Source organism: Nocardia xishanensis NBRC 101358 (assembly GCF_001613365.1).
Classification (GTDB): domain Bacteria; phylum Actinomycetota; class Actinomycetes; order Mycobacteriales; family Mycobacteriaceae; genus Nocardia; species Nocardia xishanensis.
Genome location: NZ_BDCF01000024.1, coordinates 1 through 102,909, shown reverse-complemented (window position 1 = coordinate 102,909; position 102,909 = coordinate 1). Strand labels below are relative to the sequence as shown.

The following is a 102,909-nucleotide window of genomic DNA, read 5'->3' as shown; positions in this document are numbered from 1 at the left end:
GCACCCTCGTGCCCGGCGCGCCCGCCTCGTACGCGGTGTGGGACGCCGACGAACTCGTCGTCGCGGCGGCCGCCGACTCGGTGCAGCGCTGGTCCACCGATCCGCGCTCGCGGGTACCGGGACTGCCGCCGCTGGAACCGGATTCGGCGCTGCCTCGGTGCCTGCGCACCGTGCACCGTGGCGTCACCCTGTTCGAGGCATGACGATGCCCGGCCTCGCGCGCACCCGCGTCGCACCGGAACAGCTGCGCGGCGTGGCCGCGCGTGCCGTGGCCGCGTTGGTCGCGGGACTGCTGCTGTTCGGCAGCTTTCCGCCGCGGCCGTTCTGGTTCCTCGCGCCCGTCGGCATCGCCGTGCTCACCGCGACGGTCCGGGGCGCGGGCAGCCTGCGCGGCGGCTTCGGCTACGGAATGCTCGCGGGGCTCGGCTTTTTCGTGCCGCTGTTGCCATGGACAGGGATCTACGTCGGGCCTGCGCCGTGGCTGGCGCTGTCCACCGTGTGCGCGGTCTACATCGGACTGTTCGGCCTGCTGGCCAACCTGATCGGCCGGTTGCCAGGATGGCCGCTGTGGGTGGCGCTGGCCTGGGTGACGACGGAATGGGCGCGCTCGAGCTTTCCATTCGGCGGATTCCCCTGGGGGCGGCTGGCTTTCGGGCAGGCTGACGGCTGGTTCCTGTCGCTGGCCGCGGTCGGAGGCGCGCCGCTGGTCGGGTTCGCGGTGGCGCTCACCGGCACCGGGCTGGCGGCGCTGGTCGCACGTCTGGCGACGACGCGCGCGGCCGGTGCGCCGGGGCCGGACGCTTCCAGCGACGAGGCGAAGACCGCCGCGGGCGAGCGGAACTCGGCGGACGAGTCAGCGCCGAGCGGGTCGGCGAGATCCCGGGCGGGACTCGCGTCGAAGACCGGAATTATCACCGCGGCAGCGACTTTGGCTATCATGCCGGTCGCCGGAGTGATCCTCCGGTCCGCGCTGCCCGCCCCTGAGGACGGTGACCGGACGATCACGGTCGCCGCGATTCAGGGCAGCGTGCCGCGGCTCGGCCTCGACTTCAACGCGCAGCGACGCGCGGTGCTGGACAATCACGTCCGGCGCACCGAGCAGCTGGCCGACGACGTCGCCGCTGGGCGGGTGCGCCGGCCGGATGTGGTGATCTGGCCGGAGAACTCCTCCGACATCGATCCGCTGCGCAACGCCGACGCCGCGGCGGTCATCACGCGCGCCTCCGAGGCGATCCACGCGCCGATCCTGGTGGGCGCCGTGCTGGTGAACGGTGATCGCACCACGACGAATTCGGTGATGGTGTGGAACGGCGCCGATGGACCGGCGGACCGGCACGACAAGAAGATCATCCAGCCGTTCGGCGAGTACCTGCCGATGCGGTCCTTCTTCCGGCTGTTCTCCGAATATGCCGACCGGGCAGGATATTTCGTGCCAGGCAACGGGGACGGCGTGGTGCGCGCGGACGGCGTCGACATCGGCGTGGCGACCTGTTACGAGGTCGCCTTCGACCGGGCCTTCCGCGATTCGATGCGGGCCGGAGCGCAGCTGCTCACCGTGCCGACCAACAACGCGACCTTCGGCGACAGCGAGATGACCTACCAGCAGCTGGCCATGTCCCGCGTACGCGCCGTGGAGCACGGCAGGGCGCTGGTGGTCGCGGCGACCTCCGGTGTCAGCGCGATCGTCACCGCCGACGGCGCGGTGCCGCAGCAGACCGAGCTGTTCGTACCCGCGGCCCTCGTCGCCGACCTGCCGTCGCGCAGCAGCACCACGCTGGCTACCCGAATCGGCGCCGCACCGGAATGGGTCTCCGCTATCCTGACCGCTGCCGCCGTCGTCGTTGCATGGTCCCGCCGGCGGAGGTCGCGGTCTGTCTACGCGACCGACCAGGGCTTTTCGGTCGGCCAATCGGTCGGCTGACCTGGCTGACGATCTCACCGACAACCGAACATCCGGTCTTTTCCGGGGCAGGCGAGACCTCCGTAGCCTGTTCGTGATGTTGCGCGCTGTTTGCTAGCGAGCCTCGCGAGGTCGACCCTGTCCGCGGCGTAAGCCGTCGGACCTCGGTGTTTGTGGTCCGCGACGCCGCTCGGCGCGCAAGTTTGCGGAAATTTAGCTGGTGAAAAGGACGTTCTGCCAACGTCGTTCGATGTGAAACAAATCCAATACGTCGGCCATCCGGCATCTGAGGTGCTCCGAATCATAGGGCGTGATCACACGCCCTACGGCTCGCGCGTGCGCGCCCGCCGCGGGGGGTCGGGGAGTTGCGTCAGTTGCGGCAGAACGGAGTGATGAATGAGTTCATTGGCCACCGATCGCGTCGACCAATGCACTTCGGGTGAATTTTCGGCACAACCGTTCGCTCTCTCCCCAGCGCAGACGGCCCTGTGGTACGCCCAGCGGATTCGGCCCGATGTTCCCCTGACGATCGCTCAGTACGTCGAGATCCACGGAGATCTCGACGTCGGATGCCTGCTCTACGCGATCGAGCGTTTCGGTGCCGAGACCGAGGTCGGGCACGTCCGGATGGCGGAGATCGACGGTGTTCCGCATCAGATGGTCGACTGGTCCCGCCGTCCCGGCTGGGGCCGCATCGATATGCGTGACGAGCCCGATCCGCGCGCCGCCGCAGTGCGCTGGATGACCGAGCACGCCAATTCTCCGATCGATCTGGAACGCGATCCACTCACAACCAATGTGGTGCTGCGGGTCGGCGATTACGAGTACTTCTGGTACTCCCGCGGACATCACATCGTGATCGACGGCTACGGCGCGATGAACGCGACGACGAGGACGGCCGAGATCTACACCGCCGTGCAGAACCACACGGAGCCGTCGGTCTCGCGCGCGACCGGGCTGGCGGAGATCTACGCCGACGAGTCGGCCTACCGCGATTCCAACCGGTTCCGCACCGACCGCGACTACTGGCGCGAGCAGCTCTCGGACGCGGGCGGGCCGCTGAGCCTGTCCCAGGTCGCGGTCACCACCTCGACTCCCGATTCGGGCAGGCGCCTCGCCAAGGGCACGCTCGACGACCACGCCGACGCCGCCGTGACCGCGGCGATGACGTCGTTCGACACCAACAACTCGACGCTGTTCGTGGCGGCCCTGGCGTGCTACGTGCACTCGGTGACCGGCGATTCCGATGTGGTGCTGAGCCTGCCCGTCGCGGCGCGGACCACCGTCGCGCTGCGCCGTTCGGCGGGCGTGCTGTCGAACGTGGTGCCCATCCGCCTCCGGTTCGACGCCGGCACCACCATCGGTGACGTAGTGCGCGCGACGGAACTACAGATCACCGGCGCGCTGCGGCACCAGCGCTACCGGCACGACGACATCCGGCGCGACTGCGGCTACTCCAGGGATGCTCGCGGGTTCTTCGGGCCGATGGTCAACATCATGCTGTTCCACAACGAGCTGAAGTTCGGCGAGCTGACCGGCTCGCTGCACGTGCTGGCCACCGGACCGGTGGAAGACCTCTCGATCAACCTCTACAACGGCGAAGCGGACCGGATCCACATCGACTTCGAGGCCAACCCGCGGCTGTACGGCGATATCGAAGTCACCATGCACCACGCTCGTTTTCTCGACTTCCTCGGTGAGTTCCTGGCTTCCGAGCCGGAGACCGCGGCGGAATCGCTGTGCGCGATCACCGACGCCGAACGCGAACTCGTGCTGCGCGAGTGGAACGCCACCGAGGCTCCCGTCCAGAACGACACGCTGGCCGGGCTCTTCGCCGACCGCGTCGCGACCGCCCCCGATGCGATCGCGGTCGAGTTCGAGGGACGCGCGCTGACCTACCGCGAACTCGACGAACAGGCAAACCGCTTGGCGCGGCTGCTCATCGCCCGCGGCGCGGGGCCCGACACGGTAATCGGCCTCTGCCTGCGGCGCAGCATCGACCTGGTCGTCGGCATGTACGCGATCGTCAAGGCGGGCGCGGCGTATCTGCCGCTCGACCCCGACCACCCGGCCGACCGCATCGGCGGCATCCTCGACCAGGCCGAGCCCGTGTGCCTGATCGCCGCCGAACGCGACGGGCTCGCGCTGCCGCTGCGGACGCCGGTGCTGATGATCGACTGCGTCGCACTCTCCCGTTTCGACGCCGCGCCGGTGACCGACGCCGACCGGAAGGCGCCGTTGCGCCCCGAGCACCTCGCCTACGTCATCTTCACCTCGGGATCCACCGGAAAACCCAAGGGCGTCGCCGTCTCGCACGCGGCCATCGTGAACCGGCTGCGCTGGATGCAGCACGAGTACCCGCTCGACCACACCGACGCGGTGCTGCAGAAGACGCCCGCGACCTTCGACGTCTCGGTCTGGGAGTTCTTCTGGCCCTTGCAGGTCGGCGCGCGCTTGGTGGTCGCGACGCCGGACGGTCACCGTGATCCCGCGTACCTCTCCCGCGTGATCGCCGAAAAGCGCATCACCACGGCGCATTTCGTGCCGTCCATGCTGTCGGTGTTCGTCACCGACACCGATGTGCGTCAGTGCGCCTGCCTGCGCCGGGTGTTCTGCAGCGGCGAGGCGTTGCCCCCCGCGACCGTCCGCGACTTCCACGGAGTGCTGCGCGGAACCCGGCTGCACAACCTGTACGGCCCCACGGAGGCCGCCGTCGACGTCACCTACTGGCCGTGCCCGGAGGAGCCGGAGACGGTGCCGATCGGCATGCCGGTCTGGAACACCCAGACCTACGTGCTGGACGCGCGGCTGCGGCCGGTGCCGCCCGGCGTCGTCGGCGAGCTGTACCTGGCAGGCGACCAGCTGGCGCGCTGCTACGTCGGTCAGCCGCGGCTGACCGCCGACCGCTTCGTGGCCAACCCGTTCACGCCGGGTGCTCGCATGTACCGCACCGGCGATCTCGCCCGCTGGCAGCTGGAGCCGACGGCGGACGGACGCGGCGTGCTGGAGTACCTGGGCCGCACCGACTTCCAGGTGAAGATCCGCGGCCTGCGCATCGAGCTCGGCGAGATCGAGGCCGCGCTGCTCGACGACGATCACGTCGCTCGGGCGGTCTGCGTCGCGCAGGCGGGCCGCACCGGCGACGAACTGGTGGCCTACGTCGTCGCCTCGCACGGCGCCGAGGGCGAACGTCTGGACACCACGACACTGCTGGCCTCCCTGCGCCGCACGCTGCCCGCCTACATGGTGCCTTCGGCGCTGATCGAGCTCGACGAACTGCCGCTCAGCGCCAACGGCAAGATCGACCGCAAGGCGCTGCCTGCGCCGACGCTCGTCGCACGCACGATGCCGGTCACCGCCGCGCCGCGCACCGAGGTGGAGCGGGCCCTCGCCGCGATCTTCAGCGAGGTGCTCGGCATCGAGGCGGTCGGGTTGGAGGACGGCTTCTTCGACCTCGGCGGCAACTCGCTGATCGCCGCGCGCGCCGTGGCGCGGATCAACGTCGCGCTCGGCACGGCGCTGACCATCAGGGACCTGTTCGAGGCATCGACGGTCGCCGCGCTCACCCGGCGATTCGCCTCGCACGCCCCGGACACCAGCTCGCCTCGGCTCGTTCCCGCCGAACGGCCGGAACGGATTCCGCTGTCGCTGGCCCAGCAGCGCCTGTGGATCCTGAATCGCTTCGCCGAGCACGCCGCCGCCTACAACATGCCGCTGGCGGTGCGCCTCGACGGACCGCTCGACCACGCGGCGCTGCGCGCGGGCCTGGTCGACGTGATCGAGCGCCACGAGAGCCTGCGCACCACCTTCCCGGAGAGCGGCGAAGGTCCCTATCAGTTGATCCACCCCGCCGCGGACATCCCGCTCACCCTCGACCCGATCGACGCGGTCGGGGCCGACGTCACCGAGCTGGCCACCGAGTTCGCCGGATACGGCTTCGATCTGCGCAGCCAGGCCCCGATCCGGGTCGCGCTGTGGCAGACCGGCCCGCAGCGGCACGTGTTCCTGATCGTGCTGCACCACATCTGCGGTGACGGCTGGTCGGTGACGCCGCTGGCCGCCGACCTGATGACCGCGGTGACGGCGCGGGTCGACGGCGTCGCACCGCAGTGGACGCCGCTGCCGGTGCAGTACGCCGATTTCGCTCTCTGGCAGCGCGAGCTGCTCGGCGACGAGAACGATCCGGCCAGTGCGCTGAGCCGTCAGCTGACCTACTGGCGCTCGGCGCTGACCGGAATGCCCGATCAGCTCGACCTGCCGCTCGACCGCCCGCGCCCGATGCGCCGCTCCACCTCCGGTGGCCGGGTCGCCTTCACGATCTCCGCTGAAACACGCCGTGCCGCAGCGGAACTCGCGGCGAGCCGCGGCGTCAGCATGTTCATGGTGCTGCACGCGGCGCTGGCGACCCTGCTGGCCCGGCTGTGCTCGAGCACCGACATCGCCGTCGGCACCCCGATCGCGGGCCGGTCCGATCCGGCGCTCGACAACCTCGTCGGCATGTTCGTGAACACCCTGGTGCTGCGCACCGAGGTCGATATGGCGGCGGGCTTCGACCGGATGCTCGACGTGGCCCGCGAGACCGACCTCAACGCGTTCGCCAACGCCGACGTGCCGTTCGAGCGGCTGGTCGAGGTGGTCAATCCGGAGCGGACCGCCGCGCGGCATCCGCTGTTCCAGGTGATGCTCTCCTACGACGGCACACCCGAGCTCGCCATCGATCTGCCGAACGTGACGGCGCGAGTGCTTCCGCTCGCGTCCGACGTCGCCAAGTTCGACCTGCAGCTCGAGGTGCACGACAGCTTCGGAGAGGGACCGCTCGCCGCCGAATTCGGCTACGCCACCGATGTTTTCGACGAGCGTACGGTGGAGTGGTTCGCGCGGCGGTTCGTCGCGCTGCTCACCGAGGCGGTCGCGGCGCCGGACATGCCGGTCGGCGACATCGACATCCTCGACCGCAAGGAATCGGCCAACTTGGTGCCGATCGCGGCGGCGCCCGCCGAGCCCCAGATCTCGCTGGCGCACTTGCTCACCGCCACCGCCGAACGGCTGCCCGACGCCGTCGCGGTGCGCTACCTCGGGCAGGACACCACCTACCGCGAGCTCGACGAGATGTCGAATCGCTTGGCGCGCGTGCTGATCGAGCACGGCGCGGGGCCAGAGGTCGTTGTGGCCATCGCGCTGCCGCGCAGCCTGGACTCGATCGCCGCGATCTGGGCGGTGGCGAAAACCGGTGCGGCGTATGTGCCCGTCGATCCGAGTTATCCAGCCGAGCGGATCGGGCACATGATCGCCGACTCGGGCGCGTTCCTCGGCCTGACCATCCCGGAATGCCTGGCCGCCATGCCCGAATGGCCCGCGCCGCGCGGGCGGCATCGCAAGTCGTACGTCGATTGGCTGGTGCTCGGCTCGACGGAACTGGCCGACGAATGCGACGACCAGTCCATCGCGCCGATCACCGACGTCGAGCGGCACCACCCGCTACGGACCAGCCACCCGGCGTACCTGATCTACACCTCGGGTTCCACCGGCATACCGAAGGCCGTCGTGGTGACCCACGCGGGCATCGCGTCGCTGGCGAGCGAGCAGAAGCATCTGTTCGGCGTCACGGATACCGCACGCACACTGCACTTCTCGTCACCCAGCTTCGACGCCTCGGTGCTCGAGCTGCTGCTCGGCTTCGCGGCGGGCGCGACGATCGTGATCGCGCCCGCCGGCATGTACGGCGGGGCGGAGCTGGCGGATCTGCTGCGCTCCGAACACGTCACCCATGCCTTCATCACTCCCGCCGCGCTGGCCACCGTGCCGGACGAGGGACTCGACGAGCTCGAGGCCGTGATCGTCGGCGGCGAGGCGTGCTCCGAGGAACTCGTGAAGACCTGGTCGGCGCGGCACCGCATGCACAACATGTACGGGCCGTCCGAGGCCACCGTCGCCGCGACCGCGTCCGGCCCGATGGTGGCGGGACGCCCTGTGCCGCTCGGCATGCCGGTGCGCGGCATGCGCCTGTTCGTGCTGGACGCGCGCCTGCACCCGGTTCCGCCGGGCACACCGGGGGAGCTGTACCTCTCCGGCCCCGGCATCGCTCGCGGCTACCTGGGGCGTTACAGCCTGACGGCGCAACGCTTCCCGGCGAATCCGCACGGCAGGCGCGGCGAAAGGATGTACCGCACAGGCGATCTGGTGGTCGTTGACCACACCGGGCGCCTGCGCTTCCTCGGCAGGGCCGACGACCAGGTCAAGATCCGCGGCTTCCGCATCGAACTCAGCGAGATCGACCATGCGTTGCGCGCGCACCCAGGGGTGAGTTTCGCGCTGACGACGGTGCACACCGGCGAGCACGGCGATCCGCGGCTGGTGTCCTATGTGACGGCCGAGCGGGACGCCGCGTCCATCACGCAGGCCGAGATCCTGGAGACCGCGCGGCAGCGGCTGCCCGGCTACATGGTGCCCGCCTCGGTGATGGTGCTCGACGAGCTGCCCGTCGCGCCGACCGGCAAGCTGGATCGAAAGGCTCTGCCGCAGCCCGTGTTCGCGGCCGCGGGTCCGTCCAGGGCGCCGCGCACCGACGACGAGATCCGGGTGGCGGGCGTGTTCGCCACGGTGCTCGGGCATCCGGTCGAGGGCGCCGAGGACAGCTTCTTCGACATCGGCGGCACGTCGCTGCTCGCCACCCGGCTGGCGGCCGCGCTGCACGCGGAGTTCGGCGTCGACCTGCCGGTGCGGACGCTGTTCGAGGAGCCGACGGTCGCCGCCGTCGCACTCCGGATAGCGGAAGCGCCCCGGACGCAACGGGTGCCGCTGGCTGTTCACACCCCGCGTCCGGGACGCATCCCGCTGTCGCTACCGCAGCAGCGACTGTGGTTCCTCAATCGATTCTCGCCCGAATCCAGCGCCTACAACATCGCATTCGTCATTCGAATCGACGGCGATCTGGACGTGGCGGCGCTGCGCGCGGCCCTCACCGACCTGGTGGAGCGGCACGAGGTGCTGCGCACCGTGTACCCGGACGACAGCGGCGGCGCCCAGCAGCTGGTGCTGCCGATCAGCAGGGCGCTGCCCTCGGTGCGGCCCATCGCGGTCGACGAGGCGGCGGCGAAGGACGCGCTGCGCGTGCTCGCGCGCGGCGGCTTCGACCTGACCAGGGACACGCCGCTGCGAATCGCGTTGCTGCGCACCGGCGCCGAGAGCTATCAGCTCGGCATCGTGCTGCACCACATCGCGGCCGACGGCTGGTCGCTCGGCCCGCTGACCCGCGACCTCGCGGTGGCCTACGCGGCGCGCCGCGACGGCCAGGCGCCGGGCTGGACGCCGCTTCCGGTGCAGTACGCCGACTTCGGGCTTTGGCAGCGCGCCTGCCTCGGCGACGAGAACGACCCGGACAGCGTCGCGGCGGCGCAGCTGGCCTACTGGCGCGACGAACTGGCCGAGCTGCCCGCCGAGCTGCCGTTGCCGTACGACCGGCCGCGGCCCCTCGATCCCACCCAGCAGGCGGGCGCCGTGCGGTTCACCGTGCCGGAGTCGGTGCAGCGCGCGCTGGCCGAGCTCGCGCGGGCGCAGGGAGTCAGCCTGTTCATGGTGCTGCGCTCGGCGCTGGCCGTGCTGCTGCGGTTCGTCACGGGCGGCCGCGACATCGTCATCGGCACGCCGATCGCCGGACGCACCGACACCAAGCTCGACGAGTTGGTCGGCATGTTCGTGAACACCATGATGCTGCGCTCGTCCGTGGATCCGGACCGGCCGTTCACCGACCAGCTGCGCGCCGACCGCGACACCGAACTGAGCGCGATGGCCAACGCCGACGTGCCGTTCGAGCGCGTCGTCGACGAGCTGGGCCGCGTCATGGGCGTCGGGGCGAACCGGCCGCTGTTCCAGGTGGCGCTGACCGTTCAGGACGGCCCCGCGCCGACCCTGGAGTTGCCCGGTCTGGCGCTGAGCGCCGAGGAACTCGACATCGCACGAGCCAAGTTCGATCTGGAACTGCGCGTCGCGACTCGCGACGACGGCGCGCGCGACTTCGAATTCGTCTACGCGGCCGAGCTTTTCGACGCAGCGACGGTCGAGACGCTCGCCGATCGGTTCCAGCGCGTGCTGACCGCGGTCACCGAGGACGCGCGCGTGCCGGTGCGCGAGATCGATGCGCGCACCGAGTCCGAGCGCAGGCTGCTCTGCCCGGCGACCGGCGGTGCGACCACCCCACAACTGACCTTGGCGGACTACTTCACCGCCACGGCGCGGCGGTACGCACGGCGCGAAGCGGTCCGGTCCGGCGGTATCTCGCTGACCTACGCCGAACTCGACCGGCTCTCGAACCGTCTGGCCCGTGCCCTCGTCGCGCGCGGTCTCGGCGCGGGCGATCGGATCGCGCTCGGCCTGACACGTTCCATCGAGTCGGTGCTCACCGTGCTCGGGGTCACCAAGTCCGGCGCGGCCTTCGTGCCGGTGGACCCGAACTACCCGGCCGATCGCGTCCGGCACATGCTGGCCGACTCCGGCTGCGAGGTCGGCGTCACAGTGACCACGCACGCCGAACGGCTGCGCGCGGCGACCGACGGCGCGGCATCCGACGAGGGGGCGGCGTCGAACGAAGAGGCAGTGGCGACCGACTGGCTGCTCCTCGACGACCCGGCCCTGATCGCGGAGCTGGATCGGTGGGACGACAGCCCGATCGAGGACGACGAGCGGCTGCGTACCGTGCCGCTGGCGGAGCTGGCCTACATCATCTACACCTCGGGCTCGACCGGTAAGCCGAAGGGCGTCGCGGTCACCCACGGCGGAGTGTCGAACTTCGCCGACGAGGTCAAGGACCGGATGCGGGTCGACGCGGACGCGCGGACGCTGCACTTCTCCTCGCCCAGCTTCGACGCCGCCGTGTTCGACCTGCTGCTCGCGGTGGGCTCCGGCGCGACCATGGTGATCTGCCCGCCGGACATCTACGGCGGCGACGAGCTCGCCGAGCTCATGGACCGCGAGCGGGTCACCCACACCTTCATGACCCCCGCGGCGCTGGCCACCATCGACAGCGAACGCTGGCCGCTGCCGCACCTGCGCTCGCTGACGATCGGCGGCGAGGCATGGGGGCCGGAACTGGTCGACCGGTGGGCGCCGGGACGGCTGATGTTCAACGGATACGGCCCTACCGAGACAACCGTCGTCGCCACCGCGGGCGAGGTGGCCGTCGGCGCGCCGATCACCATCGGCACGCTGGTGCGCGGAGCGCGAGCCACGGTGCTCGACGATCGGCTGCGGCCGGTCCCGGTCGGCGTGCCCGGCGATCTGTACCTCGGCGGATTCGGTCTGTCTCGAGGATATTTCGAGCGTTTCGGCCTGACCGCCGCGCGGTTCGTCGCCGACCCGTTCGGCCCCCCGGGCGAGCGCATGTACCGAACGGGTGACGTGGTGCGCTGGACCCCGTCCCACGACCTGGTGTACCTCGGCCGCAGCGACCATCAGGTGAAGGTCCGCGGATTCCGCATCGAACTCGGCGAGATCACCGCCGCGCTCGGCGGGCATCCCAGCGTGCGGTTCGCGCACACCGAGGTCAGGCACATCGCGGGTGCGGACAGGATCGTCGCCTTCGTCCAACCGTCCGACGAGCGGGCGGGCGTTGACGTCGACGCGGTGCGCGAGCATGCGGCGCAACAGCTTCCCGCGCACATGGTTCCGGTGAGCATCACGGTGCTCGACCGGATTCCGCTCACCCCGGTGGGTAAGCTCGACACCGCGGCGCTGCCGGAGCCGGAGTTCACCGCCGTGTCCCCGGGACGCGCACCGGAGACCGAATCCGAAAAGGTTGTCGCCCGGGTGATGGCCGAACTGGTCGGTGCCGAGACGGTCAGCGCCACCGACAGCTTCTTCGAGATCGGCGGAAACTCGCTGCTGGCAACCCAACTCGTGGCCCGGCTGGAGGCGGCGACGAACCACAGGCTCGAGGTGCGCGGCGTCTTCGCTGCGCCGACCGTCGCCGAGCTCGCCGCCATGCTCGACACCGGACCCGCGGGCACGGCCGCGCGACCGGAGCCGGTGCGGCGCGAACGGCCCGATCGGATTCCGCTCTCCGCCGCTCAGCATCGGCTGTGGTTCCTGAACCGGTTCAACGAGGTCGGCGCGGCCGCCGACGGGGCGGACGGCAGCGCGGGCGCCTACAACGTTCCGGTCGTGCTGCGGATGCGCGGCAGGCTCGACGTCGACGCGCTGGTGCACGCGCTGCACGCGGTGCAGGCGAGGCACGAGTCGCTGCGCACGGTGTTCCCCGAGGTGGACGGCGAACCGGCCCAGGTCGTCCTCGACGAGGACGACGCCGCGGTGACCTTGTTCGTCGCGACCGTCACCCCGGACGGCATCGACGACGCGGTGCGGCGTTTCGCCGAACCGGGATTCGATCTCGGCGAGACCGTGCCGCTGCGCGCGGCGCTGATCACGGTGTCGGACGAACCCGATACGGACGGCATGGCGCCGCCGGCCGCCTCCACCGACAACGTCCTGGTGCTGGTCGTGCACCACATCGCCATGGACGGCTGGTCGCTGGAGCCGCTGGCCGCCGACGTGGCCACGGCCTACCGCGCCGCCTGCGCCGGGCAGCCGCCGGACTGGGACGAGCTGACCCTGCAGTACGCGGATTACACGCTGTGGCAGCGGGATACGCTCGGCGACGAGAACGATCCCGACTCCGTATTGCGCAGGCAGCTCGACTACTGGCGTACCACGCTGGACGGCGTCCCCGAGCTGCTGAACGTGCCCGCGGACCGGCCGCGGCCCGCGGTGCCGTCCTATCGCGGCGGCACGGTGGAATGCGCGATCGACGCGGTCACCCACCGCGAACTGCACACGGTGGCCACCACCAACAACGTCAGCATGTTCATGGTGCTGCACGCCGCCCTCGCGGTGCTGCTGCACCGGATGACGGCCACCGGCGACATCGCGGTGGGCACGGCGATCGCCGGCCGCGGTCACCCGGCACTGGACCGGATGATCGGCATGTTCGTGAACACGCTAGTGCTGCGCACCCGGATCGATCCCGACGCGCGGTTCACCGACCTGCTGCACGGCGTGCGCGACACCGACCTCGACGCGTTCGCCCACGCCGACCTGCCGTTCGAACGGCTCGTCGAGGTGCTCAACCCGGCCCGCTCGCAGTCGCATCACCCGCTCTTCCAGGTCATGCTCTCGGTGCGCAACCGCCCGATCAGGAAGCTGGAACTGCCGGGTCTGCACATCGAGGCCGAGGACGGCGACACCGGGATCGCCAAGTTCGATCTGCAGTTCACCTTCACCGAGGAGCAGACCGCGCAGCGCGAGCCCGCGGGCATCACCCTCGCGGTGAACTACGCGGGCGATCTGTTCGACGAGCGGACCGCGTACGGACTCGGCAAGCGCCTGCTGCGACTGCTCGCGGCGATCGCCGCGACGCCGACCGCGGCCGTGGGCGATCTGGAGCTGCTCGATCCCGATGAGTGGACCGGTCTGGCCCCGGTGCGCGGTACCGCGGCCGACCGTCCGATCGTCTTCCCCGAGGTCTTCGAGGCCGCGGCGAACGTCGACCGCACGGCGGTGGCGCTGCGCTCCGACGGCACCCACGTGACCTACGACGCGCTCGACCGCTGGACCAACCGGCTGGCCCGCGTGCTCATCGGCCGCGGCGTCGGACCGGAAACACTGGTGGCGCTGGGGATTCCGCGCTCGGTCGAGTCGGTCGCCTCGGTGCTCGCGGTCGCCAAGGCCGGCGCGGCGTTCGTGCCGGTGGATCCGCTGTACCCGTCCGGGCGCATCAGCCACATGCTCTCCGATTCCGGTGCGGCACTCGGCATCACGCTCGACGAGTACCGCGCGGAGCTGCCCGACGGCATCGAGTGGATCGTGCTCGACGATCCGGACTTCCGCGCGGCCGTGCTCGCGGAATCGGACAACGCGATCGTGCAGGAGGAGCGGGTGCGTCCGCTGCGGGTGGACAACCCCGCGTACGTGATCTACACCTCCGGCTCCACCGGCACCCCGAAGGGCGTCGTGGTGACCCACGGCGGCCTGTCCAACTTCGCCGCCGAGACCGCGGAGCGCTTCGACGTCCATCCCGGCAGCCGGGTCCTGCATTTCGCGACGCCGAGCTTCGACGCCGCGATGCTCGACCTGCTGCTCGCCCTCGGCGGCGCGGCGACGCTGGTGATCACGCCGTCCGGTGTGGTCGGCGGTGCGGAACTGGCCGAGGTGTTCATCGAGGAAGAGATCACCCACGCCTTCATCACGACCTCCGCGCTCGGCACGGTCGACCCGACGGGCGTCACCGATCTGGCGCACGTGCTGGTCGGCGGCGAGGCGTTGCCGCCCGATCTGGTCACCCGCTGGGCGCCGGGTCGCAACCTGTACAACGTGTACGGCCCCACCGAGACCACCATCGTCACGGTGATCTCGCAGCCCATGGAGCCGGGCGGTCCGATCACCATCGGCGGCCCGATCCGCGGCGTCGCCGCGACCGTCCTCGACCACAGGCTGCACCCGTCGCCGGTCGGCGTCACCGGAGAGCTGCACCTGGCGGGCAGCGTGCTGGCTCGCGGCTACCTGAACCGCCCCGGACTGACCGCGCAGCGGTTCGTCGCCAACCCGTACGGCAAGCCGGGCGAGCGCATGTACCGCACCGGTGACCTGGTGCGGTGGTGGTCCGGCGCCGAGGAGGGCGAGCACGAGATCGAGTACGTCGGCCGCACCGACCACCAGGTCAAGGTCCGCGGCTTCCGCATCGAGCTCGGCGAGATCGACAGCGCGCTGTTCCGCCACCGCGCCGTCGAGTTCGCGACCACCATCGGCTACCGCACGCAGGCGGGCAGCACGGCGCTGGTGTCGTATGTGAAGCCGCGCAACGGAGCCGAGGTCACCGCGCGTGAGCTGACCGACCACGTGGCCGCGCTGGTACCGAATTACATGGTGCCGCAGTCGATCATGCTCATCGACGAGGTGCCGCTGAGCCCGGTCGGCAAGCTCGACCGGCAGGCGCTGCCCGAGCCGGTGTTCAGCGCGTCCGGCGGCTACCGGCCGCCGAGCAACCCCGTCGAGGCGGTGTTGTGCGCGGCCTTCGAGCAGGTGCTCGGGGTGGAGACGGTGGGCGCCGACGACGCGTTCTTCGAACTGGGCGGCAACTCGCTGCTGGCCACGAAGGTCGTCGCACAGGTGCGGTCCGAGGGAATCGACCTGCCGGTGCAGGCGATGTTCGGCGAGGCGACACCCGCCGCGATCGCCGCCAGGCTGACCGGCTCCGAAGGCGCCGCGGCCGCCATGGCCGGTGCGCTCGGGCCGGTGCTGCCGATCCGGCCGACCTCGGCGGGGCGGTCGGCGCCGCTGTTCTGCGTGCACCCGGCGATCGGGTTGTCCTGGTGCTACGCGGGCCTGCTCGGGCACCTGTCGCCCGACCGCCCGGTGTACGGGTTGCAGTCGCCGCACGTCGCGGGGGAGGACGGCTTCTCCTCCATCGGCGAGGCCGCGGATTACTATGTGGCACATATCAAGTCGGTGCAGGCCGAGGGCCCGTACCACCTGCTCGGCTGGTCGCTGGGTGGCCTCATCGCGCACGAGATCGCGGTGCGGTTGCAGGAGTCCGGCGACGAGGTGGCGCTGCTGGCGATGATGGACAGCTACCGGCTCTCCGACGAATTGCTCGAACACGCCATCCCGGGCGTGGCCGAGATCATCGCGGAATTCGGCAGCGACCTGGGCGACGGCGACGACCTCGATCCAACGATGAGCCTGCTCGACGCGGCGGAACTGCTGCGCTCGCGGCCCGGCGCGTTCTCGGCGCTCACCATCGAGCACCTGGAACGGCTGTACGCGGGTTACGCCAACGGCACGGTGCTGGCGCACGGCTTCCGGCCGCGCACCTTCGACGGCGACGTGCTGTTCTTCACCGCGGCGGACGACGAGGTCAACCGGTCCGATCCGACCCGGTGCGCCGCGGCGTGGGAGCCGTTCGTCACCGGGACCGTCCACGACCACGAACTGTCCTGCCGTCATTCGGCGATGACCGCACCCGAATCGCTCGCCGTGATCGGACCGGTGCTGAACCGGCATCTCGAGGGTGAAGCGGGCACAACGAAGGAGGATGCGTAGTGAGTGAGGTGCGGTCATGACTCTCGCGGTGGAAGTGCGCGGCCTCGTCAAGAACTACGGCAAGGTCCGCGTGCTCGATGACATCGACCTGGAGATTCCGGCGGGAACGGTGATGGGACTACTCGGCCCCAACGGCGCGGGCAAGACCACCACCGTCCGGATCGTCACCACCCTGCTGAAGCCGTGCGCTGGTTCGGTGCGGGTGGCCGGGGTCGACGTGCTCCGCGATCCGGCGGCCGCGCGACGTCGGATCGGCCTGTCCGGCCAATACGCCGCCGTCGACGCGAACCTCTCCGGCTACGAGAACCTGCGTATGGTGGCCAGGCTCTACGGCATGTCACCCCGCCAGGCCACCGCCAGAGCCACCGAACTGCTCAGCGCGCTCGGCCTCGACCACGCCGCGCACCGCCGCGCGGGCACTTACTCCGGCGGCATGGCGCGCCGCCTCGATCTGGCGGGCGCGCTGGTGGCCCGCCCCACGGTGGTGGTGTTCGACGAGCCGACCACCGGTCTCGATCCGCGCGGCAGGCTCGACATGTGGCGGGTCATCGGCGATCTCGTCGACGACGGCACCACCGTGCTGCTCACCACCCAGTACCTGGAAGAGGCCGATCTGCTCGCCGACCGCATCACCGTCATCGATCGAGGGCGGGTCATCGCGCGCGGCTCGGCCGACGAGCTGAAGACCTCGATCGGCGGCGACCGGCTCACCGTCACCCTGGCCCCGGGGCAGGAGGCGAAGCCCGCGATGAGAGTGCTCGCCCAGATCGGCGTTGGCGAGCCGAGCCACGACATCGGCACCGAGGAGGTGACAGTGGTGGTCGGCGACGGCTCGCGCACGATGGTTCAGGCGCTGCGCAGGCTCGATGACGCCGGGGTGTGCGTGGTCGACGCGAGCGTGCACCGTCCGAGTCTCGACGACGTATTCCTGTCTCTCACCGGCACACCGGCGCCAACGCCCGACGCCGAATCGGAAACCGACGACGTACCCGAGGAGATCATGTCGTGAGTCAGCGACGCGAATCGACGACGACCACCGTGCAGCGCACGCGAGTGAGGTGAACCTGTGACGAGTGCATCGACCGTGGAACGCGCAGAGCTCGACCAGACCGAGGAAGCCCCCCGGCCGGAGCCGAAACCGGCTGTGGCCCTGGAGATCAAACCTCCGAAGCTGCGGATCTTCCGTGACAGCGCGATCGTCGCGCACCGCAATCTGCTGACCATCCTGCGGGTGCCGACGCTGCTGGTGACGGCGACGATCCAGCCGCTGATGTTCGTGTTCCTGTTCGCCTACATCTTCGGCGCCACCCTTGGCGGCAGTCAGTACCGCGAGTTCCTGCTCGCCGGAATCTTCGCGCAGACGGTGGCCTTCAACGCCGCGTTCACCACCGTCGGCTTGGCGGGAGACCTGCAGAAGGGCATCATCGACCGGATGCGCACGCTGCCGATGTCGCGGCTGGCGGTGCTCATGGGCCGTACGCTCTCGGATCTGGTGGTGAACATCCTGAGCGTGGCCGTCATGGTGGGCTGCGGTTACATCGTCGGCTGGCGAATCAACGGCGGAATCGCCGACGCCGCCTTGGCCTTCGGGATCATCCTGCTGTTCGCGTTCGCGATGTCCTGGGTGGGCGCGGTCACCGGTCTGTTCTCGCCGAACGTCGAGGTGGCGCAGAGCGCGGGCCTGATCTGGCTGTTCCCGCTCAGCTTCATCTCCTCGGCCTTCATCTCCGCCGAGACGCTGCCGGGTCCGCTGCGCACCGTCGCGGAATGGAATCCGATCACCGCCGTCTCGGCGTCCGGCCGCAAGCTCTTCGAGAACGATTCGCCGCCGTCGTTCGTGCCGCCGTCGGGCTGGGCTGCCGACCACTGCGTGGAATACGCGATCATCTGCTCGGTCGCGATCCTGGGCGTGGCGATGCCGCTGGCGCTGCTGCGTTATCGCAAGGTCGCCAGCCACTGACGCGCCAGGCCCCATGACAAAAGGCCGCCTCCCGAAGGGGAGGCGGCCTTTTCGGTCTGCTGCGTCAGGCGCGGCGGCGGGTCTTGAGCAGTTCGAGGCGCTCCTTGAGCAGCTCCTCGAGCTCTTCCTTGCTGCGGCGCTCCAGCAGCATGTCCCAGTGGGTGCGCGGCGGCTTGACCTTCTTGGTCTCCTGCGTGGTGCCCTCGACCAGGATGCCCTCCTGACCGTTGCGGCACAGCCAGGTCGGGGGGATCTCGGCGTCGTCGGCGAAGGGCACGTCGAACTCTTCGCCGTTGTCGGTGCGGTACCGGGCGATCCGACGCGGGGCCAGGTCGTGGTCGCGATCGGTCTCGTAGCTCACCGCTCCGAGCCGACTGCCCCGGAGTACGCGATCTGCCATGGTGTGCCTCTCCCTGTGCTCGAGTCTTTGTTGCGCTGCGACCGTGCCCGGGCGAACGCGTCCTGCGTTCGCTGGACCTTTAGTGCAACGAACGGGCCTGCGTCAATAGTTCCCGATACGGCGACGGTGAACCGTTCCATTGTAGTCGGTAGCGAAGTAACTCCTCGCCACGCGGGCGGCGGTGCGGTGTGCTGTGTTGCGGTCCGGCCACGGCGGGGGGTCTGCGGGCGAACCCCGCGAGCGACACACTAGTGTTCTGCCTCATGTCGCGCCGCTTGCTGTCCTGCCTGTGGTGTGGGCGGGAGATCGTCGAGTCGGAGGCCGGGCGTCGTCGCCGGTACTGCCGCCAGTCCTGCCGTCAACGGGCCTACGAACACCGCAACAGCCTCAAAGGCACCGGGATCCCGGAAGACTCCGTCGTGCTCAGCGCCCAGGAGGCCGCCGACTTGGCGGACCGCTGGTTCGCCGCCCGCTGCGCCGCCGAGGACATCGCGACCGCGATCGGCGAAGGCGCCGACACCGACGAGCTGGCCTCCCTCAGCGCGACCCTCGTCACCCTCGCCCGCGAAGCGGAACGGCTGCGCTAGCCGCCGCGGGCGCCTCGGTATCGACTTGCCGTCGCAAGCTGTTGCGCTAGCGCGCGACCCACTACACGGCTGATCGCGCTTCGGCGACGAGACGTCGTCCGCGGCGGCGGACGGCGAGGGTCGCGCCGAGGGCGAAGGCGACGAGGCAGGCGTAGGAGATGAGGGTCGCGGCGTCCGGGTGGACGAGGGACTGGGCGCGCATCGCTTGCGAGAAGCTGACGGCCAATAGGCCGGTGTAGGCGAGAGCGAGGATGCCGACGAGGGCGGCGCGGGTGGATTCGGGGCGCAGCCAGGCGTGACGGCGGGCCGAGCGGGTGAGCAGGAACGCGGCCAGGAGAAGGATCTGGATGCCGTGCAGGCCGAGGAAGTGGGGGATGCGCAGGTCGCCGCCGATGGTGCTCCAGTGGGTGAGCGGCATGCCTTCGGCGGCGTCGCGGACCGCGAGCTCGGCAGCGGGGGCGTCCCGCAGCACGGTGTGCCCTGCCACGAGTTCCACGACCCGTCCGTTGGCGTCGCGGACGAGTTGTCCGCCGGTGAACCCCATCAGATAGCCGAGGGCCATGCCCGCAACGGCCAGCGCGAGCCCGGCGTGGATGGCGCGCGCGGTGGGGCGGTCCACCAACCGCTGCCAGGACAGGATCACCACGATCAGCAGATTCGCGAGGAACAGCCCGGGCACGCCGGAGGCGAACACCGTCTGACCGATGGAGTTGACCGGGTCGTCGGCGGAATTGAAGTGGCTGAAGGTGCCGCGGGCCGCCTGCAGCGCGATGAAGCCGACATCGATCGCACCGGTCGCCGCGAACACCGTGCCGAGCCACCACGTGGCGCGAGATCCTTTGTGCGGCAAGGACAACAACCATGCCAGCGTGACTTCGTAAACCGCGAACGCAACCCCGAACTCGAAGGTCTTCAACCACACCGATTCCCCGAGCAACGTGCGGTCGTCGACGACCATCCCACCGAGGGAGAACACGGCGAGCGCGGTCATCGCGGCCGCGGACCACAGCAGCGGTCGGTGCGCGCGTCGCGCGCCGCGCGGCAGGTCGATCCCGTGACGTAAATCGAGGCGACGGCGGTGGCGTCCGGTGGCGGTGGCGAGTTCGGTCGTCGGCATGTCCCGAAACTAGGGACCGGCGACGCCGGAACACGTCCCGCCGCAGCGCCATTCGCGTCTCGTACCGCAGTATCAGACGGCGCCGCCGCTCGCCCCGGAGCGGGGGAGCGGCGAGCGGAAACGCGCATGCCCGCGAACGGCGCTGTTCGCGGGCATGGCTGCCGGGAGTGACGACCGGCGGGGTTTCACGAGCCCCTCATCGTGCTCGCGAAACCCCGGACGGGATCACTCGTCGGCGGTACCTACGTTGATGCCTCGGGCGGCGAGCCACGGCCACGGGTCGATCGGGCCCACGTTGGGATCGTGCACTTCGTAGTGCAGGTGCGGTCCGGTGGACTGGCCCCGGTTGCCGACGGTGGCGATCACATCGCCCGCGAGAACCGGCTGGCCGACGTTGACGAGAATGTCGTTGACGTGCCCGTAGACTCCGACAGTGCCGTCGTCCTGCTGGACGCGCACCCACAGGCCGAAGCCGGAGGCGGGGCCCGCCTCGATCACCACGCCGTCGGTGACGGAGAAGATGGGCGCACCCAGCGGGTCGCCGAAGTCGAGGCCGTTGTGCTGGGCTCCCCAGCGGCTGCCGAAGTAAGAGGTGAGTCGACCAGCGACCGGGCGGACGGTCGTCGGGCGAGGGGGCGGCGGGGGAGGCAGGGCTGCTTCCTGGGCCGGGCGGTGCTGTTCCCACTCGGGACCGGCCTGCGGCTCTTGGCCCTCGCCGGTGAACGCGGCGTACTGGACGCTCGAGTCGGCGGCGGCCTCGGCGGTGACCGCGGGCGCCGCGGGCTGGTCGTCGGGGTTGGCTGCGGCGAGGACGCCGAGGGTGGCGCCTACGGCGGCGGAGACGGCCACCGCACGGGTGGCGACACGGTGCCGGCGAGAGCGAGTCGCGCCGGGCCGAAGAACAGATAACAGATCGGTCACGGGCATGACTTGAACGTACGGGACCGTGATAGTCGTTTTGTTATCTTGTGGCTACCATCACAGATCGATAAAAGCCCAGCTCGTGTGTCACGGATAGATAACGACGAAGCGGGCATCCGTTATCGACCTGCGAAAACTGGGTAATAGCCGATCTTGACTAGTTAATCGCTAGTTGATCACAATGTTTAAGTGGCGACTAACGGAGTTCGGGCCCTGGAGGCGCTGGCCGAGCCGACCAGGCGGGCGATTTTCGAGGCGTTACCGCAGGCGCCGAGATCGGTGGGTGAGCTGGCCGAAATCGTCGGCGTGAGCAGCTCGGCGGTCTCCCAGCATCTGAAGGTGCTGCGAGCGGCACGGCTGGTCATGGCTCGTCCCGAGGGCACCCGGCGGCTCTACACGCTCGATCCGCGCGGGCTCGGCGATGCGCGCGACTACCTCGAACAGTTCTGGCCGAGCGCGCTCGCGGCCTACTCGGCCGCGCTGACGGAGGCGCGCGCCGAAGGGTGAGAGGTCAGCCGACCCTGCGATAGGCGGGACGACGGGCCGCAGCCGAGTTGCGCTGGTTCAGCTGCTTCTCGACCGCGGCGACCACATCGGCGACGCCGATGCGCAACAGGCCGGGGTCGGGAGTGTCGGCCGCGGGATCCCCCGTCTGACCAGCCCAAAGCACGATGTGCCTTGCGAGCAGGTGCGGCGGCGGACCGCCCCAGCGCGGCGGCGTCGGCCCGAACAGCAGCACCGTCCTGGTGCCGAAGGCCGTGGCCAGTCGCGCGACGCCGGTGTCGCCGCTGATCACCAGGGCGGCCTCGGCGACGGTGGCGGCGAGATCGATGAGGTTCTGCTTACCCGCGAGGACGTTCGTCTGGGTGAGCCCGGCCCGCGCCGCGACGTTCAAGGCGATGTCACGCTCGAATTCGTCGCCGGTGAGCACCACCTCGCGCCCGAGTACCAGCAGGTGCCGCACCACCGCGGCGAACCGGTCCGGCGGCCAGCGCCGTGCGGGCGCGCCCGCCCCGACGTGCACGACGACGCAGTCGCGGCGGCTGTTGGTCGAGACGGGCGGCACCAGCCCGAGATTGCGGCGGTCGGCCACGATGCCGTCGGATTCGAGCAGGTGACACCACCGCTCCACGTGGTGCATCTCCGGCTGCCAGTCCGGTCCTTCCAATTCGGGAAAAGCCGGGTTGCGGTAGGTCAGTATCCGTCCTGGGTCGGTCTTGACCAGTTCGACGATGCTCTCGGCGCTCGGCCCGTTCAGGTTCACCGCGAGCTTCGGCGCTGGGCCGTCCCATCGCAGCGCGCTCACGTCGGCGGTGGGCACCATAGTGTCTACCGAAGTGATCAGGTCGACGATCGGTTTGAGCCGATGGGGGGCGGCGAGCACGATCTGGTCGCTCGGCTCGGCGCGGCGCAGCGCACGAAGGGCCGGGACCGCGGTGAGCAGATCACCGAGTCCGCGTGCCTGCAGCACGAGTACAACCGCCACCCTCTTCTCCCTAGCAACCCGAGACTCACAGAATGCGACCCCCGCTCCACAGGTGCTTACGGCGAGAGCCACTTAGGGATGACTTCCCATGCCGCTCGAGCGGTAAACGTGGATCGGGTGCGGCGTTATCTACGCCACTTTTCGCGGTGCGGCAGTACCCTCGCGTGTGGCGGCAACGACAGCTAAGGAGCATCCGATGGTCTCCAAGCTCAACCCGTATCTCGGCTTCGGCGACAACGCGCGCCCTGCCCTCGAGTTCTATCGCGATGTATTCGGCGGCACCCTCGCGGTGAACACCTTCGGCGAGTTCGGCGATAAGGATTCGCCCGGCGCCGAACTGGTCATGCACGGCCAGCTGGAGACGCCGAGCGGGTTCACGCTGATGGCGGCGGACACCCCGCCCGGCATGGAATACCTTCCCGGCAGCAGCATTTCGATCAGCCTCAGCGGTGACGACGCCGAGGAACTGCGCGGCTACTGGGACAAGCTGGTCGCGGGCGGCGTTGTCACCGTGCCGCTGGAGAAGCAGATGTGGGGCGACGAGTTCGGCATGTGCCGCGACAAGTTCGGCGTCGCGTGGATGGTGAACATCGTCGCGTCCGGGGACTGACCGGCGCCGCGGCGCGGGACCGGTCCGCGGCACGCTATATAGCAAATTTCCAGAGAACCTATGCTGCAAGGCATAACATCTGGTCATGACGACAAACAGCGTGGTCGAAGGACCTGCTCAGGCGCTCATGCGGGCCGCCTGGCAAACCGTTCTGGTCACCGGCGTCCTCTCGGTGATCCTCGGTGTGGTGATTCTGGTGTGGCCGGACAAGACCCTGTTGGTCGCCGGCATCCTTTTCGGTATCTATCTGGTGGTCGCAGGCGTGCTGCAGCTGGTTGCCGCGTTCGGCGCGACCAGGAGCACCGGCATGCGAGTGCTGTACTTCATCAGCGGCGTGCTGTCGATCATCATCGGCATCTTCTGCTTCCGTGACGAGCTCGCCTCGATCCTGCTGCTCGGACTGTGGATCGGTATCGGCTGGCTGTTCCGCGGCGTGGCCCTGCTGGTCGCGGCCATCTCCGATCCCGAACTGCCGGGGCGCGGCTGGCAGGGATTCTTCGGCGTGATCACCACGATCGCGGGCATCGTGCTGATCGTCTGGCCGGTCACCTCGGTGGCCACGCTGACTCTCGTCGCTGGCATCTGGCTGATCGTGCTCGGCGTCTTGGAGATCATCACCTCCTTCGGTGTCCGCAAGGACGCGGCGCGGTTCAGCGAGGCGGGCCTCTGATCCTTCGACCGTCGCCGCCGTTCCCGGTTCCGGTGCGGGTCGACGCCGCGGCGAGAAGCGCCACGAGCGGCGAGCACGCTGACGCGTGATCACATCACGTCGGGCTCCGGCAGACGCATCGCGTCGAGAGGGAGGCGGGTCAGTCCTGTCTCGGCGCATCTCGCCATGGCGGGAGCCAGCACCTGCTCTGCCTCTTCCTGCCGACCCGCGCGGCGCAGCGCGGCGCCGAGGAGCAGTCGGACGCGCAGCGCGGCGAGCGGACGGCGGTCGGGCTCGATGCTCGCGACCAGGGCCCGCGCCCGATCGCACGCTTCGTCGCATCGCTCGGGCGCGTGCGTCGCGAGCAGCAGCCGGATCGCGGAGTCCTCGTCCCATTCGGCGATGAGGGTGGCGATGCCGTCGTCGTGGCGCAGTTCGCGCGGTCGCAGCATGCGCTCGGCCTCGCCCGGCGGGAGGCTCAGTCCCCAGCGGACCCGCTCGTTGCGCAACCGGGCCGCCAGCCGCGGCAGCGCCGATCGCTCGGCTTTGTCCATCCCGTCGGCCAACCGCTTCGCGGCTGCTCGAAGATTGCCACGCGCGGCTTCGACCCGCGCGCCCACCGCGTAGGTAGCGATCATGAAATCGACGCCGCCGCCACCTTCGTCCGCCAGTTCCAGGCTCTCCACCAGCAGCTCCGCCGCGGTGTCCAGATCGCCTGTCTCGTAGCGGAGTTCGCCGAGCACGGCGGCAGCGAGCCGTGCCGCGTGCGAGTGCGGACCCATGGTCGTGGTCGCCAGGCGCAGTGCGTCCCGGAACGTCTGGTCGGCGGCGGGGATGTCCAGTTGCTCCCTCGCGGCGATGCCCGCGAAGCAGCGGCCGTACACCCGCAGGAAGGGGCCCGTCGCCTCGTGATACGGCTCGGCCCACTGCTGCCACCGGCGCGCGGCGTCGAAATCGAAGCGATGCATCGCGGCGAACGAGGCGATGTTGGCCGCCACTCCGGCCACTCGGGGAGAGAAATCGCCGGGGCGGGACAGCGCCTCACGGATGAGCCGGTCGCCCTCCGCGACCCGATCGGCGAACATCTCCCGCACGCTGGCGAGCACGTCGGCCTCCGCGCGCATGTCCGCTCGATCGGCCTCGGTGAGCTCGGCCGCGTCGAACGCCGTCCTGAACCGGGCCAGCGCCGCGCTGGTCGGTTCGGGACGGCGCAGCACGAGATTCACCCACGCGATGAAGAGCTGGATGCGGGGGCGCGGCAGGATCGACCGCGCCGGCAACTTGGCCAGAATGCCCATCAGCGTGGTCATCTTGGACCGCTCCAGCAGGAAGCCCCCGCCTCGCTCGACGAGGTCGACCGCACGCTCCACGTTCCCCGCGGCCAGCGCGTGATCGACCGCCTCGTTGAGAAGATCGTGGTGCGCGAACCAGTCCGACGCGCGGTAGTGCAGCGTCTCGATCTCCTCGGGCCGGTCCCGCTCCAGCCGACGGCACAGGTACCCCGCGAAAAGCTGGTGATAGCGGAACCATTCGCGATTCGGGTCGATGCGCTGCAGGAACAGACCGCGGTCCTCGATCTCCTCCAGCATCGCGCGCCCGTGCTCCTCGCCGCTGACCGCGGACGCCAGATCACCGCAGATGCGTTCGCAGATGGACGTTTTGGTGAGGAATTCGAGGACGTCCGGCTCCAGTGCGTCGAGCACGTTCTCCGCCAGGAACTCGCCGATGTCGGCGTGCGCGGACAGGCTTTCGATCAGTCGCGCGGGATCGTCGCCCGCACGCAACGACAACACCGCCAGCTGAAGCGCCGCCGCCCAGCCGTCCGTGGTTCCGGTCAACGCGTCGATGTCGGCATCCGCCAGCCGCGGCCCGCCCGCCTCGTCCAGGAAGGATCGCACCTCGTCGGCATCGAAACGTAATGTCGCCGAGTCGATTTCCTCCAGCTCTCCGTCGATGCGCAACCGGCTCAACGGAAGTCCGGATCTGGAGGTGCTCGTCACGATGATCGGCAGGTGGTGGCAGCCGTGTTCGAGCAGGAACCGGACGACCGCCACGGAAGAGGCGTCGGTTACGCGCTGCCAATCGTCGAGCACGACCGTGACCCGGTCGTCGTGGGTGTGCAGATCGTCGATCAGCGAGGTGAGCACGTAGCGTTCGGCGTCGTCGGGGTGCGCCTCCAGCACCCGATCGAGTTCGTCCGCGAGGTGGGGGCGCGCACCGCGTATCGCCTCCACGAGGTGGGCGAGGAACCAGGCGACGTTGTTGTCGTCCTCGTCCACGGTCAACCAGGCGACCGGCGCGCCCGCTCCGGCGAGCTCGTCGCGCCACTGGGCCGCGAGCGTGGTCTTGCCGAAGCCGCTCGGCGCGTGGACGAAGGTCAATCGCTTGCGCGAACCAGAGCGGAGCTGATCCAGCAGTCGTTTTCTGATGACAGGCGTGCGCGCAGGCGTCGGCGGACGGTACTTCGTCGCCGGGGTCGGGGGAGCGGTGGGGCGTTCGCGGTGACGGACCGTCGCGGCGGGCGGCGGCGTCCGGGGTCCCGGTGCGATCGGCAGCACCATGACGTCGATCGGCACGCCGTGCTGCCGCTGCACCGCGCGCAATTCCTCGCCGAGGGCGGCGGCCGATTCCGGTCGCTCGGCCGCCTCGCCCGCCATCGCGTGCTCGATCACCGTGCAGACGTCGTCGGGCACGCCCTCCGTCCGAAGATCGGGGACCGGCTGCGCGGCGACCCGGAGGAAATGGGCGAGCACCTGCTCGCCGCTGCGGCGCTCGTAGGCGACGTGGCCCGTGAGCCCGCAGAACAGCGTCGCACCGAGCCCGTACACATCGGACGCGGGCGTCGACGGTTCGCCGCGTAGCACTTCCGGAGCGGTGAATGCCGGTGAGCCCGTGATGATTCCGGTCGTGGTGCGGAAGCCGCCCACGGTCCGCGCGATGCCGAAATCGGTCAACTGCGGCTCGCCGTAGTCGGTGATCAGGATGTTGCCCGGCTTCACGTCGCGGTGCAGGGTCCCGACCCGGTGGGCCGCCTCGAGCGCACCCGCCATCTTGACGCCGAGCCGCAGCGTCGCGGTCCAGTCGAGCGGACCGTAGTGCCTGATCCGCTGTTCCAGCGAGCCGCGGGGGTGATACGGCATGACCAGATACGGGTGCCCGGAGCCGGTGGTGCCGACCTGGAAGACGTCGACGATGTGCGGGTGGCCTGATAGCCGTCCCATGGCCTGCTGCTCGCGGATGAACCTTTGCATGCCCTCCGCGTCGAGATTCGAGGTCAGCACCTTCACGGCAACCGTGCGGTCCAGGTCCGGCTGCCTGCAGCGATAGACGACGCCGAAGCCCCCGCGCCCGATCTCCTCCGCCTGTTCGAACCCTTCGGCGTTCAGGTCCGCGTCGATGCCGGAGGACGGGCTGCGCTGTGTCGGCAGTATGTCGGCCATTGTCGGCCTCGATTCTGGGCGAGCTCTCCGATGGCCCTGGTCGGTCGAATCGTGCCCCCCGAGGATAACTCCGATCGGCCGCTCGGCAACGGTTCCGCAACTCCCGTGACCGCCGTGAGCAGGCGAGAGAACGCCGCGGGCCGATGAATTTCGACGCTCGGCGGGGTCTACCTTTTCGAGGCTGTCTCGGCCTCACGATGGGGTAGGAGGGCCCGATGTCGACAAACGACCAGGAATCAACGGGGCGGCTGGCCGATCATCCGACCGTCAAGCGAATCGCCGAGCGGGCACGCACGAAACCCGAGCCGGTGCTGAAAGCCGCGCGGCTGCGCGAGATCTGCCTGGCCGCGGGCGCCGACGATGTGGGCTTCGTGCCCGTCGAGGATCCAAGGGTCGCGGAGGAATTCGACCACGCGCGCGGAATACTGCCCGCGGCAAGGACATTCGTATCCTTCTGTGTGCGGATGAACCGCGACAACCTGCGCAGTCCGCAACGCAGCCTGGCGAATACCGAATTCAACCACGCCGACGACGAGACAAACGAGGTCTCGCGCCGCATCACCAGGGCGCTGCAGGACGCGGGCTACCGCGCCGTCTATCCAGCGCCGGGATATCCGATGGAGGTCGACCGGTTTCCCGGCCGCATCTGGGTCATCGCGCACAAAGTGGTGGCACAGGCGGCGGGGTTGGGCGTTATGGGCATCCACCGCAACGTCATTCACCCGAAGTTCGGCAACTTCATCCTGCTCGGCACGGTGGTCACCGACGCTGTGGTCGACGAGCCGAGCGCGGCGCTGGAATTCAATCCGTGCCTGGAGTGCAAGCTGTGCGTGTCCGCGTGCCCGGTCGGCGCCATCACCACGGACGGAGGCTTCGACTTCCAAGCCTGCTACACGCACAATTATCGAGAGTTCATGGGCGGCTTCACCGATTGGGCCGAGACCGTCGCCGACAGCGCCGACCGCGACGAGTACCGCGCGCGAGTGACCACGGGCGAATCTTTCTCCATGTGGCAGAGCCTGTCGTTCAAGCCCAACTACAAGGCCGGCTACTGCATGGCCGTCTGCCCCGCGGGCGAGGACGTGATCGGCGGGTTCATAGACGACCGGAAGGGGCACCTCGACGAGGTCGTACGTCCGTTGCAGAGCAAATCCGAACCCGTCTACGTGCTGCCGGGCTCCGCCGCGGAGGAGCATGTCACGCGGCGGTTTCCCAACAAGACGCCGAAGCCGGTCACCAACGGTTTCCCGGACGAGGTCAACACGCTGCTCGATCAGATCGGCCCACGTCCCCGTCCGCGACCGTCGTCGGACTGATCGCGGTATGGGACGTCCTCGACGGGCCCGTGATGAACCCGAGCCGGTGAGCCCGGCGCTCAGACGCGCCGGATCCGCGCCAGCCAGGCGACCATGTCGACCAGTCCTTCGGAGGGCATGCCGAGGCGCGCCACTTCCTCGGCCACCACTTCGGTGACCCGGCCGCGATAGGTGGACGGGACGAGATCCTCGAGTTCCCAGCCCTCGCCCGCGAACGACCCACGGATGAGCGAATCGCTGATGCGCGGGCCGAAACCCGGCTCGGTGTCCGACAGCGCGAGAACGTGCACGAGACCGCCCGGCTTGCATATCCGGTGCAGACCGCGGACGTAAGCGGCCCGCGCCTCGGGCTCGGTGCCGAAGACATGGAACAGGGCGCTGTCGACGACGGTGTCGAAGACGCCGAGCCGGTCGTGGTCCGCGTCGGCGAGCGCGAGCATGTCGACCACGTCGAACCGGGCGCCGGGGACGTCTTTGTCCGCGGCGTTGCGCTTGGCGTAGGCGATCGCGCTGGGCGACAGGTCGACACCGAGCACGTCGTAGCCCAGCTTCGTCAACGCGATCGTGTGCTCGCCCGCACCGGTACCGGGATCGAGCACCCTGCCGCGAATCCATCCGTCCCGTTCCAGGGCGAGGATCGCAGGCTGCGGTTCCCCGATCACCCACGGGGCTGTGTCGTTGTCGTACACGGTGTTCCAGAATTGCGGAGCCTGAGTCATGCTCCCAGCCTGCACCCTCAACGGAGGTTCAGGTCAAGCATCACGTCCCGGCGACGGCGGCACCGCCGAGACGTACGCCGACAGCGTAATGACTAGTCGCGCACCGCGGGGCGAAACGTACGCTTCGTTTCATGACCGAGCATCCGAGACTGCACTCGATCCCCGGTGGCCGCGACGACCGCCCCAGGCGTCCCGAGCCCGCTCCGGAACCGTTGTGGCGTGAGGTGCTCGGCGAGCGCTTGCGCTCACTGCGAAGAGAACAGCGCGAGACGCTGGTGGAAACCGCCGGACGCGCGGGTATCTCGCCGCAGTACCTGTCGGAGGTGGAGCGTGGGCGCAAGGAGCCGTCCAGCGAGATGATCGCGGCGTTGGCGGGCGCGCTCGGCACCACACTCGGCGGGCTGACCGAGCAGGTCGCCGAGGAACTGCGCGCCCGCCGCGCCCCGGTGCGACGCTCGCAGGCCGTGCCGACCATGCTGCTCCGCGCGGCCTGAGCCGGTCGTTCAGCCCCGCGGCTCGAGCACGGTGTCGACGAGCCCGTAGTCGATCGCGGCCTGCGCGGTGAAGACCCGGTCCCGGTCGGTGTCGTGGCGCAGCCGCTCCACCGTCTGCCCGGTATGCCTGGACAGGATCGCCTCGATCTCCGCGCGCATCCGGACCAGCTCGTCGGCCTGCAGGATGAGATCGGGAATCGCCCCCTGCCCGCGCGCGGCCGGCTGGTGCAGCACCACCCTGGCGTGCGGGAGCATCGCGCGGCGACCAGGCGCGCCGCCCGCGAGCAGCACCGCGCCCACGGCGATGGCCTGCCCGACGCAAGTGGTGTGCACGGGCGCGCCGATGTGCTGGATGGTGTCGTAGATCGCGAGCATCGAGGTCAGGTCGCCGCCTTCGCAATTGATGTAGAACTGGATCTCCTGCTCCGGGCTCTCCGATTCCAGGTGCAGCAGCTGGGCGATCAGCGCGTTGGCGACGCCGGAGTCGATCGGCGTGCCCAGGTAGACGATGCGCTCCGCGAGCAGGTGCGAGTAGATGTCGGTGATGCGCTCGCCGCCGCGCGGATGCTGGGCGATGACATTGGGGATGGTGTAGGTGCTCATGCCTTCGCCTCGCTGGCGCTCGGCTGCGGCACGCGCGCGGCGCGCTGGCACATGATTCGCTCACTTCGTTCGCTCATGCCTTCGCCTCGCTGGCGCTCGGCTGCGGCACGCGCGCGGCGCGCTGGCACATTGATTCGCTCACTTCGTTCGCTCATGCCGAGATCCCGATTCGCTGGCGTTGGGGAACGACCTGTCCGAAGTCGTCCACTATGTGATCGATGAAGCCGTATTCCTTGGCCTGTGCCGCGGTGAACCAGCGGTCGTGCAGGGAGTCCTCGTAGATGCGGTCGAAGGGCTGGCCAGTGTCGGCGGCGATGAGGCCGAGCACCGTTTCCACGGTGTGGCGCAGGTCGTCGGCCTGAACTTCCACGTCGACGGCCGTGCCGCCGATTCCCGCCGAGCCCTGGTGCATCAGGATCCTGGCGTGCGGCAGGGCGTAGCGCTTGCCCGGGCTGCCCGAGGACAGCAGGAATTGACCCGCGCTGCACGCCAATCCGAGCGCCAGTGTGGACACTTCGCAGGGCACGAGCCGCATGACGTCGCGGATCGCGAGCATCGCGGGAACCGAGCCGCCTGGCGAGTGGATCCACAGCGAGATGCCCGCATCGCCGTTCTCGGCGGCGAGCGTCAGCAACTGTGTGGCAAGCAGGGTGCCGTTGTCGTCGTCGAGCGGTCCGTCGAGCACCAGGATGCGGCGGCCGAGCAGTTGCTCTCTGGCGCGCCAGCTGAACAGGGGAGTCTTGTCGTCGTGAGCCATGCTCTCACCGTGCCTCAGGGCAGCGGTGGAATCGGCCCTTCGCTGCCCTCGGCAGATCTGCTCACAGCAGCGCGCGACCTCGCGCATCCGGCGCCTCGACGATCGGTGGACGGGCCGCGCGTTTATGGCCGCGGAACAAGGGAACTCGGGCGGCGCGACGAAACAGTCGGTCGCGCCGGACTCGTCGAAAATGTGACACGGATATCGGCGTTTCGAACTGCTTTTCGACAGTCGAGTGGAATTACGATATTTGGTTTTCGCTGTCCATCGGCCGCGATACCGATAATCTCGGTATCCGATTCTAGATGTCGTGGCTCTTCCCCATCTCGAAGGAAGGACGGAACGTGAGGAGTCGAATACTCAGCTGGGCCGCAGTTTTGACCGGAACCCTCACCTTTGTCGGCGGCGGGGCGATTACCGCACCGCACGCGTGGACGGACCCGGTGGTGCAAGCCGATGCCACCGATTTCTACATTCCGCCCGCTCCGCTCCCGGGTGGAGCCCCGGGCAACATCCTTCGCGCCGAGCCGACGCAGGTGGCGCTGTCGGCTCCCGGACAGCCAGGAGTCATTCCGGCGCGCGCGACGCGCCTGATGTACCTCAGCACCGACGCACAGGACGCGATGACCGCTGTCGTGGGAACGTATTTGGATCCCATCGTGCCGTGGACCGGTCCGGGTGAGCGGCCGTTGATCGCGTACGCGGGCGGCACGAAAGGCCAGGGCGATCAGTGCGCGCCCTCGAAGCTGCTCTCGCAGATCGTCCAGTTCGAGCCGCCCGCCGATGTGATCTTCGAATACGACCTGGTCGCGATCTTCACGCTGCTGGCGCGCGGCATGGCGGTGATGGTGACCGACTACCACGGCCTCGGCACGCCCGCGATGCACGACTACCTCAACCGCAAGGCGCAGGCCCACTCGGTGCTCGACTCCGCGCGCGCCGTGCTGCAGTTGCCCGGCAACGGGCTCGCGCCGAGCGCCCCGGTCATCCTCTACGGATACTCGCAGGGCGGCATGGCCTCCGGTGGCGCCGCCGAACTCCACCCGAGCTACGCTCCCGACTTGAACGTCCGAGGCGCCTACGTCGGCGGACCGGTGGTGGACGACCAGTACTTCATCGGATACAACGACGGCCGAGCCGATATCGCTCCCACCTACGCCTGGATTCTCAACGGGATGGCGGCGAACTACCCGAGCGTCGGCCCGGTGCTCGACGCCGAGCTCAACGACACCGGCAAGGCGATCCTGAACGAATCGGCGGGCAAGTGCGCGGTGCCGATGGGGATGGCGCAGCAGTACCAGCACACATCCCAGTGGACCGCGAGCGGACTTCCGCTCGCCGCCGTGATCGATCAGTCCCCGACGCTGAAAGCGGTGTTCGACGAGCAGCGTCTCGGGGGACTCACCCCGGATATGCCCGTGCTCATCTCCTCGGCGCAGAACGACGAGGGCGCGCCCTTCGCGCCGATTCACGGTGTGGCGTCGAGCTGGTGCAGTCGTGGCGTGCCGGTTCAGCTGGACTCGAACGCCGAAATTCCCAGCATGTCCGGCCTGGTCGGCACGCACGTGATGGCGTTCTTCCCAGCGCTGGCGGCTTCGCAGCAGTGGGTGACGGACCGGCTGGCCGGTGCTCCCGCCCCGTCCAACTGCGGGGGGCTGCCGTGATCGCGGATCCGCGGCGCGGTGGTTCGTCGCTGTGATGCGGTAATCGCCTATCGCATGGTGCCCGGCGGCGGGTCGGTCTCTCGGCCGACCCGCGCCGACGGCGCATCTCCGGTCGCGGAGTTCGCGTGACCGGGTCTTGGGTAATGGGACGAATCCGGCCCACTACCGAGTGTCAGTACTCGATGGTGTCAATCGACGAGAACCCATCTGCCGCACCGAACTCCTCGAGAAGTCCGGGTCGACCGATGCGGGGTGGGCGAGTTGGCCCGTGAAGCCGCCCGGTCAGGGAACTATTTTCGCGGAACCCTGGATTGCCGGGAGCAAACGGTTATTCTGGAGCGGCAACTCAGCGCACCGTTTTCGGCGGCCACACTTGACGACAGGTGGTGTTCTGTTGGATCAGCGGGACGGCTATGACGGTCTTCAAAAATACGCAAGCGCGTGACCCCAAGCGGTACCTCTGGATTTTCGGTCTGATTGCCCCGGGTTGCGCCCTCCTCCCCTCACAACTGGTGGCCCATACTGGGCTGGAACTGTTTTGGTGGATCGGTCCGATCATCGTGTTCGTGGTCATCCCCCTGCTCGACTGGGCGGTGGGTGACGACGGAAGCAATCCACGCGACGAGGACTACGAGGTACTGTCCAACGATCGTTATTATCGTTGGTGCACTTACCTTTTCCTGCCGATGCAGTTCGTCGGTCTGCTGATCGCAGGTTATCTGTGGTCCAGAACCGAATTGAGCCTCGTGGACAAGCTCGGGCTCGCGGTGACGCTCGGTGTCGTGTCCGGCATCGGCATCAATGCCGCGCACGAGCTCGGCCATCGCGTCGAGCACATGGAGCGATGGTTCGCGAAAGTAGCTCTGGCGCAGTCGGGCTACGGGCACTTCTTCGTCGAGCACAACCGCGGCCACCACGTGCGAGTCGCCACGCCGGAGGATCCGGCGAGCGCGCGATTCGGCGAGTCGCTGTGGGAGTTCTTGCCGCGCAGCATGGTCGGCGGGTTCCGCTCGGCTCTCGCGCTGGAGCAAGAACGCCTGAGCCGCAGGGGAAAGGGCTTCTTCAGCCTGGAAAACCACCTGCTGCAGGCGTGGTCGATGAGCATCGCGCTGTTCGGCACGATGATCGTCGTCTTCGGGCCTCTGGTGATTCCGTTCCTGGCGCTGCAAGCGCTGATCGGCGCCGGGCTGCTGGAGACGGTGAACTACGTCGAGCACTACGGCCTGCTGCGCCGGCGCCGCTCCAACGGCAACTACGTGCGTTGCACGCCGCGTGACAGCTGGAACAGCGACCGCCTGGTTACCAACATCTTCCTGTTCCACCTGCAGCGGCACAGCGACCATCACGCGAACCCCGGCCGCCGGTACCAGACCTTGCGCAGCTCGATGCAGGCGCCGCAGCTGCCCGCGGGGTACGCAACCATGGTCGTGCTGGCCGCCGTGCCACCGCTGTGGCGCGCGGTCATGGACCACCGGGTGATGGACCACTACGGCGGCGACCTCACGCTCGTCAACCGGAAGCTCCGCGCCAAACGCAACCCGTTCTCGAACGCCGGGCCGATGCCACCACCGGCCGACCGAACGCCGGCGCGAACGCCGGAGGGAGCCGGTGAGGGATCGCATTGAACACCGCCTCGCCGGGCGGCGGGCGCGACACCGAAGCTCGGGTCGCCTCGCCGCCCTGGTCCCCGAACCAGGCGATGCCGCGATCGAGGGTTCCGGCCGCGACCTGATCGGCCGGCTGGGTCGGATCCGGGCGACGCCGGTGCACGACACCAGGAAGCGTGTCGCGATCGTTCAGCTCTGGTCACCGAAGAACGCGTGAACGGGAAGGTTTCGTCCTGCCCGACCGCGCCGGGATCGGGACCAGCGATTCACTGCGGCCCTATTACGCCAACGGGTTCACCTCGGTCGCCCTCGGCTCGTCGCGCCGACCGGGCTCTGGCCGCGTTCCGCCCTCGGCCAGAACGTGACTGACCGCACGATGTATGGACCTCCGATCGGGTGCACCACCTCATCGACTGGATCGCTCGCGGCGGGCTGAAGAGGGCCTCCGCAAATTGTGTGTCGACCACTCGCGACTCCGCCCACGCCCTGTGCTCGAAGCGCTCGGCATGACCGCGCTTCCGTGTCCGGCGAACTGAACTCACCCGCTGCCGCACGACCTCGACGGGAAGTCTGTTGTCCGCCGACGTGTCGGATCCAGTGCCGACAAGGGGTGCGGTCTACGCGATCACTGACTGTCACGAGCGGATCTCCCGAGGGATCGGCATAGCGCTGTTTCGGGCTCGATTCGGCTTGCTGTGGTTGCTTTCTCGTGGCAACTTCAGTCAGTTCGTGCCTGGTGAGCCCGTGTACGAGAGGTCGACCTACCTGTGCTGAGCAGAAACTCCCTGACCGCACCGAGCCGAGCCGACGGGAAGTGCTCGAGACCACCACGCGACTGCCGTCAATTCCTCTCGCTACCAAGGGTAGTCGCATGGTGGTCGGGTGTTGGGGGCGAAAATCAGAGCAGGCGAAGGGAACTGGTCGGCCGGCGTGTAAGCCGGCCGATGGAGGGCACCAGCGCGATCATGCCGAAGCACACCGCGGCAAAGGAGCCGATGGCTGCCGATAGCGACCCGGTCAGGACCGCTACCCCGCACCCCAGCGCGACCGCGATGAGGCCGCTGAGTCCAGCGGTTCCGCGCTCGATGCCGACGATCTGTGCAGGTCGATCGTTCATCGGAGTCATGCCGGTGGTGTTACCCGTCGCGCGCGTGATCAAAACGTGACTGCCGCATCCTCGTTCGGCGTCGAAGCGGCGGTCGCCGTTAGGCGCGCCCGCGGGTGGGTATCGCGTGGACACGTCGCTACGGCGCGGAAGGCGAGACCGGTCCGGCGGATCGGCCGGAAGGTGGGAGGTGTACCGGTGATCGATCGCCTGGGTGAGGTGATTGCGAAACGGATGGTCGCGGACGGGAATCGGTCGGTCCTCATCGAAGTCGGCAGACCGCGGCCCGCGGCGGGCGCCGGTGGTGACGTGTGCGGCTTCCGCATCGAGGGGTGGGGCGAGTCGAGGGCGACCGGGGTGGACGCGCTGGCGGCGTTGTATCGCGCGCTGGTGGAAATCGGTACGCAGCTGACTCGGGCGAACGAGGCGGGCGCGCAGTTCGCCGTCGCCGGACCCGCCGAGCTCGGCTTCCCCGCACCGCCGGCCCGCGGCGACGTCGACCATGATCCCGGAATCGAGTACGCGCTGGGCGATCTGCTCGCGATCCGCACGGTGAGCGCCGCCGACGGCCCGCACACCATCACGATCGGCCGCCCGGTTTGCTCGTCCGACAGCCAGTTCTACGTGTGCCCCTTCCGTATCGACGGCAGCCGCCACGCCGTAGCCTCCGGTCTCGACGAAATCCAGGCGTTGCTCACCGCGATCCGCATGATCGGCGCCTGGCTCGAACTCCCCGGCGACTGGCCGATCAGCCGACTGACCTAGGTGTACTGACCATGGACGTTGGGCTTTTCAGCGGACGAGCTGGCCGGGCGCGCTTCACGACGCAGGACGTGGCGGCGGTGCGACATCACGCTCCTCCGGATCGGCATGGACTCCGGCAAGGTCGCGGAGCACCGCGAGAGCGGCCGCATGCCCGTCGGGATGCAGGGCGGAGAACAGTATCCGTTGCACCTCATCGGCTTTCCCGAGCAGTTCGGCGTACTCGCGACGGCCGGTGCGCGTCAACGTGATCCGCTGTTCGCTCTTGTCCGACGGGTTGACGGTGCGTCTGACGAGATTCTTCCTTTCGAGCGCGCTCGCGGACTGCGCCATCGTCGAGGTGTCCGTGCGGATTCGGACCCGGCTCGCCGACGAACTGTGCCGGTCACCCGGCGATATCCAGGCCGCGCTGCGCCGGTACGAGACCGGGCATCGGCCGATGGTCGACGCCAAGCAGCAGAGCTTCCGCTTCGCCCGCGCAATGTTGCTTCCTGCGACCCGATCCGGAATCGCGGTGCGCAACACCGCCCCCCGGCTCGCCCTGGCGCTCGCCGGGTCGATCACGCGCCGCCTAGCCGAGGGCGAGCTGATCGCCGCGCGCACCGAGAGCGAAGATGCGTTGGCCGATGCCGATGTCGACCAACGTCAAATGTCCATGGCGCGGCGGGAGTACGCGCCGGTGCTGGCCGAAAGCGCTTGATTTACAGGGTTGTCGGCGCTCAGAACGCGGCGGCGACCCGGAAGAGCGCGGGGTTGGCGATGGCGAACTCGGGAGAGTCGGACAGGCGTTGCTGGAAGCTGGGATCGTCGGCCGCCGCGCGCCACGCTTCGGCGCTGTCCCAGTGCGCGATATCGACCAGCTGAAAGCGAGTGTCCGCGTCCACCGCGCGGTGCAGCCGGTTGTCCCGGAAGCCGGGCGCCTTGCTGATCAGCTCCGCGTGGCCGAGCCAATGCGGCAGGTATTCCTCGATCCGCTCGACGGGCAGCTCGAAGGCGTTGACGAAGGTGATTCCCGGCCCGTCCCCCGAATCGTTTCCCGCCGCGTGGAATTCGGCCGCTACCCGATACCAGCCGCCTCGCACGGTGGCATAGTTCGTCGCGGTGGCCGCACCGACGCGGTGAAGCCGGGATTCGCCAGCGCCTCGTCCCTGGCTTCGATGCTGTCCCAGTGCGCCACGTTGACCAGGCCGAGCCGGGCCTCCGGGTCCAGTCTGCGGTGCATCCGCGCGTCCCGGAAACCGGGGGCGGTGCGGATCAGGGCGACGCGCTCCCGCCAGCGCGCCACGGACTCGTCGATCCGGTCCTCGGGCAGCTCCCACACATCTATCAAAGTGATTCCGTCATCAGTCACCGCACCATCATCAAACCTCAACCGCACTACAGGTCAAGATCATCCGCGCCACCCTGCCGGTAATCCTCGCACACCTACCGCACGCGTCGCAGCGGTCACGCCCTGTGCGCGGCGTGCGAAAAGCCTGCGAACACGGCTATTCCGCGGTGACGAAGCCCCTGGTGACGAGCCAGTCACGGGCGACCTCGGCGGGCTCGCGTCCGTCCACGTCGACCTGGCGGTTCAGATCGGTGATCACCTCGTTGGTGAGCAGCGCGGAGATCGGAGCCATGATCTCGGCGATCCGCGGGTGCGCGTCGTGAAAGTCGGCGCGCAGCACCAATGCCGCGTTGTACTTCGGGAAGAACGCCAGATCGTCTTGCAGCAGAACGAGATTCAGTGCCGGTATACGTCCGTCGGTGGCGGCGACCGAGCCGAAGCGGCACTGGCGGGCGTCGGCGGTGGCCTGGTAGACGAGGGGATCCTGCATGATCTGCTTGCGCACCTTGCCGACGTCGATACCGTATTTGCGGGCCAGGCCAGGGTAGCCGTCCTGGCGAACATTGAATTCGGTGCCGACGCAGGTGGCCGCGGCGGCCGGGTCGGTGGCGACGAGCCTGGCGTAGTCCGACAGCGTCCGTACGCCGGTCTCCTCGGCGGTGCGGCTGCTGGTCACCAGGGCGTAGGTGTTGTTCATCGGCGCCATCGCCGTCCACACCATGCCGTGCGCGGCGCGGTCGGCGTCGCGCACCGCCTCGAACTGTCCGAGCTCGCTCGGCACCGGGGTTTCGTTGCCGAGGTAATTGATCCAGCCGGTGCCGGTGTAGTCGTAGGCGACGTCGATCTGGCCGTGCAGCTGCGCGTCGCGCAGGCTGTTGGAGCCCTGGATGTTGGTCAGGTCCCGCACGTTCGCACCGGCCGCGGTCATCGCGAATTCGACGAGGTAGCCCAGGATGTTCTGTTCGGTGAAGTCCTTGGAGCCCACCGTGATCGTGACGCCGTCGAGTTCGGGTGAGGGCTGGATGCTGCCCGGCCCGACGCGCAGCGGCACCGCGCCGCCCGACTCCAGACCGCAGCCGCTCAGCATCAGCAGCAGCGCCGCCGCGACCAGCGCCCGCAGCCGTCCGCCGCGCATCACGTCAACCCCCTCGGTCCGAGGAAGCGTTCGGCCAGCGCGCCGAGCCAATCGACGAGCAGCGCCAACGCCACCGCCAGCACGGCGCCGACGACCAGGGTGACGTTGTCGCGCAGCTTGTATCCGGTGTCGATGAGAATTCCCAGCCCGCCCGCGCTCACCAGGAACGAGAGCGTCACGGTGCCGACGGCCAGCACCAGCGAGGTCCGCAGACCAGCGAGGATGTAGGGGACCGCGAGCGGAAACTCGATGCGCCGCAACACCGTCGCCGCCGACATTCCCTGGCCGCGGCCCGCGTCGACCAGCGTCCGATCCACCTGTTGATACCCCAGGATCGTGTTGCGCAGCACCGGAAGCAGTGTGTAGAAGGCGATCGGCGCGACGCCGATCCAGAAACCGGTCGTCCGGGTCGCCAGATAGCACAGCACGATCAACCCGATGGCGGGCGCGGCCGCGCCGACATTGGCGATACCGACGAAAACCGGTGCGAGACGGCGATATCCGGGCCTGGTGAGCAGGGTGCCCAGCGGCACCGCCACCGCGACGACGATCAGCACCACCGTCGCGGTGAGCACAACGTGCTGCCAGGTGACGGTGGCGATGTTGCTCGCGTTGATGCTCGCGCGCTGGGTGGCTGTGAGATCGCGCCGGAACGCCCACACCAGGACGCCGACCGTCAGCGCCAGGACCAGCGCGGGCTGGACGAGCAACCGCAGCCGCTCGGCTCGGCGCGCGGCGACCGGTGCGGACGCGGCGACGGCGGCGGTCACGATGTCGCCTCGGCGGGCCGCTCGCCGCCGTGGCGAGCCCGCATGGCCGACAGGTGCCCGACCAGCGTGTCGATCGTGATCAGGCCCGCGTATTCACCGCGCGCGTCGGTGACCACCGCGGTCGCGGTCTGCTCGGCGAGCAGGGCCTCCAGCGCGTCCTGCAGCGTCGATCGCAGCGACAGCGCCTGACCGATCGGGCTGCCGATATCGCGCAGCGTCTCCGCGTTCGTCAGTTGCTCGGCCGACACCCAGCGCAGCGGCCGTCGCCGTGCGTCGAGGATCAGCGCCCACGGCCATTCCCGGCCCGCCAGCGCAGCGCGCAAGGTCTCCGCCGGTTCGTCTTGCCTCGCGCTCGGGCAGTCGCCTAGGTCCACGTCGCCGACCCTGGTCAGCGTCAGCTGCTTGAGCGAGGCGTCGGCGCCGACGAACCCGGCCACGGTGTCGTCGGCGGGATCGGCGAGGATCGCGGCCGGGGTGTCGTACTGGAGGATCTTGGACCGGTCGCCGAGCACGGCGATCCGGTCGCCGAGTTTCACCGCCTCGGCGAAATCGTGGGTGACGAAGACGATGGTCTTGCCGAGTTCCGCCTGCAATCGCAGCAATTCGTCCTGCAACAGCCCACGGGTGATCGGGTCGACCGCGCCGAACGGTTCGTCCATCAGCAGCACGGGCGGGTCGGCGGCCAGTGCGCGCGCCACCCCCACGCGCTGCTGCTGTCCGCCGGAGAGCTGACGCGGGTAGCGGCCGCGGAAGGTGTCCGGGTCGAGACCGACGAGGTCGAGCATCGCGTCGACGCGCGCGGCGATGCGCGCGCGGTCCCAGCCGAGCAACCCGGGCACGGTCGCGATGTTCTTGGCCACCGTCATGTGCGGGAAGAGGCCGGCCTGCTGGATCGAGTAGCCGATGCCGCGGCGCAGCTGATCGGGATTCATCGCGGCGGCGTCGCGGCCGCCGATGGTGATGGCGCCCGAGGTCGGTTCGATCAGCCGGTTGATCATGCGCATGGTCGTGGTCTTGCCGCAGCCCGATGGGCCGACGAGGACGACGATCTCGCCGGCCGGTATGGTCAGCGACACCTCGTCCACGGCCGGATCGTGTTGTCCCGGATACCGTTTGGTTACGGCGTCGAGCACGATCTCTACGCCGGACACGGTCTCGGTGTCAGTCACGAATCCCCTTCGATGTGGTCAGTCGCCCCACGAGGACGAACAGGCCGTCCAGCAGCAGGGCGAGCACGATGATCAGCACCGTGCCCGTCAATGCCTGCGGCACGGCGTTGGGGCTGCCGAGCCGGGACAGCCCGGAGAAGATCAGATTGCCGAGGCCAGGGCCCTTGGCGTAGGCGGCGAGCGCCAGTATGCCCATGATCATCTGGGTGCTGACCCGCATACCGGTCAGGATCGATGGCCAGGCCAGCGGCAGCTCGACCGCGGCGAGCACTCGCATCCGGTTCATCCCGACACCGCGGGCGGCGTCCACCACCGACGGATCCACCGCGGCCAGCCCGACGATGGTGTTGCGCAGGATCGGCAGCAGCGCGTAGAGCACGAGCGCCGTGACGGTCGGCCCGACGCCGAGCCCGAGGATCGGGATCAGCAGACCGAGCAGCGCGAACGAGGGCACCGTCAGGATCGCGCTCGCCGCGGCCGTCGCCGCCGCCGAACCGAACGGGCTGCGGTAGACGAGCACGCCGAGCGCCACCGCGATGAGCGCGGCGACCAGCAGCGACTGGATCACCGCCGAGACATGCAAATACGAGTCGACGAGCAGCTGGTGCCGTCGGTTGACGACGAACGTCCACAGTGTGTCCAGGGCCGAACCTCCCGTACCACGGTGTGCCGGAGTCTATCTCGCACCCTGACGTGCCGCAGCGTGTTGGGGACGAAACCTTTTGCCGTGGACGCGAACTGCGTGCCGACGCCAGAAGCTCGGTTGCCTGCCGGGCTCAGGATGTGGCGATCTGGCTCCGCCCGCTGTCCGGCTCCGAGTCGGCGGGGGAGCCGGGAGCCGCGGCCAGCGCGTCGGCGAGCATCGCGGCGATCTCTCCGACCGCGGGGTCGAAGGCGAGCGCGTTGTTGACGAAGCCGTGCATGTAGCCGGCGAATCGCCGCGCCGCCACGGGCACGCCGTCGGCGCGCAGGCGGGCCGCGTAGGCCTCGCCCTCGTCGCGCAGCGGGTCGAAGCCCGCGGTGATCACGACGGCGCGGGGGAGCCCGGCGGTGGTCTCGGCGTAGAGCGGTGACACATCCGGCCGGGTGCGATCGAGATCGGGCGGCAGGAAGCAGCGGTCGAAGAAGTCGATGTCGGTGCGGGTGAGTGCGAATCCCTCGGCGAACGTCGTGCGGGACTCGGCTTTTCCGGTCAGGTCAGTCGGCGGATAGATCAGCAGCTGGAGCAGGGGAGCGGGTCCGCCGTCGCGGCGGGTCCGCTGGCACAGCACCGCGGCCAGATGACCGCCCGCGCTGTCGCCTCCCACCGCGACGCGTTCGGCCCCGACACCGAATTCGCCTGCGCGCGCGACGATGTCGCGGAACGCGGCGACGGCGTCATCGACGGCCGCAGGATAGGGATGCTCGGGTGCGAGCCGGTAGTCGACCGCGACCATCCGAATCCGCGCGGTGTGCGCGATGGTCCGGCAGAGCGCGTCGTGCGTGTCGAGATCGCCGATGACCCAGCCGCCGCCGTGGAAGTAGACGAGCAACGCGTCGGTCGCACCGGGGTCGTACAGCCGGGCCCGCAGCGAACCGGCGGCGCCCGCGACCGTGATGTCCTCGACGCGCACGGGTGCGCGCCGACCCGCGCCGATCGCAGCCATTCGCCGCGCCTGGCGTCGCAGCCGCATCGGCTCCGGCGCCTGTCTCGGCAACGCCTTGGTGATGCGCAGGAGCAAGTGGGCGTCGAGGTCGAGTTCGTTGCCGTCGCGGTGCACCGCGGGACCGGCGAGCGCGCGTTTGGCGCGCGGCGGCAATCGGAGCAAGCCGCGGACTGCCGCCGCGGCCGTCCGCGTGCCCGCGGGCACCTCGGGCATTGGGATGGTGGGATCGACCGGCACGGGAACACCTCTCTTGTGCGGTTCTGACTCGCGGCACGTCATGACGTGCCGCGACGGATCGGCCCCGGGGCGGGTCGAGTACCGACATCATCGATGCTGCCACCGGGGTCGCGGCATGCGGGCGATCGGGCGAGCGTCGCCCTCGCGCACACATCGACTGTCATCGTGTGTGCTCCGTGACGAACTCGGTGATGGCGTCGTGCATCTGGCTCAGGCCCGGCTCTTCGAGCGGGTAGTGCCCGGCGTTGCCGAGCATGACGGTGGTGACAGGCACCTTCGTGATCGCGCCGGTCACCGGCTGGCTGAGTTCGAGTGGCGTCCAGTGATCTTCCGCCGGTTGCGTGTGCAGGACAGGGCAGATGTCGAAGGCCGCTGGTTCGACTTCGGGGGTGTAGGAACCGAATTCGCTGAAGAACTTCGCCGAGACCCAGCTGCCCGCCGAGGTCTTGTCGCGCAGGAAGACTTTCAACGCGTCCGGGTTGTTGCACAGTGCGCTCATCTTCGAAGCCAGCGACATCGGGTAGCGCACGCCGCGCAGTGGAGTGCGGGCGACCAGGTTGAACACGGCGGTACCGAAGGTGGCGTGGAACGTGTCGTGGGAGACCGCGCGCCAGACGTTCTTGTCGCGCGGGTCGAGGAAGGTCGTGCCGACGATGCCGCGCAAAGTGCCGCGCGGTGCGCGCGCCGCGACGTGGTAGGTCAGCATGCCGCCCGCGCTGAGGCCGTAGAGCACGATCGGCCGGTCGTCGCGGGTGCTTTCGTAGGCGAGGAAGTCGGTGGTGAGCTGGATCCAGTCGCGGTAGCCGAAGGCGGCGCCGTCGGCGACCCGGGTCAGTCCGTAGCCGAGGTTGTCCAGGGCGACGGTCTCGAAGCCGCGCTGGGCCAGCGTCGCCCCGGCGACCATGCTCATCTGCCTGCCGTTGGTGCCGACCCCGTGGTGCAGCACGATCTTGGCGGGAGCGTCGGGCAGGGGATACCGGTCCAGGTGCACGTGGTGACCGCGCCAGTCCCAGTACTCCTCGGCGGGCGCGGTGTCGCCGGTCAGCCGCAGTCGCTCGGGCATGAACCGCTGCAGGTCCCGCCACGCCTGCTGGTCGCGATACCACCGCGGACGCACGCTCATGGCTGACTCCTCGCTCGCTCCAGCTATGCTCCGGTTAACCATCGAGGTGGAGTGTATTCCAGCGGGAAGCGTCGGACGCGTCGGCCGATCGGGGGTTCGCGCGGGGAGGCCGAATCGGTCGCGGCTACTGGGGGCTCCTGACGAGCCGGGGGACTCGAACGGGATCATCGGACGCGAGTTGTCCGAGGCTGGGCAAATGGGGGTGCCGGGTACGACGAGTCGGCTCGCTCGAGCGCGGCCGTCTGCCCCCGGCGAATCGCGTCGGTGCGCAGGTCGACGGTCCGCCGTCGCTCGGAGGCGAGCTAGGAGCGATCGAAAGCCTCAGGCTCCCAGGTGTATTCGTACTCCGGCAGTTCGAAGCCCGCGTCGAAACGCCCCATCCGCGCGTCGGTGCGCCGCCCGCCGCGCCGCTCGTAGAAGGCGATGGCCGCGACATTGTCGCGCAGCACCTCGAGATACACCGGACGGCCAGGGAATTCGGTCGCCGCCCAGGTGAGACCACGCTCGAACAGGCGGCTGCCGATCCCGCGCCCGAGGCTGCCCGGCCGGGTGTGCAGATTGTCCAGGAGCACCCGTCCGTCATCCGTTGGCAGCAGGTAGGCGAAGCCGAGCAATGTCGTGGCATCCTCGGCAACGAACAGTCCGGGCGTGACCGCGTCGGTCAGGCGTCGCCGCCACAGCGTCGACCGGTCCGCGTCGAGCGGCCCGGCGAGGTAATCGTCCGGCATGATGCCCGCGTACGCCGTGCGCCAGCTCGCGGTGTGCAGCGCCGCGATCGCGTGCGCGTCCGCCGCGCTGCCGGTCCGAATCAGCATGGCGCCAGCATCATCGACGGTGCGTGGTTTGTCACCTCGATTTCCCACTCATCCCGCGCACGGTCGCCGCCCACTGCGCGATGGCGGGCGCGTGCCCACACGCAGACGGCGAACGGGCGCGTTGCTCAGAATACTCTAGGGGGGTAGGGTAATAGCGAGCGGCGGATGTGCCGCCGCATGGAACGAGGAGAAGACATGAGCACCGCGGCATCCACGACCACTACCTTCGCCGTCACCGGGATGACATGCGGCTGCTGCGTCGGCAAGGTGCGCGACAAGGTCGGCTCGATCCCCGGCGTCACGGAAGTGAGCGTCGATCTCGAGGGCGGCACGGTGACCGTCGAAGGCGGCGGCCCGGTCGAGCGCGAGACGGTGGCGGCCGCGGTCGAGCGGGCGGGTTTCCGGCTCGCCGACTGATCGGGCTCGGTCGATCCCGAGTCCGCGATCCGGCTCGAAAAGCATTCGCCGGAACGGGATTCGCGCAAAGGGATGGTTCGCTTCCGGCCGCGGGTGCTCGAACGGCGAGCCCAGCGGTCGGTCGCGAACACCAGCCCGGCGCGCATCGGATCGGGAAGCCCGCGCACTCCTCGATACGGACGGCCGAGCCGACAACGGGATACCCTACGAGCCCAGAGATCGACGGTCGGATGAGGAGATACCGATGGCGGGGGAATTTCGCCGGGCGGCGGCGACCGCACTGGCGCTGATCACCATGGCGACGGTCGCCGGGTGCGGCGAAACCGATGCGGGACAGCGCAGAACAACTACGGCGGCGCCACGGCCGCCACGAGCAGCTCGGCGTCGCAGCAGCCCGCGCCGGTTCCGTCCACGATCGACCAGGCGGCGCTCGCGCCGGGCACCCGAGAGCTGATGACGAAGGTGCGCGCCACCGATGCGTGCGCCATGCACGACCCCGCGCTCGCGGCACGCGTCGGCGCGTTCCAGCGATTCGACCGTGACGGCAGCTGGACTCGCTGCCGCATGTTCGTCGCCGATGCCGGGGACCCCGCCGGCTTCTTCCGGTTCGACCTCGATCTGGTCGACGATTTCCTGGCTGCCGACCGCGGCTCGCTCTACAAGCCCGATCAGCTCGCTGGCCGGACCGTTTTCATGCGCTTCGACAACGATCATCCAGGCGCCTGGTCGTGCTCGATGCGAATCGCGCACGGCGACACCGGATTCGCCGCGACTCTGAAGGTGTCGCGGCTGGCTCCGCCGAAGAACAGCCCGATCCCGTGGGATCAGGCCTGCACCTTCACGCGCGAGTACCTGACCGCGATCCTCGGCAACCTCGTCACCTTGCCGCCGCGTCCGATCGGCATAGAGGACGGTCGCTCGCTGATCCAGAAGGATCCGTGCCCCGCCGAGGGGCCGCTCACCGCGGCGTTCCCGGAATGGAAGGTGAAGTCCACCGGCCTGGTCAACGCCTACGAGTGCAAGCTCACGCTGCGCCGTGACGACGCCTACGGGAAGGTGGAGGTCTCGGTGCGCTTGCAAGCCAACGCCGAACAGGTGCCCTCCGAAGGCGAGACCCGGTTGCCCGCGGGACTCGACGGTGGACAGCTCGTCGTCACCGGCCGCTACCAGGCTCGCGCCGGTCTGACCGGCACCGAGACCAGGACGGTCCACAGCGCCGATCCTGGTGTGACGGTCGGCTGCTCCGCGGCGCTGGTGTACCGCCCATCGAACCCGTCTATCCCGAATTCCGCGCAGCTGATCACCATCGGCGTCGACATCGATCGCACGGGTGCCGCACCGCGGCCCGACGCCTGCCAGGCGCTCGACCGGCTCGCGGGCGACATCGTCACCGCGCTCGGCTAACCAGTCGCGGATCGGGAAGCGCTCTCAGTCCTCGATACGGACGGCCGAGCCAACTCGAACGCGTACATGAGCAGCGCTCCCAGCGCCGCGCCGACCGGCCAGGACAGCGCCGTCACCTCCCTGGAGTCGGGCGCGAGCGCGACGATCACCGCGACCGTGCCCGAAAGCGCCAGCGCTGTCAGCGCTTTCGGGTTGAATCCGCGGGAGAACCAGTAGCGCCCCTCCGGTGTGTCGGCGTACAGGTCGGCGACCGCGGTGCGCTGACGTCGCGTCAGGTAGTAGTCGACGATCAGGATGCCGAACACCGGACCCATCAGCGCGCCGACGCCGCCGAGGAAGTAGATGATGAAATCCTGGTTCTGCCAGAGCTTCCACGGCATCACCAGGATGGACAGCACGGCGGTGATGATGCCGCCGGTGCGGAACGAGATGTATCGCGGTGCGGCATTGGAGAAGTCGTAGGACGGGGACACGAAGTTGAGGACCACGTTGATGCCGACGGTCGCCGTCGCGAAGAGCACCGCCGCGACGATCACCACCGCATCGCTGTCGATGTCGGCGACCAACTCCACCGGGTCGCTGAGCACCTTCCCATAGACCTTCAGCGTGGCGAGCGAGATGACGATCGACAGGATCACGAACGCCGTCTCGTTGAACGGGATGCCCCACGCGTTCCCGCGCAACACCGCACGCTTGCTCGGCGCGAAGCGCGCGAAGTCGGCGTAGTTGACGAGTGGACCCGCCATGAACGACACCATGAGAAAAGCGACGCCGACGAACGCCGCGACGGTGGCGCCGCCCGAGAGCGGCGCACCGGCCCGCGCGTCGAAGTCGATGCTCCACTCGGCCTTGCCCAGAATCCAGATCGCCAGCGCGATCATGCCGAGCCAGACGGCGGGCCCGGCGAAATCCGAGGCCTTGCGCACGACTTCCATGCCGTAGTTGATGATCGCCAGCTGCACGGTCCACAACACGAGGAACGCGATCCAGCCCAAGGCCGACAGGCCGAGGAAGCTGGATTCGGTCCAGGACGCCAAGCCCGGCGACACGCGCAGCAGCAACACCATCAGCGCGGTGGAGGCCAGGTAGGTCTGAATGCCGTACCAGAACACCGCGACGATGGCCCGCAGCAGCGCCGGAACGTTGGCGCCGAAGACGCCGAACGCCGCGCGGGCGAAGACCGGGAACGGCACCCCGACCTTCTGGCCCGCGACGCCGACCAGATTGCTGCCGAGCCACAGCACCAGCACGCCGGTGAACAGGGCGAGCATGGTCTGCCACCCGGTCATGCCGAGCGCGAGCATGCCGACCGCGAAGCCGTAGCTGGCGATGCTGTGCGCCGAGGTCATCCACAGACAGAAGATGTCCCAGGTACGCCAGGTCGCGGTCTCCTTGGTTGTCGGCGCCAAATCGTCGTTGACCAGCGTGGAACTGCCCGGCGCGCCGTCGAGCGGCCGTACCCGAGTTTCGGTCATCTGATGTCCTTCGTGCATCGGTGCGAGTTATCTGTTGCGCGGAAAACCGAGGTCTATACCGCCGTGGCTGGGATCGAGCCAGCGCGAGGTGATCGCCTTCTCCCTGGTGAAGAACGCGAAACCGTTGGGGCCGTAGGCTTTCGCGTCGCCGAACAGCGACGCCTTCCAGCCGCCGAAACTGTGGTAAGCCACCGGGACCGGGATCGGCACGTTCACGCCGATCATGCCGACGTGCACCTGCCGCTGGAAGCGCCGCGCCGCGCCGCCGTCGTTGGTGAAGATCGCGGTGCCGTTGCCGTAGGGGGAGGCGTTGACGATCTCGACGGCGTGCTCGAAGCCCTCGACCCGCACCACCGACAGCACGGGACCGAAGATCTCGTCGCGATAGACCGCCGAGGTGATCGGCACCCGGTCGATCAGGGTGGGACCGAGCCAGAACCCGTTGGGGTCGCCGTCGACGGCGCTGTCGCGGCCGTCGACCACGAGGCGGGCCCGGTCGGCGACCGCGGTGTCGAGGTAGCCGGCCACCCGGTCCCGGTGCTCCCGGGTGATCAACGGTCCCATATCGCAGCCGCGGCGGCCGTCGCCGGTGCGCAGGCCGGTCATCCGCGCGGCGACGCGAGCCACCAGATCGTCGGCGATGGAGTCGACCGCGAGCACCACGCTCACCGCCATACAGCGTTCACCCGCCGAGCCGAAACCCGCGTTGACGGCGGCGTCCGCGGCCAGATCGAGATCGGCGTCCGGCAGCACGAGCATGTGGTTCTTGGCCCCGCCGAGCGCCTGCACCCGCTTGCCGTGCGCGGTCGCGGTCCGGTACACGTGTTCGGCGATCGGCGTCGAGCCGACGAACGAGATCGCCGCGACCTGCGGGTGGGTCAGCAACGCGTCCACCGCCTCCTTGTCGCCGTGCACGACGTTGAGCACGCCCGCGGGCAGTCCGGCGTCGGCCGCCAGCGCGGCCAGCCAGTTCGCCGCCGACGGATCCTTCTCGCTCGGCTTGAGCACCACCGTGTTCCCGGCGGCGATCGCGATCGGGAAGAACCAGAGCGGCACCATGGCCGGGAAGTTGAACGGGCTGACGATGCCGACGACGCCGACCGGTTCGCGCACCGAGTACACGTCGATCCCGGTGGAGGCGTTCTGGCTGAACTCGCCCTTGAGCAGGTGCGGCATGGACAGCGCGAACTCGACGACCTCGAGCCCCCGGGCGATCTCGCCCGCAGCGTCGGCGAGCACCTTGCCGTGCTCGGCGGTGAGGATGCTCGCCAGTTCGTCCTTGCGCGCGTTGAGCAGTTCCCGGAAGTCCAGCAGGAACCGGTGCCTGGTGGCGACGGAGGAATCCGCCCAGGCGGGCAATGCCGCCGCCGCGGCGGCGACGGCCACGCCGACGTCCTCGCCGGTCGCCATCCGGACGCTGCGCTGCGCGATGCCCAGCGCGGGATCGAAAACCGGTGCGGTGCGGGTGGATTCGCCGGTCCACGGCTTGCCGTCGACCCAGTGGTCGACGATGTCGGTGGTCGCGGGATTCGTCATCGGATCTCCTCGGCGGGCAGGGCGGTCAATACGTCACGCAGGATGGCGGCGGCCTCGGCGACCTCGGTCTCGGTGACCACGCACGGTGGCGTGACATGAATACGGTTGTCGGCCAGGAACGGAAGCAGCCCGCGGGCGACCAGGTCGTTCTTGACCCTGGCCATGGTCGCGGCCGAAACGGGTTCGCGGGTGGCGCGATCGGCGACGAGTTCCAGCGCCCAGAACACGCCCTCGCCGCGCACCTCACCGATCACCGGGCACTCATCGGCCAATCGCGCCAGCGCCGGGCCGAGCACGATGCGGCCGACGCGTTCGGCGTTGGCGACGATGCCCTCGTCGGCCATCACGTCGAGTGCGGCCACGATCGACGCCGCGGCCAGCGGATGCCCGCTGTAGGTGAGTCCGCCGGGAAAGACGGTGTGGTCGAAGGTGCGGGCGATCGGCTCGGAGATGACGACGCCGCCGACGGGAACGTAGCCGGAGTTGACGCCCTTGGCGAAGGTGATCAGGTCGGGCCGCACGTCGTAGCCGTCGAACGCGAACCACCGCCCGGTGCGGCCGAATCCGCACATCACCTCGTCGAGGATCAGCACGATCCCGTACCGGTCGGCGATGGCGCGGACGCCGGCGAGATAGCCGGGCGGCGGCACCAGGATGCCCGCGGTGCCGGGCACCGTCTCCAGCAGGATCGCGGCGATACTCGACGGCCCTTCGCACTGCACGACTCGCTCCAGATGCCGCAGCGCTCGCTCGCTCTCCTCCTCGGCGCTGCTCGCCCAGAACTCGCTGCGATACAGGTAGGGGCCGAAGAAATGCACGTGGCCGCGGGCGTATTCGTTCGGAATTCGCCGCCAGTCGCCGGTCGCGACCACCGCCGCGCCCGTGTTGCCGTGGTAGGAGCGGTAGGTCGAGAGCACCTTGTCGCGGCCGGTGTGCAGCCGCGCCATCCGGATGGCGTTCTCGTTGGCGTCGGCGCCGCCGTTGGTGAAGAACACCTTCTCGAGCCCCTCCGGCGCGAGCGCGGCGATCCGCTGCGCCGCCTCGCCGCGTTGCAGATTCGCGGCGGCCGGTCCGATGGTGGTCAGGCGGGCGGCCTGATCGGCGATCGCGGCCGTGACCACCGGATGCTGATGGCCGATGTTCACGTTGACCATCTGGCTGGCGAAATCGAGGTATTCGCGGCCCGCGTGATCCCAGACCCGGCAGCCGCGGCCGCCCGCGAGCACCACCGGGTTCAGCGCGGCCTGCGCCGACCAGGAGTGGAACACGTGGTTGCGGTCGAGTTCGTAGGCGCGCGCGTCCAGATCGACGCGCACGGCGGTCATGCCGTCACCTTCGTCGCCGTGAAGGATTGCCGCAGTTGCGGAATGATGGTCTCGCCGTAGACGCGCATGGTCTCCTCTTTGTTGTCGTGTTGCAGGTAGCCCGCGAACTGATCGACGCCGAGGTCGGCGAGCCGCCGGAGTTTGGCGATGTGCTCGTCGGCGGTGCCGAGCACGCAGAACCGCTCGACGATGTCGTCGGAGACGAAGTCGGCGTGCACGTTTCCGGCGCGGCCGTGCAGGTTGTAGTCGTAACCCGCTCGGCCGTCGATGTATTCGGTGAGCGCCTGCGGCACCGCACCGTCGGCGCCGTAGCGGGCGACGATGTCGGCGACGTGGTTGCCGACCATCCCGCCGAACCAGCGGCACTGATCGCGCATGTGCTTGCGGTCGGTGCCGATGTACATCGGCGCGGCCACGCACATCCTGATCGAATCCGGGTCGCGGCCCGCCGCGGCCGCCGCCTCGCGCACGGAGGCGATCATCCACTCGGCGATGTCCAGGTCGGCCAGTTGCAGGATGTAGCCGTCGGCCACCTCGCCGGTCAACGCCAGCGCCTTCGGTCCGTAGGCCGCCACCCACACATCCAGCGTGGAACCGACGCTCCACGGGAACTGCACGGTGCCGCCGCCGTATTCGACCGGCCGCGAATTGGCCAGCTCCCGGATCACGTGAATCGACTCGCGCAGCGTCTTCAGCGTAGTGGGTTTGCCGCCGCCGACACGCACCGCCGAATCACCGCGCCCGATCCCGCAGATGGTGCGATTGCCGTAGGCCTCGTTGAGCGTGGCGAACAGCGACGCGGTGACGGTCCAGTCCCTGGTCGCCGGATTGGTCACCATGGGCCCCACCATGATTCGGTTCGTCTCGTGCAGGATCTGGCTGTACAGCACGTACGGCTCCTGCCAGAGCAGGTGCGAATCGAAGGTCCACAGGTGGCTGAACCCGTGCGCTTCGGCCAGTTTCGCCAACTGGACGGTGCGCGCCGCCGGGGGATCGCACTGTAGTACCGCTCCGAATTGCATGGCGTCTCCTCAGATCAAGTACTGACACGGATCGCGGCGCACGAACTGCCCGTCGCCCTTGCGGCCGCGATACTCGCCGTCCGCGACCACGACCTTGCCGCGGGAGAGCACGGTGTCGACGTGGCCGTCGATCTCGTAGCCCTCCCATGCCGAGTGATCCATGTTCATGTGGTGGGTCTTGCCGAGACCGATGGAGGTGTGGCCGTTCGGGTCGTACACCACGATGTCGGCGTCGGCGCCGGGCGCGAGCACGCCTTTGCGTCCGTAGAGGCCGAACATGCGGGCCGGTGTGGTCGAGGTGATCTCCACCCAGCGCTCCAAGGTGATCCGGCCGTCGACCACGCCCTGGTACATCAGGTCCATCCGGTGCTCGATCGTCCCGATTCCGTTGGGAATCTTGGAGAAATCGCCGATACCCATGTCCTTCTGTCCCTTCATGCAGAAGGGACAGTGATCGGTGGACACCATCTGGAGGTCGTTGGTTCGCAACGCCTGCCACACCTGGTCCTGATGCTCTTCCTGCCGGGAGCGCAGCGGCGTCGAGCACACCCATTTCGCGCCCTCGAAACCCGCTGCGCCGAGGTTGTCCTCCAGGGAGAGATACAGGTACTGCGGACAAGTCTCGCCGAAGACGTTGCGGCCCCGGTCGCGCGCCGCGGCCAGCTGCGCGACGGCCTGCTTCGCCGACACGTGCACCACGTACAGCGGCGCGCCGGTCAGATCGGCGAGCATGATCGCCCGGTGGGTCGCCTCCTCCTCGAGCTGCCAGGCGCGCGCGATGCCGTGGTAGTACGGATCGGTCTTGCCCTCGGCCAGCAGCTGCGCGACGAGAACGTCGATGGCGGGGCCGTTCTCGGCGTGCATCATGGTGAGCAGCCCGGTGTTCGCGCCGATCTGCATGGCGCGCAAGATCTGCGCGTCGTCGCTGTAGAAGACGCCGGGATAGGCCATGAAGAGCTTGTAGCTGGTGATGCCCTCGTCCGGTAGTCTGCGCAGCGCGGCCAGCGACTCGTCGTTCACGTCGCCGACGATCTGGTGGAACGAGTAGTCGACGGCGCACTGGCCCGACGCCATCTTGTGCCAGGTTTGCAGGGAATCCTGCACGCGCTCACCGAACTTCTGCACCGCGAAGTCGATGATCATGGTGGTGCCGCCCCACGCGGCGGCCCTCGTCCCGGTCTCGAAATCGTCGGACGCCGTGGTGCCGCCGAACGGCATGGACATGTGCGTGTGCGCGTCGATGCCGCCGGGGACGACATACTTGCCGGACGCGTCGATGACGGTGTCCACCGTCTCGGCCAGATTCGCGCCGAGCGCGGTCGTGCCGGGATACAGCAGCGCGACAATGCGTTCGCCGTCGACGAGGATATCGGCGGGCCCGCGTCCGGTCGACGAGACGACCGTTCCTCCGGTGATCAGTGTGGTGGCCATGTTTCCTCCCTGATCAGGGCGCCACGATGGCGTCGTAGGAATCCGGCCTGCGGTCGCGATAGAACTGCCAGTCGCCGCGGACTTCGCGCACCACATCCAGATCGAGGTCGCGGATCAGCAGTTCGTCGGTGTCGGCGGAGGCGCGCTCGCCGACGTAGCAGCCGCGCGGATCGACGAAATACGAACTGCCGTAGAAGGTCACGGCGTCATCGCCGAACTCCTCGGTCTCCGTGCCGATGCGGTTGTTCGCGCCGACGAAGTACTGGTTCGCGGCCGCCGCGGCGGGCTGCTCCAACTCCCAAAGCCGCTCGGACAAGCCGGGTTTGGTCGCCGAAGGATTGAAAACGAGCTCGGCCCCCGCCAATCCGTAGGCGCGCCAGCCTTCCGGGAAGTGCCGGTCGTAGCAGATGTAGACACCGACCTTGCCCACGGCGGTGTCGAACACGGGGTAGCCCAGGTTGCCCGGCCGGAAATAGAACTTCTCCCAGAAGCCCGACAGCTGCGGAATGTGGTGCTTGCGGTATTTGCCCAGGTAACTGCCGTCGGCGTCGATCACCGCGGCGGTGTTGTAGAGCACGCCGGGCTGGTCTTCCTCGTACACCGGGAGCACGATCACCATCCGGTGCTCCTTGGCCAGTTCCGCGAACCGCTCGGTCGTCGGCCCCGGTACGGATTCGGCGTACTCGTAATACTTCTTGTCCTGCACGTTGCCGAAATACGGTCCGTAGAACAGCTCTTGGAAGCAGATGACCTGCACGCCCGCCGCGGCGGCCTGCTCGACGAAACCCTCGTGCTTGGCCAGCATCGACTTCTTGTCACCGGTCCATGTCGCCTGGGTGATAGCGGCCTTGATTGTCGTCACCTGTCGATCTCCCTACCGAAGTTGGTTATGTTATCTTCGAAGGTAAACATTTCCTGAATATTTCAGTCAGTGCCGAAAGTGTAAATCTCGCGAGGTGTTCGAGGCGTGGAAACGAACGACCGGATCCGGATCGATGACCCGACTCCCGCGGGCATCGCGGGCGCCATCGCCAGGCTCATCACCAGCGGCGAGCTGCGCGCTGGGGACCGGCTGCCCACGGTGCGCGAGCTCTCGCGCCGCCTCGGGGTCAGCCCCGCGACCGTGAGTCACGGATGGCGGGCGTTGGCGCAGGCCGGGCTGGTGGTGTCACGCGGTCGCAGCGGGACCTTCGTCGCCGAGGGTGGGGCCAGGCCCGCGTCGTCGCGGACCGACAGCATGACCCGCGGCGCGACCGGCGCCCGGCTCGACCTGTCGCTCGGCACGCCAGACCCGGCGCTGCTGCCCGAGATCGGGTCGATCTTGTCCCGGCTCGCCCTCGGCGCCGAGACCACCGACTACCACCAGGCGCCGGTGGTGCCCGAGCTCGGACGGCTACTGCAGGCGGACTGGCCGGCTCGGTCGGGCGCGCTGACCGTCGTCGACGGCGCGATGGACGCCATCGTCCGCAGCTTGCAGGCCGTCGTCCGCTTCGGCGACCGGGTGATCGTCGAGGACCCCACCTTCCCGTACATCCTCGACTATTTGGAATCCATTGGTGCGCAGATAGTTCCGGTACACATGGACGAAGAGGGCGTGCTGCCGGACGATTTCGCGCGCGCGGTGGCCAGCGGGGCGAGCGCGGCGGTCCTGCAACCGCGCGCGCAGAACCCCACCGGCGCGTCGATGAGCGTCGAGCGCGCCGAGGAACTCGTCGCGATCCTGCGGCGCGGCGAGCGCCGGTGCATGATCATCGAGGACGATCATTCCGGCGCGGTCGTCCCCGCCGAGGACATCAGCCTCGGCCGCTGGCTGCCCGACCAGGTGCTGCATGTGCGCAGCTACTCCAAATCGCACGGCCCCGACCTGCGGATCGCGGCGCTCTCCGGTCCGGAGGAGATCATCGACCGCATCGTCGCCACCCGCGTCCTCGGTCCCGGCTGGACGCCGCGCATCCTGCAGCGCCTGCTGCACGAGATGCTGCGCGACGAAACCGTCACCCGCACCGTCGAACACGCCCGCGCGCAGTATCAGGTCCGCCGTCGCGCTCTCGCCGACGCGCTGCGCAGCCACGGTCTGCACCTCGCCGATGGGCAGGGCCTCAACGCCTGGCTGTCGGTCGCCGACGAGCGCACAGCACTGATCCATTTGGCCGCCAACGGAATACGGGTCGCTCCCGGCGGCCCCTTCTTCGTGGCCTCCCGCGGGCATCCCGAAGCGGTGCGCGTCACCATCGCCCCGCTCGCCGACGGCATCGACGAGGTCGCCGCCGTCCTCGCCTTGGCCGCGCGTCCCCGTCAGTCGGAATACTTCTCCCTCGACCAGGCATCGTGGGATGGCCGGTGAGGGGAGTCGCCTGTCGCTACGCGAACTGGTCGTCGAATTCCGCTGAGTCGGCTCCGATCCACCAGGATTCGAGTGGGTCGCCGCCACAGCGCCGTCCCGGCGTCACAGTAGAGATGGGGTGGGTCGACCCTTCGACGAGGTCCTCGATCATGTGCTCCGACATCCGGCCCGCCTATCGGTGCCCGGCGATGACGTCACTGTCCCGCTCTCGATCGGCTCCCACCCGAACGCCTTTCCGAGCCGCCACGACGACGAGTATGCCCGCGACGACTCCGGCGAAGTACGGGGACGGCACGAGCAGAACGCCGCTGAACGCGCTGTAGGCCGCGAGGCCCCAACCGATCCCGGCGGGCACGGCGATCCCGCGCTCGGCGAGATGCCATGTCAGACAACCCAAAAGGATGAACGGTACGGCGAAACTCCCCGGCCCGGCCCAGAACGTGACCTCGTTCTGCAACGAGTCCACCGTCGGCCCGTCGCTGCCTTCGTTCACGGCGAGCGGGACCGCTGCCCATATCCCGCGATCCACCCAGCCGGTGATGTCGCCCCAAGCCATGAGCGCCAGCAACAGGAGATGCCCTGCTCCGAGGACGACCATGATTCCGGCGGCCCAGCGCAGCGATCGCTTGGGGGAGTTGATGGTTCGTGGCACGGTTCGCCTCCATTTATACGGTACCGTACAGAATATTTGTACGGTACCGTATAAAAGGCAGTCGATCAATGGAGGTGACCGGGATTCCCGCCGTGGCCCGAACGACCCGAGCCCGCTGGATAGCGGCGGGTCTCGAAGCACTCGCCGAAGGAGGGCCGGACGCCGTCCGTGTCGAGACGCTCGCCGCCGCGCTCGGCGTGACCAAGGGCGGGTTCTACGGGCACTTCGACGGGCGTGCCGCGTTTCTCGCGGAGATGCTCGACGAGTGGGAGCGTCGCTGCACCACGGAGGTCATCGCCCAAGCGAACGCCGGAGGCGGCGACGCCGCCGACCGCATCCGGCGCGTGGGCCGGATGACGTTCTCGGAGGACCTGCACCGGATCGATCTGGCCATCCGTGCCTGGGCCAACCACGACCGGTCGGTCGCGACGCGCCTGCGGCGCGTCGACAACGAGCGGATGACGTTCCTGCGCACAATGTTCGGCGCTTTCCTTGCCGATCCCGACGAAATCGAGGCGCGCAGCATGCTGACCTTCGCGCTCGCCATCGGCCGCCACTTCATCGTCGCGGACCATCCCGGCTACACCACACTCGAAGCCATCCAGCTCGCCGGAGAACATCTCTTGCGGCCGTGACGGCGACGCGCCTCGGCTGCGGCCGGGGCTGGGCTGGACTGGTGCGGCGACGAGCTCAGCCCGTTCACAGCCCGGCGTCACCAGCGTTCCGGGCCGGTGATCTCCGGACTCAGAACGGAAACTCGGCGCAAGCATCTCCCCCGAACCAGTGACGGGCGTGCCGCCGCATGCGCGGACCGTAGGTCGCGTGATCGAAAAGCGCCGTGTAGGTAGGGAATTCCATACGAACGAGCTTCGCGGTATCGGCCAGGTAGACGTCGAAACCGGGGTACATCAGGCCCACGAAAGGTAGGTCGTCGACATCGACAGCGAGTACGGGGTATTCGCCCTCGGTGTCGGGCTCGCCTACTGCAATGACTCGCCGGGAGTCCGAACCACCGGGCAGCAGGAAGCATTCATCGAAGCGGTCGGCCAGCGGAAGGTAACACTCTCCCCATGGTCCGCCGAGTTCGTCACCCACCAACTCGTCCAGCGTCCGTGGTGTGAACTCGCCATCCGGGCCGAACCAGCCGTAACGCTCCAGCAGGCTCACATCGAACGCCAGCCACGCCCGCAGGCTGGGCGACAGTGGACGTCCCGACGGAAAAACAATGTCCGCCAAGACATCCGCCGCCATCGGCCGCGGGATATCCGCCACCCAAGGCACGTGCTGGTACTCCAGCGCGGACGCTTCCGGCGCCCGCCGCACCACCTCGAGCACGCGCTCCGTCAGAGCCGCCCCGTGTGCGGAGCTCGCGCCCCGATCGATCGTCATGCCGCGCAAGGTAGCAACTCGGACCGACACCTGTGCGCGTGCGGTCCGGCCTAGGACAGGATGTCGTCCACCGTCGGGGCGATGACACCGAACAGGTCGGCGATGGTGGTCAGGGCCGCGTTCTGGAGCGCGGCCGAGGACACCGGGTCGCCCACGGGATTCGGCAGGGACCGAGTGGCTGTCGCTTCCGCGACGACGGTCGGGCGGTAGCCGAGATCGAACGCACCCTGGGCGGTGTAGCTCACGCACATGTGGGTCATGAACCCGGCGAGCACCAATTCCCGTCCAGCGCCGAGCTCTTTCAAGGTCTGCTCGAGATCGGTGCCGTGGAACGCGTTCGGGAATTGCTTGACCACCACCGGTTCTCCCGCTTGTGGCGCGACCGGATCGCTGATCGCGCCGATCTCGGCGCGAATGTCATAGGGCGTGTCCGGTCCGCCGTCGTTCACGATGTGCACCACCGGTCGGCCCGATTCTCTCGCGGCCGTGAGCAATCGGGCGCCTGCTGCCAGCGCGTCCGCAGCCCCGTCCACGGCCATGACACCGCGCAGATAGGTGTTCTGGAAATCGATCATGATCACCGTGGCTTCTGCCAGTCGCGGCAGCCGATCGTCGAGACCGATCACCTCGCGCAGGGTGCTGGAGACAGCATTCATCGACATGTGTTGCTACTTTCTGTGTGGGAAAGGGAAATTCGAGCGGAATCTCCGCTCGATATTCAGGTGGTTACGCGGAATCGCTTCCGGTAGTCGCCGGGTGTGGCGGAGAGTTGCCTGCGGAAGGCGCGGTGCAGTGTCTCGACCGAGCCGAGCCCGACCGTCGCGGCGATCCGTTCGAGGGGCTGGTCGGTGGTTTCGAGCAGACGGCGCGCCGCTTCCACCCGGCACGCCTCCACATAGACCGCGGCGCTTGCGCCGGTCTCCTGCTGGAAGACACGGGTGAAATGGCGCTCGCTCAGGCACATCTTGGCCGCGAGCGTCGCGGTGGACAGATCCCCGTCCAAGTTCTCGGTGATGAAGAGCCGCAGGTCATCGATATCGCGGCGCGCGGTCGCGGGACTGCTCAGCGGCACGCTGAATTGACTTTGCCCGCCTTGCCGTTTGAGGTAGACCACCAGTTGGCGCGCGATCTGCAACGCCAAGTCCTCGCCGTGATCCTCGGCCACCAATGCCAGGGAGAGGTCGAGGCACGCGCTGATCCCCGCGCCGGTCCAGATCCGGCCGGAGCGAATGAAGATCGGGTCGGGGTCGACGACGATGTGCGGATGCTCGGCGGCGAGCTGGCCGGCCGTCGACCAGTGCGTGGTGGCCGTTCTTCCGTCCAGCAAACCCGCGGCGGCGAGCAGATGCGCGCCTACGCACACCGAGGCTATCCGCCTCGCGTACGGCGCCACGGACTCGATCCACGCCACCACCTCCCGATCGATGCGCGCGACCGGCCCGCCGGGTGGGGTGTCGACCGCGCCGGGGACGATCAACGTGTCGATCGTCGGCTCGACCTCGTCGAAGCCCACGTCGGTGACGACGCGCACCCCCGCCGAGGTGCGCACTTCGCCGCGGACCGGGCTCGCCAGCCGCACGTCGTAGCGCACCCGCCCGCCGCCCTCGCGGTTCGCCAGCGCGAAAACCTCGGCGGGCCCGGTCACATCGAGCAGGTCGACATCGGGGAACGTCGCGATGACGACGCGGTGGCTCGAACTCATGCGTCCATCCTCGAGGCGCGCGCCGGTGGCCGCAACGACGTATCTCTGTCAGATCCGGCCATCGAACACCGCGCCCGAGCTCAGCGGCTCACCGCGGTCTCCCGCTGCACGCGCGACAGCTTCTCGGGATTGCGCACGACATAGAGCGCGGTGATCAAGCCGTCGTCGATGCGCACCGCCACGACGTCGTCGATCACCCCGTCGATCCGCACGATCAGCGCCGGGCGCCCATTGAGCTGCACCGGTTCGGCCGATATCTCGCCCGCGATCTTCGGCACGCCGGCCGCCAGCAGACGAGCCACCCGGTCGGCTCCCACGATGGGGCGCGGCACGGCCTGCACGACTCCGCCGCCGTCGCCGACCAGCACGACGTCCGGCGCGAGCAGGTCGAGCAAGCCCTGGAGATCACCTGTTTCGACCGCCCGCTGAAACGCCGCGAGCGCATCCCGCGTCTCGGCGGGCGATACGACACCGCGCGGCCGCCGCGCCGCGACGTGTTCCCGTGCCCGGTGGGCGATCTGACGGACCGCGGCCGAGCTCTTGCCGACGGCTCGTGCGATCTCGTCGTATCCCAGATCGAAGACCTCGCGCAGCACGAACACCGCCCGCTCGGTCGGTGTGAGCGTCTCGAGCACCAGCAGCATCGCCATCGAGACGCTGTCGGCCAGCTCGACGTCCTCGGCCACGTCGGGTGAGGTGAGCAGCGGTTCGGGCAGCCAGGGCCCGACGTAGGACTCCTTGCGCCTGCCAAGTGCGCGCATCCGATTGAGCGCTTGGCGGGTGGTGATCCTGATCAGGTACGCACGCTGATCCCGCACCGCGTCGAGATCGACGTCCGCCCAGCGCAGCCAGGTCTCCTGCAGCACGTCCTCCGCGTCGGCGGCCGAGCCGAGCAATTCGTAGGCGACGGTGAACAGCAGGTTGCGGTGAGTGACGAACGCCTCCGTCGCCGGGTCCGCGGGACGCTGCGGGCCGGCCGCCGACTCCGGCCAGGACCGCATGTCGGCTCGCGCGTCGCCGGTGCGGAACGTACTGGTCATCGGTGGCTCCTGTTCATCGCTGTCGCCAGTTCACTCACGAGACACCGGGATTCGTCGTTTTGTGACACCGTCGGGAGAATTCTCCACGAACCGGCCCGTGACGCGTCATCGGCGTCGGAGGAGCGAGGGACTTCGCCACGGCGGTGAGGAGGCGTTCGGCGTCTGCCGCGTCGTCGGGTCGTGCGTCGCCGATTTTCGGGAACGGTACTCGTTTTCGCGTCGAGAGCTCGGAAGTGCCGGAGCGGACATCGATTCCGCGTTCGGACCGAACGGGCGTACCATCCTGCGTCTGGACGGAGAGTCCCAGAACAGCGACGGTTTCGAGCTGTCTGGATCGCGTTGCTCTCCGGTTCGGCAGGGGACGGTCCGGTCGATTCGATGAGTTGGGAGTGGATGTCGATGGCACGCAGAGTGGTTGTCACAGTGATCGATGATTTCGACGGACGTTCACCCGCCGTGGAAACGGTGTCGTTCGCTGTCGACGGAGTCGGCTACGAAATCGACTTGTCCGAGGAGAATGCCGCTCGCTTGCGAGAAGTGTTCGGCGAGTGGATTCCGTTCGGTCGTCAGGTCGGGAAAGCGACACGTCGGCGCAGCGCCACCATCGTGCCGACGAATACGCGCGGACCCGAGGCCGGCGTGGTTCGACAGTGGGCGCGGGCGAACGGTCTCGCGGTGCCGAGTCGCGGACGGGTGCCGTCCGATCTCGTTGCGGCGTACGAGAAAGCCGCCTCGTAACAGGCAGGTCCTGAAAAGTGCACGGTCGGGCGCGGGCCGGCGTTCTCGCCGGCCCCGGGCTCGGATGGACGACAGCCCTCGGGTGAATGACGGCGATCGGATGACCGGCAGCGCTTGAATCGACGGGCAGCGCTCAGGTGACGGGCAGCCCAGCCAAACGCCATTCGAGCATGCCTTCGTCGAAGCGCTTGACCGATCGGCCCCCTTCGCCCGCGATGCGAATCGCCTCGGGCGCCATGACGCAGTAGGCGCCGCGGCAGTAGGCGACGATGTCACGGTCGGCGGGCAGCTCGGCGAGCCGGTCGGCGAGTTCGGCGAGGGGGATGTTGATCGCGCCGGGAATATGCCCGGCTTCGTATTCCTCGTGCGGGCGGACGTCGACGAGGATGATGTCGCCGTTGTCGCGGCGGCGGATCAGTTCGTCGCGGGTGATCACGTCGTCGGGAGCGCCGAGCGCCGCGGCGGCCGCGACGGCGACATCGGCGAGGTGGGCTTCGGCGACGCTTTGCACGAGTGAGAAGAGCCGGGCGATGTCCTCTCCGGCGAGACGGTAGTACTGGCGGGTGCCGTCGCGGCGCGCTTCGACGAGTCCGCCGTTCTTCAGGGTCTGTAGGTTGGCCGACGCGGTGGTGAGGTTCATGCCGGTCGCGGTCGCGATCGACTCGACGGTGCGCTCGCCCTGGGCGAGCAGGTCGAGGATCTGCAGGCGGCGGCCGTTGCCGAGCGCTTTGCCGACGCGGGCGATCTGGTCGTAGAGGGCGGCTTTGCGGCCGGTCAGCTCACTCACCTTGCTTCTCCAATGATTCATGGAATAGTGTTCCAAACATCTTTGGAACAACGTGATAGCTAGTTTATTCGCGTCGGCTGTTGTGGACGCGGCGCTCGTCGAGCACAGCGGAGCGGGCGGGCAAGTCGAAGGAAGAAGCTCTGTGTTCAGCACCGACACCACCATCTCGTCCGGCCCCGAGCTGCGCGATATCCCGGAGCTCCAGCGCCGCATGGTGCGGGTGCTCGTCGCCGCGCAGATTCTCAGCGGGGCGGGACTGGCCGCGGGCGTCACCGTGGGCGCCCTACTGGCCAAGGACATGCTCGACTCCACCGGCCTGGCCGGACTGCCGAGCGCCTTGCTCACCGCGGGCTCGGCGCTGGCCGCCGTCGCCGTCGGGCGCATGTCGCAAGCCCGCGGCCGCCGTCCCGGCTTGGCCGCCGGGTACCTGATCGGAGCGGTCGGCAGCCTCGGCGTCGTGGCCGCGGCCGTGGTGGACGATCCGGTGCTGTTGTTCGTCGCGCTCTTCGTCTACGGCGCGGGCAACGCCACCAACCTGCAAGCCCGTTATGCCGGAGCCGATTTGGCCGACGCTTCGCATCGCGGGCGCGCGGTCGCGACCGTGCTGGTCGCCACCACCCTCGGCGGCGTCGTCGGCCCCAACCTCGCCGCCCCGACCGGCGCGCTCGCCGAATCGCTCGGCATCCCGACCTTGGCCGGACCGTTCCTCCTCGCCGCTGCCGCCTACGCGATGGCCGCCCTCGTGCTGACCCTGTGGCTGCGGCCCGACCCGCTGTTGCTGGCCAGAAGCTTGCCCGTCGACGGCGACGCGTCCGCCCCCGAGAACGGGACCGCGAACCCGGCCACTCGCTCCGGCGGCGGTGTCGCGGTGGGCGCGTTGGTCATGGGCGTGACCCAGCTGGTGATGGTGGCGATCATGACGATGACGCCGGTGCACATCCACGACCACGGTCACGGCACCGCCGCATCCGGGCTGGTCATCGCCATTCACGTCGGCGCCATGTACCTGCCTTCGCCGCTGACCGGTTGGCTCGTCGACCGCTACGGCCGCCTGCCCGTCGCGGCGGCCGCCGGACTGACCCTGCTCGCGGCCGGGCTGCTCGCGGCAACCGCGCCTGGGGACTCCGTCGCGCTCCTCGCGCTTGCCTTGGCGCTGCTCGGACTGGGCTGGAACTTCGGCCTTCTCGCGGGCACCGCGATCGTCGCCGACGCCGTCCCGGTCGCCACTCGCGCGAAAACCCAAGGAGTGGTGGATGTCTCGATCGCCATCGCGGGAGCCGCCGGTGGCTTGGGTTCCGGTCTCGTGGTCGCCGCGGCCAGTTACCCCGCTCTCGCGTTGACCGGCGGCGTCCTTGCGGTGGCCGTCGTGCCCGTCGTCGCGTACGCGAGCCGAGGACGGAGCGAACTCGGCCTCGGCGCGCGATCGTCCACCGCGGAATGATCAGCCGGTGACGAGGAATTCGATCTCACTGGCGTGCGCGGGGTCGAGGTCGTACTGCCAATGCCCGTTGATCTGCCAGGTGACCACGAGCCGATGCGGCGGCTCCCACGTCAGCACGCGTTGGCTGAGAGCGCTGATCTCTCTTGACGTGTGTGCTTGGCTGGAGTCGTGCGGAAACGAACCTGGCTGACGACCGCCGGTCTCGCGCTGCTGATGCTGTGGGGCGAGTGGGCGAACTGGCGTGCCTCGCGCACGCTCGTCGGATACGCGCCGGGGACCTCGGAGGCCGTCGTGGTCCTCGGGTATCGCAACGCGGGCGTGCGCGCCAACGCCATGAACCGGTGGCGCGTACGTGCGGGCCTGCGGTCCATCGACCCGGCGGTGGCCGAGAGCAGGCTCGTGCTGTGCGGGGGCCCGTGCGCGGGTCCGCGCACCGAGGCGTCGCTGATGGCCGAGTACGCGACGCGAGCTCGCGGATACCGCGGCGAGCTCGTCCTGGAGGAGCGGAGCCGGACCACTTGGGAGAATATCGCTTTCGCGATCCCGTACCTCAGGGACGTCGATCGAATCAAGATCGTCTCGCTGCCGTCCCATGCCGCGAAAGCCAGGCACTATCTCGCGCAGCAGTCGCCCCGTCTGGCAGCCCGCCTGGTCAGGGGAGCGGAGTACCGGTTCGGCGATTGGATGCCGCTGAAACCCCTTGTCGCCCTCTACGGTCTGCTGAAGTCCGTTCGCGATCGTCCGTGACGCGCGGCGTCGTCCGCTGGACACGCCGCCACCCTCGCCTCGGGGAAAGTTTCTGTCCAGCCGCAAGCCCTCGACGGCGACGCGGTCGGGCTCGGCGACCGGGCAGACCCGGCACGTCGAAGTTCAGCCCGGCTCGCGCATCACAGGCGTACGGGTGACGCCGCGGACGAGTTCCAGGACGCCGACCCCCACCCGCGCAGTTCCAGCCACAGGCCCAGATGCGACCGGACGCTTTGACGCCGCCGTACACGGTGTGATGACTCGACCCGAGATAGCCCGCCGACCAGGATCGCTCCGCCCCGGCCCCGCGCCACCATGCCGGGCGTCAAGCGGTGCACCAGCCCGAGCGGGGTCGTCACGTTCAGGTCGATGACCCGGTCGAAGGCGACCAGCTCGCCGTCCAGGAACCGCGCGCTGTGGGTGTTGGCGGCCCGCGTTGTAGACGAGCAGGCCGATGTCTATGTCGGCGACCAGGCCCACGACGACATCGGCCGCCGTGCGATACGCGAGGTCCACCGCGCGCGCCGAAACCTGCACGCCCGAAGCCCGGCAGGCCTCTGCCGTCTCGTGCAGCGGATCGGCGCGCCTGGCGAGCAGAACGAGGTCGATGCCCGCCGCGGCGACGCGCGTATAACTGCTGCCATGCGCATCGGCTTGTCGGCTCCAGTGGTCACCGCGGTCCCGGGGATGGCCTCGGCCTGGGAGGCCGGGGCTGGACCGGACGAACTCGGTCGGATCGCGTCGTGCGCGGACGAACTCGGTTTCGACCACATCACCTGCTCCGAGCACGTGGCCGTGCCGATCGACGCCGCGGCGACGCGCGGCGGCACCTACTGGGATCCGTTGGCGACGTTGTCTTTTCTAGCCGCGCGCTCACGAAGAATCCGCTTGGTCACCTCGGTCATCGTGCTGCCGTATCACCGCCCGCTGGAGATAGCGAAGCGGTACGGCACCCTCGACCGGCTCAGCGGCGGGCGAGTCGTGCTCGGCGTCGGTGTGGGTTCGTTGCGCGAAGAGTTCGACCTCCTGGGAGCGCCGTGGGACGACCGCGGCGCGGTCACCGATGCGCGGATGCGTGAATTGCGTTCGGTCTGGGGCCGTTCCGAGGTGTCGGGGATGGTCGTGTCGCCGTCGGCGCCGCGGGGTCACGTACGGCTCTGGGTCGGCGGCCGGACGCCGAGATCGTTGCGGCGCGCGGTCGAACTGGGCGACGGCTGGATGCCGTTCGGCCTGAGCGCCGAGCGCATCCGGGCCATGCTCGATCGCGTCGAGTTGCCGGCGGGCTTCGACGTCGTGCTCGGCACCGGCCGCCCGCTCGACCCGCTGAGCGATCCCCGCGCCACCGAGCGGGCCCTCGAACGCCTTCGCGAGGCCGGAGCGACCGCCGTGACCTGCACCGTTCAGGCGACGTCCGCCGCAAATTACTGCGAGCAATTGGCAGCGTTGCGCGCCATCACCGAGAGGAACGGCCACTCATGACATCAACCCCCTTCGTCCCGGCGGAATGGGAGCGACGTCTCCGGCGAGTCGAAGACGAACTGGCGATCGGCAAACTCGTCGCCCGCTACGGTCCCGCGGTCGACGCCGCCGACGCCGACGCCGCGGCGGAGTTGTGGACCGAAGACGGAAGCCACGACGTCGAGGGCTGGTTCATGAACGGCCGCGACGAGGTGCGCGCGATGGTTCGCTCCGCCGAACACCGCGGACTCGTCGAGCGGGGCTGCACGCATTTCCTCGGCCCGGTCGCGACCGTCATCGAAGCGACCGCGCCACGGTGGTGTGCGAGTCGCTGCTGATCGTGCACCGCGCCGGCCGCTTCGTCGTCGCGAGGGCCGCAGCCAACCGCTTCGAGCTGACCCGCACCGCCGACGGATGGAAGATTCAGCGCCGCGTCACGCGCGCCCTCGACGGCACGCCCGAAAGCCGGGATCTGCTCGCGCTGGACCGATGAATTGACTGATCCGTCGGCTATAACGTCTCTCAGGCATGCCAAGCCGTCGCCCACATCGGGCACCGCGCTCGCGGTCAAGAGCTTGGCGAAGTACGCGCCGAATCGCTGCCGGACGCATCGGGGTTCACTGACCGCCCCATCAGATCACGGACCGGCCAACACAATCCGCGAAGACCGAATTCGACGCGTACGCTACCGTCGGGGTCGCCGAGCCGGACAGCGAGGATGACGACGTCACGGCGGTATCGACTTCGTGGTCGACAGTGCCGGGACCCCGCTCGGTGATCGATGACGAAGGGTGTGACGCAGCACGACGCGGGTACGGCCAAGGTGATGGCGGACCGCGGCGCGGCGGCGCGAGTGGGTGAGTGACCATGAAGACGAAATCGGCGGAGACGGTGAAATGCCGGGGATGCGAGTCCTGGTGGCCGTTGAGCGCGCACAACGTATGCCACTGCTCCCAATGCCACCAGACATTCACCGGCGAGAAAGCGGCGAACCTACACCTGGTCGTCGACTATCGGCACAAACCGCACGTCGTCTGCCGCACGCCACAGAGCGTCGGCCTCGTCGACGCCGCCCGCGAGTATCCGTGCTGGGGCTTGCCGGAGAAAGTCCTCGGCTGATCCGAGCCGCTGAGCGAGCCGAGACCGACCCGGCGCTCGTGCGATGATGCTGGACTTCCCGGCGAACCTGGGCTATACCAGTCCAGCACGGCGGATCAGGTATGCCCTCGGCCGCCCAGGGCATGGCATCGGCGGGTCGGCCACCTCGTCGCCGAAGCCGTCGAGACGCTACTGAGCGCCGCGCTGATCGACCGGCGTCGGCGACCGCTGCCGCGAGGTTTCGCGGTGTTCGGAACCCGCGCCGGAACCGGCGCCATCGAAACACCGTCACCGCACCGCTGATCGATCACCACATGCTGCCTGGGTCTACTGAAAGGAAAGCCCTTGCGTCTCGATCTCTCGCCGGACGGCCACCGGTCGCGTGAGAGGCGCCCGATCGGGGAACCGGTGCGCCGGTGAATCCGCCACGTACCGCACTGGTCGTCGGCGCCGGGATCGCCGGGCTCAGCGCCGCCTATCACCTGGCGCGGCGCGGAGTCGAGGTCACCGTACTGGAAGCCGAGCACGTCGGCGCCGGGGCTTCGCACGGCAACGCCGGGTGGGTCGACCCGGTCCAGACCGGACCGCTGCCCGAACCGGGACTGCTGCGGGATGGGTTGCGGCACATGCGCTCTGCCGAATCGGCGACCCATATCGCGCTCCGCGACTACCCGCGTCTCATGCCTTGGCTGGTGTCCTTCGCGCGCCACGCCACCGCCGACCGCTACCGCGACGGCACGCTGGCGTTGGCCGAGCTCGGCGCCCGCTGTTTCCCGCTGCTCGATCAGCTCGCGGCCGACGGCGTCGAATTCACCCGTGACGACGCCGGTTTGCTCGCCGTGGCGCGTGACGTCCGCGCCGTCGAGACGTTCATCCGCGCCCGCGAGCCTTTCCGTACCGCCGGATTCGCCGTCTCGAAAACCGTCCTGGATGCCGACGCTTTGCGCGCGCGGGAACCGGCGCTGTCCGAGCAGGTGCGCCACGGGGTGGAGCTGCGCGATCACGTGCAGATCGACCCGGGCGCCTTCCTCGCCGCGCTGGCCGGCTACCTGCGGTCACAAGAGGTGCGCATCGAGGAAGGCAGCGCGGTCGCCGGATTGACCGAGCCCGGTCCACGTGCCGGCGTCGCAATGCGCGACGACCGCCGCTACGCCGATGTGGTGATCGTCGCGACCGGTGCGAGCACCGCGCTGATCGGCAAGCGATTCCCGCTCATCGGCGGCCGCGGCTACAGCTTCGACGTCCCCGTCGCCACCGCGGTGCGGCGGTCCATCCTGCTGCTCGACGCGCACATCGCCCTGTCGCCGATCGGCGGCCGCCTTCGCATCGCCGCCGGCATGGACTTCGGGCCGTCGGCGCGGCTGAGCGCCGAGCGTCTGGCGCCGATCGCGCGGAACGTGGCGGTCATGCTCGACGGCATCGATTGGACCGATCGGCAGCACCTCTGGAGCGGGCGGCGACCGCTCACACCCGACGGGCTGCCGATCGTCGACCGCCTGCCCGGCCACCCCGGCACCTATCTCCTCACGGGGTTGTCCATGCTCGGCATGACCCTGGCCGCGCCCGCCGCCGAAGCGTTGACCGGCTACATCCTCGACGGAGTCCGTCCGCCGGTGCTGACACCGTTCCGCGCCGACCGGTTCCGCTGACGCCCGCATCCCGGTACGGGCTTACCGTGGCGCTTCGGTTCTTCCTTCACCGGCTGATCCGGCGCGGAACCGCCACGGTGGCGAGTTTGTCCGGGTGGCGGACGGCGTAGAGATCGGTGATCTTCCCGCCGAAGATCTCGATCAGGCGCCTGCGCGCCGCGGTGACCTTGCCGCCGCTGTCGGCGATCCAGGTGGCGCCGGGAGCGAGGAGCGCGAGCAGCCCGTGCGTGTCACCGGTGGTAGCCGCTGTCATGAACTGATCGGTGATCCGCGCGATCTGCGCCACCTGGCGCACCGTCATCACGGATGCGCCTACCGCCGCGTGCCTCGATGTGCCCGGGCCAGGGGAGGACGATCGTTCGCGCGGATCGGCATTCCGCCCCGAGACTATGCGAGACGCACGTCCGCGGTGGCGAGGCCGAAGATTTTGCGCCCGGCGGACTTCGCGACGATCACGACGACAGCGGTCCTGGTCTCGGGGTCGACCGACTTGATTCGGCCGGTGAACTCCACGTTCCCGGAGGCGGCGGATTCGACGACCGTGTAGTTCGAAAGCCGGACACCGTAGCGGGTGATCGCGCCCGGGTCACCGAGCCATCCGGTGACGAATCCCGCTCCCAGGCCCATGGTGAGCATGCCGTGCGCGATCACATCGGGAAGACCGGCGAGCGCGGCGACCTGATCGTGCCAGTGAATCGGGTTCGCGTCACCGGAGACTCCGGCGTAATTCACCAGATCCCCCCGTGTCACACGAGCGGTTCGCACGGGAAGCTCGTCACCGACCGCGATGTCGTCGAATCGGAGTGCGGTGCGTGGCGTACGCGTCCGGGAGAACTGGGAGAGCTGAAGGCCGGTCTCCGGAGCCGTCACCAGCGGCCCGTCCCCATCGGCGGGCGCGGTCGCGTTTCGAGAGGCCGCGTCCATTCCGTGCATGATCACCCGGTCGATCGCGTCGGTGATGCCCGCGTCGACATCCTCACCGGTGATGCCGACGACGGTCGTGTGCATGATCTGCACGACGTCACCGCTTCGATCGGTGAAGGTGTTGGTGATCGTGAGCAGGTCCTTGCCCGCGATACGGCGAACCGAGGTGAGTTCGACGTCACTGACCAACCGGTCGCCGGTGAGCACGGGCTTGTATATCTCGAAGACCTGATCGGTCTGCACGAACACGTCGTAGCCGACCATGATGGTCTCGAGTATCCGGCGGTTGGCCAGCATGGCGGCGGTCGAGATGAACGTGGTCGGCGCGACCAAACCGGCGTATCCGAGTTCGTCGGCAGCGGCTTCGCTCCAATGCGCAGGGTGGAAGTCCTGCACGGCGCGCGCGTACTCGCGAATCTTCTCGCGTCCCACTTCGTAGTAGTCATCCGTGCGATAGCGATATCCCACGAGCTCAGCCACGTCGAACGTTGCTTCCACCAAGCCGCTCCTCATCAAAATTCCTACGGTGCTCGCCACTAGTATCCCCGGAGCCGAATTCACGCCACCGGGGTGCCGATTCTTGTGAAATCCCGATCACACCGGCGGTCGAAGGTCGCCGGGCTTCATTACTGTGGCGTCGTGGGGTGTGCGGAATACGGTCCGGGTGATGTCGTCTATTTTCCGGAGGGGCCGTTCAGCGGTGTCTGTGGGGTCGTGCGGGAAGTCGACGCCCGCCGTGAAGAACTACGCATCGACTTCGGCGAGGGGATCGTTCATCGCGAAGGAGGGGTCCTGCGGGAGCGGCGGCACCGCATGACCGTCGGATTCGACGAGGTCGAGCTGGTCTGAGAAGGCGTCGGCGGGCGCGACGACACCCAGTGGACAGCACGGCTGCGCCGGTTGTGACACCCGACGCGCACCTTGTCTCCGCGGCCGCGATGAGTTTCCCGTGCCCCCGCCGTCCACACAGGCGAAGGACGCGTCCACATCAAGGAGACCTCATGACCGTCAGCCCCGCTTCCGTCGCCCGCACCGTCGATTTTCCCGACGTCAGCCTCTACTACGAGGTCCGAGGGGACGGTCCGCTCATCGTCCTGGCCGGTGCGCCGATGGCCGCCGCGGATTTCGCGCCGCTGGCCGACCTGCTCGCCACCGACCACACCGTGCTCACCCTCGACCCGCGCGGACACGGCGGCAGCGCGCTCACCGATCCGCACCGGGACTCCACGCCCGAACTGCGCGGCGAGGATCTGGCCCGGCTGATCGAGCACCTCGGCATCGGACCGGCGGTGGTCCTCGGGTCGAGCGGCGGCGCGGTGAGCGCGCTGGCCCTGGTCGAGGCCCATCCCGATCTGGTCACCACCGTGGTCGCGCACGAGCCGCCGCTGATCGAGCTGCTCGACGACCGCGCCGAGCTGCGCGCAGGCACCGAGGACATGATCGCCACCTACGGCGCGGGCGATGTACTCGGCGCATTCCGGAAGTTCCTCGCGCAGGCGAACATTCACCTGCCGGAACCGGTGCTCGTGCAAATGTTCGGCGGCGACCGCGATCCGGCCCAGGCGGCTTCCGAGCGCTACTGGTTCGACCACGAACTGCTCGGCACCGTCGGTTGGCGGCCCGATCTGGACACGCTGCGTACGAGCGCGACGCGCATCATCATCGGCATCGGCGCCGACTCCGCCGGACAGCTCTGCGACCGCAGCAGCCGCGCGCTGGCCGCGGCGCTCGGCCTCACACCCACCCTGTTCCCCGGCGATCACACCGGATTCATCGGGGAAACTTCGGCATTCGCCACCTACTTGCGCGGCGTGTTGCGCGCGGGCTGACAGGCTGTCAGCCCGCTGTCGGTGCGCTGTCAGCGCCGGTCGGCATCGTCATGGGCGTTCCACGAAGCGGGAAGGAAACGCCCAATGTCCGGTGTCACGCTGTCCGAGTTCGTCGAAGTGACCGCCACGCAGTTCGGTATCCCCGGTGTCGCGGTCGGGGTGCTGGTCGACGGCCGGGACGTCTTCGCCCGAACAGGCTCTCGCGGAGCTGATCCTCGCGCCGCTCGGGCTGACGAACAGTTTCTTCGCGCAGCACGAGATCACCGCCCGTCGGTTCGCCGAGGGCCACAATGCCGAAGCCGACGGTTCGCTGACGGTCGCGCGGCTGTGGCGGCCGTCGCGAGCGAACAACGCCGGCGGGGGACTGGCATCCTCGGTAACCGACCAATTGCGTTGGGCTCGTTTCCATCTCGGTGACGGCGGCGCGGCACTGCCCACCGATGCCCTGCTCGCCATGCGTCGTCCGACGGTCGCGCTGCGGGCGAGCACACTCGGCGACGCCATCGGCATCGGCTGGTTCCTGCGCGACATCGACGGCGTGCGGACCATCGGTCACGGCGGATCCGGCAACGGGCAATTCGCCGAACTGCTCATCGTCCCCGAACGGGACTTCGCGCTCGTCGTGATGTCGAACGCGGGACCGGAGGGCATCGCCTGCAACAGGCGATCGTGCGCTGGGCGCTCGAGCACCACCTAGGGATCCTCGACCGCGACCCCGAACCGTTGCCCTACGACCCGTCGCGCGCCGCGGAACTGATCGGCGCCTACGCCATCGACGCGATGACCCTCACCATCGCCGCCGACGAGACGGGACTGAACCTCGCCGTCGCGTGAAACCGGAGATTCGCGCGGCATCGGACCAGGAAGTGCCGCCGGACTACCCGGCGGCCGCCATCGGCCTGCTGCCCGGCGACGAATACATCGTCACCGCCGGAGGGCTGCGCGGACACCTCGGTTACTTCTCCCGCGACGAGAGCGGCGCGGTCGTCGGCATCGACCTCGGGGGACGGTTGTTCGCGCGCGTCGGCGCGTGAGCCGATCCCTGCGGACCGACGAGTGACCGCACCATCTTCGGGCCGTCGAACTACGGCAACGGCGCGTACGCCATCATCGAGGCGTTCCCGAACGGCGACCGGCTGTTCAACAGCATCGGCGGTCCGTTCCGGACGAAGCTCGACAAGCAGCGCACGAGAAGGGGGCCCCGGCCGATCATTCGGCCGGGGCCCCACGCGTCGGACGATCAGCGCACGAGGGTGGACGCTTGCTCGGCCAGATCGAGCAGCCACTGCGGCAACAGACCGAGCACGATGGTGGCCGCGGCGGTGAGCAGAACGATCGCCCGGGTGAGCGGGGGAGTGACCACCACCGGGGCGTCGGACGGGGAATCGGTGAAGAACATCAGCACGATCACGCGGATATAGAAGAACGCCGCGATGGCACTCGAGATGACGCCGATGATCACCAGCGTGACGGCATCGCCGGACACGGCCGCCTCGAACACGGCGAACTTGCTGACGAACCCGCTGGTGAGCGGCAGACCGGCGAAGGAAAGCAGCAGCAGCGCGAACACCGCGCCCAGCCACGGGGAACGACGGCCGAGCCCGGACCACCGCGCCAGCGCCGTCGCCTCCTCACCATCGGTTTCGCGGACCAGGCTCACCACCGCGAACGCGCCGAGGGTGCCCAAGCCGTAGGCGACCAGATAGAACAGCACCGCCGCGATGCCCGCCTCGTTGGCGGCCACCAGGCCGACGATGATGAAACCGGCGTGTGCGACCGACGAATACGCCAGCATCCGCTTCACATCGGTCTGGGTCACCGCGAGCACCGCGCCGACGACCATCGTCGCGATCGCGACCGCCGCGAGCACCGGCCGCCAGTCGTCCCGCAACCCCGGCACCGCGATCTGCAGAATGCGCAGCATCGCGCCGACCGCCGCGATCTTGGTCGCGGCCGCCATGAACGCGGTGATCGGCGTCGGTGCGCCCTGATAGACGTCGGGCACCCAGGACTGGAACGGCACCGCGCCGATCTTGAACAGCAGTCCGACCGCCAGCATCGCCAGGCCGAGCAGGGCCAGCATCGCCTCGGACGGATGCGCGGCGATCGCGTCGGCGATCCCGCCGAGCCGCACGGTGCCCGCCTGGCCGTACAGCAGCGCGACGCCGTAGAGGAAGAACGCCGACGAAAACGCCCCGAGCAGGAAGTATTTCAGCGCCGCCTCCTGCGAGAGCAGCCGCTGGCGCCGCGCCAGTCCGCACAACAGGTACAGCGGGAGCGACAGCACCTCCAGCGCGACGAACATGGTCAGCAGGTCGTTCGAGGCGGGGAAGAGCATGAGGCCGCCGACCGCGAGCAGCGTGAGCGGGAAGACCTCGGTGGTTGCGATACCCGCGCGGATCGCGGCCCGCTCGTCGGCGCTGCCGGGAACCGCCGACGCCTGCGGCGTGAACGCGTCCGCGCCGCGCCCCACGGTCGCCGCGGCCAGGCTCCAGGTGCCCGGCCCCGATCGCGCCTGCGTGCGTGGCTGCCCGCCGCGTTCCGCGATGAACAGCACCCCGAGGATCGACACCACCAAAATGGTGCCCTGCAGGAACAAGGTCACACCGTCGACCGCCACGGCGCCCGCTACTGCGGTGGACTCCGTGCCCGCCAGGCGGACGACGGCCGCCAGTGCGGCGGCGAGACCGGCCAGGCTCAGTATCAGCTGGGTGCCGTAGCGATACCGGCGCGCGACGAACGCCTCGACCAGCACCGCGGCGACGCCGACACCGAACACGATGAGCATCGGGGAGAGCAAGCCGTATTCGATGCTCGGCGTGGCCACGGTCGCGGCGAGGGGGATCGGATGCGTGGTCACTTGTGCCCGCCTTCCTGAAGATTCGCCGCGCCTGCCTCGGGCGCCGGAACCGTCGGCGCGGGATCGTGGCGGCCGATGGTGGTCAGGGTCTGGCTCACCGCCGGATCGATGAAGTCCAGCACCGGTTTCGGATAGAGGCCGAGGAACAGCAGGGCCGCGATGAGCGGCGCGACGACGGCCAGCTCACGGGGCACCAGATCGTAGAGGTTCTCGTTGCCCTTCTTGACCGGGCCGGTCATCATCCGCTGGTACAGCCAGAGCACGTAGACCGCGGCGAGCACCAGCGCGCTGACAGCGACGATCGCGGCCACCTGGTAGCGGGTGAAAGTGCCGATCAGCACGAGGAATTCGCTGACGAAAGGAGCAAGGCCGGGCAGCGACAGCGTCGCCAGACCGGCGATCAGGAACGTTCCGGCGAGTACCGGCGCCACCTTCTGCACCCCGCCGTACTCGGCGATGACCCTGGTGCCGCGCCGCGAGACGAGGAACCCGGCGATCAAGAACAGCGCGGCCGTGGAGATGCCGTGGTTGATCATGTAGAGCGTGGCGCCGGTCTGCCCCTGACTGGTCATGGCGAAGATGCCGAGGATGATGAAGCCGAAGTGCGAGATCGAGGTGTAGGCGATCAGCCGCATCACATCGGTCTGGCCGATCGCCAGCAGCGCACCGTAGACGATGCCGATCACCGCGAGCGTGATCACCAGCGGCGCATAGGTTCCCGATGCGTCGGGGAACAGCGGCAGGCAGTAGCGCAGCATGCCGAAGGTGCCCACCTTGTCGACCACCGCCATCATCAGCACCGCGCTGGACGGTGTGGCGGCGACAGCGGCGTCGGGCAGCCAGGTGTGCAGCGGCCAGAGCGGAGCCTTCACGGCGAAGGCGAACATGAACCCGAGGAACAGCGCGTTGAGCACCGCGGGACCCGCACCGAGCGCACCGGAGTTGGCGGCCGCGACCACGGTGCGGAAGTCGAAAGTGCCCGCACCGTTGGCGCCGAGGCTGTCGCGCGCCGTCACCACGTAGAGACCGATCACCGCGGCCAGCATGATCAGCCCGCCGAACAGGTTGTACAGCAGGAACTTCACCGCCGCCCGCGAGCGCTGCTGGCGCAGCTGCACATCCGCCGTCCGCGGTCCGAAGCCGCCGATGAGGAAGTACATCGGGATGAGCATCGCCTCGAAGAACACGTAGAACAGCAGGATGTCCAGCGCCACGAAGGAGACCAGCACCATCGCCTCGACGAGCAGGATCAGCGCCATATAGGTGTGCGCCACCCGCTTGCCGGAGCCCGCCGCGCGATCGTCGTGCCAGCCCGCCAAGATCAGCAGCGGCATCAGCGCGGCGGTGAGCAGCACCAGAACCAGCGCGATGCCGTCGAGGCCGAGGGTGTATCCGGCGCCGAAAGACGGGATCCACTCGTGCGATTCGACGAACTGGTACTGCTCCCCGCCTGGATCGAAACGCACCGCGAGCGCGACGGCCACCACCAGCGCCGCCAGCGAGAAGGTCAGTGCCACACCGCGCGCCAGTACCCGCCGCGTCGCGGGCAACACCAGCACGACGACCGCGCCGACGACCGGAAGCAGCCAGAGGGTGCTCAACCAGGGATATGTAGTCACCAGATCCTCACCGCCAGCAGGGCGGCGGCCACCAGGGCCGCGCCGGTGAACATGGACAGGGCGTAGGACCGCACGAATCCGGACTGGACCCGGCGGACGCGGGCCGAGAGCCCGCCGATCAGCGCGGCCGTACCGTTGACGATGCCGTCGATGCCGCGGTTGTCGACGAACACCAGCGACCGGGTGAGGTGCTGGCCGGGCCGCATGAACACGCCCTCGTTGACCGCGTCGCCGTAGAGATCGTTGCGAGCCGCGACGGTCAGCACGGACACGTCCTCCGGCGCGGTTTCCGGGATCTCACGCTGCACGTACTGGTTGTAGGCGACGGCGACGCCGACCACGACGACGCCGAGCGCGAGGGCGGTGACCACGCCCGCGGGCACGACCTCCTCGCCGTGGTGCGCGCCGACCACCGGCTCCAGCCAGTTCACCAGCGCGTCGCCGAACACGAACACCAGGCCGGAGGCGAGCGAGCCGATGGCGAGCAGGATCATCGGACCGGTCATGACCATCGGCGCCTCGTGCGGATGGGTGTCCGGCTTCCAGCGGCGCTCGCCGAAGAAGGTCATCAGCATCACCCGCGTCATGTAGAACGCGGTGAGTCCCGCGCCCAGCAGGGCGGCCGTGCCGAGCGCCAGACCAGCCGCGCCGCCCTCGCCGAAGGCCACCTCGATGATCTTGTCCTTGGAGAAGAAGCCCGCGAACGGCGGCACGCCGATGATGGCGAGGTAGCCGATACCGAAGGTGACGTAGGTGATCGGGAGCAGCTTGCGCAGTCCGCCGTAGTGGCGCATGTCGACTTCGTCGTTCATCGCGTGCATCACCGAACCCGCGCCGAGGAAGAGTCCCGCCTTGAAGAAGCCGTGGGTGAGCAGGTGCATGATCGCGAAGGCGTAGCCGGCCGGGCCGAGGCCCGCGGCGAGGACCATGTACCCGATCTGGCTCATGGTGGACGCGGCCAGCGCCTTCTTGATGTCGTCCTTGGCGCAGCCGACGATCGCGCCGAACAGCAGCGTCACCGCGCCGACCAGCACCACTGCCAGCTGGGCGTTCGGCGCGAGATCGAAGATCGCGTTGGACCGCGCGATCAGGTAGACGCCCGCGGTGACCATGGTGGCGGCGTGGATGAGCGCCGAGACCGGTGTCGGGCCCTCCATCGCGTCACCGAGCCAGGACTGCAGCGGCACCTGCGCCGATTTGCCGCACGCGGCCAGCAGCAGGAACAGGCCGATCGCGGTGAGCGTGCCCTCGCTCGCGCCCGGCGCGGCGGCGAAGACCTCGCCGAAGCCGATCGAGCCGAACGTGGCGAACATCGTCATCATGGCCAGCGCAAGGCCCATGTCGCCGACCCGGTTCACCACGAAGGCCTTCTTGGCGGCCGTTGCGGCGGAAGGCTTTTCGTACCAGAAGCCGATCAGCAGGTAGGACGCGAGACCGACGCCCTCCCAGCCGAGGTAGAGCACCAGGTAGTTGTTGGCCAGCACCAGCAGCAGCATCGCCGCGAGGAACAGGTTGAGGTAGGCGAAGAACCGCCGCCGATCCGGATCGTGGCTCATGTACCCGATCGAATACAGGTGGATCAGCGAGCCGACACCGGTGATCAACAGCGCGAAACACATGGACAGCTGGTCGATCTGGAGACCGAAGTCCACCTGGAGGCCGGTCACCGGCACCCAGCTGAACAGGTCGGCGTGCACGGCTCGCTCGGCGCTCTCGCGCCCGAGCATGACCACGAACGCCCACACGGCCACGCCGAAGGAGGCCAGCGCGGCCAGGCAACCGAGCAGATGGCCCGATTTGTCGGCGGTGCGCCCGAGCAGCAGCAGTACGACGGCCCCGGCCAGCGGCAGCGTGGGCAGCAGCGTCAGTATCGCGGTATCCACGTCAGAACTTCAGCAGGTTGGCGTCGTCGACCGAGGTCGAACGGCGGGCGCGGAAGATGGTCATGATGATGGCCAGGCCGACGACCACCTCGGCCGCGGCGACCACCATCGTGAAGAACGCGAACACCTGGCCGTCCAGGTTCGCGTGCATCCTGGCGAACGTGACGAACGCGAGGTTCACCGCGTTGAGCATCAGCTCGATGCACATGAACACCACGATCGCGTTGCGCCGCAACAGCACTCCGGCCGCGCCGATCGTGAACAGCAGGGCGGACAGGAACAGATAGTTCTCGGGGTTCACCGGGTGCCTTCCTCGTCGGCGTGGTCGTGGCCGTCGGTCTTCGCGTCGCCGGAGCCGGAGCCGACCGAGATGACGGCGGCCTCGGTCAGCGCCCTGGTGCGGCGGTGCCGCAGGATGGTGCTGACCGACAGCTCCTCGAACGAGCCGTCCGGCAGCCGGGCGGGGATGTCCACGGCGTTGTGCCTGGCGTAGACGCCGGGCGTCGGCAGCGGGGTGGCGCGGCTCGTGCCGTCACGGAACCGCCTGCGGGACAGTTCGCGCTGATCCAACCGCGGGCCGAAGCGTTCCCGGTGCGCGAGCACCATGGCGCCGATGGTGGCGGTGATGAGCAGCGCGCCGGTGAGCTCGAAGGCCCACACGTACCGGACGAAGATCAGCTCGGCGAGTTCGCCGATCACGTCGCGCCCGGCGAAACCCGTGGCGGGGAAGCGGATTCCGGAGTTGCGGACGCCGGTGGCGATGCCGGTGACGAACAGGATGCCGAAGCCGAGCCCCACCGCGGCGGCGGCGAAACGCTGGCCGCGCAGGGTTTCCTTCAGCGATTCCGCGGAGTCGACGCCCACCAGCATGAGCACGAACAGGAACAGCATCATCACCGCGCCGGTGTAGACCACGATCTGCACCACACCCAGGAACAGCGCGTCCTGGGCGATGTAGAACACGGCCAGCGTGATCATGGTCGCGGCCAGGCAGATCGCGGAGTGCACGGCCTTGGCCGCGAAAACCATGCCGAGCGCGCCGAGCACAGCGAGCGGGGCCAGTATCCAGAACTGCACGGCCTCACCCGTGGATGTGCGGGTCAGTGGCTCGGCGGCCATCAGTATCGTCACCGCGCCCCTCCTTCCGCGCCTGCTGTCGCGGGCTGCTTCTCGTCGGATTCGGTGGCCGCGCCGGGGACGGTGCCGCGGTAGTAGTCGCCCTCGGTCGTGCCGGGGTGCATGGCGTGCGGCGGCGCGGTCATGCCAGGCTCCAGCGGCGCGAGCAACCGGTCCTTCTCGTAGATGAGGTCGGCCCGGTTGTCGTCGGCGAGTTCGTACTCGTTGGTCATGGTGAGCGCCCTGGTGGGGCAGGCCTCGATGCACAGTCCGCAGCCGATGCAGCGCAGGTAGTTGATCTGATACACGCGGCCGTAGCGTTCTCCGGGGGAGAAGCGCTCGGTCTCGGTGTTGTCGGCGCCTTCGACGTAGATCGCGTCGGCGGGGCATGCCCAAGCGCACAGTTCGCAGCCGATGCACTTCTCCAGCCCGTCGGGATGACGGTTGAGCTGGTGGCGACCGTGATAGCGGGGCGCGGTCGGCACCTTGTGCTCCGGGTAGAACTCGGTGTTCGGCTTCTTGAACATGGTGAGCGCCGTGACCGCGAAACCCGAAAGCGGTTCCAGCGGATGGCCCTTCGTCGCGTCGATGTGGCGGACGTCGGCAGGCATCGGCGGTGTCGGGAAGCCGAGGAAGACGCCGTGGCCGCTCGGCGCGTGCTCGTCCGTCGCGTGCTCGTCGACCAGCGGCGCGGCACCGGGGCGACGCCCGGCCCGCAGGAACATGCCGATCATCATGGCGGTGATCAGTACGCCCGCGACGATCATGGCGGCGGTCGCCCAGGCGAAGCCCTCGTTATCGAGCATCCGTGCCGCGGCGACGAGCATCACCCACAGCAGCGACACCGGAATGAGCAGTTTCCAGCCCAGACCCATGAACTGGTCGTAGCGCAGCCGGGGCAGCGTGCCGCGCAGCCAGATGAACACGAACAGGAACGTCCACACCTTGGCGGTGAACCACAGCAGGCCCCACCATCCCGTGTTCGCGCCCGGCCACATGTTGATCGGCCACGGCGCGTGCCAGCCGCCGAGGAACAGCGTGGTCGCCAGCGCCGAAACCGTTGCCATGTTGACGTATTCGGCCAGCATGAACATGGCGAACTTGAGCGAGGAGTACTCGGTGTGGAAGCCGCCGACCAGTTCGCCCTCGGCCTCGGGAAGGTCGAACGGGGCACGGTTGGTCTCGCCGACCATCGACACGCAGTAGATCAGGAACGAGGGCAGCAGCAGGAAGACGTACCAGGTGCCGTACTGGGCGGCGACGATGCCGGAGGTGGCCATGGTGCCCGCGTGCAGGAACACCGCGGCGAAGCACAGCGCCATCGCGATCTCGTACGAGATGACCTGCGCCGTCGAACGCAGGCCGCCGAGCAGCGGGTAGGTCGAGCCGGACGCCCAGCCCGCCAGCACGATGCCGTACACGCCGATCGAGGTGATGGCGAGGATGTACAGCACGCCGACCGGCAAGTCGGTCAGTTGCAGCGCGGTGCGCTCGCCGAGGATGGAGACCTCACCACCGAACGGGATCACCGCGAAGGCCATGAAGGCCGGGATGGCCGCGATGATCGGCGCCAGGATGTAGATCGGTTTGTCCACGATGGCGGGGACGATGTCCTCTTTCAGTGCCATCTTCACGCCGTCGGCGATGCTCTGCAGCGAGCCTTTGGGACCGACCCGGTTCGGGCCGATGCGCATCTGCATGCGCGCCACGATCTTTCGTTCCGCCAGCACCGCGATCATCGGGGTGAGCAGCAAGAAGACGAAGATCGCCACGGATTTCGCGATGACGAGCCACAGGGGATCGTGGCCGAAGAGGGCGAGCGTGTCAGAACCGGCGGCGGTAGCTTGCGTAGCCACGGAGGGCCCCACGGTCGCCGTGACGAACAGAGCCGGATCACTCATGGCGGTGTTCCTTCATCCTCTCGTCGGCGCGGCGTACCTGCACGACGCCGCCCGGCTGGGTGGCCAGTTGTTCGGGCACCGAGCTGCCGGGCGAATTCAGCGGCAGCCAGACCACCCGATCGGGCATCTCGGTGATGAGCAGCGGGAGCGTGAGGGTGCCGCGCTCGGAGCTGACGGTCACCGGATCGTGGTCGGCCGCGCCGATTTCGGCGGCGGTCGCGGGCGAGAGCCGGATCACCGGCGGACGGGCGACACCCGCCAGATTCGGCTCGCCGTCCTGCATCCGGCCCCGGTCGAGCAGCATGCGCCAGCTCGCCAGCACCGCGGCGCCTTGCCCGGGCTGGGTGATCGGATGCGGCCGGTGCGCGGGCGGCGCGACGGGCTGTCCGTCCCATGCGCCGAGCTCCGCGAGCTCGGCGCGGGCCGCCGCGGTGTCGGGCAGGCCGAGGCGCACTCCCATCTCGTCGGCGATGGCGTGCAGCACCCGTTGATCGGAGAGCGGCGCGGCGGTGCGGCGCACGGTGGATTCGCCGAGCGCGGCGTCGAACCGGCGCGGCCTGCCCTCCCAGGTGCGGAAGGTGCCTGACTTCTCCATGGCCGTGGCCACCGGGAAGACCACGTCGGCGCGCTCGGTGACGGCGCTGTGCCGCAATTCCAGGCTGACCACGAAGCGGGCCGCGTCGATGGCGGTCAGCGCGGCGTTGGAGTCGGGCAGATCGGCGATGTCGACGCCACCGACGACGAGCGCGCCGAGTGTGGGTGCGGCGTCCAGGATGGCGGCGGTGTCGCGCCCCGCGGTCACCGGCAGCTCGTCCACGTTCCAGATCGTGCGAACCTGTTGTCTGGCGGAAGGATCCGCCACCGGCCGCCCACCGGGCAGCAAGCCGGGGAGCGCACCCGCTTCGACCGCGCCGCGCTCGCCGGCGCGCCGCGGCACCCAGGCCAGTGCGGCGCCCGTCTCCTCGGCCAACCGGACGGCGGCCGACAGCGCACCGGGCACGCCCGCCATGCGCTCACCGATCATGATCACCGCGCCCGGCGTGCGCAGCCTGCCCGCGGCCGCGACCACGGCCTCGAATTCCGGTCCGCCGAACGGGATCTCGCCCGTGCGCAGCGCATCCATGAGGTGCGGCTCGGCTCCGGGCACAGCCGGGATCAGCGTGCCCGACATGCGTTCCAGTCCGCGCGAGGCGTACGGCGCCAGCGAGTAGACGGGCACGCCGCTCTTGCGGGCGGCCTTGCGCAGCCGCAGGTAGACGATCGGGGACTCCTCCTCCGGCTCGAAGCCGACGAGCAGCACGATCGATGCCCGCTCCAGGCGGTCGTAGTCGACGGTGACGCCCTGGCCCGCCACCCTGGCCGCGAGGAAATCGGCCTCCTCCGCCGAGTGCGCGCGGCTACGGAAGTCGATGTCGTTGGTGCCCAAGGCGATTCGCGCGAACTTCGAGTAGGCGTAGGCGTCCTCCTCGGTCACCCGCCCGCCGACGAGCACACCGGCGCTGCCGTGCGCGGCCGCCAGCCCCTCGGCGGCCGCGGCGAGCGCTTCGGACCAGGACGCGGGATGCAGACTGCCGTCCCATCCGCGCACCAGCGGGGTGGTGAGGCGATCGCGCTCGGTGGCGTAGGCGAAGGCCCAGCGCCCCTTGTCGCAGTTCCATTCCTCGTTGACCTGAGGGTCGTCGCCCGCGAGCCTGCGCAGCACTTTGCCGCGGCGGTGATCGGTGCGCTGCGCGCAGCCCGAGGCGCAGTGCTCGCACACGCTGGGACTGGAGACCAGATCGAAGGGGCGGGCGCGGAACCGGTAGCTGGTGCCGGTGAGCGCGCCGACCGGGCAGATCTGCACCGCGTTGCCGGAGAAGTACGAGTCGAACGGCTCGGCCTGGGCGGTGCCGACCTGTTCGAGCGCGCCGCGGTCCATCAGCTCGATGAACGGGTCGCCCGCGACCTGCTGGGAGAACCGGGTGCAGCGGGCGCACAGCACGCAGCGTTCCCGGTCGAGCAGCACGGCCGTGGACAACGGAATCGGCTTGGGATAGGTGCGTTTCACGCCGTCGAACCGGGTCTCCGGGCGGCCGGAGGACATGGCCTGGTTCTGCAGCGGACACTCGCCGCCCTTGTCGCAGACCGGGCAGTCCAGGGGATGGTTGATCAGCAGCAGCTCCATCACCCCCTCCTGCGCGCGCTCGGCGGCGGGCGAGGTGAGCTGGGTGCGCACGATCATGCCGTCGGCCACGGTCTGGGTGCAGGACGCGACCGGCTTGCGCTGGCCTTCCACGTCGACGAGGCATTGGCGGCAGGCGCCGACCGGTTCCAGCAGCGGATGGTCGCAGAAGCGCGGAATCTGGATGCCGATCAATTCCGCGGCGCGGATCACCAGGGTCCCCGCGGGCACGCTCACGGACGTGCCGTCGATGACGACGGTGACGAGCTCGGCGTTCGCGAGCTCGCTGGTATCGCTGTTCACTGTCGCCGTCATCGTGCCCCTTCTCCTGCCTCGGCCCAGGCCGTCGAGCGCGCGGGATCGAACGGGCAGCCGCCCGAGCGCAGATGTTCGATGTACTCGTCGCGGAAGTACTTCAGCGAGGAGAGAATCGGGCTGGCCGCGCCGTCGCCGAGCGCGCAGAACGATTTGCCGTTGATGCTGTCGCTGATGTCGAGCAGCTTGTCCAGATCCGATTCGGTGCCGCGGCCCTCCTCCACTCGCTTCAGCAGCTGGACGAGCCAGTAGGTGCCCTCACGGCAGGGCGTGCATTTGCCGCAGGACTCGTGGGCGTAGAACTCGGTCCAGCGCAGCACCGCGCGCACCACGCAGGTGGTGTCGTCGAAGATCTGTAAAGCCTTGGTGCCCAACATGGATCCGGCGCCCATGACGCCCTCGTAGTCGAGCGGCACGTCCAGGTGCTCCTCGGTGAACAGCGGGGTGGACGAGCCGCCCGGCGTCCAGAACTTCACCCGGTGGCCGACGCGTACGCCGCCCGCGTAGTCGAGCAGCTCACGCAGCGTGATGCCGAGCGGCGCCTCGTACTGGCCTGGCCTGGCCACGTGGCCGGACAACGAATACAGGGTGAAGCCGGGCGACTTCTCGCTGCCCATCGAGCGGAACCAGCTCGTGCCGTTGAGGATGATGGGCGGCACGCTGGCGATCGACTCCACGTTGTTGACCACTGTCGGGCAGGCGTAGAGGCCGGCGACGGCCGGGAACGGCGGCCGCAGCCTCGGCTGGCCGCGGCGACCCTCCAGCGAGTCGAGCAGCGCGGTCTCCTCGCCGCAGATGTAAGCGCCGGCGCCGGCGTGCACGATCAGATTCAGGCTGTACCCGGAGCCGAGGATGTCGCGGCCCAGATAGCCCGCTTCGTACGCCTGGGCGACCGCGGCCTGCAACCGGCGCAGCACCGGAACCACTTCGCCGCGTACGTAGATGAAGGCGGTCGCGGCGCGGATGGCGTAGGCGGCGATGACGACGCCCTCGATCAGCGCGTGCGGCGTGGCCAGCATGAGCGGAATGTCTTTGCAGGTGCCGGGTTCCGACTCGTCGGCGTTCACGACCAGGTAGTGCGGTTTCACCGCGCCGTCGGGGCCGGGACCCTGCGGGATGAAGCTCCACTTCATACCGGTCGGGAAGCCCGCGCCGCCGCGGCCGCGCAGTCCGGCGTCCTTGACGGTCTGGATGACCTGGTCCGGTTCCATGCGCAACGCCTTGCGCAGCGCCTGGTAGCCGTCGTGCCTGCGGTAGGTGTCGATGGTCCAGGACCGCGGGTCGTCCCAGTGCTTGGTGAGCACCGGTGTCAGTGCGGTCATCGCAGCTCCTCCCCGTCCGGCCGCGGCGCGTGCATCTCGAGGTCGTTGGCCACCCGCAGACCGGCCACGGTCGGCGCGCCCGCCGCCCCGTCGAGCACGCCGGGACGTTCGTCGGGGAAGCCCGCCAGGATTCGCGCGGTCTCCCGGAATGTGCACAGCGGCGCGCCGCGGGTCGGTGTCACCTGCTTCCCCGCACGCAGCGCGTCGACCAGAGCGCGGGCCGATTCCGGCGTCTGGTTGTCGAAGAACTCCCAGTTCACCATCACGACCGGCGCGAAATCGCAGGCGGCGTTGCACTCGATGTGCTCGAGGGTGATCGACCCGTCCTCGGTGGTCTCGCCGTGGCGCAGGCCGAGGTGGGTCTCCAGCGCTGCCAGGATCGCGTCGCCGCCCATGACCGCGCAGAGCGTGTTGGTGCACACGCCGACGTGGTAGTCGCCGGTGGGCATGCGCCGGAACATGGAGTAGAAGGTGGCCACCGCGGTCACCTCCGCGCCGGTGAGGCCGAGCTGGTCGGCGCAGAACTCGATGCCCGTGCCCGAGACGTGACCCTCTTCGGCCTGCACCAGGTGCAGCAGCGGCAGCAGCGCCGAGCGCGGGTGCGGGTAGCGGGCGATGATCTCCGCCGCGTCGGTCGCCAGCCGCTCGCGCACGTAGGGCGGGAAGGGCTCCGGCCGCGCGGAGAGCTTCAGCAGGATTTCGGTCATCGGTCGACACCACCCATCACCGGGTCGATGCTGGCGACGGAGGCGATGACGTCGGCGACCATGCCGCCCTCGCACATCGCCGCCACCGCTTGCAGATTCGTGAACGAGGGATCGCGGTAGTGCACGCGGTAGGGCCGGGTGCCCCCGTCGCTGACCATGTGCACGCCCAGCTCGCCGCGCGGCGATTCGACCGCGATGTACACCTGACCCGCCGGCACGCGGATGCCCTCGGTGACCAGCTTGAAGTGGTGGATGAGGCCCTCCATCGACGTGCCCATGATGCGGCCGATGTGCTTGGGGGAGTTGCCGAGTCCGTCGGGGCCCAGCTGCAGGTCGGCGGGCCAGGCCAGCTTCTTGTCCTCGATCATCACCGGTCCGGGCCGCAGCTTGTCCAGGCACTGCTCGACGATCTTGAGCGATTCCTTCATCTCCTCCACCCGGATCAGGTAGCGGCCGTAGCAGTCGCAGCCGGTGGTGGTGGGAACGTCGAATTCGTAGTTCTCGTAACCGCAATAGGGCTGCGCCTTGCGCAGGTCCAGCGGCAGGCCGGTGGCGCGCAGCACCGGGCCGGTGATGCCGAGAGCCATGCATCCGGTCAGGTCGAGGTAGCCGATGTCCTGGGTGCGCGCCTTCCAGATGGGGTTCTGGGTGAGCAGATGCTCCATGTCGCGCAAGCGTTTCGGCAAGAGGGCAAGCAGCTCGCGGACCTTGGTGACGCCGTCCTCCGGCAGGTCCTGGGCCAGGCCGCCGGGGCGGATGTAGGCGTGGTTCATCCGCAGACCGGTGATGGTCTCGAAGACGTCCAGGATGAGTTCGCGCTCCCTGAATCCGAACAGCATCGGGGTGAGCGCGCCCAGTTCCATGCCGCCGGTGGCCAGCGCGACCAGGTGCGAGGAGATCCGGTTCAGCTCCATCAGCAGCACCCGGATGACGGTGGCGCGTTCGGGGATCTGCTCGGTGACGTCGAGCAGCTTCTCCACGCCGAGGCAGTACGCCGTCTCGTTGAAGAACGGGGACAGATAGTCCATCCGGGTCACGAAGGTGACGCCCTGCGTCCAGTTGCGGAACTCGAGATTCTTCTCGATGCCGGTGTGCAGGTAGCCGATGCCGCAGCGAGCCTCGGTGACGGTCTCGCCCTCGATCTCCAGGATGATGCGCAGCACGCCGTGCGTTGACGGGTGCTGCGGCCCCATGTTGACGACGATGCGTTCTTCGCCCGCGCCCTCGAGGGTTTCGGTGACGGTGTCCCAGTCCTGACCGGCGACGGTGACGACGGTCGGCTCCGATGGGTTCACGGCGTGCTCCCGCTTTCGGTCAGCAGCGGGTTCGCGCCCGGAGTCCGTGGTGTCGACGCCGGGCTGAGTATCGATGTCGTTCACTAGCTGTACGCCCTCCGCTCGTCGGGCGGCGGGATGCGCGCGCCCTTGTATTCGACCGGGATCCCGCCGAGCGGGTAGTCCTTGCGCTGGGGGTGGCCACGCCAGTCGTCGGGCATGGCGATGCGGGTCAGCGACGGATGACCGTCGAAGAGGATGCCGAAGAAGTCGTAGGTCTCCCGCTCGTGCCAGTCGGTGGTGGGGTACACCGAGTACAGCGACGGGATGTGCGGATCGGCGTCGGGCGCCGAGGCTTCGACGCGCAGCCTTCGGCTGTGGGTGACCGACATCAGGTGGTACACCGCGTGCAGTTCGCGGCCGGTGTCGTGCGGGTAGTGCACGCCGTTGACGCCGAGGCACAGTTCGAAACGCAGTGCGGCGTCGTCGCGCAACGCCTGCGCGACGCGCGGCAGGTGCTCCCTGCGCACGTGCAGGGTGAGTTCGCCGCGGAAGACGACGATCTTCTCGATCGCGGTCTCGAACGGGGTTCCGGTGGCTGCCAGCGCGGTCCGCAGCGCGTCGACGAGTTCGTCGAAGTAGCCGCCGTAGGGCGCCGGCGTGCTGCCGGGGAGGGTGACGGGACGGACCAGGCGACCGTAACCGGACGTGTCGCCGGTGCCGGAGATCCCGAACATGCCGCGGCGCACGCCGATGACCTCCTCGCCCGCCGGCTCGGGTTCGGCCTCCGGTGGCAGCGTGCCCTCGGGCCCCGCGGTCGCGGCGGCGTCGATTTCCGACTGAGGCGTGCTGGTTTCGGTGTTCTCGGGGGAGTCGAAGGTCATCGCAGCAGACCCTCCATCCGAATGGTCGGGGTCGATGCGAGCGCCGCTTGCTCGGCGGCGCGGATCGCCTCTTCGCGGTTGACGCCGAGCGGCATCTGCTGAATCTTCGCGTGCAGTGCCAGGATCGCGTTCAACAGCATTTCCGGGCGCGGTGGGCAGCCGGGCAGGTAGATGTCGACCGGCACCACATGGTCGACGCCCTGCACGATGGCGTAGTTGTTGAACATGCCGCCGGAGGAGGCGCAGACGCCCATGGCGAGCACCCATTTCGGCTCGGTCATCTGGTCGTAGACCTGCCGGAGCACCGGCGCCATCTTCTGGCTGACGCGGCCCGCGACGATCATCAGATCGGCCTGGCGCGGCGAGGCGCGGAAGGCCTCCATGCCGAAGCGGGCGATGTCGAATCGTCCTGCGCCGGTGGCCATCATCTCGATGGCGCAGCAGGCGAGACCGAAAGTGGCAGGCCACAACGAACCCTTGCGCAGATATCCGGCGAAATCCTCCACCGTGCTCAGCAGAAAGCCGCTGGGCAGTTTTTCCTCGAGACCCATTTCCGACTAACTCTCACTTCCACTGTGCGGGTGAAACCTGGTGGCGATCAGTCCCAGCTGAGTCCGCCGCGGCGCCACTCGTAGGCGTAGGCGACCGAGACGTTGAAGATGAACAGCGCCATCGCGGCGAGACCGAAGACACCGAGCGCGTCGAAGTGGACGGCCCACGGGTAGAGGAACACGATCTCGATGTCGAAGATGATGAACAGCATGGCGGTGAGGTAGTACTTCACCGGAAAGCGCTGTCCGGTAACGTTTCCCGGCCCGCCCGCGACGGCGTGCGGAGTGGGCTCGATGCCGCACTCGTAGGCCTCCAGCTTGGCCCTGTTGTAGCGCTTCGGCCCGATCAGAGCGGCCAAGAGGATGGAAAAGACCGCGAATGCCGCGGCGACCGCGCCGAGCACCAGGGTCGGCAACTCCATGTTCACGACTGCACTTCCCCTCCTGCGAGCCCGGGGCTCCCTCGACGGCGGCTGGTGGCAGCTTCCGAGGCGGGCTGACGTCGTTGTCCGCCTTGGCCAGACTCGCCCCATGGCCTCGCTCGGCGGGCCGTGCGCCAGGGAGATCGGACTCGGCCGGTCTCATACCTGCGCTCTCGCCCATGTGAGCTACGGCACAGCCTACAACTGATACGACTGGCCGCGACTCCTTTGGGCCCGAATGTTTGATCGAATTCAGAACTACGATTTATGACTGATGTGGGGTAATCGACCGCCTTCGTCACGTGACGAACGGGACCGTTGTCCCAGCTGCGCGGGCACGGCGAAGCTACCGACGGGTATCGACAGTGCCGATGAGTTGCTCGCGCCGGTGGCGGCGCCCCGTTCGACGAACTCGCGTCCGCGGTGATTGCCGGACGCTATTGGTGACGATTGCTAATCGGTCGCCGGGCGGGCGTACGCGCGCTCTGGCAACCCGATGATGACGTTCATCGATGAATCAGGCGGCGGTGCGGTTGCGCAGCAGCGTGACGACGGCCTCGGTGAGCCGGATCGGATCGATCGGATGCGCGACCGCGGCCTCGGCCCGCGACCAGGTCGCCAGCCAGGCGTCGTCGGGACGACCGGTGAGCACCAGCACCGGAGGGCACTGCGTGATCTCGTCCTTGAGCTGCTTGGCGATGCCGAGCCCGCCCGCGGGCGTCGATTCGCCGTCGAGGATGGCGAGGTCGATGCCGCCCTCGTCCATCCGCTCGATGACCACCGGTGCGGTGGCCACCTCGAGGTAGTCGAGATCGGGTAGCTCTGGGTGCGGGTGTCTGCCCAGCGCCAGCATCACCTGGCGCCGGGTATCGGCGTCGTTGCTGTAGACCAGCACCCGCAGCGGGGTGGAACGAGTCGCGTCGGCCACGCAGGGATGGTACGTCCGGTGCGGTCCGCGCCGTGGCAGGTTCGCGCAGATCGGTGCCCGCGTCGTCGCGAACGAGCCATGAGAGGACAAGGTAATCGCAAGCGGCCCATAAGAATTTGGCGGTAGCATCCGGCGAATGCGGGGAGATCTCACCCCGGTCCTCGTCGACACCGACGTCTGGACCGACGACATGCTTGGCCAGGCCGGGATACCGGTCATCGACGTACCGTTCGTGACGATCGGCAGCGGAATCGGGTCGTTCATCGCCTTCGACACCCTCCGGATCTACGGCGTCCCCGCGCGGTCGATCGCGGTGCTCGGCCCGCAGGACGTGCCGTGGTCCGGATACGAGTATTTGACGCGGGTGTCGCAGATTCCGCGCGCCGAGCGACTGCGCAGCGATTCCGGCAGCACTCCCGAGAACATCTGGGGCTTCCCGTCGTACGCGGTGCGCGAGGCGATTGCCGACAAGTCGCCGGCTGCGCTGTGGAACGTGCTCACCGAGCCGATTCTCACCAACTACTACACGCCGCGTGCCGGGCAGGTGTTCGCCGCGATGGAGCGCGAGTACCACCGCGTCGACTACCCGCGTTCGCTCTACAAAGGTCAGGTCAGGATGGTGCGCAAGCGCCACGGCGGCGGCTACTACACCATCCTGACGCCGCCCGACGGTGCGACTCCGACCAAGCGGGTGGCCTTCCGCAGCACGTATGTCCATGTGGCCGTCGGCTATCCTGGCCTGCGGTTGCTGCCCGACCTGCAGGCCTACCGTGAGCGCTTCCGCGACCCCACCCGGGTGGTGAACGCGTACGAACCGCACGAGCACGTGTATCAGGCGTTGCAGCGAAGACCGGGGACGGTCATGATCCGTGGTGCCGGGATCGTGGCGAGCCGCGTCTTACAGCGATTGATCGACGATCGCGACAAGCACCGGCTCAACACCCAGATTCTGCATCTGTTCCGCACCTACGTCGCCGGTTCGCACGGGCCGAGCGTGTTCATGCGTCGTAAGGGCGCCGACGGATGGGCCTACCAGGGATTCAACTGGCCGAAGGGCGCCTGGGGCGGACAGCTCAAAGCGAAGCTGCGCGGACTGGAAGGGGAGGAGCGCGCCGCGCTGTACAAGATGCTCGGCGGCACCAACACTCCGGTGCGCAAGAGCTGGCAGGAGCAACTGAAGCGCGGCCGGGCCCAGGGCTGGTACCAGGTAATGGCGGGGAGCGCCCGCGATCTGCGCCCTGCCGAGGGGAGGGCGGGCGTGGTGACCACCATCGAGCCGGACGCGCAGGCTCCCTTGCCTTTTCGGCCGCCGACGCAACCGTTCGAGACCCACGCCGACTACATCATCGACTGCACCGGTCTAGAGGCCGACATCCGCGAACACCGGCTGCTCGCAGACCTGCTCGACCATGCGGGGGCGGGCCGCAACCCGGTCGGCAGGCTGGACGTGGACCGCACGTTCGAGCTGATCGGCACCCGCAGCGGCGCGGGGCGGATGTATGCCGCGGGCAGCGCGACGCTCGGCGGCTACTACGCGGGCGTCGACTCGTTCCTGGGCCTGCAATACGCCGCACTGGAAATGGCGGACGACCTCGCCGCGCTCGGATTCTGCCCGCGCCTCGGCCCGCTGCGCTCGGCGCGGCAGTGGTGGCTGTGGGTCAACGACAAGAAGATCTGACCGATGACTCCCACATTGAACGGGCGAATCCAGACCCGTGTGTTCGTGCTCGGTGCGCTCGGCCTGCTGGTGGCGCTGTTCATCACGCCGCTGCTGCCGACCGGGTCGCTCTCGCTCGGGCAGTCGTATCGGGTGACGCTGTCGGTGCTGCTCGCGGTGATCCTGGTCGGCGTGCTCTGGGAGCTGCTGTACCACTTTCTCCAGCAATTCCGATGGGAGAAGGACTGGCCGACGTTGTTCGGGCTGCTGACGATCGTGAACGAGGGGCTGCTGATCTGGCTCCTGCTGCGCACCACAACGATCGTGCTGCCCGAGCATCTGCGGCCTTCGGCGGCGGCGTTCCTGATCCACTTCGTGGTCACCTGGATCGTGTTCTGGCTCTTCGTGAACGGGCCGATCCGGTTGTTCTTCCACCGCTGGCGGTACAACGGAGGCAGGTTCCTGTAAGGGGCGGCGCGCCGGCCCGAACGGGAACGGACGCCGCGAAGGAGGGTGGCGGTGACGGATCCGCAGGTCGAGGTGCTGCCCGGCACGCATCTGGTGGCGTGCCGCGACGGAGTGGTCGTCGTGGTGGCCAATCGGGACGACGTGACGGCGACCGGGGACACGGCGGCCGGTGCGGTGTTGACCGCGCTGTGCGGCCTGGTCGACGAGGCCGCCGCCACGGAGAACAAACGCACCGGGCGCATGTTCGCGCGGCTTGCCACCACCTGGCTGATGGGGCTCGACGACGAGGACGCCGTCGAGTTCGGTGTGCTCACCCCGTGCGCGAGCGGGCTGGCGGTGTTCCTGCACGGCGGCGTCAGCGCGGTGTTGACTGTCGGAGACCGCTCGGAGGTGCTGCGCGGCAGCGATGCCGGTTTCACCGTCGACCGGGTGGTGATTCCCGCGCCCGCGATCGGGGCGGGATTGTTCGTCGACGAGGCGGATGCGGCGAGCGAGTTGCCGGGGATTCGCGGACTGTGCACGCTGGCGGCGGGTTCCGTTCCTGGCTCGGGTGCTGTGCTCTGGTACGGGCAACCGGTGCGGAAAGTGCCCGTGGTGAAACGAGGCCGGCCGTCGGCGCTTCCCGGGGCCGACGGCGCCCGGCCGGTGCCGCCGCGTTCCGTGCCGCGGAACCCGCCTGCGCCGCCGACCACGGACATCGACCTCGAGGAGACGATGGCGCCGAGCGCCGCGATCGACGACGAGACCGCGGTGCCGCGAACGTCCGGCCAAGGCGGATCCGGGTTGATCGACGGCACGCGCGGGCGGGCGGTCTCGGAACCGCGCCGCGAAACCGTACCTCCACCGAGTCGTGGGTCGGCGCCATCGCCGGGGCAGGCGATTGTCAAGGGGTACAAGTGCGCTCGCCGCCACCACAACGATCCCAGGGTCTCGTTCTGCGCGGTCTGCGGCATCCGCATGGACCAGCTCACCTGCGTCCTCACCGACGGCGTTCGCCCGCCGCTGGGTCTGCTGCTGCTCGACGACGGCACTTCCTACGTCCTCGACTCCGACTGCGTACTGGGTCGTGAACCGGACCACTCCGAGGCGGTGTGCCGCGGCGCCCGCCCCATCCGCCTGGACGACGCCTCCGGCGGCATGTCCCGCACCCACGCCGAGATCCGTTTGAAGGACTGGGATGTCACCGTGGTGGACAGTGGCTCCGCGAACGGCACCCACATCCGTCAACCGGGCCAGGACTGGACCCGCGCCATTCCCGGCCACCCGGTGATCCTTCAGCCCGGCGCGCAAATCCTCCTCGGCGGCCGCACCGCCACCTTCGACTCCCAGCACGGGCAGGTGTGACGGTCAGCCGGGGTGGAAGGCGTCTTCGCCGACCTCGGCACGGTCCATGATGTGCGCGAGGAACAGGAGGGTGGTAGGGGTCGGGGTGCGGGTGGTGATGGCGTGCCAGGGTCGGTCGAGGGGGGTGCCGTCCACGGGTAGCACGCACAGGGCGCCGGATTCGACGTGATGTTCGACCGCGTCGTTGTGGATCAGGGTGACGCCCAAGCCTTCTCGGGCCGCGGCGAGGACCGCGCCGTGTGAGCCGAGGGTGAGGGTGGGCGGGGTGATCTGGAGTTGGTCGAGCAGGGCGAGGGTGGCGTCGCGGGTACCCGAACCGCGTCCGCGCAGCAGCCAAGTGGAGCGCAGCGGGTCGCGGCAGCGGTCGGGCGCGCCGACTACGACGAGCTGGCTGGCGCGCCGCGCTCGGGTGACCAGGCCCGCGTCCCGCGGCGGGCGGCCCGCGATGACGAGATCCGTTTCGTGGTGCTGCAATTCGACGAACAGGACGTCGCGCGGATGGATGCTCAAGCTCAGCTCGATGTCCGGATAGCGATTGCGGAACTTGGCCAGCGGCCGCAGCAGCACAGATTCGCCCGCGGTGGCCACCACGCCGATGCGCAGACGTCCGATCTCTGCCTGCCGCACCGCGGCGTGCGCCTCTTTCATGAGTCCCAGGATGCTGCGGCAGTATTCGGCGTAGACGCGGCCCGCTTCGGTGAGCGCGATGCCTCGGCCCGCCTTCCTGACGAGCTTCGCGCCCAGCTGTTTCTCGACGTGAGCGACCGCGGCCGACACCGCCGCCTCGGTGACGTGCAGCTGGGTCGCCGCGCGCCGGATGCTGCCCTGGCGGGCGACGACCAGGAATGTTTCCATCCGCGCCGCGCTCACCATACCCATCTATCGACGGTAGCAAACTCAACGAAAACGTTGAGGATTACCAGAAACATTCAAATTGTTTGTGGTCGGTGGCCCGGTCATCCTGGAATTCGCAAGGCGCACAACGCTCCAGGAGGAACGATGGCCGAAGAGACCGAACGGGATCGATGGGATCCGGGCGTCCAGTCCTACGCGTCGATGGGATATTACGCACCGGACTACCAGCCGTCGGACACCGATGTGCTCGCCGTGTTCCGGGTGACGCCGCAGCGCGGCGTCGATCCGATCGAGGCCGCGGCCGCAGTGGCGGGTGAATCATCAACGGCCACTTGGACAGTGGTGTGGACGGACCGGCTCACCGCGCATTCGCGGTATCAGGCCAAGTGCTACCGGATCGACGAGGTTCCTGGCAGGCCGGGGGAGTACTTCGCCTACATCGCCTACGACATCGATTTGTTCGAGGAAGGCTCGATCACGAATCTGACCTCCTCGGTCATCGGAAATGTGTTCGGTTTCAAACCGTTGCTCGCGCTGCGACTGGAGGACATGCGCATTCCGGTGGCGTATGTCAAGACCTTCCAGGGTCCGCCGCACGGCACGGTGATGGAGCGCGAATATCTCAACAAATACGGCAGGCCGCTGCTCGGCGCGACGGTGAAGCCGAAATTGGGTCTGTCCGCGCGCAATTACGGCCGGGTTGTCTACGAGGCGTGCAAGGGCGGGCTCGATTTCACCAAGGACGACGAGAACATCAACTCGCAGCCGTTCATGCGCTGGCGCGACCGGTACCTGTTCGCCATGGAGGGCGTGAACCGCGCCATGTGCGAGACCGGCGAGATCAAGGGCCACTACCTCAACGTCACCGCCGCCACCATGGAGCAGATGTACGAGCGGGCCGAGTTCGCCAAGGAACTCGGCAGCGTGGTCATCATGATGGACCTGACCGTCGGTTACACGGCCATGCAGTCCATGTCGCACTGGGCGCGACGCAACGGCGTGCTGCTGCACCTGCACCGGGCGGGCCACTCCACCTTCACCCGGCAGAAGACGCACGGCGTGAGCTTCCGCGTCCTGGCCAAGTGGTGCAGGCTCATCGGCGTCGATCACCTGCACGCGGGCACCGTGGTCGGCAAGCTGGAGGGCGATCCGGCGACCACCAAGGGGTTCTACGACACCCTGCGGGAGAACCACATTCGCACCGAACCGCGCAACGGCATCTTCTTCGATCAGCACTGGGCGAGCCTGCCCGGCGTGATGCCGGTGGCCTCCGGCGGCATCCACGCCGGCCAGATGCACCAGCTGCTCGACCTGTTCGGCGACGACGTGGTGCTCCAGTTCGGCGGCGGAACCATCGGCCATCCGCTCGGCATCGCGGCGGGCGCCGAGGCCAACCGGGTGGCGCTGGAAGCCGTGGTGAAGGCGCGCAACGAGGGTCGCGACCTGCTGAAGGAGGGGCCGGACGTGCTGCGCAAGGCGGCCGAGATCTGCCGTCCGCTCGACGTCGCGCTGGCGACCTGGGGCGACGTCACCTTCGACTACACCTCCACCGACGCACCCGACGCGGTGCCGACGGCCAGCCGCTGAAAGGCGTTCGCATGTATCTGCGTCACGGAACCTTCTCGTATCTGCCGGATCTCACCGACGCCGAGATCGCCGCGCAAGTGCGCTACGCGCTGCTCAACGGGTGGCCGGTGTCGATCGAGTACACCGACGACCCGCACCCGCGCAACGCGTACTGGGAGATGTGGGGTCTGCCGCTGTTCGATCTGGACGAGCCCGACGGCGTGCTCGCCGAGATCGACGCGTGCCGGGCGACCTTCCCGCGGCACTACATTCGAGTGCTCGCCTACGACGCGGGCTATACCAGGCAGACCACGGCGCTGAGCTTTCTGGTGCAGCGCCCGCCGGACGAGCCCGGCTTCACCCTCACCCGCACCGAGGGCCCCGACCGCGTGCAGACCTACGGACTGCGCGCCTACGCCACCGATCACCGCCAGGGACAGCGGTATGGCGGTTGATCGGAACGGCTCCGGTTTCCGCCTGCACCGGCCGGGTGTCGACGACCCCCGGCCGGTGCGCGCCGCGTCCGGGTCCGAACCCGAGGCGCCCGTCCTCGGCCCGGACGCGACGCTGGATCTGTCGACCGATATCGCGGGCAACGATGTCGAGGACACGCTGGGCAGGCTGGACGCCGAGCTGGTCGGCCTGGCCAATGTGAAGCTGCGGGTGCGCGAGATCGCCGCGCTGCTCTTGATCGACCGGGCCAGGCAGCGGTTCGGGCTCGACGCCTCGCGGCCCACCATGCACATGAGCTTCACCGGCGGTCCAGGGACCGGGAAGACGACGGTGGCGCTGCGCATGGCCGAGATGCTGCACGCGCTCGGTTATATTCGAAAGCCCAAGGTGCACACCGTGACCCGCGACGATCTGGTGGGTCAGTTCATCGGGCACACCGCGCCGAAGACCAAGGAAGCGCTGGCCAAGGCCGCTGGCGGGGTGCTGTTCATCGACGAGGCCTACTACCTGTTCCGGCCGGAGAACGAGCGGGATTACGGGCAGGAGGTCATCGAGATCCTGCTACAGGAGATGGAGAGCGAACGCGGCAGCCTGGTGGTGATCTTCGCCGGCTATCCGGATCGGATGGAGCGGTTCTTCTCGGCCAATCCCGGCCTGTCGTCCCGGGTGGCGCATCACCTCGAGTTCGTCGACTACACCCACGCCGAGCTCATGGCCATCGCCGAGCTGATGGTCGCGCGGGAGAACTTCCGTTTCGATCCGGCCGCGGCCGCGGCGTTCTCGGAGTATCTGGAGCTCCGGATGACCCGCCCGCGCTTCTCCAATGCCCGCAGCGTCCGCAACGCGCTCGACCGGTGCAGGCTGCGCCAGGCCAAACGCCTCGTGGAGCTGCGGCGACCGCTGACGAGAACCGATCTGATCACGCTGACCGACCGGGACGTATACGGCAGCAGCGTGTTCACCGAGAGCGGTGCGAGCGACGGTGCAGCGGAGCGCCGCTCGTCGAACACCACCGAGCAGCCGGACGGGCCGACCGCGAGGGCCCCCGCATGACCGAATGAGCCGCCATGCCAGAAGGACTGAAGACCCTCACCCGCTACACGATCGAGGAGGAGCATCGGCATCCCGGCTCGTCCGGTGAGTTCTCCGCCCTGGTGAACGTCGTGGCGACCGCGACGAAGATCATCGCCAATCAGGTCACCCGCGGCGCGATCGTCGGGTCGCTCGGCGCTTCGGAACCGGACAATCTCCCGCCCACCGTGCACCGCAAGCTCGACGCCATCACCAACGACATCATGGTGTCGGAAACCCAATGGACGGGCCATCTCTCGGCACTGCTCTCCGAGCAGATGTCCGAGGTCCATCCGGTGCCGGACACGCATCGGCGCGGGAAGTACCTGCTGGCCTTCGACCCGTTGGACGGTTCGAGCAATATCGACGTGAACCTGCCCGTCGGCACGATCTTCAGCATCCTGCGGGCGCCGGAGCGGGTGTGGGGGCGGCCCGGCCGCGAGCCGACGGCGGCGGATTTCCTCCAGGCGGGCGCCGAGCAGGTGTGCGCGGGCTTCACGCTCTACGGTCCGGCCACCATGCTGGTGCTGACCACCGGGCGCGGAGTGGACGGTTTCACCCTGGACCGTGAGATCGGCGCGTTCGTGCTGACCCACCCGCGCATGCGAATCCCCGAGGACACTTCGGGTTTCGCGATCAACGCCGCGAACGAGCGGTTCTGGGAACGCCCCGTGCGGCGATACGTGCACGAATGCCTGGACGGCGTCGACGGGCCGCGCGGGCGGGATTTCAACATGCGCTGGGTGGCTTCGCTGGTCGCCGACACATTCCACATCCTCACCCGCGGCGGGGTGTACCTGTATCCGCACGACACCCGCCCGCCCGCGCGGCCCGGTCGGGTGGCGCTGCTGTACGGAGCCAGTCCGATCGCGTTCATCGTGGAGCAGGCGGGCGGGGCGGCGACCACCGGCAACGAGCGGGTGCTCCAGGTGACGCCCGACGACGTGCACCAGCGGGTGCCGTTGATCTTCGGTTCCCGAAACGAGGTCGAGCGCATCGAGCGCTACCACCAGGAGCCCGACGAAGGCCCGAGTTTCGACAGTTCCCTGTTCGGCAACCGGTCGCTGTTCCGCCCCGCCGGTCGCTGACCGCGCGTCGACGCCGTTGTCCGGCAATTCAGGAGGTGCCATGTCGGTCAAACATCCCGTGGTCGCGATCACCGGTTCGTCCGGTGCTGGGACGACCAGCGTCACCAGGACCTTTCAGGAGATCTTCCGCCGCGAGGGGATCAACGCGGCGATCGTGGAGGGCGATTCCTTCCATCGCTACGACCGCAACGAGATGAAACTCGCCATGGCCGAGGCCGAACAGAGCCGCAACGTGCGGTTCTCGCATTTCGGCGAGGAAGCGAATCTGCTGAAGGAACTCGAGACGCTGTTCCGCGACTACGGCGAGACCGGCGTCGGCCAGGTGCGCCGCTACCTGCACGACGAGGCCGAGGCCAAGCCGTACGGCCAGCCGCCGGGCACCTTCACGCCGTGGGAGGAACTCACGCCCGGCAGCGATCTGCTGTTCTACGAGGGTCTGCACGGTGCGGCGGTCACCTCGACGGTGGATGTCGCGCAGTACACCGATCTGCTCGTCGGGGTGGTGCCGATCATCAATCTCGAATGGATTCAGAAGGTTTACCGCGACAAGACCCAGCGCGGCTACTCCAGCGAGGCGGTGATCGACACCATCCTGCGCCGCATGCCGGACTACGTGACCTACATCTGCCCGCAGTTCTCTCGCACCTACGTCAACTTCCAGCGGGTGCCCACCGTGGACACCTCGAATCCGTTCACCGCTCGCAGCATTCCGACCGCGGACGAGAGTTTCGTGGTGATCCGGTTCGCCGATCCGAAGGTCATCGACTTTCCCTACCTGCTGTCGATGCTGCACGACTCGTTCATGTCGCGGCCGAACTGCATCGTGGTGCCCGGCGGGAAGATGGAACTGGCGATGCAGCTGATCTTCACGCCGCTGATCCTGCGGCTGATGGACAAGCGGCCCAAGCGAAGCCGGTGAATCAGTCGGGCAGCAACGGAACCGAGAGGCCCTCGCCGCGGCTGATCAGCGCCGCGCGGGTGACGGCCGCCGAGCCGAAGCGGCGGCGCAGGTCGTCGAGCGTGGCGTCGAGGGTGTTGTCGGCGCGGGGTTCCAGCGGGAGGGTGAGCTGGACCGCGTCCGCGTCGTCGAGGTTGGTCAGGGCCAGGCCGATGAGGGTGAGACCGCGCTCCTGAATCATCGGCATGGCCTCGGTGAGCAGCAGGCGCGCGGCGAGCAGCAGGGTGTCGGTGTGGTCGGTCGCCTCGGCCAGCGTGCGGGACCGGGTGGCGCGGCTGAAATCGTCGAAACGCATGCGTAGCACGACCGTTCGGCAGACCCGGTCGGCGGTGCGCAGCCTGCGGCCGAGCCGGTCGGTGAGCCCGTGCAGGTAGGCCTCGATCTCGTCGGCGGGGCGGGCGCGGCGACCGAGTGCGCGTTGCGCGCCGATGGAGCGGCGGCGGCGCCCGGTCTCGACGCGGCGCGGGTCCCTGGCCATCGAGAGGGCGAACAGGTGGCGTGCGGCGGCCGGACCCAGGAATCCGCGCAGCGCGCCCTCGCCGAGATCAGCCAGCTGACCGATCCGGGTGACACCGTGCTCGTGCAGCGTGCGGGCCGTGACTTCGCCTACGCCCCACAGCCTTTCGACCGGGAGCGGATGCAGGAAGTCGAGTTCGGCCGACGGCGGCACCAGGCGAAGTCCGTCGGGCTTGGCGACCGCGCTTGCGACCTTGGCCAGGAATTTGGTGCGCGCGATACCGACCGAAATGGGCAGGCCCACCTCGTCGCGCACCCGCGCCCGCAGTCGCTGGGCGATGTCCAGCGGTAGGCCCGCGATGCGGCGCAACCCGCCGACGTCGAGGAACGCCTCATCGATCGAGATGCCCTCGACTACGGGTGTGGTGTCGCGAAAGACCTCGAACACCGCCTTGCTCGCCTCCGAATAGGCGCTCATGCGCGGCGGCACCACGATCGCGTCCGGGCACAACCGCCGCGCCCGCGCGCCGTTCATCGGCGTGCGCACCCCGAACGCCTTGGCCTCGTAGGACGCCGCGAGCACGACCCCGCCGCCCACGATCACCGGCTTGCCGCGCAGCCGGGGATCGTCGCGCTGTTCGACGGAGGCGTAGAAGGAGTCCAGGTCCGCGTGCAGGATCGACGCCTCGGCCCGCGCCTCGATCCGCGGCCTTCCGCGGCCGCGCGGCGGTGCGGCGGCGGGCGAGGCGCGGAGATCGGACACGAACATATGTTCGCATACGCGGCGTGTCCCGCGTCGAACTTCCTGGCATGGTGGCCAGGGCCAGGTTCCCTCGCCGCCCGGCTAACGTCCGGCGAGCTCGGCTATGACCGGGGCGAACGACCCTCGGTCACCAGCGACAGCGAGTGCGCTTCCCACGCCGTCAGCCAGGCCGGGCGTAGCGGAGAGGCGTACACCCAGGTTCCGACGCGCAGGTCGGTCAAGGCCGCGACGGTGGCCAGCATGGGACCTGGCGCCGGTTGCATCTGAGGGAAGTCGGGCATCAACAGCGTCGAGTAGCCGCTGTCGGCGATGCGGCGCACACGATCTCGCCACGTCGGCAGGTCGGTTCTGAGCGGGGCAACGACCCCGAACCGAAACGGTCTCGTCATGTCTGGACTCCTGTCGTTCGGTCTATCCAGAGGAATCGACGACGGATCCACCCGAAATTCATCGGTGCACGCACCGCACGCGGGCAGGACCGGCCGACGCTCCGCGTAACCGAACCGGCGACCGCAGCCCGCCGGCCTCTCGACGCAGGGTGGCGGTCGGTGCGTCGGACCTACTGGCGAGGCCGTTTCGGTCGCAGCGTGGTCGCGGCGGCGTATGGTCAGGCAGCCCTTCGGCGTACGGTGCGCTCGAGGATCCCGAGCGTGGCCTTGAGGGCGGATTCGGGGACCACCGGGAAGGCGAAGCGCCGTTTGGTCTGCTCATCGACCTCCGACCAGTCGTAGTACGACGTGACGAGGGTGCCGCCCTCGGCCGGCTCCAGCCGATAGCCGTAGATATGGCGGACGTGAGGCCGGATCCGGGCTTCGACGGTCCAGGCGATCTCCTGCTCCGGGGCGAGTTTGGTGATGACGACCTCGACGTCGTACTTGCCGAGCGGGACGTCCCCGAGGGCTTCCCTGTCCATATGAACCAGGAATCGGTCACCGGGCTGTGTGACCGGTTCCCCCTCGGCGTCGATGAGCATTCCCGACGCGTCGATATCCACGTGGCCTTTCGGGTCGGTCAGGACCGCGAAGACAGCGCCTGCGGAGGCGGGGACAAGTCGGGAAACCTCGATCCTTTCGGCGCTTTCCCGCACGGGCGGCGTTTCCGCCGTCACGGTCATGACCGCGCGACCGAGGGTGTGTGACGCCATGGTGAAGCCGAGAACGGCCGGGGTGGCGTCGGCCGGGACGCCGATGGACTCGACGTCGAGGGCATGCACCACGACGAAGTAGCGGTGCGGGCCGTGCCCGGGCGGCGGGGCCGCGCCGAGGAACCGTGCTGCGCGGGCGTCGTTGGGCAACTGGAAGGCGCCCTTTGGCAGGCCAGAGCCGATGTCGTCTCCCGCGCCCTCGGGCAGTTCGGTGACGTCGGCGGGGATGTCGGCGACCGCCCAGTGCCAGAATCCGGACCCGGTGGGCGCGTCGGGGTCGTAGACGGTGACGGCGTAGCTCTTGGTGGCTTCCGGGGCGCCGCTCCAGGACAGCTGCGGGGAAACATCCTTCCCGCCGGGGATTTCGGCGGAGAACTGTTCGGGCGGCCAGGCTGCGCAATCGCTGACGGTAGCGCTGGTAACGGTGAAGGAGGCCGCCTCTGGGAGGCGAGCGAAGGGGTTGTTGGCACTCATTGTGTCGTTCCTTTCGGGCCGTGTGGTGAGTGGCGGTGAGACGGCCGATAGGGGCGTCGTATGAGACAACTGAACCGAAAGATCGACCGCAACAACAATAATCGATTATTGGCCGGATCGTCTATGCTGCTTGCATGACCCGGACGGCCCCGACCGGAGGGAAGCAGATGCTCACCGAGCAGATCTACGCCCATCTGCGGGACGCGATCATGCGCGGGGACTACGCCCCCGGTGACGCACTCAAACCGCAGGACCTCGCCAAGGAGCAGGGTGTGAGCCTGGCCGTCGTGCGCGAAGCTCTCGTGCGGGTGGTCGGCGATGGCCTCGCCGACCGGCTGCCGAACCGGGGCTTCGCCGTCCCGGAGTTCTCCGACCGCCGCTGGCAAGAGATCGCGGAGGCCCGCCGGACCATCGAACCGGTCCTGCTGCGCATGTCGATCGAGCGCGGCGACGTCGAATGGGAGGCCCGGGTACGAGCCGCCCACCACCGACTGGCCCGCACACCGGCATTCGTGCCGGAGGAGGGCGAGTACTACACCGAGGCGTGGTCCGAAGCCCATCGGGTCTTCCACCGCACCCTGCTGGAGGGCTGCGGCAATCCCGTCCTGCTGGAGACCTTCGACCGGATGTGGACCGCGAGCGAGCTGGCTCGCCGATGGTCGACACACCGCAACCCCGGCCGGGACGGCGCCGACGAACACCGCAGGCTGGAGGAAGCGGCGCTGGCCCGCGACGCCGACGCCGCGGCCGAGGCGCTGACGCGGCACCTCACTCTGACCGCGGCCGCACTGACCGGCGGTACCTGTCCCGAAACTGCGAAGGAAGCGTGATCCCTCGCCGACCCAGGTGGCACAGCGGGATTCGGGAATCCTGATTCGACCGATCTACGTTTCGCCTACGTAGTCAGGGTCGATGCTCGGTACGCTGTGGCGACGGTAGATCGGACGACGATGAGGGAGTCGGTACGGTGCGCGGATTCGGAGACCTGGAGGCGGTGATCATGGACCGTATCTGGGACAGGGACGTGGAATCCACGACGGTACGGGAGATTTTCGAGGAACTCTCCGCCGAGCGTGGTATCGCGTACACCACGGTGATGTCGACCATGGACAATCTGCACCGCAAGGGGTGGCTGGCACGGGAACGAGCAGGCAAGGCCTACCGGTATTGGCCGACGCTCACCCGCGAGGAGCACAGCGCCCGGCTGATGCTGGAGGCGCTCGGCTCCGGCGGCCGCTCGGACCTGGTGCTCAGTCACTTCGTGGACCGGATCAGCGCCGAGGAATCGGCGGGGCTGCGCGCGGCGCTGCGCAGGCTGACCGCCCGACGGACGCCCGAGGCCCCGTGAACGTCGCCCTGTGCCTGATGGCCTACGGCAGCACCGTCGCGGTCTTCGGACCGCCGGTGTTGCACCGGCTCACCCGCCGCGGCGTCGCGCCGCGGCTGGGGGTGCTGGCCTGGCTGGTCGCCATCGCCGGGGCGCTCGGCGCCTGGGTGCTCGCGGCAGGCCTGCTGGTCGTCGAGTTCGCCACCTATTGGCGGCATCCGAGCGAGGCGCTGCGCGCGTGCTACTCGGTGTGCGCTCGACGCGCTGACCCGCGAACAGCTGGCCGCCGTGCTCGCCCACGAACACGCCCACCTGCGCGGCAGGCACGCCGCGCTCACCGCCGTGCTGCGCGCGACGGCGACCACCCTGCCCGGTCTGCGGCTGCTCACCGTGGGCAGCGTGGAGATCGGCCGGTTGCTCGAGATGTGCGCCGACGATCGCGCGGCCCGCGTCCACGGCCGCGAACCCCTGCTCGGCGGGCTGCTCGCCCTGGCCTGCGCGGGAGCACCGGTGCCGGCCGGTGC

The 102,909-nt window shown here is 68.8% G+C and carries 93 protein-coding genes and 3 pseudogenes; 43 read left to right on the top strand and 53 right to left on the bottom strand.

All coding sequences use genetic code 11. The annotated features are described in order from the left end of the window. The 5 genes and pseudogenes from NX1_RS20325 to NX1_RS20305 all read left to right on the top strand — a co-directional run. Window positions 1-203: pseudogene (locus NX1_RS20325) on the top strand (amidohydrolase); the annotation flags it as partial. A 2-nt stretch (window positions 204-205) separates the two neighbouring features. Beyond that, window positions 206-1,921, top strand: a complete 1,716-nt coding sequence (gene lnt / locus NX1_RS20320; RefSeq protein WP_068061776.1) for an apolipoprotein N-acyltransferase — start codon at window positions 206-208, stop codon at window positions 1,919-1,921. A 375-nt stretch (window positions 1,922-2,296) separates the two neighbouring features. After that, window positions 2,297-15,988 (top strand): non-ribosomal peptide synthetase, encoded by a 13,692-nt coding sequence (locus NX1_RS20315; RefSeq protein ID WP_084501597.1) that lies wholly within the window; start codon window positions 2,297-2,299, stop codon window positions 15,986-15,988. A 16-nt stretch (window positions 15,989-16,004) separates the two neighbouring features. Then, window positions 16,005-16,997 (top strand): ATP-binding cassette domain-containing protein, encoded by a 993-nt coding sequence (locus NX1_RS20310; protein ID WP_068061708.1) that lies wholly within the window; start codon window positions 16,005-16,007, stop codon window positions 16,995-16,997. 168 nt (window positions 16,998-17,165) lie between these two features. Next, on the top strand, window positions 17,166-17,948 hold the full coding sequence (locus NX1_RS20305) for an ABC transporter permease (protein ID WP_068061768.1): 783 nt from the start codon (window positions 17,166-17,168) through the stop codon (window positions 17,946-17,948). A gap of 64 nt (window positions 17,949-18,012) precedes the next feature. Here NX1_RS20305 and NX1_RS20300 read toward each other — a convergent pair whose 3' ends face one another. Further along, window positions 18,013-18,348, bottom strand: a complete 336-nt coding sequence (locus NX1_RS20300) for an RNA polymerase-binding protein RbpA (protein WP_067791875.1) — start codon at window positions 18,346-18,348, stop codon at window positions 18,013-18,015. A gap of 263 nt (window positions 18,349-18,611) precedes the next feature. Between NX1_RS20300 and NX1_RS20295 the strand changes: the two genes are divergently transcribed. Then, window positions 18,612-18,935, top strand: coding sequence for a hypothetical protein (locus NX1_RS20295; protein WP_068061705.1), 324 nt, complete (start codon window positions 18,612-18,614; stop codon window positions 18,933-18,935). A 61-nt stretch (window positions 18,936-18,996) separates the two neighbouring features. On the opposite strand, the gene NX1_RS20290 is transcribed toward NX1_RS20295, so the two are convergent. After that, entirely contained in the window at window positions 18,997-20,052 is a 1,056-nt protein-coding gene (locus NX1_RS20290) for a class-II aminoacyl-tRNA synthetase family protein (protein ID WP_245668593.1), read from the bottom strand. A gap of 225 nt (window positions 20,053-20,277) precedes the next feature. Beyond that, entirely contained in the window at window positions 20,278-20,979 is a 702-nt protein-coding gene (locus NX1_RS20285; protein ID WP_068061702.1) for a M23 family metallopeptidase, read from the bottom strand. A 183-nt stretch (window positions 20,980-21,162) separates the two neighbouring features. Here NX1_RS20285 and NX1_RS20280 point away from each other — a divergent pair, with 183 nt between their 5' ends. Then, entirely contained in the window at window positions 21,163-21,480 is a 318-nt protein-coding gene (locus NX1_RS20280; RefSeq protein ID WP_084501596.1) for an ArsR/SmtB family transcription factor, read from the top strand. A gap of 4 nt (window positions 21,481-21,484) precedes the next feature. Here the strand turns inward: NX1_RS20280 and NX1_RS20275 are convergent, their stop codons facing one another. Beyond that, window positions 21,485-22,459, bottom strand: a complete 975-nt coding sequence (locus tag NX1_RS20275; protein WP_068061699.1) for a glycosyltransferase family 9 protein — start codon at window positions 22,457-22,459, stop codon at window positions 21,485-21,487. A gap of 196 nt (window positions 22,460-22,655) precedes the next feature. On the opposite strand from NX1_RS20275, the gene NX1_RS20270 reads away from it, so the two are divergent. Then, window positions 22,656-23,069 carry a VOC family protein gene (locus tag NX1_RS20270; protein ID WP_068061696.1) on the top strand — a complete coding sequence of 138 codons (414 nt, stop codon included), beginning with the start codon at window positions 22,656-22,658 and terminating at the stop codon, window positions 23,067-23,069. A gap of 85 nt (window positions 23,070-23,154) precedes the next feature. Beyond that, the gene (locus NX1_RS20265) at window positions 23,155-23,739 is read left to right on the top strand and encodes an HdeD family acid-resistance protein (RefSeq protein WP_068061693.1); all 585 of its coding nucleotides are present in this window, start codon (window positions 23,155-23,157) and stop codon (window positions 23,737-23,739) included. Window positions 23,740-23,828: 89 nt separating this feature from the next. Here the strand turns inward: NX1_RS20265 and NX1_RS20260 are convergent, their stop codons facing one another. Further along, complete coding sequence (locus NX1_RS20260; protein ID WP_068061690.1) at window positions 23,829-27,158, bottom strand: serine/threonine-protein kinase; 3,330 nt, start codon at window positions 27,156-27,158, stop codon at window positions 23,829-23,831. 215 nt (window positions 27,159-27,373) lie between these two features. On the opposite strand from NX1_RS20260, the gene NX1_RS20255 reads away from it, so the two are divergent. Continuing rightward, window positions 27,374-28,474, top strand: coding sequence for an epoxyqueuosine reductase (locus NX1_RS20255; RefSeq protein WP_068061687.1), 1,101 nt, complete (start codon window positions 27,374-27,376; stop codon window positions 28,472-28,474). Between the two features lie 59 nt (window positions 28,475-28,533). Here the strand turns inward: NX1_RS20255 and NX1_RS20250 are convergent, their stop codons facing one another. Continuing rightward, window positions 28,534-29,193 (bottom strand): class I SAM-dependent methyltransferase, encoded by a 660-nt coding sequence (locus NX1_RS20250; protein ID WP_068061685.1) that lies wholly within the window; start codon window positions 29,191-29,193, stop codon window positions 28,534-28,536. A 131-nt stretch (window positions 29,194-29,324) separates the two neighbouring features. Here NX1_RS20250 and NX1_RS20245 point away from each other — a divergent pair, with 131 nt between their 5' ends. After that, a complete protein-coding gene (locus tag NX1_RS20245) occupies window positions 29,325-29,687 on the top strand; it encodes a helix-turn-helix domain-containing protein (protein ID WP_068061682.1) in 363 nt (120 codons plus the stop codon). 9 nt (window positions 29,688-29,696) lie between these two features. On the opposite strand, the gene NX1_RS20240 is transcribed toward NX1_RS20245, so the two are convergent. Together NX1_RS20240 and NX1_RS20235 are read right to left on the bottom strand one after the other, a co-directional pair. Further along, a complete protein-coding gene (locus NX1_RS20240) occupies window positions 29,697-30,290 on the bottom strand; it encodes a ClpP family protease (RefSeq protein WP_068061679.1) in 594 nt (197 codons plus the stop codon). A gap of 151 nt (window positions 30,291-30,441) precedes the next feature. Continuing rightward, window positions 30,442-31,047 (bottom strand): ClpP family protease, encoded by a 606-nt coding sequence (locus NX1_RS20235; RefSeq protein ID WP_068061676.1) that lies wholly within the window; start codon window positions 31,045-31,047, stop codon window positions 30,442-30,444. A 344-nt stretch (window positions 31,048-31,391) separates the two neighbouring features. On the opposite strand from NX1_RS20235, the gene NX1_RS20230 reads away from it, so the two are divergent. Beyond that, window positions 31,392-32,711 carry a lipase family protein gene (locus NX1_RS20230; protein ID WP_169812255.1) on the top strand — a complete coding sequence of 440 codons (1,320 nt, stop codon included), beginning with the start codon at window positions 31,392-31,394 and terminating at the stop codon, window positions 32,709-32,711. 413 nt (window positions 32,712-33,124) lie between these two features. Then, window positions 33,125-34,336: an alkane 1-monooxygenase gene (locus NX1_RS20225; protein ID WP_084501594.1), complete on the top strand. Its 1,212-nt coding sequence runs from the start codon at window positions 33,125-33,127 to the stop codon at window positions 34,334-34,336. Between the two features lie 880 nt (window positions 34,337-35,216). Here the strand turns inward: NX1_RS20225 and NX1_RS20215 are convergent. Next, window positions 35,217-35,444, bottom strand: coding sequence for a hypothetical protein (locus NX1_RS20215; protein WP_157119889.1), 228 nt, complete (start codon window positions 35,442-35,444; stop codon window positions 35,217-35,219). A gap of 177 nt (window positions 35,445-35,621) precedes the next feature. Between NX1_RS20215 and NX1_RS20210 the strand changes: the two genes are divergently transcribed. Then, complete coding sequence (locus NX1_RS20210) at window positions 35,622-36,188, top strand: DUF6968 family protein (RefSeq protein WP_068061666.1); 567 nt, start codon at window positions 35,622-35,624, stop codon at window positions 36,186-36,188. A gap of 54 nt (window positions 36,189-36,242) precedes the next feature. Here the strand turns inward: NX1_RS20210 and NX1_RS20205 are convergent, their stop codons facing one another. Continuing rightward, window positions 36,243-36,518: a winged helix DNA-binding protein gene (locus NX1_RS20205; protein WP_068061663.1), complete on the bottom strand. Its 276-nt coding sequence runs from the start codon at window positions 36,516-36,518 to the stop codon at window positions 36,243-36,245. Window positions 36,519-36,531: 13 nt separating this feature from the next. Between NX1_RS20205 and NX1_RS20200 the strand changes: the two genes are divergently transcribed. Next, on the top strand, window positions 36,532-36,885 hold the full coding sequence (locus NX1_RS20200) for a hypothetical protein (protein ID WP_157119887.1): 354 nt from the start codon (window positions 36,532-36,534) through the stop codon (window positions 36,883-36,885). Window positions 36,886-36,904: 19 nt separating this feature from the next. Here NX1_RS20200 and NX1_RS37465 read toward each other — a convergent pair whose 3' ends face one another. From NX1_RS37465 to NX1_RS20160, 9 genes are all read right to left on the bottom strand, one after another. Then, a complete protein-coding gene (locus NX1_RS37465) occupies window positions 36,905-37,267 on the bottom strand; it encodes an antibiotic biosynthesis monooxygenase family protein (RefSeq protein ID WP_218024154.1) in 363 nt (120 codons plus the stop codon). After that, complete coding sequence (locus NX1_RS37460; RefSeq protein ID WP_218024153.1) at window positions 37,243-37,536, bottom strand: antibiotic biosynthesis monooxygenase family protein; 294 nt, start codon at window positions 37,534-37,536, stop codon at window positions 37,243-37,245. Before NX1_RS37460 ends, NX1_RS37465 begins: the two co-directional genes overlap by 25 nt. 136 nt (window positions 37,537-37,672) lie before the next feature. Further along, window positions 37,673-38,650, bottom strand: coding sequence for a glycine betaine ABC transporter substrate-binding protein (locus NX1_RS20190; protein WP_068061658.1), 978 nt, complete (start codon window positions 38,648-38,650; stop codon window positions 37,673-37,675). Next, window positions 38,650-39,420: an ABC transporter permease gene (locus NX1_RS20185; RefSeq protein ID WP_068061655.1), complete on the bottom strand. Its 771-nt coding sequence runs from the start codon at window positions 39,418-39,420 to the stop codon at window positions 38,650-38,652. The genes NX1_RS20190 and NX1_RS20185 overlap by 1 nt, the downstream gene beginning before the upstream one ends. Then, entirely contained in the window at window positions 39,417-40,589 is a 1,173-nt protein-coding gene (locus tag NX1_RS20180) for an ABC transporter ATP-binding protein (protein ID WP_068061651.1), read from the bottom strand. The genes NX1_RS20185 and NX1_RS20180 overlap by 4 nt, the downstream gene beginning before the upstream one ends. Further along, window positions 40,582-41,232, bottom strand: a complete 651-nt coding sequence (locus NX1_RS20175) for an ABC transporter permease (RefSeq protein WP_068061648.1) — start codon at window positions 41,230-41,232, stop codon at window positions 40,582-40,584. The genes NX1_RS20180 and NX1_RS20175 overlap by 8 nt, the downstream gene beginning before the upstream one ends. Before the next feature lie 133 nt (window positions 41,233-41,365). Further along, the gene (locus tag NX1_RS20170; protein ID WP_169812254.1) at window positions 41,366-42,472 is read right to left on the bottom strand and encodes an alpha/beta hydrolase; all 1,107 of its coding nucleotides are present in this window, start codon (window positions 42,470-42,472) and stop codon (window positions 41,366-41,368) included. A gap of 160 nt (window positions 42,473-42,632) precedes the next feature. Next, window positions 42,633-43,595, bottom strand: a complete 963-nt coding sequence (locus NX1_RS20165; protein ID WP_068061640.1) for an alpha/beta hydrolase — start codon at window positions 43,593-43,595, stop codon at window positions 42,633-42,635. Window positions 43,596-43,897: 302 nt separating this feature from the next. After that, a complete protein-coding gene (locus tag NX1_RS20160; protein WP_068061637.1) occupies window positions 43,898-44,410 on the bottom strand; it encodes a GNAT family N-acetyltransferase in 513 nt (170 codons plus the stop codon). 195 nt (window positions 44,411-44,605) lie between these two features. On the opposite strand from NX1_RS20160, the gene NX1_RS20155 reads away from it, so the two are divergent. Together NX1_RS20155 and NX1_RS20150 are read left to right on the top strand one after the other, a co-directional pair. Further along, window positions 44,606-44,827: a heavy-metal-associated domain-containing protein gene (locus NX1_RS20155; protein WP_068061634.1), complete on the top strand. Its 222-nt coding sequence runs from the start codon at window positions 44,606-44,608 to the stop codon at window positions 44,825-44,827. A 312-nt stretch (window positions 44,828-45,139) separates the two neighbouring features. Beyond that, entirely contained in the window at window positions 45,140-46,231 is a 1,092-nt protein-coding gene (locus tag NX1_RS20150; RefSeq protein ID WP_157119885.1) for a hypothetical protein, read from the top strand. Here the strand turns inward: NX1_RS20150 and NX1_RS20145 are convergent. Genes NX1_RS20145 through NX1_RS20120 form a run of 6 tightly spaced genes read right to left on the bottom strand, consistent with a single transcriptional unit; the run spans window position 46,228 to window position 53,882 of the window. Then, window positions 46,228-47,706 (bottom strand): NCS1 family nucleobase:cation symporter-1, encoded by a 1,479-nt coding sequence (locus tag NX1_RS20145; protein ID WP_068061628.1) that lies wholly within the window; start codon window positions 47,704-47,706, stop codon window positions 46,228-46,230. The two genes, NX1_RS20150 and NX1_RS20145, sit on opposite strands and share 4 nt — an antisense overlap. A 27-nt stretch (window positions 47,707-47,733) precedes the next feature. After that, on the bottom strand, window positions 47,734-49,242 hold the full coding sequence (locus NX1_RS20140) for a CoA-acylating methylmalonate-semialdehyde dehydrogenase (RefSeq protein ID WP_068061625.1): 1,509 nt from the start codon (window positions 49,240-49,242) through the stop codon (window positions 47,734-47,736). Then, window positions 49,239-50,567, bottom strand: a complete 1,329-nt coding sequence (locus tag NX1_RS20135) for an aspartate aminotransferase family protein (RefSeq protein WP_068061623.1) — start codon at window positions 50,565-50,567, stop codon at window positions 49,239-49,241. Before NX1_RS20135 ends, NX1_RS20140 begins: the two co-directional genes overlap by 4 nt. Next, on the bottom strand, window positions 50,564-51,589 hold the full coding sequence (locus NX1_RS20130; RefSeq protein WP_068061620.1) for a TIGR03842 family LLM class F420-dependent oxidoreductase: 1,026 nt from the start codon (window positions 51,587-51,589) through the stop codon (window positions 50,564-50,566). The genes NX1_RS20135 and NX1_RS20130 overlap by 4 nt, the downstream gene beginning before the upstream one ends. Window positions 51,590-51,598: 9 nt before the next feature. Next, window positions 51,599-53,020 carry a dihydropyrimidinase gene (gene hydA, locus NX1_RS20125; protein WP_068061616.1) on the bottom strand — a complete coding sequence of 474 codons (1,422 nt, stop codon included), beginning with the start codon at window positions 53,018-53,020 and terminating at the stop codon, window positions 51,599-51,601. Window positions 53,021-53,033: 13 nt separating this feature from the next. Beyond that, window positions 53,034-53,882, bottom strand: a complete 849-nt coding sequence (locus tag NX1_RS20120; RefSeq protein WP_068061613.1) for a nitrilase-related carbon-nitrogen hydrolase — start codon at window positions 53,880-53,882, stop codon at window positions 53,034-53,036. 105 nt (window positions 53,883-53,987) lie between these two features. On the opposite strand from NX1_RS20120, the gene NX1_RS20115 reads away from it, so the two are divergent. Then, window positions 53,988-55,364 (top strand): aminotransferase-like domain-containing protein, encoded by a 1,377-nt coding sequence (locus NX1_RS20115; RefSeq protein WP_245668592.1) that lies wholly within the window; start codon window positions 53,988-53,990, stop codon window positions 55,362-55,364. Window positions 55,365-55,536: 172 nt separating this feature from the next. On the opposite strand, the gene NX1_RS20110 is transcribed toward NX1_RS20115, so the two are convergent. Then, window positions 55,537-56,016 (bottom strand): DUF6463 family protein, encoded by a 480-nt coding sequence (locus NX1_RS20110; protein ID WP_218024152.1) that lies wholly within the window; start codon window positions 56,014-56,016, stop codon window positions 55,537-55,539. Here NX1_RS20110 and NX1_RS20105 point away from each other — a divergent pair. Further along, on the top strand, window positions 56,010-56,651 hold the full coding sequence (locus NX1_RS20105) for a TetR/AcrR family transcriptional regulator (RefSeq protein ID WP_373864892.1): 642 nt from the start codon (window positions 56,010-56,012) through the stop codon (window positions 56,649-56,651). The two genes, NX1_RS20110 and NX1_RS20105, sit on opposite strands and share 7 nt — an antisense overlap. 109 nt (window positions 56,652-56,760) lie before the next feature. Here the strand turns inward: NX1_RS20105 and NX1_RS20100 are convergent, their stop codons facing one another. From NX1_RS20100 to NX1_RS20085, 4 genes are all read right to left on the bottom strand, one after another. Continuing rightward, window positions 56,761-57,405, bottom strand: a complete 645-nt coding sequence (locus NX1_RS20100; RefSeq protein ID WP_068061603.1) for a hypothetical protein — start codon at window positions 57,403-57,405, stop codon at window positions 56,761-56,763. A 50-nt stretch (window positions 57,406-57,455) separates the two neighbouring features. Beyond that, a complete protein-coding gene (locus NX1_RS20095) occupies window positions 57,456-58,067 on the bottom strand; it encodes an isochorismatase family protein (RefSeq protein WP_373864891.1) in 612 nt (203 codons plus the stop codon). Window positions 58,068-58,123: 56 nt separating this feature from the next. Further along, on the bottom strand, window positions 58,124-59,107 hold the full coding sequence (locus tag NX1_RS20090) for a GlxA family transcriptional regulator (RefSeq protein ID WP_068061599.1): 984 nt from the start codon (window positions 59,105-59,107) through the stop codon (window positions 58,124-58,126). An 80-nt stretch (window positions 59,108-59,187) separates the two neighbouring features. Then, window positions 59,188-60,108 carry an RNA polymerase sigma-70 factor gene (locus tag NX1_RS20085; protein ID WP_068061742.1) on the bottom strand — a complete coding sequence of 307 codons (921 nt, stop codon included), beginning with the start codon at window positions 60,106-60,108 and terminating at the stop codon, window positions 59,188-59,190. A gap of 438 nt (window positions 60,109-60,546) precedes the next feature. On the opposite strand from NX1_RS20085, the gene NX1_RS20080 reads away from it, so the two are divergent. Continuing rightward, entirely contained in the window at window positions 60,547-60,885 is a 339-nt protein-coding gene (locus tag NX1_RS20080) for a histone-like nucleoid-structuring protein Lsr2 (protein ID WP_068061740.1), read from the top strand. A gap of 133 nt (window positions 60,886-61,018) precedes the next feature. Here the strand turns inward: NX1_RS20080 and NX1_RS20075 are convergent, their stop codons facing one another. After that, entirely contained in the window at window positions 61,019-61,693 is a 675-nt protein-coding gene (locus NX1_RS20075; RefSeq protein WP_068061596.1) for an ArsR/SmtB family transcription factor, read from the bottom strand. Between the two features lie 190 nt (window positions 61,694-61,883). Here NX1_RS20075 and NX1_RS20070 point away from each other — a divergent pair, with 190 nt between their 5' ends. From NX1_RS20070 to NX1_RS20045, 7 genes are all read left to right on the top strand, one after another. Beyond that, window positions 61,884-63,113 (top strand): MFS transporter, encoded by a 1,230-nt coding sequence (locus NX1_RS20070; protein WP_084501598.1) that lies wholly within the window; start codon window positions 61,884-61,886, stop codon window positions 63,111-63,113. Between the two features lie 168 nt (window positions 63,114-63,281). Beyond that, a complete protein-coding gene (locus NX1_RS20065) occupies window positions 63,282-63,860 on the top strand; it encodes a YdcF family protein (protein ID WP_068061593.1) in 579 nt (192 codons plus the stop codon). A 642-nt stretch (window positions 63,861-64,502) separates the two neighbouring features. After that, on the top strand, window positions 64,503-65,339 hold the full coding sequence (locus NX1_RS20060) for a TIGR03619 family F420-dependent LLM class oxidoreductase (RefSeq protein ID WP_068061735.1): 837 nt from the start codon (window positions 64,503-64,505) through the stop codon (window positions 65,337-65,339). Further along, window positions 65,336-65,656 carry a nuclear transport factor 2 family protein gene (locus NX1_RS20055; RefSeq protein ID WP_307651159.1) on the top strand — a complete coding sequence of 107 codons (321 nt, stop codon included), beginning with the start codon at window positions 65,336-65,338 and terminating at the stop codon, window positions 65,654-65,656. The genes NX1_RS20060 and NX1_RS20055 overlap by 4 nt, the downstream gene beginning before the upstream one ends. Next, window positions 65,635-65,811: a hypothetical protein gene (locus tag NX1_RS38555; RefSeq protein ID WP_307651157.1), complete on the top strand. Its 177-nt coding sequence runs from the start codon at window positions 65,635-65,637 to the stop codon at window positions 65,809-65,811. The genes NX1_RS20055 and NX1_RS38555 overlap by 22 nt, the downstream gene beginning before the upstream one ends. A gap of 374 nt (window positions 65,812-66,185) precedes the next feature. Then, window positions 66,186-66,437, top strand: coding sequence for an FDXHR family putative zinc-binding protein (locus NX1_RS20050; protein ID WP_068061590.1), 252 nt, complete (start codon window positions 66,186-66,188; stop codon window positions 66,435-66,437). Window positions 66,438-66,832: 395 nt separating this feature from the next. Beyond that, on the top strand, window positions 66,833-68,065 hold the full coding sequence (locus NX1_RS20045; RefSeq protein WP_068061587.1) for an NAD(P)/FAD-dependent oxidoreductase: 1,233 nt from the start codon (window positions 66,833-66,835) through the stop codon (window positions 68,063-68,065). A gap of 46 nt (window positions 68,066-68,111) precedes the next feature. Here NX1_RS20045 and NX1_RS20040 read toward each other — a convergent pair whose 3' ends face one another. Next, window positions 68,112-68,366 (bottom strand): sigma-70 family RNA polymerase sigma factor family protein, encoded by a 255-nt coding sequence (locus NX1_RS20040; protein WP_068061584.1) that lies wholly within the window; start codon window positions 68,364-68,366, stop codon window positions 68,112-68,114. A gap of 86 nt (window positions 68,367-68,452) precedes the next feature. After that, entirely contained in the window at window positions 68,453-69,502 is a 1,050-nt protein-coding gene (locus tag NX1_RS20035) for a fused (3R)-hydroxyacyl-ACP dehydratase subunits HadA/HadB (protein WP_068061733.1), read from the bottom strand. 126 nt (window positions 69,503-69,628) lie between these two features. On the opposite strand from NX1_RS20035, the gene NX1_RS20030 reads away from it, so the two are divergent. The 5 genes from NX1_RS20030 (at window position 69,629) to NX1_RS37445 (ending at window position 71,852) form a co-directional block, all read left to right on the top strand. Further along, entirely contained in the window at window positions 69,629-69,838 is a 210-nt protein-coding gene (locus NX1_RS20030) for a hypothetical protein (protein ID WP_068061581.1), read from the top strand. Window positions 69,839-69,990: 152 nt separating this feature from the next. Continuing rightward, complete coding sequence (locus NX1_RS20025) at window positions 69,991-70,818, top strand: alpha/beta fold hydrolase (RefSeq protein WP_068061577.1); 828 nt, start codon at window positions 69,991-69,993, stop codon at window positions 70,816-70,818. A 145-nt stretch (window positions 70,819-70,963) separates the two neighbouring features. Beyond that, window positions 70,964-71,515, top strand: a complete 552-nt coding sequence (locus NX1_RS37455; protein ID WP_068061574.1) for a serine hydrolase domain-containing protein — start codon at window positions 70,964-70,966, stop codon at window positions 71,513-71,515. Then, window positions 71,488-71,652, top strand: a complete 165-nt coding sequence (locus NX1_RS37450) for a hypothetical protein (RefSeq protein ID WP_218024151.1) — start codon at window positions 71,488-71,490, stop codon at window positions 71,650-71,652. Before NX1_RS37455 ends, NX1_RS37450 begins: the two co-directional genes overlap by 28 nt. Continuing rightward, window positions 71,649-71,852, top strand: a complete 204-nt coding sequence (locus tag NX1_RS37445; protein ID WP_068061572.1) for a hypothetical protein — start codon at window positions 71,649-71,651, stop codon at window positions 71,850-71,852. The genes NX1_RS37450 and NX1_RS37445 overlap by 4 nt, the downstream gene beginning before the upstream one ends. 206 nt (window positions 71,853-72,058) lie before the next feature. Here NX1_RS37445 and nuoN read toward each other — a convergent pair whose 3' ends face one another. The 15 genes and pseudogenes from nuoN to NX1_RS19945 all read right to left on the bottom strand — a co-directional run bounded on the left by nuoN (window position 72,059) and on the right by NX1_RS19945 (window position 88,761). After that, the gene (gene nuoN, locus NX1_RS20010) at window positions 72,059-73,678 is read right to left on the bottom strand and encodes an NADH-quinone oxidoreductase subunit NuoN (RefSeq protein ID WP_068061569.1); all 1,620 of its coding nucleotides are present in this window, start codon (window positions 73,676-73,678) and stop codon (window positions 72,059-72,061) included. Next, window positions 73,675-75,297, bottom strand: a complete 1,623-nt coding sequence (locus NX1_RS20005; RefSeq protein WP_157119881.1) for an NADH-quinone oxidoreductase subunit M — start codon at window positions 75,295-75,297, stop codon at window positions 73,675-73,677. Before NX1_RS20005 ends, nuoN begins: the two co-directional genes overlap by 4 nt. Then, on the bottom strand, window positions 75,294-77,180 hold the full coding sequence (nuoL, locus tag NX1_RS20000) for an NADH-quinone oxidoreductase subunit L (protein ID WP_068061563.1): 1,887 nt from the start codon (window positions 77,178-77,180) through the stop codon (window positions 75,294-75,296). The genes NX1_RS20005 and nuoL overlap by 4 nt, the downstream gene beginning before the upstream one ends. A gap of 1 nt (window position 77,181) precedes the next feature. After that, window positions 77,182-77,481 (bottom strand): NADH-quinone oxidoreductase subunit NuoK, encoded by a 300-nt coding sequence (gene nuoK / locus NX1_RS19995; RefSeq protein WP_036536861.1) that lies wholly within the window; start codon window positions 77,479-77,481, stop codon window positions 77,182-77,184. Then, window positions 77,478-78,299: an NADH-quinone oxidoreductase subunit J gene (locus NX1_RS19990; RefSeq protein ID WP_068061560.1), complete on the bottom strand. Its 822-nt coding sequence runs from the start codon at window positions 78,297-78,299 to the stop codon at window positions 77,478-77,480. Before NX1_RS19990 ends, nuoK begins: the two co-directional genes overlap by 4 nt. Window positions 78,300-78,307: 8 nt before the next feature. Continuing rightward, on the bottom strand, window positions 78,308-78,823 hold the full coding sequence (gene nuoI / locus NX1_RS38050; RefSeq protein WP_245668596.1) for an NADH-quinone oxidoreductase subunit NuoI: 516 nt from the start codon (window positions 78,821-78,823) through the stop codon (window positions 78,308-78,310). Between the two features lie 78 nt (window positions 78,824-78,901). Continuing rightward, window positions 78,902-80,197, bottom strand: a pseudogene (gene nuoH, locus NX1_RS19985) (NADH-quinone oxidoreductase subunit NuoH); the annotation flags it as partial. Continuing rightward, window positions 80,190-82,673 carry an NADH-quinone oxidoreductase subunit G gene (locus NX1_RS19980; protein ID WP_068061557.1) on the bottom strand — a complete coding sequence of 828 codons (2,484 nt, stop codon included), beginning with the start codon at window positions 82,671-82,673 and terminating at the stop codon, window positions 80,190-80,192. The gene NX1_RS19980 and the pseudogene nuoH, both read right to left, overlap by 8 nt. Further along, entirely contained in the window at window positions 82,670-83,995 is a 1,326-nt protein-coding gene (gene nuoF, locus NX1_RS19975; RefSeq protein ID WP_068061554.1) for an NADH-quinone oxidoreductase subunit NuoF, read from the bottom strand. Before nuoF ends, NX1_RS19980 begins: the two co-directional genes overlap by 4 nt. Further along, on the bottom strand, window positions 83,992-84,702 hold the full coding sequence (nuoE, locus tag NX1_RS19970) for an NADH-quinone oxidoreductase subunit NuoE (protein WP_068061551.1): 711 nt from the start codon (window positions 84,700-84,702) through the stop codon (window positions 83,992-83,994). The genes nuoF and nuoE overlap by 4 nt, the downstream gene beginning before the upstream one ends. Continuing rightward, window positions 84,699-85,997 (bottom strand): NADH dehydrogenase (quinone) subunit D, encoded by a 1,299-nt coding sequence (gene nuoD / locus NX1_RS19965; RefSeq protein WP_068061729.1) that lies wholly within the window; start codon window positions 85,995-85,997, stop codon window positions 84,699-84,701. The genes nuoE and nuoD overlap by 4 nt, the downstream gene beginning before the upstream one ends. Window positions 85,998-86,080: 83 nt before the next feature. Further along, the gene (locus NX1_RS19960) at window positions 86,081-86,860 is read right to left on the bottom strand and encodes an NADH-quinone oxidoreductase subunit C (protein ID WP_174555498.1); all 780 of its coding nucleotides are present in this window, start codon (window positions 86,858-86,860) and stop codon (window positions 86,081-86,083) included. Further along, entirely contained in the window at window positions 86,857-87,411 is a 555-nt protein-coding gene (locus NX1_RS19955; RefSeq protein WP_068061547.1) for a NuoB/complex I 20 kDa subunit family protein, read from the bottom strand. Before NX1_RS19955 ends, NX1_RS19960 begins: the two co-directional genes overlap by 4 nt. Window positions 87,412-87,458: 47 nt before the next feature. Next, window positions 87,459-87,833, bottom strand: coding sequence for an NADH-quinone oxidoreductase subunit A (locus tag NX1_RS19950; RefSeq protein ID WP_373864890.1), 375 nt, complete (start codon window positions 87,831-87,833; stop codon window positions 87,459-87,461). Between the two features lie 517 nt (window positions 87,834-88,350). Continuing rightward, entirely contained in the window at window positions 88,351-88,761 is a 411-nt protein-coding gene (locus NX1_RS19945) for an Rv3143 family two-component system response regulator (RefSeq protein ID WP_068061540.1), read from the bottom strand. 136 nt (window positions 88,762-88,897) lie between these two features. Between NX1_RS19945 and NX1_RS19940 the strand changes: the two genes are divergently transcribed. The 3 genes from NX1_RS19940 to NX1_RS19930 are packed head-to-tail and all read left to right on the top strand — an operon-like array spanning window position 88,898 to window position 92,230. Continuing rightward, window positions 88,898-90,439 (top strand): hypothetical protein, encoded by a 1,542-nt coding sequence (locus tag NX1_RS19940; protein WP_068061537.1) that lies wholly within the window; start codon window positions 88,898-88,900, stop codon window positions 90,437-90,439. Between the two features lie 3 nt (window positions 90,440-90,442). Beyond that, the gene (locus tag NX1_RS19935) at window positions 90,443-90,886 is read left to right on the top strand and encodes a hypothetical protein (RefSeq protein WP_068061535.1); all 444 of its coding nucleotides are present in this window, start codon (window positions 90,443-90,445) and stop codon (window positions 90,884-90,886) included. 51 nt (window positions 90,887-90,937) lie between these two features. Beyond that, window positions 90,938-92,230, top strand: a complete 1,293-nt coding sequence (locus NX1_RS19930; RefSeq protein WP_068061724.1) for an FHA domain-containing protein — start codon at window positions 90,938-90,940, stop codon at window positions 92,228-92,230. Window positions 92,231-92,233: 3 nt separating this feature from the next. Here NX1_RS19930 and NX1_RS19925 read toward each other — a convergent pair whose 3' ends face one another. Then, window positions 92,234-93,109 carry a LysR family transcriptional regulator gene (locus NX1_RS19925; protein WP_245668591.1) on the bottom strand — a complete coding sequence of 292 codons (876 nt, stop codon included), beginning with the start codon at window positions 93,107-93,109 and terminating at the stop codon, window positions 92,234-92,236. A 120-nt stretch (window positions 93,110-93,229) separates the two neighbouring features. Here NX1_RS19925 and NX1_RS19920 point away from each other — a divergent pair, with 120 nt between their 5' ends. From NX1_RS19920 to NX1_RS19900, 5 genes are read left to right on the top strand one after another with little or no spacing between them, the layout of a single operon-like run. After that, a complete protein-coding gene (locus NX1_RS19920) occupies window positions 93,230-94,672 on the top strand; it encodes a form I ribulose bisphosphate carboxylase large subunit (protein WP_068061532.1) in 1,443 nt (480 codons plus the stop codon). An 11-nt stretch (window positions 94,673-94,683) separates the two neighbouring features. Next, complete coding sequence (locus NX1_RS19915; RefSeq protein WP_068061530.1) at window positions 94,684-95,106, top strand: ribulose bisphosphate carboxylase small subunit; 423 nt, start codon at window positions 94,684-94,686, stop codon at window positions 95,104-95,106. Beyond that, window positions 95,096-96,157: an AAA family ATPase gene (locus NX1_RS19910; RefSeq protein WP_084501590.1), complete on the top strand. Its 1,062-nt coding sequence runs from the start codon at window positions 95,096-95,098 to the stop codon at window positions 96,155-96,157. The genes NX1_RS19915 and NX1_RS19910 overlap by 11 nt, the downstream gene beginning before the upstream one ends. Window positions 96,158-96,171: 14 nt before the next feature. Continuing rightward, window positions 96,172-97,263, top strand: coding sequence for a class 1 fructose-bisphosphatase (locus NX1_RS19905; RefSeq protein WP_068061527.1), 1,092 nt, complete (start codon window positions 96,172-96,174; stop codon window positions 97,261-97,263). Window positions 97,264-97,303: 40 nt separating this feature from the next. Further along, window positions 97,304-98,182 carry a phosphoribulokinase gene (locus NX1_RS19900; protein WP_068061524.1) on the top strand — a complete coding sequence of 293 codons (879 nt, stop codon included), beginning with the start codon at window positions 97,304-97,306 and terminating at the stop codon, window positions 98,180-98,182. Window position 98,183: 1 nt separating this feature from the next. Here the strand turns inward: NX1_RS19900 and dinB are convergent, their stop codons facing one another. From dinB to NX1_RS37435, 3 genes and pseudogenes are all read right to left on the bottom strand, one after another. After that, on the bottom strand, window positions 98,184-99,446 hold the full coding sequence (dinB, locus tag NX1_RS19895; RefSeq protein WP_068061521.1) for a DNA polymerase IV: 1,263 nt from the start codon (window positions 99,444-99,446) through the stop codon (window positions 98,184-98,186). Window positions 99,447-99,541: 95 nt separating this feature from the next. Then, window positions 99,542-99,829, bottom strand: coding sequence for a hypothetical protein (locus NX1_RS19890; RefSeq protein ID WP_245668590.1), 288 nt, complete (start codon window positions 99,827-99,829; stop codon window positions 99,542-99,544). Window positions 99,830-100,530: 701 nt separating this feature from the next. Continuing rightward, window positions 100,531-101,058 (bottom strand): annotated as a pseudogene (locus NX1_RS37435) (YbhB/YbcL family Raf kinase inhibitor-like protein); the annotation flags it as partial. A 134-nt stretch (window positions 101,059-101,192) separates the two neighbouring features. Here NX1_RS37435 and NX1_RS19880 point away from each other — a divergent pair. Then, window positions 101,193-101,888 carry a GntR family transcriptional regulator gene (locus NX1_RS19880; protein WP_068061515.1) on the top strand — a complete coding sequence of 232 codons (696 nt, stop codon included), beginning with the start codon at window positions 101,193-101,195 and terminating at the stop codon, window positions 101,886-101,888. Window positions 101,889-102,025: 137 nt separating this feature from the next. Next, a complete protein-coding gene (locus NX1_RS19875) occupies window positions 102,026-102,406 on the top strand; it encodes a BlaI/MecI/CopY family transcriptional regulator (protein ID WP_084501589.1) in 381 nt (126 codons plus the stop codon). A 22-nt stretch (window positions 102,407-102,428) separates the two neighbouring features. Here NX1_RS19875 and NX1_RS36430 read toward each other — a convergent pair whose 3' ends face one another. Then, window positions 102,429-102,590 carry a hypothetical protein gene (locus tag NX1_RS36430; RefSeq protein ID WP_157119879.1) on the bottom strand — a complete coding sequence of 54 codons (162 nt, stop codon included), beginning with the start codon at window positions 102,588-102,590 and terminating at the stop codon, window positions 102,429-102,431. An 83-nt stretch (window positions 102,591-102,673) separates the two neighbouring features. Between NX1_RS36430 and NX1_RS19870 the strand changes: the two genes are divergently transcribed. Next, a partial coding sequence (locus NX1_RS19870; protein ID WP_507762101.1) for a M48 family metalloprotease occupies window positions 102,674-102,909 on the top strand: 236 nt, incomplete at its 3' end.

Excerpts from the sequence above, each read along its gene's own strand:
- NX1_RS20070 (WP_084501598.1), top strand. The coding sequence starts at position 61,884 with ATGGTGCGGGTGCTCGTCGCCGCGCAGATTCTCAGCGGGGCGGGACTG.
- NX1_RS20060 (WP_068061735.1), top strand. The coding sequence starts at position 64,503 with ATGCGCATCGGCTTGTCGGCTCCAGTGGTCACCGCGGTCCCGGGGATG.
- NX1_RS20255 (WP_068061687.1), top strand. The coding sequence starts at position 27,374 with ATGTCGACAAACGACCAGGAATCAACGGGGCGGCTGGCCGATCATCCG.
- hydA (WP_068061616.1), bottom strand. The coding sequence starts at position 53,020 with ATGGCCACCACACTGATCACCGGAGGAACGGTCGTCTCGTCGACCGGA.
- NX1_RS20205 (WP_068061663.1), bottom strand. The coding sequence starts at position 36,518 with ATGGCGCAGTCCGCGAGCGCGCTCGAAAGGAAGAATCTCGTCAGACGC.
- NX1_RS20035 (WP_068061733.1), bottom strand. The coding sequence starts at position 69,502 with ATGAGGAGCGGCTTGGTGGAAGCAACGTTCGACGTGGCTGAGCTCGTG.
- NX1_RS20190 (WP_068061658.1), bottom strand. The coding sequence starts at position 38,650 with ATGCGCGGCGGACGGCTGCGGGCGCTGGTCGCGGCGGCGCTGCTGCTG.
- NX1_RS20155 (WP_068061634.1), top strand. The coding sequence starts at position 44,606 with ATGAGCACCGCGGCATCCACGACCACTACCTTCGCCGTCACCGGGATG.
- NX1_RS20075 (WP_068061596.1), bottom strand. The coding sequence starts at position 61,693 with ATGAATCATTGGAGAAGCAAGGTGAGTGAGCTGACCGGCCGCAAAGCC.
- NX1_RS19880 (WP_068061515.1), top strand. The coding sequence starts at position 101,193 with ATGACCCGGACGGCCCCGACCGGAGGGAAGCAGATGCTCACCGAGCAG.
- NX1_RS20165 (WP_068061640.1), bottom strand. The coding sequence starts at position 43,595 with ATGAGCGTGCGTCCGCGGTGGTATCGCGACCAGCAGGCGTGGCGGGAC.
- NX1_RS20240 (WP_068061679.1), bottom strand. The coding sequence starts at position 30,290 with ATGAGCACCTACACCATCCCCAATGTCATCGCCCAGCATCCGCGCGGC.
- NX1_RS20140 (WP_068061625.1), bottom strand. The coding sequence starts at position 49,242 with ATGACGAATCCCGCGACCACCGACATCGTCGACCACTGGGTCGACGGC.
- NX1_RS19950 (WP_373864890.1), bottom strand. The coding sequence starts at position 87,833 with ATGGAGTTGCCGACCCTGGTGCTCGGCGCGGTCGCCGCGGCATTCGCG.
- NX1_RS20160 (WP_068061637.1), bottom strand. The coding sequence starts at position 44,410 with ATGCTGATTCGGACCGGCAGCGCGGCGGACGCGCACGCGATCGCGGCG.
- NX1_RS19890 (WP_245668590.1), bottom strand. The coding sequence starts at position 99,829 with ATGACGAGACCGTTTCGGTTCGGGGTCGTTGCCCCGCTCAGAACCGAC.
- NX1_RS19960 (WP_174555498.1), bottom strand. The coding sequence starts at position 86,860 with ATGACCTTCGACTCCCCCGAGAACACCGAAACCAGCACGCCTCAGTCG.
- NX1_RS20145 (WP_068061628.1), bottom strand. The coding sequence starts at position 47,706 with ATGACCGAAACTCGGGTACGGCCGCTCGACGGCGCGCCGGGCAGTTCC.
- NX1_RS20290 (WP_245668593.1), bottom strand. The coding sequence starts at position 20,052 with ATGCCGACGACCGAACTCGCCACCGCCACCGGACGCCACCGCCGTCGC.
- nuoI (WP_245668596.1), bottom strand. The coding sequence starts at position 78,823 with ATGTTCAAGAAGCCGAACACCGAGTTCTACCCGGAGCACAAGGTGCCG.
- NX1_RS19955 (WP_068061547.1), bottom strand. The coding sequence starts at position 87,411 with ATGGGTCTCGAGGAAAAACTGCCCAGCGGCTTTCTGCTGAGCACGGTG.
- NX1_RS20225 (WP_084501594.1), top strand. The coding sequence starts at position 33,125 with ATGACGGTCTTCAAAAATACGCAAGCGCGTGACCCCAAGCGGTACCTC.
- NX1_RS20260 (WP_068061690.1), bottom strand. The coding sequence starts at position 27,158 with ATGGCCGACATACTGCCGACACAGCGCAGCCCGTCCTCCGGCATCGAC.
- NX1_RS20130 (WP_068061620.1), bottom strand. The coding sequence starts at position 51,589 with ATGCAATTCGGAGCGGTACTACAGTGCGATCCCCCGGCGGCGCGCACC.
- NX1_RS20135 (WP_068061623.1), bottom strand. The coding sequence starts at position 50,567 with ATGACCGCCGTGCGCGTCGATCTGGACGCGCGCGCCTACGAACTCGAC.
- NX1_RS19900 (WP_068061524.1), top strand. The coding sequence starts at position 97,304 with ATGTCGGTCAAACATCCCGTGGTCGCGATCACCGGTTCGTCCGGTGCT.
- lnt (WP_068061776.1), top strand. The coding sequence starts at position 206 with ATGCCCGGCCTCGCGCGCACCCGCGTCGCACCGGAACAGCTGCGCGGC.
- NX1_RS19935 (WP_068061535.1), top strand. The coding sequence starts at position 90,443 with ATGACTCCCACATTGAACGGGCGAATCCAGACCCGTGTGTTCGTGCTC.
- NX1_RS20215 (WP_157119889.1), bottom strand. The coding sequence starts at position 35,444 with ATGACTCCGATGAACGATCGACCTGCACAGATCGTCGGCATCGAGCGC.
- NX1_RS19990 (WP_068061560.1), bottom strand. The coding sequence starts at position 78,299 with ATGGCCGCCGAGCCACTGACCCGCACATCCACGGGTGAGGCCGTGCAG.
- NX1_RS20095 (WP_373864891.1), bottom strand. The coding sequence starts at position 58,067 with ATGTCGATGAATGCTGTCTCCAGCACCCTGCGCGAGGTGATCGGTCTC.
- NX1_RS20100 (WP_068061603.1), bottom strand. The coding sequence starts at position 57,405 with ATGACGATCGATCGGGGCGCGAGCTCCGCACACGGGGCGGCTCTGACG.
- NX1_RS20315 (WP_084501597.1), top strand. The coding sequence starts at position 2,297 with ATGAGTTCATTGGCCACCGATCGCGTCGACCAATGCACTTCGGGTGAA.
- NX1_RS20265 (WP_068061693.1), top strand. The coding sequence starts at position 23,155 with ATGACGACAAACAGCGTGGTCGAAGGACCTGCTCAGGCGCTCATGCGG.
- NX1_RS19920 (WP_068061532.1), top strand. The coding sequence starts at position 93,230 with ATGGCCGAAGAGACCGAACGGGATCGATGGGATCCGGGCGTCCAGTCC.
- NX1_RS20025 (WP_068061577.1), top strand. The coding sequence starts at position 69,991 with ATGACCGTCAGCCCCGCTTCCGTCGCCCGCACCGTCGATTTTCCCGAC.
- NX1_RS19915 (WP_068061530.1), top strand. The coding sequence starts at position 94,684 with ATGTATCTGCGTCACGGAACCTTCTCGTATCTGCCGGATCTCACCGAC.
- NX1_RS20040 (WP_068061584.1), bottom strand. The coding sequence starts at position 68,366 with ATGACGGTGCGCCAGGTGGCGCAGATCGCGCGGATCACCGATCAGTTC.
- NX1_RS20245 (WP_068061682.1), top strand. The coding sequence starts at position 29,325 with ATGACCGAGCATCCGAGACTGCACTCGATCCCCGGTGGCCGCGACGAC.
- NX1_RS20080 (WP_068061740.1), top strand. The coding sequence starts at position 60,547 with ATGGCACGCAGAGTGGTTGTCACAGTGATCGATGATTTCGACGGACGT.
- NX1_RS20085 (WP_068061742.1), bottom strand. The coding sequence starts at position 60,108 with ATGCGGTCCTGGCCGGAGTCGGCGGCCGGCCCGCAGCGTCCCGCGGAC.
- NX1_RS19925 (WP_245668591.1), bottom strand. The coding sequence starts at position 93,109 with ATGGGTATGGTGAGCGCGGCGCGGATGGAAACATTCCTGGTCGTCGCC.
- NX1_RS20055 (WP_307651159.1), top strand. The coding sequence starts at position 65,336 with ATGACATCAACCCCCTTCGTCCCGGCGGAATGGGAGCGACGTCTCCGG.
- NX1_RS20090 (WP_068061599.1), bottom strand. The coding sequence starts at position 59,107 with ATGAGTTCGAGCCACCGCGTCGTCATCGCGACGTTCCCCGATGTCGAC.
- NX1_RS20285 (WP_068061702.1), bottom strand. The coding sequence starts at position 20,979 with ATGCCCGTGACCGATCTGTTATCTGTTCTTCGGCCCGGCGCGACTCGC.
- NX1_RS19940 (WP_068061537.1), top strand. The coding sequence starts at position 88,898 with ATGCGGGGAGATCTCACCCCGGTCCTCGTCGACACCGACGTCTGGACC.
- NX1_RS20050 (WP_068061590.1), top strand. The coding sequence starts at position 66,186 with ATGAAGACGAAATCGGCGGAGACGGTGAAATGCCGGGGATGCGAGTCC.
- NX1_RS20295 (WP_068061705.1), top strand. The coding sequence starts at position 18,612 with ATGTCGCGCCGCTTGCTGTCCTGCCTGTGGTGTGGGCGGGAGATCGTC.
- nuoF (WP_068061554.1), bottom strand. The coding sequence starts at position 83,995 with ATGACCGCACTGACACCGGTGCTCACCAAGCACTGGGACGACCCGCGG.
- NX1_RS19905 (WP_068061527.1), top strand. The coding sequence starts at position 96,172 with ATGCCAGAAGGACTGAAGACCCTCACCCGCTACACGATCGAGGAGGAG.
- NX1_RS20235 (WP_068061676.1), bottom strand. The coding sequence starts at position 31,047 with ATGGCTCACGACGACAAGACTCCCCTGTTCAGCTGGCGCGCCAGAGAG.
- dinB (WP_068061521.1), bottom strand. The coding sequence starts at position 99,446 with ATGTTCGTGTCCGATCTCCGCGCCTCGCCCGCCGCCGCACCGCCGCGC.
- NX1_RS19980 (WP_068061557.1), bottom strand. The coding sequence starts at position 82,673 with ATGACGGCGACAGTGAACAGCGATACCAGCGAGCTCGCGAACGCCGAG.
- NX1_RS19910 (WP_084501590.1), top strand. The coding sequence starts at position 95,096 with ATGGCGGTTGATCGGAACGGCTCCGGTTTCCGCCTGCACCGGCCGGGT.
- NX1_RS20310 (WP_068061708.1), top strand. The coding sequence starts at position 16,005 with ATGACTCTCGCGGTGGAAGTGCGCGGCCTCGTCAAGAACTACGGCAAG.
- NX1_RS20250 (WP_068061685.1), bottom strand. The coding sequence starts at position 29,193 with ATGACTCAGGCTCCGCAATTCTGGAACACCGTGTACGACAACGACACA.
- NX1_RS20270 (WP_068061696.1), top strand. The coding sequence starts at position 22,656 with ATGGTCTCCAAGCTCAACCCGTATCTCGGCTTCGGCGACAACGCGCGC.
- NX1_RS20300 (WP_067791875.1), bottom strand. The coding sequence starts at position 18,348 with ATGGCAGATCGCGTACTCCGGGGCAGTCGGCTCGGAGCGGTGAGCTAC.
- nuoE (WP_068061551.1), bottom strand. The coding sequence starts at position 84,702 with ATGACCGAAATCCTGCTGAAGCTCTCCGCGCGGCCGGAGCCCTTCCCG.